Consider the following 115,343-nt stretch of genomic DNA (forward strand, 5'->3'; position numbering starts at 1 on the left):
TTCTATATACAAAAAAAGGAGAACTGCAACATAAAATCGAAAATCTTTTTGCAAAATTATTCACAACTTTGTCACATCAAAAATAGTGCAACCCTCTGTCATGTTAAACAACACACGGACATATAGCGATATGTGGCAACACTGCTTGGACCAGATCAAGGCCCGGACCTCCGCCGAGGAGTTCGAAAAGTGGTTTCAGCCCATCGTCCCGCTCGAATTCGACGGCACGACGCTTCGCTTGAGGGTTCCCAATGAAAGTTACGTCCGCCAGATCGAGAAGAACTATATCCCGTTCCTCAAGCCGATCATCTCGCAGCTCTACGGGCAGCAGACGCGTCTCCACTACGCCGTGCCCCGCACAACAGCCCCCGCGGTCCCCGTGGCGGCGGATTCCGACACGACGGCCATCTCGCGCTTCAACACGCAGACCAACACCGCAAATATAAAGAATCCCTTCGTAATTCCGGGACTCAAGAAGATAATTATCGACCCGCAGCTGAACCCGAACCTCACGTTCGCGACTTTCATCGAGGGCGAATGCAACCGGCTGGCCCGCTCGGCGGGCATGTCCGTGGCGGTGAACCCGGGCAACAACCCCTTCAATCCCCTCTATATATATGGAGATTCGGGGCTGGGAAAGACCCACATCGTGCAGTCGATCGGCCATGAGGTGCGCCAGCGCCATCCGGAGCTGCAGGTGCTGTACGTCTCGATGAACAAGTTCCAGGCACAGTTCCAGACGGCCTACAAGAACGGCGAGATTCCCGACTTCATCCATTTCTACCAGATGATCGACGTGCTGATCATCGACGACATCCAGGAACTGACGGGAAAGACGGGTACGCAGAACGCCTTCTTCAACATCTTCAACCACCTGCAACTGGCGGGCAAACAGCTGATTCTCACGTCGGACAAGCCGCCCGTGGAACTGAAGGACATCGAGCAGCGACTGCTGACCCGTTTCAAATGGGGACTGTCGGCCCAGCTCAACACGCCGGACTACGACACGAAGCTCAAGATCATCCGCGCCAAGGCGCAGAAACTCGGGGCGCAGATCACGGACGACGTGGTGGCGTACCTCGCGGACAACATCTCGGCCAACGTGCGGGAAATCGAAGGCGCATTGTCGTCGCTGGTGGCCAACGCCTCGTTCCTCGGACGCAAGATCACCACGTCGCTGGCCAAGGAGATTCTGAAGGTTTACGTAAAACTCTACCAGAAGGAAATCACCATCGACCACATCATCGAGGTCGTGTGCGAATACCTCAATCTGGACTTCGCACGCTTCAACTCCACGGAGCGCACGCGCGAAATCGCCCAGGCCCGGCAGATCGCCATGTACCTGGCCAAGCAGCACACCAAGGCGCCGCTCACCACGATCGGGTCGGCCATCGGAGGCCGCAACCACGCCACAGTGCTCCACTCGTGCAAGGCCGTGACGAACCTCATCGAGACCGACAAGGCGTTCCGCCGCCAGGTCGAGGAGATCGAAAAAAAGGTGCTCGCCCAATAATCCGGCAGGAGACCGGGGCGGGGCGACAAGGCGCTTGCACAGTAGCCCGGCAAGACGAAAAGAAAGGGCAGGGGCAGGGCCGAGGGCGGAATCGTCTCCGAAAAATGGCAATCAACGCCCGAACCGGGTGCACATACCGTAACCACAAACAGAGGACCGTGACAGACAATGTCACGGTTTTTTCGTATATTTGTAAAAAACAGTATGAAATCATTCGTCATTCTCTTGATTGCTTCATTTTCGGGAATCGCAAACTGCCATGCAATTATTCCGGATACCGTATATATCAGGAAGCCGGAAAGCATAGGGCTGATATATAGAAATTTAGAAGTTATCGCAAACGACGGCTACAAAATCGAAACCTGGTTTTTCCCTGCACAAAACCCGCCGTCCGAAAGCGAGCTGCGGAATCCGAACGAAAACCGCCGAACCTACGAAGCACCGGATGGGGCAAAGCGCCCGACCATAATCATATGCAATGGCGATGCTGGCAATATACCCGAAACGACTCCCAAAGAGTTGATGATTGTCGAGAATGCCGCTCACGGCGGAAAGGAAGACCCGATGCTGATTGCATTCGATGACTTCATAAACAGAACATCCGATTTTCTCATGGCTAATTTACGACCTCTGCACGGCGAACAGCCGTCTGCTACCGAATAATCATGGACCAGCCCAAACTCGAACGCCTGCTGCGGCTGATGAAGCTGCTGACGGCAAACACCACCTACAACGTCGACCAGCTGGCCGAACGGCTCGCGATGTCGCGCCGCACGGTCTACCGGTATATCGACACCTTCCGCGAAGCGGGGTTCGTGATCAAGAAATCGGGCGACTGCATCCGTCTCGACAAGGAGTCGCCGCACTTCCGCGACATCTCGCAGCTGGTGCACTTCACCGAGGAGGAGGCCGTGATCCTGAAAAACGCCATCGAGAACATCGACGACACCAACCTGCTGAAGCAGAACCTCAAGCGCAAGCTCTACTCCGTCTACGACAACAAGACGCTGGCCGACACCGTCGTGCGGGGCAAGAACGCCCCGAACATCCGGCGGCTGATCGAATCCATCGAGCAGGAGCGGCAGGCCGTGCTGCACGGCTACCAATCGGCCCACGGAGGCGGGGTCCGCGACCGCAGGGTAGAGCCTTTCGCCTTCACGACCAACTACGTGCAGGTGTGGTGCTACGACCTCGAAAGCCACACCAACAAACTCTTCAAGACATCGCGCATCGGCTCCGTGGAGCTGTCCGGCACGGCGTGGGAGCACAAAGAAGCCCACAGCGAGGGATTCATCGACGCCTTCCGCATGCACGGCGGAACGCGCCGCCGCGTGCGGCTGGAGCTGGGAATGCTGGCCTACAACCTGCTGTGCGAGGAGTATCCGCTGGCCGAACGCGACGTGAAGCCGCTGGGACGGGGACGCTGGTCGCTCGACACGGAGGTGGCCGGAATGGCCGGGGTGGGACGCTTCGTCGTGGGACTGCTGGACGACATCCGCATCGTCGATTCCCCCGAACTGACGAGCTATATCCGCGAATATATTGTGGCGAACGCCCCGAAAATGTAAATTTTTCACTATATTACCGCAAACATTAAAAGCAAACGATATGAAACGAAATCACCTTCTGACAGCCACCGTACTGTGCCTGGCACTCGCCGCCGCATCCTGCTGCCGGCAAGCCCCGGCCACGCAGGAAAAAACTCCCGCCGAACCCGTCTCGCTGAAAGATCACGGTGCCGAACCTACGGTGCTGAACATCGAAAGCCACACGCTCGCGAACGAGAATTTCCGGACCGCATTGTGGACCGGCGACAACTTGCAGGTGACGCTGATGGCGATTCCCGTCGGCGGCGACGTGGGGCTGGAGCAACACCACGGCATCGACCAGTTCCTGCGCGTGGAGGAGGGCACGGCGCGCGTGATGATGGGCGACAGCGGGGACAACCTCGACTTCGTGCGCGAGGTCTCGGACGACTACGCGATCCTGGTTCCGGCCGGAAAGTGGCACAACATCGTCAACACGGGCGACAAACCGCTGAAAATCTATTCGATTTACGCTCCGGCGGAACATCCCCACGGCACGGTCCACAAGACCCGGCAAGAGGCCATGGAGGCCGAACACCACCATTAGCCGAACAACCCGCCGTCGACCGACGGCGGGTATGTTTTTTCACTATTTTAATGTAGTGTCACAACCTGTCACTCGCAAGCCGTTCCTTTGTAGCGTGAACCAAAAACAAGAAGACAATGGGAACAGCTTACAAAATCAGGTGCAAGCACTGCGGAGCGCAGTTCGAGCACTCCATGCAGCCGGGCTACGGCCTGCTGCCGATGTGCGTCGGGTGCGGCGAATACGTCGAGACCGAAACGGCCATCCGGTGTCCTGCCTGCCTGCACCGGCTCAACACCACGCAGGAGGAGTTCAACGAGCAGATCGAAGTGACCTATCAATGGGATTAGGCCGCAAAAAAGTCGCCCGGGAAGCATGGAAATCGCCGGAAAATTCATACCTTTGAGAAAATAATCTCTTTTTCGGAAAACGCTATGACACAGCTGCAGGCGGGGGAGATGGCCCCCGATTTCAAGTCCACGACCCAAGACGGTGAGCCTCTGACGCTTGCCGATCTGCGAGGACAGCGCACGATACTTTATTTTTATCCCAAGGACAACACCTCGGGCTGTACGCTCGAAGCCAAAAGCCTGCGCGACGGCAAGGCCGAACTGACACGGATGGGATTCCGCATCGTCGGCGTAAGCCCCGACAGCGAGAAGTCGCACCGCAGCTTCTGCGACAAGCACGAGCTGAATTTCACGCTGCTCGCAGACACCGACCACTCGGTGTGCGAAGCCTACGGCGTGTGGGCCGAAAAGTCGATGTACGGCCGCAAGTACATGGGTGTGCTGCGCACGACGTTCGTGATCGACGCCCAAGGGCGCATCGAGAAGATTTTCACCAAGGTGGACACCAAGAACCACTACCAACAGATCATTGATTCCTACAAACAGTAAAAAAAAACAAAAACGCAATATGGCAGAAAAAGTACAGGTAAACGCGGACAAGCTCAAGGTGCTGGACGCGGTGATGCAGAAAATAGAGAAGGACTTCGGCAAAGGCTCGATCATGCGCATGAACAGCACCGAAGTGAACGACATTCCGGTTATCCCGACGGGTTCGATCACGCTCGACATGGCGCTCGGCGTAGGGGGCTATCCCAAGGGCCGCGTCGTGGAGATCTACGGTCCCGAGTCGTCGGGTAAGACCACGCTGGCGATCCACGCCATCGCCGAGGCGCAGAAGGCCGGCGGCATCGCGGCATTCATCGACGCCGAGCACGCCTTCGACAGTTTCTACGCACAGAAACTGGGCGTGGATGTCGACAACCTGCTCATTTCGCAGCCCGACAACGGCGAGCAGGCGCTCGAAATCGCCGACTCGCTGATCCGTTCGAGCGCCATCGACATCATCGTCATCGACTCCGTGGCGGCACTGACGCCCAAGGCCGAGATCGAGGGCGAGATGGGCGACTCGAAGATGGGCCTCCAGGCCCGGCTGATGTCGCAGGCCCTGCGCAAACTCACGTCGAGCATTTCGAAGACCAAGACCGTCTGCATCTTCATCAACCAGCTGCGCGACAAGATCGGCGTGGTCTACGGCAACCCCGAGACCACCACGGGAGGCAACGCGCTGAAATTCTACGCTTCGGTGCGCATCGACATCCGCCGCATGTCGGTCATCAAGGACGGCGAGGACCAGCTGGGAACCCGCACGAAGGTCAAGGTCGTGAAGAACAAGGTGGCGCCCCCGTTCAAACGCGCGGAGTTCGACATCATGTTCGGCGAGGGCATCTCGAAGATCGGCGAGATCGTCGACCTGGGCGTCGATTACGGCGTGGTCAAGAAGGCCGGATCGTGGTTCTCCTACGGCGACCGCAAGATCGGACAGGGACGCGACGCCGTCAAGGAGCTGCTGAAAAACGACGAGGAGCTGCGCAACGAGATCGAGGCCAAGGTCCGCGAGGCCATGAAGACCACCAAAAAGGAATAGTCTATGGGATATACTGCCGAGGATGAAGACCTTATAAAGGAGAAATGGGACGACCTGCTCCTCTCGTGCACCAAGATCTGTAAGAACGACGAGGACTGGAACTTCATCAAACGTGCATTTTTCCTGGCCAAGGAGGCACACGAGGGGGTAAGGCGCCGCTCCGGCGAGCCGTACCTCCTGCATCCTATTGCAGTAGCCAAGATCGTCATCGAGGAGATCGGGCTGGGCGTGAAATCGGTCGTCGCGGCGCTGCTGCACGACGTCGTGGAGGACACGGAATACTCCGTGGAGGACATGGAACGCATTTTCGGGCCGAAAATCGCCTCGATGGTCGACGGACTGACGAAGATGTCGGGCGTGTTCAACGCCGACACCTCCGAGCAGGCCGAATATTTTCGCAAAGTGCTCCTCACGCTCTCCGACGATGTGCGGGTAATTCTGATAAAGATCGCCGACCGCCTGCACAACATGCGCACGCTGGGCGCGATGCCGATGAACAAGCAGATCAAGATCACGGGCGAGACGATCTACCTCTTCGCGCCGCTGGCCTACCGGCTGGGACTCTACTCGATCAAGAGCGAACTGGAGGACCTCTGCATGAAGTACCGCTTCCCGCAGCAATATGCCGAAATCACGCAGAAACTGCAGGAGAGCGAAGCTTCGCGCCGGGAGTTCATCGACAAGTTCAACGCCCCGATCATCGCCTCGCTCAACCGCGACAACATCAACTACGAAATTTCGGGACGCGTGAAAAGCGTCTACTCGATCTGGAGCAAGATGCAGCGCAAGCAGATCCCCTTCGAGGAGATTTACGACCTGTTCGCCATCCGCATCGTCTTCAAGCCGCTGCCGTTCCCCTCGGAAAAAACCCAGTGCTGGCAGATTTACTCCACGATCACCGACATCTACACCCCCAAGCCCGACCGGCTGCGGGACTGGATTTCGATGCCCAAGGCCAACGGCTACGAGGCGCTGCATTCGACCGTGATGGGCCCCGACGGAGTATGGGTCGAGGTGCAGATCCGCACGCAGCGCATGGAGGACATCGCCGAACGCGGGTTCGCCGCCCACTGGAAATACAAGCATGCGACCATTTCGCAGGACGAGGACGAGTTCGACAAGTGGCTGAAACAGATACGCGCGGCGCTGAACAGCCCGACGGAAAACGCCGTGGACTTCCTGGACAACTTTAAGTTATCGCTGTATACATCGGAAATAGTGGTGTTTACACCCAAGGGCGAGGCCCGAAAAATGCCGTTCGGAGCCACGGCCCTCGACTTTGCGTACGACATCCACTCGAAGATCGGGAACAGCGCCATCAGCGCCAAGATCAACCACAAACTCGAACCGATCACCACGCAGATCAACAGCGGCGACCAGATCGAGATCATCACGGCCGACAATGCCCGTCCCAAGCCCGAATGGCTCGAAACGGTTACCACAGCCAAGGCCAAACAGTCGATCAAGAGTTTCCTCAAACGCGAGCGGCAGAACAACATCGAACGGGGCATGCAGATGCTCGACGATAAGATGAAGTCGCTGAACGTCAAGCTGAGCGGCCGCGTGCTGCGCAAGATCACGCCCATTTACGACAGCAAGAACAAGGAGGAGCTATACAGCAAGATCGGGGCGGGAATCGTCTCGCTCGACAACCTGGACAAAGCCCTCAAGGTCAACTCCAAGAGCAAAATACTCAAATTCTGGACCCTCTTCATCCCCCAGAAGAAGGAGGACGAGGCGGACGACACCGCGATTCCGGGCGAAATCGCCCCGGCGGAGGAGGCTCCGGCCACGGAACCGCAGTTCGAGATCGCAGAGTGCTGCAAGCCCATTCCGGGCGACAAGGTGGTAGGGTACCGCGACCCCGCCACGGGGAACATCGTCGTACACAAGGCCACGTGCGACGAGCTGAACCGTCTTGCGACGCAGTTCGGCCGCAACATCGTCAAGGAGGAGATCAAATGGTCGCAGCACAAGGCCATGTCATACCTGGTGACCACGGAACTGCGCGGCATCGACCGGCAGGGCATTCTTCTCGACCTGGCGAAGGTCGTGAGCGCCGATTTCAACATCAATATCCGCGAAGTGAACATCCACAGCCACGACGGCATCTTCGAAGGCAGCGTCAGCCTCTACGTGAAGGACGCGGAAAGCCTTCACGCCGTGATGGACAAACTGCGCAAGATAAAGGGTATAGAGAGTGTCAAACGAACATTGAGTTAAGGTCATGGAGGATTTTGCAACGGTAATATGGGTCGTAATCATCGCCGGAGCGATGGTATTCAACGTCGTATCGCAATCGCGCAAGGCCCGCGGAAAGGGCGCCCACGCCCCCGGCCACGAAGAGGCGTGGCCCTCGCAGGCACACCCGGCGGCCGAACCGGCCCCACGCCCTGCGCCGCAGCCCGTTGCACCCGTTTTTCCGGACGAATGCCAGAGTCTGGAGGAGATTCCGGCCGAGGAATACGCGCCGGAATATACGATGCCGAAAGCCGCCGAGACGGGGCATTTACGCCATCAGACCGTCAACCGGCTCGTGAACGACGCCGGGAATGACGAAATCGCCGCGCATTCACTCACGAACGATGTGCCGGATACGGCAGCCACGTCCCTGACCGGGGAATTCGACCTTCGGCAGGCAGTCATCTATTCGGAGATCCTGAAGCCCAAATTCGAAGAATAACATGCCAAAAAACGAAAGCGAACGCCCCCTGACGCCCGAAGAGATGCGTTGGCGGGCCGCCGCTTGGGACCCGGAAAAATGGCTGGCCGAATACCGTCGGCGGGAAGCCGCGAAAACAATCCGAATGCAGCGCAGAGCGCTTTGGTTCTGGGGAGCGTTATTCACGGCATGGGCGATTTTCGGGCTTTTTGCGGAACCGGACAAGTTCACATTCACAGACAGCCTGCTGCTGCTGATGATCGTCATCAACGCAGGTATGGCCATCCGGGAATTGATCCGCAACAAGCGGATCGCCGCAGGCAGGGATGCGGAGGAGCCAGTGTCCGGCGATTCTGCCACAGAATAGAGGAATACCTAAAAACAAAAGGATATGGCAACCATTTTTTCACGCATCATCGCAGGGGAGATACCCTCGTACAAAGTAGCCGAAAACGAGGACTACTACGCATTTCTCGACATCAATCCGCTGACGAAAGGCCATACGCTGGTCGTACCCAAAAAGGAGGTGGACTATATTTTCGACCTCGACGATCGAACGCTGGCGGGCATGATGCTCTTCACCAAGGAGGTCGCAGCCAAAATCAAGCGGGAAATAGCGTGCGCAAGGGTCGCAGTCGTCGTTTTAGGGCTTGAAGTACCCCATGCACACATCCATCTGATCCCCATCCAGAGCGAAAACGACGTGGATTTCCACCGTGAAAAGCTCAAATTGACGCCGGAAGAGTTCCGCGAAATCGCCGATAAACTCTCGAAATAGAAGACTGTTTACAATTATATAATAAGCTGTATTTAAGCCGGATAGTGGGTTATTAACACTATCCGGCTCTCTTTTATTTAACATAATATATACGAAATCCGGAGAAGTTACTAAAACATCGGATAAGGGTTTGGAAATAGCTTGAAAATGCATTCATTTTTGCAGAATAGGGTAGCTTATTTGCAAATGTAAATGAACAGCGGTCATGCTATTTCCATATGTAATTACATTTGTAACAAACCTTTGTTGCGTATAGCTGTTGATAGTTACAATTGTAACCAGCACTCAACATCCCTATAAACTCTTCCCTTGGGACAGCCAGGAGGTTATTAAAGCATTAAACATTTCAAAAATCACGCATTAATAATCAGATATTTACACATATTACATAAAGCAATGATTCGGTTATATGGCATTGAATTAGATAATCTCATGCTACATACGCGCAACGCCGAGAATTAATATCATAATCACATAAAAGCCATCAATTTAATACTATTTACCTAAAATGATGCTTTACCAAATAGCTTGTATATAAATTTAACCATATTAATCTATTTACACTTGTAAACTTTATCGACACTTATTAACATTTTACAAATGTAGATTTTACTTGCTTTACAAAAGAAAAAACTTTATATTTGTAAAAAATTACGCTGATGAGGGAAAAATTGCTCGATTTGATGAAAAGCGAAGGATTGAAGCCGAGCCAGCTTGCGGAACTGCTCGAAATCAATCCGGCGGGAATTTCCCATATTCTCGCCGGACGGAACAAACCGGGCTTCGATTTGTTGCAGAAGATTCTCCGGAGGTTCCCGCGGATCAATCCCGACTGGCTGCTGCTCGACTCGGACAAAATGTATCGCGACAGCAAGTCCGAACAATCCGCATCGGCTGCTGCGTCCGAATCGTCGATCTCCGACGGGTTGTTCGGTCCGGTCCGGAACACGCCATCCAACCCGCCGCATCAGGAGCCGACTCCAGCAGCACCCGAAAATTCCGCTCCCCAGATAGCCGCTCCGTTTTCCGGTACACGGACAGACGCCGCTGTCCGGCGGATCGTAATATTGTACGACGACCTTACCTTCGAGAGCTTCACGCCGACAAAGCGTTAAAATCCATCGCCCGGAATATTTTTACGAATATTGCACGCACGGGAAGATAAAATTCTCCCTCGGAAGCACAAATCCAAAAAGAATTCAATTCAGAATCAAACCGGCGGCGGCAGCAGAAAGTCCCCGGCCTCGTCATCCGCCATCGAAGGCTACCGATTCGGACGAAGAAACCGAATCGTCCGGCAAATCGTTCGACCAGCCGCAATCGAGAAAGCATCCCGATTTAAGGGATGCTTTCTCGATTGCGGATCTTCCGGCACACAATGTGCAAAGTCCAAGTTTGAATTAATATTGCTATTATGTTAAATTATGGCCGCTATATATTAATTATCGGACACGGTGACCGATGCACCGTGCATCATACCCAGCGGAATGAAAAACATATTGGCCACGCTGTGTTCATAACCGATTGCCACAAAACACATTATCGGAAAGAATAATCCCAGCAGCCGGCCCGCGACATCGTTGGCACTCAACCCCAGCCACACGGCCAGGCACACCAGCCAGTTGGCGCCGATGCCACGCAGGAACACGGTCAGCCACGGCATCGAGACCTTTGCCTCGGCAACACCGACGGCCGCCGAACGCCACGCTTCGGCAGAGAGCATCCCGGGAAGTTTCACGAGGAAACAGGCGAAAAACAGCGATCCGACAAAATTGCCAATATACACCAGCATCCAATTTTCCAGTACTTTACGCCATCCGTAACGTCGTCCCAACGCACCGGGAACCAGCACGGCATTATTGCCCGTAAAGAGTTCCGCTCCCGCGAAAACTACCAGCATAAGTCCCAGCGGGAAGACGAGACCGGAGAGCAGGCGCTGCAATCCCGGAGCCAGGGCCATCGACGGAAAGCCATACCCTATCACGATGGAAAACAAGCCTCCCATGGAAATATAAGCGCCTGCTAAAAACGATAAAATCAATATTTTGCGAACGGGAAGCGAAATCTTGTCGGAGGCGGCCCTCTCCACCAGGGCGAGAACCTCTTTCGGATTGTTTATCGGCATACGGGGGGGGGCTTTTAATCGGGGCCAAAGATAGACATTTCGGCCGAAACGACAAAACTGGAACATAAAAGCCGATTACTACGGGTATTTTTATTATTTTTGTATATTCATATAATGACAAGAAAAGCGGCTTGGAGGACTACCCTACCGCATAAAACCATAAACCATAGATTGCAATGCGTAAATTATCGGCATACTTACTGGCAGCACTGCTGCTCGCGGCCTGCACGCCGGAACAACCCGCCGGGGAAAATACGTTTTACGTCTCGATCCCCCCGCTGCGCAGCATCGTGGAGGGGATTGTCGGCGACGATTTCAAAATCGAGGTGCTCGTGCCGCCCGGAGCAAGTCCCGAGACGTTCGAGCCGACGCCCCGGCAGTTCGTGGAGCTGAACAAGGCACAGCTCATTTTCAACGTGGGATTGATCGACTTCGAAACCACCCTGCTGGGCAAAGTCGGGGATCAGGCGAAAGTCGTGAACTTGAGCCGCGGTATCGACCTGATCGCAGGCTCCTGCTCGCACGGCCACCACGGACACGACCACGGGCATGCCCACGGTGTAGACCCCCACGTCTGGACCTCGCCCAAAGCCCTGCAAACGATGGCCGCAAACGCCTACGAGGCAATTCGCAACGCCTATCCCGACTCGGTGAAATACGAGGCCGGCTACAACCGGCTGCGCAGCACGCTCAAGGAACTGGACATCCGCACGGCGGAGAAGATCGCCCGGAGCGGCGTGAAGTACTTCATCGTCTACCATCCCGCACTCACCTACTACGCACGCGATTACGGACTGCGGCAGGTGGCCATCGAAGCCGACGGCAAGGAACCGTCGGCCAAACAGCTGACGGCGGTTATCCGGCAGGCCCGCGAGGACGGCATGCGGCGGATTTTCTACCAGAACCAGTTCCCGGCATCGACCGTGGAGATCATCGCCCGCGACATCGACGCCGAATACGTGGAGATCGACCCGCTGGACGAAGACGCCATCGGCGCAATCGACGCAATGACCGATTCAATCACGGCAAAATGAATCTGGTAACGCTGCGCGACGTAAGTGTCGCATACGACGGCTACGAGGCCCTCCGGCACGTCGACCTGGAGATTGCGGACCACGATTTCCTGGGGGTCATAGGTCCCAACGGCGGCGGGAAAACGACGCTCGTGAAGGCCATCCTGGGAACCGTCCCCCACACCGGAAAGCTGACTCTCGCCCCGGAGCTGTTCCGCGGGAAGGAACGGCTGATCGGCTACATGCCGCAGATTTCGGATTTCGACCGCGCATTCCCGATCTCGGTGCTCGAAGTCGTGCTGTCGGGATTGCAGGGCCGCCGCGGATTCCGCACCCGCTACACAAAAGAGGACCGTGCCAGGGCAATGGAACTGCTTGCGGCATCGGGAATCGCCGACACGGCCCGCAGCCCCATCGGCGAGGTGTCGGGCGGGCAGATGCAGCGGGCGCTACTGGCCCGGGCCGTGATCTCGGACCCGAAACTGCTGATCCTGGACGAACCCGCGAATTTCGTGGACAACAAATTCGAGAAGGAGCTTTACCGCACGCTGCATGAACTGAACGCCCGCATGGCGATCGTCATGGTGTCGCACGACATCGGCACGATCACCAGCATCGTGAAGGAGATCGTCTGTGTCAACCGGCAGGTTCACCGCCACCGCTCGAACATACTGACCGAGGAGCAGCTGCGCAACTACGACTGCCCGATCCAGCTGGTATCGCACGGGCATATCCCCCACACCGTACTGGAGCACCATCCCGGCGACTGTTGCCGCGACCACGAATAAAACGAACGGAGAGCCCCGTATGAGGCGCTCCGTGGTTTTTCGACGAAGGGGACTACCCTATTTCTGTTCGTTGATCTTGCTCAACTTTTCGAAAAGTTTGCCGAAAACGTCGTCCATCTCGGCGCGCAGGGCGGCGTAATGCTTGCGGACAAGCGACGGATTGTGCGGCTCGGCAGGATTCATCGCTTTGGCGAACAGGTCGTTGCGAACGCCGACGGCCTCCTGCATCACCTCGAAAATTTCCTTCTCTTTCGAAGGCTGGAAACAGATAGCCATATCGCAGTCGAAAACAACCTCCTCAAGGCGGTAGTCAATCTCCTTCTTCAGGTTCCGTAAATTTGCCATATTCAGTCGGTTTTAAAATTTTTGCTCTGACAAAGGTAATAAAACGTTTCGGATTATCAAACATTTTCGGACTGCCGCCCCGGGAAATAATTCCGAGGGCGAGCGGCGGACAAAAAAAGATTCCGGATTTCCGGAATCTTTTCTCATTACATTTTTTCGAGCTCCTTGTAGGTTTTTTTGGCGGCCTTCTCGGCTTTCTTGGCGGCCTTGGCCTCCTTCTTTGCAATCTTTTTGGCGGCCTTCTCCTGCTGGCGGACTATCTTCTGTGCTTCGCGGGCCTCTTTTTTGGCGAGTTTCTCGGCGGCCCTCGCCTCCTTCTTCACCTCCCGGGACTCCTCGCGCATCTCCTTCTTGTATTCGTGCTCGTCGGGCATCTCGACGATGATTCCGTTCACCTGCTCGTCGACAACCACATACGGTTCAGCGGGTTGTGCGGGCTGCGGCTGCGGAGCCGGTTTGGGCTTGGGGATCATCGTGCGCTGCTCGACGATATTGCCCGCACCGTAACCGATCGTCAGTTCGACGCGGCGCAGTTTCGGCAGAACGTTCTTTTTCAAGTAGTTCCATGCGGCGGGCATCTTCTTGAGCGCCATCTCCTTTTGGTCGGGCGACTGCTTGCCGTCGATGACATTCAGCACGGACTGCCGGTCGGGCATCGACGACTGTGCGACCAGCGCGCGGCACGTCTCCCAGTCCTCGGCGACGGAATTCACCGTCACGTCGTACTTTTTCGAGAAATCGTACTTCTTATCCACATAAGCCTTGAAATCGTTAGCCCGCTTGGCAGCCAGCGCTTCATTGAATTTCAGCGGGCCGTCGGGAGACGAATAGCCCGTGATCGTCACGGCGCAGACCTGCCGGAGCGTGTCCTTCGCGAGGTTGCCCGCAAAGGCGTTGAGTCCGTCCAGCTCCTGCGAATTGCCGTTGAGCGTGGCGTTGAGCGTCGCCAGATTGATCTGGTAGCGGATCGAATAGTCGGCGTCGCCGCGGCTTTTGACGATGAACCTGCGTACGATGTAGTCTCCGTCGGTGGTCTCCGACAGCAATACGGTATCGGCCGCAGGCGCCGGAACCGCACTCTTGGTTTGGGCCGTCGCTCCGGCAGCGGCACACAACGCGAGAGAAAGAGCGAAAGTTGATACAAATGTTTTCACGCTAAAATAGTGTTAGTTAACGCCCTCGTCTCTCGCAAGATTCGTACCACGCTAACGGCACGAAAAAACGGAAGCTTCGCCGAAACCTCCGTTTTTCATTATCACAGAATGCGTTACATCCGTTCGGGAACGTCGATGCCCAGCAGTTTCATACCCTCCTTGATGACGCGGGCGACCTGCTGCGCCAGTTGGAGGCGCATCTTGCGCACCCCGGCGTTCTCCTCCTTGAGGATCGAATGGTCGTGATAGTAGCCGTTGAACTGCTTGGCCAGTTCGTAGACATAGGCCCCGACGACCGACGGCGCGAAACTCTCACCTGCGGCGCAAACCACCGACGGATACTCCGTCAGCGACTTCACCAGGTCGATCTCCTCGCGCAGGTAGTCCGCCGTGGCGGCCCCACTGAAGTCGATGCCCGCCTCGGCGGCCTTGCGCAGCACCGACCGGATACGCGCGTGGGTATATTGGATGAAAGGACCCGTATTGCCGTTGAAGTCAATCGACTCGCGGGGATCGAACAGCATCGTTTTCTTGGGATCGACCTTGAGGATGAAGTATTTGAGCGCCCCCAGTCCGACCATCGTCGAGACGGCGCCGGCCTCCTCCTCCGAGCATCCGTCGAGTTTGCCCAGCTCGGCCGACATCTCGCGGGCCGTCGAGACCATCCCTTCGATCAGGTCGTCGGCATCGACCACCGTACCCTCGCGCGACTTCATCTTGCCCTCGGGAAGCTCCACCATGCCGTAGGAGAGGTGGGTGATATGGTCGCTCCAGTCGGCGTAGCCCAGTTTCTTGAGCACCAGTTTCAACACCTGGAAGTGGTAGTTCTGTTCGTTGCCCACGACGTAGATCATGTCGTCGAGGCGGTTGTCCTCGAAACGGCGGAAGGCCGTGCCGAGGTCCTGCGTCATGTAGACCGACGTGCCGTCGCCGCGCAGCAGCAGCTTCTCGTCCAGCCCGTCGGCCGTGAGATCGATCCACACCGAGTTGTCGGGACGACGGTAGAAGACACCCTTCTTGAGGCCCTCCTCGACGAGCGACTTGCCCAGCAGGTAGGTCTGCGACTCGTAGTAGACCTTGTCGAAATCGACGCCCAACGCCTTGTAGGTCACGTCGAAGCCCTCGTAAACCCAGCCGTTCATCGTCTCCCAGAGCGAGTATACCTCGGGGTCACGGGCCTCCCACTTGCGCAGCATCTCCTGCGCCTGGAGCATGATCGGGGCGTTTTTCTTGGCCTCGTCCTCCGACTGTCCCTGCGCAACCAGCTCCCTGATCTGCGCCTTGTAGTGTTTGTCGAACTCCACGTAGTACTTGCCCACGAGGTGATCGCCCTTCATCCCCGACGAGGCGGGGGTTTCGCCGTTTCCGTACAGTTTCCACGCCAGCATCGACTTGCAGATGTGGATGCCGCGGTCGTTCACCAGGTTGGCCTTGATGACCGTATGGCCGTTGGCCTTGAGAATCTGCGCCACGGAGTAACCCAGCAGATTGTTGCGGATATGGCCCAGGTGGAGCGGCTTGTTGGTGTTGGGCGACGAGTACTCGACCATCACGGTACGGCCCGTCGCGGGAGCCTGCCCGAAACGTTCGTCGGCGACGACCTCGGCGAAACGGGCCGCCCAGAACGCGCTGTCGAGCGAAAGGTTGAGGAAACCTTTGATCACGTTGAACGACGCGATCTCGGGGACGTTGGCCGCCATGTATTCGCCGATTTCGGTCGCGGTGGCTTCGGGCGACTTGCGGCTTCGCCGGAGCAGCGGAAAGGTTACGAGGGTATAGTCGCCCTCGAACTCCCTGCGGGTCTTCTGAATCTGCAACTGCTCGTCGCCAAGCTCACCGTAAAGCGTCTCCACCGACCGGCGGACCGCATCCGAAATAAAGGTTTCGATATTCATATCCAATAGATTTTGCCTGCAAATTTAGCGTTTTTCGGCGAATAAGCAATTCCCGCGGGACCATATTCTTTGGATTTAACCCGACATCCATTATCTTTGCGACACAAACCGACAAGACATTCCATGGAAATTCTCGTCATTCTGCTGCTGATCCTGCTCAACGGGCTGTTCGCCATGTCGGAGATCGCACTCATTTCGGCCCGCCGCTCGAATCTGGAGATGCAGGCCCGGCAAGGCAGCGCAGGCGCCCGTCAGGCCCTGAAACTGGCCAAAGACCCCGACCGGTTCCTCTCGACCGTACAGATCGGCATCACCCTGATCGGCATTCTCACGGGTATCTACTCCGGCGACACGCTGGCGGCGAAATTCGGCGGAGAGCTGGCCCGGCTGGGCATTCCGCTGCGCACGGCGACCGTCACGGCGCAGATCACGATCGTCATCGCGGTCACCTACCTCACGATCATCTTCGGCGAACTGGTCCCCAAACGCATCGGCATGAACGCCGCCGAACGGGCCGCGAAGATCGTAGCACGCCCCATGCGGGCGCTTTCGCTCGTGGCGTCGCCCTTCGTGTGGCTGCTCTCCAAAAGCACGTCGGGCATCACACGCCTGTTGGGGCTGCACAAGGCCGAGAGCAAGGTCACCGAGGCGGAAATCCGCTCGATCATCCAGGAAGGAGCCGAGGACGGCGAGGTGCAGGCGGTCGAGCAGGAGATCATGGGCCGCGTCTTCTCGCTGGGCGACCGCACGGTGGAGTCGATCATGACCCACCGCAGCGAACTGGTATGGATCGACGCGGCGGCCGATGCGGCGCAGATCCGCGAGGCGGTGGCCCGCGCTCCCCACAACCGCTACCCCGTCGGCGAGGGAAGTCTCGACAAACTGCTGGGCGTGGTCTACCTCAAAGACCTCTTCCTGCATCTGGACGACAAGGGATTCGACCTGCGCACGCTGGTCGTCCCGGCGAAATTCTTCCACGAAGGATTCGAAGTCTACAACGCCCTCGAACAGCTGCGCACGGAACAGCTGGGCTACGGCATCATCTGCGACGAATTCGGCGTGACGCGCGGCATCATCACCCTGCGCGACATCTTCGAAGCCCTGGTCGGCGAACTGCCCGACCCGCGCGAGGAACCCGACATCGTACGCCGCGAGGACGGCAGCTGCCTGGTCGACGGGCAATGTCCCTTCTACGACTTTCTCGACTGGTTCGGCCTGGAAAACGACCTGCCCTGCAATACCTATAATACGGTCAGCGGCCTGATCCTCGACCAGCTGGCACACATTCCCGCCACGGGCGAGAAACTGGAATGGAACGGATTCACGTTCGAAATCGTGGACATGGACGGCGCGCGCATCGACAAAATCCTCGTCAGCCAGAGACAACAGTCATGAAGATCGCAAATATAGAACTGGGCGAACGCGCCCTGCTGCTCGCACCGATGGAGGATGTGACCGACCCGTCGTTCCGCTACATGTGCAAACGCTTCGGCGCCGACATGGTCTACACGGAGTTCATCTCGTCGGACGGACTGATCCGCGACGCGGCCAAATCGCTCAAGAAACTCGAAATCGACGACGCCGAACGCCCCGTAGGCATTCAGCTGTACGGCCACCTGATCGAACCGATGGTCGAGGCGGCACGCATGGCCGAGGCGGCCGGTCCCGACGTGATCGACATCAATTTCGGATGCCCGGTGAAAAAGATCGCCGGACGCGGGGCCGGGTCGGGGATGATGCGCGACGTGCCGCTGATGGTCGAGATGACGCGCCGGATCGTCGAGGCCGTGAAGAAGCCCGTGACGGTGAAAACCCGCCTGGGATGGGACGAGGAGTCGAAAAACATCGAAGAGATAGCCCTGCGGTTGCAGGATGTGGGCATTGCGGCCCTCACCATTCATGGCCGCACGCGGGCGCAGATGTACCGCGGAGAGGCCGACTGGACGCTGATCGGAAAGGTGAAGAACAATCCGCAGATCCGCATTCCGATCATCGGCAACGGCGACATAGATTCGGGTCCCAAAGCCCGGGAGATGTTCGACCGCTACGGCGTGGACGGCGTGATGATCGGCCGCGCGACCTACGGCCGGCCGTGGATATTCCGCGAGGTGAAGCACTACCTCGCCACGGGCGAAGAGCTGCCGCAGCCGTCGGTCGCGGAACGCGTGGCCATCGCGAAGGAACATTTGCAGAAATCGCTCGAAATCAAGGGAGACCATGTCGGAATCCTCGAAATGCGGCGCCACATGACCAACTATTTCAAGGGGCTGCCCGACTTCAAGTCCACACGGCTGAAACTCGTGACGTCGCTCGACACCGCCGAGCTGTTCGCGACGCTCGACGAGATCGCCTGCCGCTGGGGCTGCTACGATTTGAGCGGAGCGGTTCCCGCGCCGCTGTCGCATAACCTGTAAAACAAAACGGGGTTGCAACTACTGCAACCCCATTTATATTCGTATCGGCTCTTACTCGACCGTAATGCTGTTCAACAGGCCGGTCTTCCCTTCGTTGACCAATTTCAGGATCAGTTCCCCGAACAGCGTGTTCTGCCACGCGAACCACGAACGCGTGAACTTCGCAGGGTCGTTCTTGTGAAAGGACTCGTGCATGAAGCCAGTGCCCGCATCCGTCGTCAGAAGCATCTCGATACATCTTTTGATCTCCGCGTCGTCCGTCGACGTGAAGGCCTTCATCATGATGCTCATCGGCCAGATCATGTCGTAACCGATATGAGGTCCCCCGATGCCTTCGCCCGCCGAACCCCGGAAGAAGTAGGGATTCGACTCGCTCCAAACGAAACGACGCGTATTTCGGTAGATCGGGTCCTTCACGTCCACATCGCCCAGGTACGGCATCGCAAGCAGGCTCGGAACGTTCGCGTCGTCCATCAGAAAGCGGTTCCCGTAGCCGTCCACCTCGAAGGCGTAGATCCGGCCGAAGTCCGGGTGGTCGTACGTGGCGTATTTCTGAAGGGCCGTCTCCACCTCGTCGGCAAGAGCCGTACATTCAGCGGCCAGTTTCTTCTCCCTGTTCACCTTCGTCAGGATTTCGGAAGCCTTGCGCAGCGACGTGACGGCCATGAAGTTCGAAGGAACCAGGAACAGGAACGTCGTGGCGTCGTCCGAGGGACGGAAAACAGAGGCGATCAGGCCCACAGGATTCACCGGGTTGCCCTTGCCGTCGTTGCACACCGTATCCAGCTGACGGGTCGTGTTACGCTGGAACGTATACGGACCTACTCCCTCCTTGCGCTGCTGTTCCCGGAACGTGCGAAGGATGTTCTTCATCGCCGACAGCCAGTGCTCGTCGAAGACCGAAGTGTCGCCCGTGACCTTCCAGTACTCGTAAGCCAAGCGCAGCGGGTAGCACAGCGAGTCGATCTCCCACTTGCGCTCATGAAGCTCCGGGCGCATCTTCGTCTTGTCCTTCATCCACTGGTGGTCCGGGTTCGGGTCGTAAGGGTCCAGGAAGGCATTCGCATACGGGTCCAGCTCGATGCATTTCATCTGGCGCCGGATAACGCCCGCAAGCATCCCCCGAAGGTGTTCGTCCTTGTTGGCAAGCTGGATGTAGGGCCACACCTGCGCCCCCGAATCACGGAGCCACATCGCGTGGATGTCTCCCGTATAGACCACCGTGTCGTCACGGCCGCTATCGTCCTTGCGGTAGCGGACCGTGGTGTCAAGCGTATTGGGAAAGCAGTTCTCGAACATCCACGCAAGTTTGCGGTTCGTGAGGACGCCCTTAACGCGCGCGATCTCCGATTCGACGGCGGCAGAGGTGAACAACCGATCCGAAGACGCGGGACGGTTCGTCTTCGAGTAGTCGGCGGAAACGACGCCCGAAACCCGGGTGGCGTCGGCGGCAATCAGCAGTTCGGCAGAGGCGACGGCGGGTGCACCCAAGCCCAGCAGAGCTGCAAAGGCAAAAATTCGGACTTTTGTGTTTTTCTTCATCTTTTCAATATGATTTTAAAGTTCGGTAAGTCGGTTTATTCGGCGACGGACGCCATGCGTGCCAGCATCTCGGCCAGCGCGGCCTGCGAAAGCAGCCACTTGCGGCCCTCACGGCCGCGGCCGCTCCAGTCGGCCAGAAGCCCCCGGGTGTCGCGGGCATGGGACCACGCATGGTCGAGCGTTTCGCGGAAGGCATTCAGACCGACATCCCGGCCGTCCTCGCGGTACAGTTCGATGAATCCGCGCAGCATCACGGCGTCGAACCAGATTTTGTCGCGCCGCAGTATCCGCACGGACCCGCCGCCGGGTTTGCGGACCGGCCGGAAGAAATGGGTCAGGCAGGCCGCGGCGGTCGCCTGCGCCTCGGAGAGGTAGCGTTTCCGGCCGGTGATCCGGTAGAGCAGTGCACCCGCCTGGATCATCTGGCCGCTGTTGTACGAATACTTGGTCTTATTGAGCGGCCCTTTCAGCGAAATGTGGTCGAAATAGAGGTTGTCGGAGGAGTCGAGGAGCTTCCGGCGCGTCCACTCGTAAAGCGCGCGGCCCTGTTCGAGGTAGTGCTCGCGGCCCGTCGCCAGATAGAGTTTCAGCGCAAAGACAGCCCCCGGCGCATTGGAACAGGTGTTTTTCGACTCTTTTTTCTGCTCGCACCAGTAGATGCCTCCGCCGAGCCGGTCGTCGGTTCCGCTGGCGATGAAAAGCCAGATGCGCTCCGCCTCGTCGAGGAAACGCTGCTGCCGGGTAGCGGCGTAGAGGTCGGTGAAGTCGATGCCGAGCCAGATGTTGTCGTCGTAGAATCGGTCCGAAACCGGAGCCGAAGCGATATAGGAGGCATAGGCGAAAGGCCGGCGGCGGTCGTCGGCATATTCCCGCAGTCCGGGCAGCACCACCGTGTCGAGCAGAGGTCCGTACGCCTCCCAGCCCACGGTCTCGACCAGCGCGACGACAGCCGACAACGTCCCGGAAAAGGGCCACAGGTAGGAAAACGGATTTCCCGCGGATTCCCCGGCGAGATAGGTGGCTTTGTAGGAAGCGTCGTCGGGATAATTCTCCCGGAGAAGTTTGGTCCCGGGAACGGAATAGCAGGCATAGAGCGAGTCGAGCGTCGCCGCGGCACGCAGAGCGTATTCGCCGCGCCGTTGAGCCGTCGCGGAGCCGGAGGCAAGAACGGCGCAGAACAGCAGCGCGAAAGCCGGGCGTTTGAGGAATACCATAAAATAATACACGATTTTGATTTGCATACAAATATAAATATATTAGCCGTTCCGCGACATCAATATTTGACCAATCGGCGATACATTTCCGCCAACCGGACCCCCTCCGGGCGATTTTGACTAAATCTTGCTTTTTTCTGATCAAAATATGGCAGGTAAAAAATTTTAAATTCCGAAATTTGTATTCGTAAATCAAGACCTTAAAACCGACCCAACCATGAAAATTCCCGTAAACGCTATGTCGCTGCGCCGGATTGCGGACCTGCTGGCCGCCCTGCCGCTCATCCTGTGCGTCTCGTGCGCGGGAAAGGAGACGATCCGGGACGACGTCTTCGAAAACCCCGTCATCCTCAAATACGAAAACACGTCGGTCTACTTCCACGAAGGACTCTACTATTACATTACCAACGACGCCGGGCGGCTGAACCTGTTCGTCAACGCGGACCCCACGCAGTTGGAGCGGACCGAACCCTGCACGGCCTGCCAGGCCAAGGAGCAGTACGGGCTGCTGCACATCTGGCATCCACAGATCGTGAACATCCGGGGAAAATGGTATGTTTATTTGAGCGCCGACGACGGCAACACGGACAACCATCAGATATACGTGCTCGAAAATCCGGAAAAGGACCCCCGCAAAGGAACCTTCACGATGCGCGGACGGATCAAAACCGACCCGGACGACAACTGGGCCATCCACGCCCACGTCTTCGAATACGACGGGGAACTCTACATGATCTGGTCGGGATGGGAGTCCCGCAGGGTCTACGCCGAGACGCAGGGCATCTACATCGCCAAACTGGAGAACCCCTGGACGCAGTGCACCCCGCGCGTCCGCATCTCCGTCCCCGAGCACGAATGGGAACGGCAGTGGGTAAACCCCAACGGCTACAAGACCGCTTACCCGGTCTACGTCAACGAAGCCCCGTTCTTCTTCGGCAACGACCGCACGGACCGGCTCTACATCTACTACTCGGCCAGCGCCATGTGGACCCCCTACTACGCGATCGGCGAGCTGTCGGCGGCCAAAGGCAGCGATCTGCTCAACGCCGCGTCGTGGAAAAAGAAGAGCAAACCCGTCTTCTCGATGAGCGATCCCGAATGGAAGGACGGAAAATTCGCCGCACCCGCAGCTACTCCGGGGGTATATGCCCCGGGACATCCCTACATCATCCCCTCGCCCGACGGAACCGAATATTTTCTGATTTACATGGCCCGGGACATCGTGGGCGACCCCTACCGCCCCTATTCGCGCACCGTGCGGATGCAGAAAATCGGATTTTCGGCGGAGGGAACCCCCGAACTCGGCTCCCCGGAACCGGTCGGCAAGGCGCTGAAAAAACCGTCCGGAGTAAAGACCGCATCTCAAAAACTCAACATAACGAACGATGAATCCGAGTAAACTAATTCTTCCCGTATCTCTGCTGACTGCAGCGGCCGCAGAGAGCCAGCATTGTGCGGCCAAGCCCAAGAAAGACGCACGGCCCAACGTGATCGTGATCCTGGCCGACGACCTGGGCTTCTCCGACATCGGGTGCTACGGAGGTGAAATCCATACCCCGAACCTCGACCGGCTGGCATCCCAGGGTCTGCGCTTCAACAACTTCTACAACACCAGCCGCAGCTGCCCCACCCGGGCGTCGCTGCTCACGGGACTTTACCAGCATCAGGCCGGAATCGGCCGGATGACCTTCGACGACCACCTGCCCGGATACCGCGGCACGCTGTCGAAGAACGCCGTGACCATCGCCGAAGTGCTCCGCGGCGCGGGTTACCACACGGGCATGGTCGGCAAATGGCACATCGCCGAGACGCCCCTGCGCCCCGACCAGCGCGAATGGCTCGCCCACCACGTTTACCACGAGGAGTTCGCCGACAAGATCAACTACCCCACCCACCGCGGCTTCGAGAAGTTCTACGGCACGATTTACGGCGTGGTGAACTACTTCGACCCGTTCAGTCTCGTGGACGGCGAGGAACCGGTGCGCGAAGTCCCCGAAGGGTATTACGTGACGGACGACCTCTCGCAGAGAGCCGTCAGCTACGTGAACGAATACGCCAAGGACGACAAGCCCTTCTTCCTCTACCTCTCCTACACGGCGCCCCACTGGCCCCTGCACGCCCTGCCCGAGGACATCGAAAAGTACAAGGATACCTATAAGGTCGGCTGGGAGGCCATCCGCAACCAGCGTTACGAGCGAATCAAGCAGCTGGGCATCTTCCCCGGACAGGAGGATTTCCTCTCGCAGCGCCAGTTCAGCGACAAGTGGGAGAACAACCCCACCGCCGAGTGGGACGCACGTGCAATGGCCGTACACGCCGCAATGGTCGACCGCATGGACCAGGGCATCGGCCGGGTGCTGGAGGCCCTGGAAAAGAACGGACAGCTGGACAACACGCTGATTCTCTTCCTCTCGGACAACGGGTGCAGCAGCGAGCAGTGCCAGAACTACTCGCCCGGAGAGAACGACCGTCCCGACATGACGCGTGACGGACGCCCCATCGTCTATCCGAAGAAAAAAGAGGTGATGCCCGGTCCCGAGACCTCCTACGCGTCGCTCGGCGCCAAGTGGGCGAACGTGGCCAACACGCCGTTCCGCTTCTGGAAAGCCAAGTCGTTCAGCGGGGGCATCTGCACACCCGTGATCGCCCACTGGCCCAAAGGACTCAAGAAGAGCCTGCGGGGCAAGGTCACCGACCAGATGGGCCACGTCATGGACATCATGGCCACCTGCCTCGACCTTTCGGGCGCCGACTACCCCGCCACCTACGACGGCAACGAGATCATTCCGCTGGAAGGCAAAAGCCTCGTGCCGGTGCTGCGCAAGGGCCAGCGCGAGGGACACGACTACCTGGGCTTCGAACACTTCAACGAACGCGCGTTCATCTCGAAAGACGGCTGGAAGATCGTCCGCCAGGGCAACAAGCACCCCTGGGAACTTTACAACCTGAACGACGACCGTTCGGAGCAGCACAACCTGGCCGGCGCGAATCCCGCAAAGGTCGAAGAGATGGTCGCAGCGTACGAGGAATGGGCAAAACGCTGCATGGTAGAGCCTTACCCCGGACAGTTCAAGAAGAAGAAACAGTAAACACTATATCCAAATCCACTTTATCAATTAGTAATGAAAAAAACAATTCTGACAACCGTGGCAGCGCTGAGCGTGCTGTGCACCTTTGCCCAGTGGAAACCCGTGGGCGACAAAATCAAAACGCCATGGGCCGAAAAGGTCGACCCGGCCAACGTGCTTCCCGAATACCCGCGTCCGCAGATGGTACGCTCGCAGTGGGTGAACCTCAATGGACTGTGGGACTATGCCATCAAACCCATCGGAGCCATGGAACCGAAAACGATGGACGGAAAGATCCTCGTCCCCTTCGCTGTCGAATCCTCGCTGTCGGGCGTGCAGAAGAGCCTCACCGAGAAGGATGAACTCTGGTACCGCCGCACGTTCAGCGTGCCCGCCGCCTGGAAAGGCAGCAACGTGCTGCTGAACTTCGGAGCGGTGGACTGGAAAGCCGACGTATTCGTGAACGACATTCTCGTAGGCTCCCACAAGGGCGGCTTCACGCCCTTCTCGCTCGACATCACCCCCTACCTGAAGGCCAAAGGCGACCAGAAGCTGGTCGTACGCGTGTTCGACGGTACGGACAAGGGATACCAGCCCCGCGGAAAGCAGGTGCTGAACCCCAACGGCATCTGGTACACCCCGGTCAGCGGCATCTGGCAGACCGTGTGGATCGAGCCGGTGGCGAAGAGCCACATCTCGGGCATCAAGGCCATTCCCAACCTGGACCAGAAGAACATCGCCGTAACCGTGGCGGCCGAAAACTGCACGACGGGCGACCTGGTGGAGGTGAAAATCCTCGACAAGGGCAAGCTCGTGGCTTCGGCAACGGGATTCCCCGGAAGTCCGCTGCGTCTGGGCATCGCCGAGCCGAAACTCTGGAGCCCCGGCTCGCCGTTCCTCTACGACATGGAAGTGTCGCTCAAGCAGGGCGGGAAAACCGTCGACAAGGTCGGTTCGTACACCGCCATGCGCAAGATCGGAACCATGCGCGACAAGGGCGGCATCGCCCGCATGACGCTCAACGACGAGCCGCTGTTCCACTTCGGCCCGCTCGACCAGGGCTGGTGGCCCGACGGACTTTTCACCGCACCGACGGACGAAGCGCTGCTGTTCGACATCCTGAAAACCAAGGAGCTGGGTTACAACATGATCCGCAAGCACGTGAAGGTGGAGCCGGCGCGCTGGTACTACCACTGCGACCGCGAAGGCATCCTCGTATGGCAGGACATGCCCTCGGGAGACATGGGCAACAAGTGGGAAATGTACACCTACAACGGCGGCACGGACAAGAACCGCACGCAGGAGTCAAAGGACAACTTCAGCAAGGAGTGGAAGGAGATCATGGATTTCTGCATGTCCTCCCCGAGCGTCGTGGTATGGGTCCCCTTCAACGAGGCATGGGGCCAGTTCGACACCGAGCGGATCGTGAACTGGACCATGGAGTACGATCCTTCGCGTCTGGTGAACCCCGCCAGCGGCGGCAACCACCGTCCCTGCGGCCACATGCTCGACCTGCACAACTACCCGGGTCCTGCGATGAAGCTCTTCGACCCGCAGCGCGTGAACGTGCTGGGCGAATACGGCGGCATCGGACTGCCCATGGAGGGACACCTCTGGTGGAACAAGCGCAACTGGGGCTACGTACAGTTCAAGACCCCGGAGCAGGTGACCGAAGAGTATGAGAAATATGCCAAGAACCTGATCAAATACGTGCGTCTGGGCTTCTCGGGCGCGGTTTACACCCAGACGACCGACGTGGAAGGCGAAGTGAACGGTCTGTTCACCTACGACCGCAAGGTGATGAAGGTGCTTCCCGAACGGCTCAAGGCCGCCAACAAAGCGGTGATCGAATCCATGCCGCTCAAGATGGAGTAACGCTCCCGGACCCTACAAAAAAGACATCCTCCGAAAGAGGATGTCTTTTTTTGCGCCTTGCCGGAGCTATTCCCTGGTGCGTACCGGCTCGATCGGAGGCAGCGGCCCGAATTCGCCGTGCGCGGCAGCCTTGATGCTGAAATTCTTGTACATCCAGTGGTCGCGATACCACGTGCAGGGCTTGAATTCGTCGTTCAGCTCCTCCATCCTGGCGGCCATGCCGCCGCGGAGCGTTTCGAGCACCTTCGCATATTTCCTCTCGCCGGCGACGTTGCGGGTCATGTGCGGGTCCTTCTTACGGTCGAAAAGCAGTTCCGAGCCGTCGCGCAGGTAGCGGGCGTAGGTATAACGCTTGTCCCGCACGGCACGCCATTCGAAGCCGTTGCGCCAGAGGTGGGTATGGCCCATTCCCTGCATGAAGGCGAAGTCGGGTTCGATCCCCTTCTCTCCGCGGACCACGAAACTCAAATCCCGACCCTCCATCTCCTCGGGAATGCTGTCGGAAAGTCCGACCATGCCGAGCAGCGTGGGCGCAATGTCCGGGGTGTTGAGGCAGACATCCGTCTTGCCGTGCTTCGCCCCGGGGCAGCGCACGAGCATCGGGATGCGGCACGACTCGTCGTAGAAAATCATCTTGAACATGCGCCCCTGCGAAGTCATCATCTCGCCGTGGTCCGACGTGAAGACCACGATCGTGTTGTCGGCGATGCCCAGACTGTCGAGCAGCCCCACCACGCGGCCGAACTGTTCGTCGATGGAATTCGCCATCGCATAGTAGCAGCGCATGGCCTCGTTATAGCCTTCGCCCCTGACGAAATCGTCGCGCCAGCTGGCCTTGCCGTTGAAATACTCGGAGAAAAAGCGGTCCATGTAAGGGTCCGGATTCTCGTTGAAATTCTCCGGAAGCTCGAATTTCACGTCCCTGAACTTCTCATAGCAATGCTCGGGAACGTTCTTGCGCACCCAGGGGTCGTGCGTGGGGCTCCACGAAAGCATCAGCGTAAAGGGCTGCCCGTCGCCGGCATGCTCGCGGATGTAGTCGAGGGCAAGTCCCGTGAAGACCTCCGGGCCGTACTGCCCCTTGAGGCTGACGTGCACGGGTTCGCCGTCGGGACCGTCCGTATCGTAGAACGCATTGTAGTTGATGTGGTTGAACGAATAAGCCGCCCAATAGCCGTCGAAGCCCATGCGCTCGGGCCCCCGTTTGTAGGGCCGGCGGTGGGCGTCGTTCCAGTGGACCTTGCCGACATAGCCGGTCTGGTAGCCGGCATCGGTGAGCACGTGGGCCAGCGTCCGGTGATTGGGATTGAGGTTCAGCTCGTTGATCACCATGCCCGTCGACGAGGTGTATTTGCCCGTTATCAGGCTGGCCCGGTAGGCGGCGCTGACCGGGCTGACCGACACGGCGTTGGTGAAATCGAGCGACTGGCGCGCGAACCGGTCGAGGTTGGGCGTCACGGCCAACTCGTCCCCGGCATAGCCCAGCACGTCGGCCCGCAGCTGGTCCGCCATCATGTAGATGATGTTGGGACGCTGCTGCGCCCCGGCAGTCCCCGCAAGGCCTGTCAACGTACCCGCCCCGAGCAGGTACAGCAATCGTTTGTTCTTCATTATTTGGATTTTGAGTTTTGATCCTTATACTGTTTGGGCGTCATCCCGAACTCCTCGCGGAAGCAGGCCGAGAAGTAGCTCGATGTCTTGAATCCCACCTGCTCGTAGATCTCCTTGATCAGGAAGTCGCCGCTGCGGATCATCTCGGCGGCCTTGCGCAGGCGGTAGGTTTTCATATAGTCGTTGGGCGAGATGCCGAACAGGCTCTTGACCTTGCGGTAGAAGTTCGACCGGCTCATGAACATTTTCTCGGCCAGCTGTTCGATGTAGAAGGTCTCCTCGCAGAGGTGCTCCTCGATATGGGCGTTCAGTTTCTCGATGAACTCCGCGTCGCGCCTGCTGATGCCCAGCGACGCCGTGTCGGCATGCCCCGTATCGGTGAGCAGCGCCCGGCGGATGCGTTCGCGGTTCTTGATCAGGCTGTCGATCTGCGCCATCAGGTGCTCCGAGGAGAAGGGTTTCTCGATGTAGGCGTCGGCGCCGTACTCCAGGCCGCGCACCTTGTCCTCGACGGAGGTCTTCGCCGTGAGCTGGATGATGGGAATATGGCTGTAACGCAGTTCCGACTTGACGTATTCGCACAACTCGTAGCCGTCCATCTCGGGCATCATGATGTCGCTCACGATCAGGTCGCAGTTGTTGTCGGCGAGCACCTCCAGCGCTTTTTTGCCGTTGGCGGCGGTGAGCACCTCGTAACGGGCGGCGATGATCTCGGCGATCACGCTGCGCAGATCGTCGTTATCCTCCACGACCAGTATCTTACAGGTTCCGCTCTCCTCTGCCGTAGCGGGGGGGGGAGTTGCATCCTCCCCGGTACCCTCCTGCCCCGCTCCGTCCGACGCACCGGACTCCGCGGCCGCAAGGCTCAACGGAATTTCCACAGTGAAAACGGCCCCGCCCCGCTCGCCGTTGGCGCACACGACGCTTCCGCCGTGCTTGATGGCCAGCAGGCGCGCCAGGGGCAGCCCGATACCGGTTCCGCCCTTGCTGTTGCCCGACTGGTAGAAGGTGTTGAAGATGCGTTCCATATCCTCGGGAACAATGCCCTGCCCGTCGTCGGAAATCGTGATGCGGAAAAGGCCGCTGTCAGCTGCAAGGGTCACGCAGCAGTTACTCTTGGCGTACTTCAGCGCATTGGATAACAAGTTGTTGACAATCTTCGAAATGGCATCGCGGTCGACCTGCGCCACCACGCCGGGTTCGATGTGCCGTTCGAGCCGGATGCCGCCGACCTCCGCGGCCGGACCGAAACGCGTGCAGAGTTCGCCGACCAACTCCGAAACGTCGCACGGCTCCATCGACGGCGTATAATCCGTCTCTTCGGTCTTGCGCAGGTCGAGCAGCTGATTGACCATCTCCAGCAGGTTGCTCGTGTTCCTCTCCATGACGTGGAGGTAGTCCCGGACCTTGGGCGGAAACTGCCCGTCCTCCTTCAGGATGGATTCGAGGGGCACTTTTATGAGCGAAAGCGGCGTCCGGATTTCATGGGCGACGTTGGTGAAGAAGTCGATCTTCGACTGATAGTTGATCTTCTCCTGCTGCGAGGCGAACTCGGCGAGTTTGAGGCGGTGCTTGCGGCGCACGTACCAGGAGCCGTACCAGGCCAGCAGGCCCAGCAGCAACAGGTAGCAAACGACGGCCACCGCCGAACGGTAGAACGGCGGCAGGATGACGAAGTCGACGACGGCCGTGTTTTCGCTCCATACGCCGTCGTCGTTCGAACCGCGCACCTCGAACGTGTACCGTCCCGGCGAGAGGTTGGTGAAATGGACCTCGTTACGGTCGGTATGGTTCCACTCCCCGTTCTGTCCCGCGAGCCGCCAGGCATAGCGGTTTTTGGTCGGAGCCTGGTAGCTCAACGCCGCGAAGGTGAATCCCACGGAGTTCTGGTTGTATTTCAGCCGCAGTTCCCTGTTCAGATGCAGCGGGCGTTTGAGCGGCGAAGATTCCCTGCCGCCACGGTCGATCTCCACCCACCGGTCGTTGACCAGAAGCCCCGTCAGGCAGACCGAAGGAACGAAACCGTTGCGTTGCAGAGCCTCGGGCCGGAAGGCCGAATAACCGTTGATGCCGCTGAAAAAGAGCCGCCCGTCGCGCGTACGCAGCGAGGCGCGCTCGTTGAACTGGTTGCCGGTAAGCCCGTCGCGGACGGTCAGGTGGTAGCGCACCTCCTGCGTCTCGGTGTCGAGGCTGAAAAGCCCGTTGTTGCACGCGATCCAGAGCGTCCCGTCGCCGCCCTCCTCCAGCGAAGCGATCGACAACCCCTTCAGGATGCCGTCGGAGGCTTCGAACGGCACGAAACGCCGGGTCTCGCGGTTCAGCCGGAACAGTCCCGTTTCCGTCCCCAGCCACGTATTGTCACGGCTGTCCGTAAGGATGCAGACGCTGTTGGGCATGCCGGCCCGGGCGAACAGGTAATGTCTGAAATCCCCGGTCGACGTGTCGAACAGGAACGCCCCCTTGTTGCGCGCCAGCACCCAGATCACGCCGGGCCCGGCCTGGGCGAAATCGGAGACGGAAAGATCGTTGCCGCCCTTGTTCACCCGCACGAAATCGTCGGTCTTCCGGTCATACCGGGCGAACCCCCACGGCGTCCCGGCATAGATCGTTCCGGCATCGTCGCGGAAAAGCGTCACCACGTCGTCGTCGCAAAGCGAGGTTTTCACCCCGGGATCGTTGCGGTAGTTACGCACCGCGCCCGTTTTCAAATCGCAGGCATAGACGCCCCCGGCGAGGGTTCCCAGCCACAGGCGGCCTCCGGCGACAAGCATCGTGCGGACATTCTTCACCTCGCGGCGGAACGACTCGGAAGCGCCGCGGAAAGGCTCCGTGTCGACACGGCCCCGGGCGTCGACCTTCAGCACGCCCCGCTTGTCGATGGCCACCCACAGATTGCCGTCGTCGTCCTCGGCGAACGCCGTGGCGAGCGTCTTGCCCCGCTCGCCGATCTTGAGCGACATGTGTTCGATGGGTTTGAGGCGGCGGGGAAGGTAGGTGATGCCGTTGTATTGCGTGGCGACCCAGATTCCGCCCTCGCGGTCGCGGAAAAGCGCATTGACCGTATAGGTGTAAGGCTCGCTGCGGACCGTCATGTCCGTCACGGGGTCGATCTCGCCCGACCCGGTGTAGAAGACGAACAGCCCGTCGTCGGAACCCACCAGCAGTTCGCCGCGCGAAAGCGGCAGCAGCACCCGGGCCGGAATCTCGCCGCGCCGCGTCCATTTCGCCGCGCTGTCGCCCGACCAGGTCATTTTCGCGAGTCCGTCGGTCACGAAACAGCTCCACAGCTCGTCGTTGCTGTAACAGAGCGACCGGACGGAGGAGACATGGGCGTTCCGCTCCGTCGAAAGGACCGTCAGGCGCTGTCGGCCCTCGCTGTCGAACTCGGCGACCGTGCCGTTGCGGGCGCTCACGAAAACATTCCAGTCCGGACCGCCGGCCATGTCGGTCACGGCATCGGCCAGGCGGCTGTTCTGCTCAAGCGTGCCGTCCTCGGGATGGTAGATGAAAAAGCCCTGGGCCTCCGTGCCGATCCAGATTTTGCCGTCGCCGTTCTCGAAAATGCGGGTGATGCGCCCGGTGATGACCACGCCGTACTGGGTGCGGACGCCGAAATGGGAAAAGGCGTCCTTGCGCTCGTCGTAGAGGTAGACACCCTGCTCGGTCCCGACCCAAAGGCGGTTTTTGCGGTCGGCGCACAGCGCATGGACCGACGTGTTCAGCAGTCCGTGGCGGAGGTTCTCGGAGTTATAGACGCGGAAAACAACCCCGTCGAAACGGCTCAAACCGTCCGCCGTACCGAACCACATGAATCCGCGCTGGTCCTGGGCGATGCACCGGACCGTATTGTGCGAAAGGCCGTTGTCCGCGTTGTAACTGACCAGCGCATAGTTCCGGGCCGAGACGAATCCCGCGCATCCGATCAGCAAAAACAGCGATATGACGAATCTTTTCATAAGTGAGTCCAACAATAAAGGTAGAAATTTGTTTCCGAACGGACAAATCGAATGTTTTCGTATGTCTCCCGAAACGACCGCACCCGACGGCCGCCTGCGGATGCGAGCCGCGGGGACGCCGCGGCTCGCATTCTCCGGTCGGAAACCGGCACGGCGTCGGAACGGTTCCGGGCGGCATTCCCGCCCGTCGTTCCGGAGCTGCACAGGCTATTTCTTCAGCTTCTTCGGGTAGACCTCGTGCGTCGCAGCCCACTCCTTCCACCGGGCCACGAGTTCATCGAGAATCTCGGGATGCTGCGCGGCGAGGTTGTGACGCTCGGAGCGGTCGGCCGGGATGTTGAACAACTCCCACTCCTTCGACTTCTCGTCCTTGACGGCCTTCCAGTCGCCGTGGCGCACGTAGCAGTTGTCGAAATGCTCGCCGAAAAGGTAGTCGTGGAGTACGGTCTTCGGCTTGCGGACCGTCGGCACGAGGCTCTTGCCCTCCAGCGGATGGATGTCGTTGCCGTTGTAGGTCGCGGGATAGGTCGCCCCCGCCACGTCGACGAACGTCGCCATCAGGTCGGGCAGGAAGCTCACGTTGTCACGGATCTGACCGTCGTAGCGCGAAAAGCGCTTGGGCCACGAAACGATCAGCGGAACGGCCAGACCGCCCTCGTAGGCGCGCACCTTGTACTTGCGCAGCGGCGTGTTGCTCACCTGCGCCCACGGCAGTCCGTAAGAGGGAGCCACCCAGCTGTTGGGATCGTTGATGTCGGCCACCGTGCCGAAACCGGTCTCGGTATGCGGCTCGGCGCAGGCGCCGTTGTCCGAGAGGAAAACGATCAGCGTATTGTCCTTTTCGCCGCTCTTCTCGACCCAGTCGAGCACACGGCCCACGTTGTAGTCCATGCAATGCACCTGTGCGGCGTAGACCGACATGCGCAGGGCGGCGTCTTCACGCTCCTTGTCCGTCAGGTCCTCCCAGCGGCGCGACTCCCACTCGGCAAGTTCCCACGTGTCGTCGACGATGCCCAGTTCGGCCTGACGGCGGAAACGCGCCTCGCGGATCTTCTCCCAGCCCGCATCGTACTTGCCGAGGAACTTGTCGATGTCCTCCTGCTTGGCATGCAGCGGCCAGTGGGGCGCGTTATAGGCCAGGTAGAGGAAATAAGGCTTTCCGTCGCCCTTGTTGCTGTCGAGAAACTCGATGGCATAGTCGGTGAAGGCATCGGTGGTGTAATACGGCGCCTCCGGAGGCGTCAGTTTGGTGTTGTCGAGCGTCAGCCCGCGGCCTCCGTGCGGCTGAAGGTAGCTGGTAGCGCCGGCCAGGATACCGTAAAAACGGTCGAAGCCGCGCTGCAAAGGCCATTTTTCCTGCCCGTGCATACCCAGATGCCACTTGCCCGACATGTAGGTATGGTAGCCGGCACCCTTCAGCACCTCGGCCATCGTCACGCAGTTCCGGTTCAGGTACCCCTGGTAGGCGACGGGTTTCTGCGGAACCGGAGCACCCGGCTTGCGCCCGGGAACGGGGTCCTCGGACATGCCGCCGATACCCGCCTGATGGGCATACAGTCCCGTCATCAGGCTCGCCCGCGTGGGGCACGAACGGGCCGTGGAGTAGAACTGCGTATAACGCACTCCGCTCTTTGCGAGGCGGTCGATATTGGGCGTGGGAATCTCGCCGCCGTAGCATCCGACATCGGAATAGCCCATGTCGTCGACCATGATCAAGATGATGTTGGGCTGCTTCGCAGCCGTCGCGCTGCCTGCGGCGAGCGCCGCAGCCGAAGCTCCCAGTGCAAAAAGGGTTTTATTCATGATATTCTGTTTTAGTTCCGCATGTTATTCCGTCTTCTCCTCGACCAGCCCGAAGCCCATTTCGCACATCTGCGTAATGGAATAGCCCGAAGTACCCGGCGTGATGGGCTGCAACTTGAACTGCACTTTGGTCGTCGTGTACTCCTGTTCGAAGTAGTAGAACTCCCAGTTGGAATTGTACAGCAGTTTGAACTCGCTGGGGACGGTGGGTTTCCACGTCCGGGTCGCGTCGTCGTAGTACTCGATGTCGTAGATATAGCTGGTGAAATAGTAGTTGGCGATATTCCAGAGGGCAAAGGTATTGAAGGTCACCGGCTCCTGCGAGTATTCGAAATCGTCGTCCTCGGGGGTATCCTCGCCCGGGCCGGTGAAACTCAAAATGTAGAACGGGATATGTGCCCAGCTCGAACCCGTCGCCGGCTGCATGTGGCCGAGAAGTCCGTTCGAATTGCTGGTGTTGCCGTCGAAGGCGTTCTTCCAGGCAGGATTGGCGATCGAGTTGCCGGTGAACGCCGTTCCATTGGCACGGATGACCGTATCGCACCGGGGATTGACCGGATCGTTATAGGCATTGTAGTCCCAGGCGACACCCCTCAAGTACCAGTTGAGTTTGTCGTCGCCGTCGGCCATGTCGAATTTCAGCCGGGAAGAGGGCCGCACGATGCTCTTGTTCGGGGTCCGGGACTCGAACGAGGGAACCGTCGAACCGTCGTAGCTGGTCCAGAACTGCTCGTCCTCGCCCAGTTCGCGGAATTGCTTCATATAACGGATGGCAATGGTCGAGCAGGGGAAGTGCCAGCGGCGGAAGAACGGCAGCAGGTTGCGGTCGGCGTACTCGCAGGCGCTCATGGCGAAGAAGTCACAGGCGACCTGTCCCCCGAGCAGCTCGTCGGCCTCGTATTCGAACCCGAGTTCGCGGGCACGCTGGGAGACATAGGGGAAGATGCCCCAGCCCAGGAAGTCGGCCAGCTGAATCATCATCGTCGTGCGGACGTTGTCGTTGGCATGACCGTACATGATGCCGTTGTCCCGGTTATTGGTCGTCCGCGCGAACTCCTTGTTGAGTTTTTCGACATTGTCGGCGAAGTTGACCACCTGTCCGGGCCAGAGGCCGAGCGTCTGCGCATAGTGGTAGTAGCCGATATTCAGCGAGGGCTGCAACAGTTTGTCGCTCTCCTGCCAGGGGCTTTTCACCGCTTCTCCGAAGCCGAAAAAGACGTTGAACCAGTTCGTCGCGCCGTCGGTCTGCGCCTGCAGCAGCGTCGTGTTGATCAGCTTCTTCTCATCGACGGGCGACGTGGCCGACTGTCCGCGCAGGAATCCGATCGGATAGCCGCCGTACTGCTGAACGTTGGCCGTCGGGAAAAGCGCCGTCTGTCCGGCATCCGGAAGCTGGATGTCCGAATAAACACGCATCGGAGGCTGGTTGGCGGGATCGTAGCCGCCGAAACGGTAATAGGCGTCGACGATCTTGCCGTAGTAGTCCAGCACGCCGTCGGGGTCGGTCATCGCACTCATCTCGGCGACGCCCGCCGTGAGGATCACCTTGTCGGAAACCAACTCCGTCCAGTTGAGGAACGCCATCGAATCGGCGTCTTCGCTGGGCGCAGCCAGCAGCGCGGCGCGCTCGATCATGGTGTTGATCCACTCGCGCAGGTTGGTTTCGCCCTGCACGTAGTCATCGGAAGGAACCGCATTGTTCACCGTAACGGTTATATCCCCCGCGGGAACCTTATCGGCCGGATAGCAGAAATAGAGATAGCCGCCGAAATAGCTCGAAACGGAGTTGGTCCCGGGATGCAGCACGCCGCGCGTCACCACGTTCTCGTAACGCTGGCGAAGCTGACCGGAGAGCAGTTTGTGGCCTGCGCCGATCTGGTATTGCAGGTCGGACGTGCCCTGGGGCACTTCGATCTCGACGGCATCGCCCGAAGCGACGTAAAGGCCCGTGCTCTGGAGCACGGCCGAATCGGGTGCATAGGCGATCGGCTCGTAACCGCCCTTGACGGTCACCTGCACGCCGAACGCACGTTCGATGTTCGGGGAGACGATGCCCGGGAATTTATCGGCCCAGTCCCAGTAGGGGTTGCCCGACGAACCGCCCTCGTCCGAACCGCCCATGTCGATCAGGGGCGATTCAGCGGTCAGGTCTTTCGAACACGAGAGGGCGCATATTGCGATCACTGCCGGAAGCAGTACGATCAGAATCTTCTTCATAGCTTTATCTTCGTAATGGTTCGCAATTCACTTGTTTAGTTTTCCAGCTCCAGGTCATAGTCGATAAACCAGTTGGCGGGATCCTCCAGTTTCGCCGCATAGGCCTCCCGCTCGGCGACCGGGAACTTGCGGGTCACCATCCGGGCGAGCATCGCGGGATTGTCGGTGTTGCGTGCAATGCGCATCATCGTGAACCAGCGCTTGCCCTCGCCGGCCAGTTCGCGTGCAGTCTCCTCGATGATCAGGCTGTCGAGCACGGCACGTCTCCGTTCGGTGTACTCCGGGGTTTCGGGATTACGATCTCCCATAAAACGTGCATCCGTCGAACGGACTTCCGGAATGTTGAGCCGTCCGCGGACACCCAGACCGCCCTTCAGCTTCTCGAACGCGTAGATCGGCGCGTCGAACGGCGGATTGTAGCGGTTGCCCGAAACGTAATAGGGTTTGAACCCGTCGTTGAGGACGGCATCGGCGGCATCGTAGTTGCCCAGCGCGGTGAGCGCCTCGGCGATCATCAGATGGATTTCCGCCGCGCGGTAGATATAGATCGGCGCATCCTGCTGCTGAATGGTACGGTTCAGGTTGTACTTGTTGAGCACGGATTCTCCCATACTTGTCGTATAAGATACGCCGACGCCCCGCGGATCCTTGACGGTCTGCACTCCCGACTGGTAATCGCGGCCCGTATAGCGGGAGGTCATCACCGAAGTCGGCTTCACGTAATACTCGCACGTCGGGTCGGACGAAAAGAGCGAATAGAGCGGGTTGATCTGACGCTGAGAATAGTCGTAGAGCACCATCGTAAGGCCCTCGTTGGTCTGGGGGTTGGCCGGCGACTCGGAGAAAAGCGTGTGCCACTCCTTCGTCTTGCCGAACTGCTCCGAAAGCGTGAACTTGTTGACATCGCCGGCAGGAGCCAGAGCCTGTCCCGTGATCAGGTTGATACCCTTCTTCGCCGCGGACTCGTAGTCCCTGTTCCAGAGGTAAAGCTCGCACATCAGCGCGTCGGGCGAGATGGGCACGCTGCCCCAGATACCCGTCGTGCCGAACATCGTGTTGATGTCCACGCGGCGGAGTCCGTTGATGTTGTCGACGCCCGTGTTCATGAAGTGGATCAGCTCGGGAATCAGTTCGTCGAACGTCAGGAGGGGAAGCTTGCTCAAATCCACCTCGCCGGTCATCGCGTAGTCGTAATAGACGGCCTTGCCGTAGAGCTTGCCGATGTTGAGGTAGGCCCAGACGCGCAACGTGACCGCTCCGGCGATCATCTGCCGGTAGGTGCTGACCGGAATGACGCCCGGATAGCTGGCGTTGTAGTCGATGGTGTTGCGCAGGAAGTCGTTGCAGTTCATCACGATCCGGTACAGGGGCGCGGGATCGGCCACCGTATTGCCCGGCTGCACGCCGTAGCGGTACACCTCCCAATAGCTGTCGGGAGCCTGGTCCGTAGGCGTTATCAGGTCACCCTGCAATTCGCCCGTAACCACGATTTTGGGCGCCACGTCCTGCAAAGTGGCCATCAGGCCCATGAAGGAGGCGTATACGTTCGAGCGGTCGGTGTAGTTGTCGTCCGCATCGAGCATGTTGTCGGGAGTCTGGTCGAAGAAACTTTCGCAGGAGGTTGCCAGCGAAGCGGCGCAGATCACCGTTATCATCAGTTTGAACAGTTTCATATCTCGTATCGTTTTGACCGTTAAAAATTCAGGATAAGACCGATCTTCACGTATTTCGGCACGGGAATCTTCGCTACGTCCATGCCCTGCATGGCCATGTCGTAGGAGTAGGCGAACTCGGGGTCGGCGCCCGTGTAATCCGTAAAGCAGAAGAGGTTCTCACCCGTGATGAAGACCTTGAAACCGGTCATGAAGAGCAGTTTCTTGCGGGTCTCCCACGAAAGGGTCAGCTCCTTGAGTTTCAGGTAGGAGCCGTCCTCGATCCAACGCGAGGAGAAGCGGTTGTTGCCGGCGGGATCGCCGTAAACCACACGCGGAATGTCCGTGACCTGTCCTTCGGCCACCCAACGGCGCCCCATGCTGGCGGCCTGGTTGGAGAAGCCGTTGCCCAGTTCGTTGTAACGGCGCGTGGCGTTGTAAACCTGATTGCCGTGGCTGAACGAGAAGTTGGCGAACAGCGAGAAGCCCTTCCAGCTCATCTTGGTATAGAATCCGCCGAAGAAATCGGGATCGGCGCAGCCGAGCACCTCGCGGTCGGCATCGGTGATGAGCTTGTTCCCGTCGAGGCTGCGGAACCGCACGTCGCCGCCGGTGAACGCATAGCCGCTCAAGGTCGCCAGCCCGTCGGACGTTGCCTGCTCCGAAGTGGCGTAAATGCCGTCGGCACGGTGTCCGTAATAGGAGAAGGGAGCCTCCCCCACCCGGTTGACGAGCGTCACGCCGTCGCCGAGGTCGATGATCTGCCGGTCCTGGCCGCCGAGGCTCATGACGCGGGTTTTGTAGTAGGCGATGTTACCGCCGACGCGCCAGCGGAACTTGCCGCCCACGAGCAGCGCACTGGCGCTGATTTCCGCACCGCGCGAACGCATCGAACCGCTGTTCTTATAGATGACGCCGGAACCGTAGACGGGCGATGCCTTGGTGTCGACGATCATGTGGCGGGTATACTCCTCGAAGATGTCGGCGCTCAGCGTAAACTTGTCGCCCAGCAGCGAGAAGTCCACACCCAGGTCGATGTTGGTCACGCGCTCGGGACCGATCTTCTGGTTGGGAACGCCCGCACGGACCAGGCCGCTCACATCGCGCAGCAGTTGCAGCATGTAGTAATAGCTGCCGTAGGCGCTGCTGTAACGGCTGTTGGGGTTGACGCTGTACTCACCGCGCAGCATCAGGCCGGAAACCGCCTTGCTGTTGCGCAGGAAGGGGGCGTTGCTGATCTTCCAGCCGGCCTTGAAGCCGGGGAACACGTACCAGCGGTCGCTGTACGCGCCGTAGGTCGAAGAGGCGTCCACCACGCCCGTGGCCGAAAGGTAGAGCTGTTCCCGGTAGTTGTAGTCGGCCTTCAGATAGAAGTTCATCCAGTTCAGCAGCTCGGCGTAGCCGCCCGAGGTGCGGCCCACGGAGGAGACGTTGGAAAGCGAACGGTAGCGGTCGGTCGTCGTGTTGATGCCCGATCCGCTGCTGGCCTGCGTGCGCGAGGAGATCATCTGCCAGCCGCCTTTCAGGTCGAGCCGGTGGCTGCCGGAGGTGAGGTTGTAGGACAGGCCGACCTTGCCGAAATAGTCCCTCGACTCCGAGGAGCCGCTGCGCACCGTATTGAGGGCCAGGCCGCCCATCAGCGGGGCGATCGTGCCCGAACTCAAACCGCCGATGAAGATGTCGTCCTTGATGTAGCGGTAGAAGATGCCGAACGTGAAGTCCGCCTTCAGGTTTTTCAGGATATTGTAGTTCAGACCCGTGTTCACCAGGAAGTCGTAGATCTTGTTCTTGCCCTCGATGCCCGTCAGCATGGCGACGGGGTTGGAAATGTTCATCGTCGGGTCGATCTTCGCATACTCGGTCAGGATGGCGCCCTTGTCGTCGACCTCGTAGATGCCCGTCAGCGGGGAGTGCGAATAGGCCGCCAGCAGGGGGTTGGTCTGGGGCGAGAGGCCCTGCTCCTGAAGCTTCATCTCCAGAAAATCGAAGGAGATGGAGGCGAAGGCGCTGAGCTTTTCGCTGAAGTTGATGTTGGTGTTGCCGTTGGTATAGAACTTGTCGCGCTTGGTTCCGTCGACCACACCGTTGCCTTTCTGATAACCGGCCGTCACGAGGTACTGGACCACGGCGTCGCCGCCCCGCACCTTCAGCGTATTGTCCGATACGAAGGCGGGCGAGAAGATCTCCTTCTGCCAGTCGGTGTTGAAACCGTAGCGCACCTGCTCGGCAGGCGTCATGTTGCCGCTCAGGAAGGGGAACGCCTTTCCGATCTCTTCCGAATCGGCGTAGCGGCTTCCGGCGATGTCGGCGATGTAACGGCTGAAATCGAGTCCCGAAAGCAGGGGCAGCGTCTTGTTGATGAAGCCCACGCCCTCGACGGTCTGGAATTCGACCAGCGTACGGCTCACCTTACCGCGCTCGGTGTTGATCAGCAGCACGCCGTTGCTGCCCAGCGAGCCGTAGGGCATTGCATCGGCTCCTTTGAGGAAGGTGATCTGCTCGATATTGTTCAGGTTGACCGGTTCGAGCAGGTCGGCCGAAAATCCGTTGATGATATTGGAAGTGTTCTGGTCCGAAATGAAGGGGACCCCGTCGACGACCAGCAGCGGCGTATTCTGCCCCAGCAGGGTGCGGTTGCCGCGCAGGTTGAAGAAGGAGCCTTCACCCACCATGCCGCCCTTGGAACTTACGCGCAGGCCCGCGAAACGGCCCGTGAGCGCGTCGCTCACCGAGAAATAGCCCCGGTTGACATCCTTGATATCCATGGCCTGGGCCGTGCTGGTCCTGTCGGACATCGGCACGACGCCGTCGGGCGAGTAGTAACGGTCGGTTCTCAGCGTCTTGTCCGCCTGTTGCAGGTAAACCACCAGGCTGTCACGGCCGAGCAGATTCACCCGGGCCGAAAAATAGCCCTCCTTGATCACGTTGAGCACGGCATCCCGGGAGAAGGTTTTCGCCCGGAAAACGCCTTTCGGGCCGCTCACCACCGATTTGGCCAGTTCGCCGGAGCTGACCTGCGCGGCCGCCACCGGCTTGCGGGTATCGGCATCCAGCACGAGACCCACGACCGAATGGCCTTCGGCCGGATCCCGGTATTGATGAGGCTGCGCCGCCACTGCACGTCCCCCTGCAAAGAGCACGGACAGAAACAAAATGTATGTTATGAAATTACGCATTTTTCACTCTTTTTAGGGATTAATAATTGTCGGTCGGGGTCAGAACGATCCGTCCCACGCAGATCCGTCGCTTCTCGCCCATCGTATACTTGCCGGGAATGACGATCCGCAGTTCGAGCTGCCCGTATTTGCCGGTGATCTCGTATTCTTTGGTCAGCAAGCCGATCGTGCCGTTGCCGGTGGCTGCGCCGTCGTCGAACGCATTGGCCACGATACCCTCGGCGCGCCCGATCAGGGTCATGTCGTTCTCGCCGTGAACCTGGTAGATATCCAGAATATCGGTCTGGTTGGCGTTGTTGAATTTGTAGCTGACCAGGTGGCACTGAACGCTGTACTTGCCCGGCATGATGTTCAGCGGAACGTTGAGCAGCTGTTCTTCGTCATACGTACAACTCTTGAACTGGTAATAGTTGCCGTCGAAGTTGGTCGTGTACTGGAAGAACACCGCCAGTTTGTCGGGAACCAACCGGCTGTTCACGTTGTTGATCGTGTTCTTGTAGGAGTCGTAGGTTCCGGGATTCTTGGTGATGTTGCCTCCGCCGTCGATAATCTCCTTGCGCAGGTAATAGGGATTGAACCAGACGTTCTCGAAATAAACGCTGCGCGGAACGTAACATGCGCTCATGGGCCAGATGCGGCCGTTGCTCATCTCGACAGGATCGAGCACCGTCTGGTAGTCGGTGCGGATCTCCTTGCCGAGGACCGATTTCAGCGAACTGCCCGGCTGGAAGTCGACCAGTCCGGTGTGGAGGGCGGCCTTCATCATCCAGGTCGACCACAGCACGGTATCCGCCGGCGTCACTTCACGCTCGACGCTGTTCAGATACTCGGTCTTCTCCCGGAACATCGCCTCGAAGGCATCGTTGTCCGGAACGAAAAGCGTATAGCGGATGCTCTCGTCGTTCAGATCGAGGTCCTTCAGCAGGTCGTTCTTGACGATCCACACCGAGTCGTAGATGATCCGGCCGTTCTCGTCCACGCCGAGAATCGGGCTGTTCTCCTTGTCGAAGACCCGGACGTTATGGGCCAGCAGCGTATCGCGGAACCGCGAATAGTCGTCGCCGGCCTCCTCAAGCCACTGGTAGAGATTCTTGCGCGGCGCAAGCCATTCGGAGACCCGGTGGACGACGCCGTTCTCGAACACCCGGTCCATCTCGGAAATCGCGATGCCGTCGATGGTGTAGGTTCCCGAAGCGCTTCCCACGGTCAGGTATTTGCCGGCCATCGTCCCCACGGTCGAAAGACGCGCGAGGTTGCGGCTGAAGATCGTCGTGATCGAAATGTGATTGCGTACGAGACGCAGCTTCTCGGCGTCGCTCATCGCAGCCACCCCGGCGGGCATCTGCGCGTCGGTCGGCGCCCAGACCGTCACCAGGTCCTTCCCCGACAGGATTTCGGTCATGCCGGTCTCGCCGACGAGTTTCACGAATTCGGAATAGTCGGGTGTCTTTTCCAGATACTGGAGCACCGTTCCTTCCCCGGTGGCCGTCTCGCCGCCGGTATAGTAGTCGTCCACGGCGTTGGTGCAGGCCGAGACCGCCAGAACCGCAAGACAACCCAAAGTTTTCAGGATCATATTTTCAGGAATATGCATAGTCTTCATTTTTTTAGATTCAGGCACACAGAACTACTCTTCCACGGGGACGAACGTGATGCGGTCGAATCCGCAGATGCCGCCGGTGGAACCGACCGTGAAACGCACCGTGTGGGTCTCCTCGCTCAACAGCGTGCGGTTGCCCCACGATCCCACGTTGTCGCCGTTGACGAAGTTGCGGTCGTTGCCCATGGCCACGTCGTCCCACAGGATGTTGCACTTGCCGCCGTAGTCGGCGTCGTTCGACTTCTCGATGGTGAACGTATAGGTTCCGGCAGGAAGCACCGGAATGTCGACTTCGAGCCAGCCGATGTCGCCCATATTCCAGTAGAGGGCGTCGCTGTAAAGATAGCGTCCGTTACCCACGTACTCGCTGTGATACCACACTTCGGCCTTGGTCTCGGGAATCGCCTCCCAGCGGATGCCGGGGACGTCGAGGCCGTTCTCGATCAGGCTGTATTTCTGCGCCCCGTCGCCCTCGCCCTTCTCCGAGCGGTAGAACGGCACGGCCTGGAACTCGACCTTGTCGGTGGGTTCCCAGACCACGACGTAATGCGCCATCGTCTCCGGAAGCACGCCCAGGTTGTCGATTTCATGCACATAGCCGTTCTTGGCCGGGATATCGCGCCGTGCCTCGACGATGCGGAAACTCTCCGCGCCGGCCTGCGGGTTGAAGTCGATGGAGCTGCCCGTATCGAGAACCGAAATGCCCTTGATCTCGGAGCAGGAGTAGATCGTCATGGACTTATAACCCGAGGGGAAAGTCGTCAGCTCGGCATATCCGTTCAGTTTGTCCATCATGTGATAGAGCATGAACTGATAGAGGTCCGACTCCTTGTCGGCCGGATCGCCGCCGCCGAACCAGGCTTTCAGGTCGTCCAGGCTGTTGATGCCGCGGCTGCGGAACACCTCGTCGGAAACGACCAGCACGGTCTTGTTCTCGCGGATGGTAGTCTCCCCAATCGTCCGGTAGGTGTTGTCGAGCCACTCGTCAAGCCCGCAGGATTCGACCGCACCGGCGAAGATCGAATAGGACGGATTGCCGGAGATAATGTCCCAGACGCTCTGGGTCAACGGCTCCAGCGGCTTGTCCAGCGTATGGATGACGCCGTTCGAGAGGTCGATGTCCTTGCGGACGAGGAACGACGGCTCCTTGTCTTCGCCGTTGTCAATATACCGCCGCTGGGTATCGATGTTGATCCCGGCCGTGAGGTAATCGCCCGTGAGGGTCGGCAGCGAGAGTTTCAGCATCAGGTTCGCACTGGCCATTTTGGCGCCGCTGATGATGTGGTAACGAAGCAGGAAGTCGATCTCGTCGGCCGGCATCTCTTCGACCGAATCGTAGTCGGTCTTCTCCCGCAGGTAGGTCTCCACGGCGGTATTGTCCGCCACGAAGCAGGTGAACTGCCCGTTGCCGAGATTCATGGCATTGTACAGGTTGACCTTCCGGAGCATGGCGACCCACATCGAGAATTCGGGCTGGCCGGCAAGCCACTCGCCGACGGGCTGTTCGTCGTACGCGCGGAACACCTGATCCTTGTACGGGTCGTCGCAGCTGCCCAGCAGCAGCAGGCCCGCTATGATTGCTATTATTTTACGCATAAAGTCCATTTTTGTCGGTTCGGTTATAGGTAGTAGGGATTCTGTACGAGAACGCCGCCGCTGGCGATCATGTCGCTCTCATTGATCGGCAGGTAGTAGCCGTAGGTGTTCTGCAACTTGGCCTGGTAGAGCGGGCGGTCCTTGGCGGCCACGTTCTGGAGCAGCAGCGAGACCAGCTTGTTCTTATACTGCCCGTCGTTGCGCACCGCCACCCGCACCAGGTCGAACCAGCGCTTGCCTTCGAAGCAGAGTTCGCGCAGACGCTCGTCCAGCACCAGGTCGATCGCTTCCGACTGGCTGTCCGGCATGTCGGGATGCATCGTGTAACCGGCGCGTTCGCGGATCTGCCGGATGATGGCGTAAGCCGCGTCCGAATCGCCCTCGGCGCCCCGCATGACGTAGGCCTCGGCCTTCATCAGCAGCACGTCGGCCAGCCGGTAGAAGATCCAGTTCGCGTCGCGCTGCGAGGACTCGCGGAGGTTCTCGACGCCTGTCGCCGTTCCGGCGTACTTCCACACCTTGGCGCTCGCTTCGATGTAACTGCCGCCCGAACCGCGCACGTCCGTCTCGTCGGGGAACTCGGCGAACTTGGCCATCGCCGCATCGGAAATGGCGTAGTTGTTATTGTTGCTTTCGTTGTAGAACCACGCAAACAGGTTGTTGGTCTGGAGCTGTGCCGCACTCCACTGCAATTCGATGATGCTCTCCTCGGAATTGCCCGGATTGTAGATCTGATACCAGCTCTCCGTGGGAAGCAGCGTATAGAGACCCGACTTCTCGATGTTCTCGCACATGGCGATCGTCTCGTCGTACTGCTCCGTCCAGAGGTAGATGTCGGCCAGCAGGGCGTAGAGCGCCCAGACCGTAGCGCGTCCCTTGTTCTCCCACGATCCGGGATCGTAGGCCACGGGGATCTGCTGCGCGCACTCCCGCAGGTCGGCGGCGATCGTTTTCAGGATCTCCATTCCGTCGCTCTTCGGAATGCGGAACTCCTGGCTGTCGTTCAGGTAGGGTTCGGTCACGTAGGGCACGTCGCGAAACGTGCGGACGAGGTAGAAATAACACAGGGCGCGCACCCACTTCGCTTCGGCGACGTAGGCGTCGCAGGCCTTCTGCGTGAAGGTCTTGTCGCGGGGCAGCACGTCGGCCGCATACCGGATGACCGCATTGCAGCGTCCGATTGCGTTGTAGAACTGCTGCCATTTGCAGATGGGGTTGGTATCCTTTATTTCAAGCCCCTTGACCGCGAGCATGTTCTCGTTCGAGGTCAGACCGGGACCCAGGATCGTAACGTCCCCGCGCAGTTCGCCCCAGCGCACCAGCAGTTCGAGGCTGCTGCGGAGCTGCTGGTAGGCGCCCATCATGACGGCGTCGACCTCCTCCTTATTATTCCAGAACTCGTCGTTGGGCTGCTCGTTCTCGGGCTTCACGTCGAGCCAGCTGTTGCATGCCGTCCCTGCCGACACCAGCAGCAGCAGGAACAACGCTTTCAGCGTGTTGAAAAAATATCTCTTATTCATAATTCTCACGATTTAGAAGCTAAACGAAATATTGAAAGCTACGCGGCGCGAAGGCGGCGTGCGGCTCGAGTCGATGGCCAGTCCGTAGGCCCCTGCGCCGACACCCACCTCGGGGTCCTGTCCCGAATAGTTCGTAAAGGTGAACAGGTTGTAGGTCGTCAGGGAAAGCATCGCGTTGGTTATGCCCAGTTTCGAGCAGAACGACTGGGGAATGCGGTAGCTCAACGTGATGTCCTTGATCTTGAGGAACGACCCGTCCTCGACGAACTTGCTGCTGCCCATCGAGTTGTAGTTCACGCCCCACAAAGCGCGGGGTACATCGGTGTCGTCGCCCTCGTAACGCCAGCGGCGGAGCACGTTCTTCGACTGGTTGTTGCCCGTGTTCATGTTTTCGAGGTCGTGGCGCACCTTGTTGACGATGCTGTGGCCGAGGCGGAAGTGCAGCGACGTACGCAGCTGCCACCCCTTGTATTTCAGCACGAGGCTTCCGCCGCCGGTGATCGTCGGGAACGAGGAGCCGAGATAGACGATGTCCCTCTCGTCGATCACGCCGTCGTGGTTTATATCCTTGTATTTGGCATCGCCGGGGTGCATGCGGGTCGTTCCGCCCACGCGGATGGGAACCGTGTTGCCGTTGACGTCGCGGATAAGTTCGCCGCTGGCGTCGCGGGCCAGCGTCTCGTCGTAATTCTGGTAGACGCCCTCGAAAATATAGCCGTAGATCGAACCGATCGGATTACCCTCCATGATCTTACGGGCGTAGTTGCCGTTGCCGATCGTGTACTTCTCGGCGACCATGCTTTCGGGCAGCGAGGTGATCTCGTTGACGTTGCGCGAGAGGTTGATATTCGAGAGACTCAAGCTGAATTTGCCGGCCTTGACGATGTTGTTCAGGCTCAACGAAAACTCCCAACCCCGGTTGCGCACGTCGCCGCCGTTGTACCGGCGCACGGAACTGTAACCCGTCGTCGACTGGATGGCCATGTTCTCCATGATCAGGTCGGTGGTCTCCTTGTTGTAGTAGTCGAAGCTGAAGCGGATCAGGTTCTTCAGGAACGCACCCTCGACGCCCAGGTTGTACGAAGAGACGATCTCGGGCCGGAGGTTGTCGAGCTGCATCTGGTTGGGTTTGATCGAGGGACGGTCCATGTAGGCGTCCTCGTAAGCGAAGGTTCCCGTGACGAAACTTGCCGCGGGCACGCGTTCGCTCTTACCCCAGCTGGCTTTCAGCCGCAGTTCGTCGACCCACTTCGCCTGCTTCATGAACTTCTCGTTGTTGATACGCCAGACGGCCGAGACGGAGGGACGCAGAGCCGACCAGCGGTTGTTGCGGCCGGTATTGGAGTTGGCGTTCAGACGGGCCGCGACGTTCAGGGCGTAACGCTCGTCGTAAACGTAATTCAGACTGCCCACCAGACCCACCGTGCGCCGCTTGGCCCAGGCGGAGTTCATCTTGATGATCTTTCCTTCGGACGAAGGCGAGCTGACCGCCTCGGCGCCGCTGCCGGTCGTGGTGATGCTATAACTGTTATTGTTGGTCGCCTCGATCTGGTCGCGGAGCGTAGCCTGGATATTGTGCCGCCCGAGGTTCACCGCGTAGTTGACATTCACGTCGGCGAACGTGACGGCCTTGTTGGACTGGGCTTCGAGACCCTGGTTGTAGTTCTGGTTGGACCACTTCACGTTCATCACCGACGAAGGCAGGAAGCCGTTGGTGCGGATGGCCGAAAGCCGGTAGGAAACGGTTCCCTGGACGGTCAGTCCCGGAATCGGATTGTACACCACGGCGAAATTGGCGCCCACGGAGCGCGACTTGGTCTTCTGGGTCGATTCGAGCGCATGCGCGAGCGGGTTGGGGAAGGTTCCCTGCAACGAGCTTTCGGGAGCGCTGAAATACTCGTTCGTGGGGTTGCCGTACTGGTCCAGCACCCAGGGACTCATGTTGGGCATCTTGATCATGGCCGTGTTGCGGACCGGCTTTTTCAGCTGCTCGTTGATGGCGTAGACCGAATTGGCCTCGTTGTCCGCATTCTCGGTCGCACCGATGGCCAGGTCCTTGGAGGTCGAACCGTAGGGCTGGTTGCGCGTGGACTCGGTGTAGTCGAACTTCGACTCGACGCGGAACTTGCGCGAGAACTTGATCACCAGGTTCAGGCGCGAGGTGATGCGCGAGTAGTCGGTTCCCTTGGTCGTACCGTCGCGGTCCTCGTATCCCAGCGAGAAGCGGTAGTTGGCGACCTCGCCGCCGCCGTCCATCGAGAAGTCCGTCGTGGAGTTGAGCGAATTCCGGGAAATCAGGTCGAGCCAGTCGGTGTTGCAGTTGAACTCGTTGAAATACTCGTAGGAGCGGTCGTAGAGAATGTCCTTCTGGTTGGTCAGCTTCTTCACACGATCCTGGGCGTAGTCGCCGTCCTTGATCCAGTTCCAAAGGGCGTCCTGCATCAGCGTCACGTACTCCTGACCGTTGAGCAGCGGAATAGGCTTGGGTTCGAACGAATAGTCGAACTTCTGGGAGAACGAGAAACGGGGTTTGTGCACGCCGCCCTGCTTGGTCACGATCAGAATCACGCCGTTGGCGGCACGGGGTCCCCAGAGCGCCGTGGCGGCCGCGTCCTTGAGTATCTCGATCGACTGGATGTCGTTGGGCGAAATGCTCAACAGGGCGCCGAAATCCTCGACGTTGGCGTCGCCGAAGTTGAAGTCCTCGTCGATCTCGTTGTCCTGCGGGATGCCGTCGATCACGATCAGCGGTTCGTTGCTGGAGTTGAGCGACGCCGAACCGCGGATGCGGATCGTGGAGACCGTACCGGGGTCGCCCGACGCCGCAACGATGTCGAGGTTGGCCATACGGCCCTGGATCATCTGGTCGACGGAGGTCACGCTCATGTCCTCGAACTGCGTCACGTCGAGGTATTCGGTTGCCGTACCGAGGTTTTCGCGCTTGACGCCCACCTCGTTCTTGCGGGAGACCTTACCCTCGACAACGACCGACTGGATGGATTTGGAATCCTCCTTCAGGCGCACGTCGTAGACCCGCTGTCCGGTATAGGGGACCTTTTGCGTCACGTAGCCCACGAAACCCGTCACGATGGTCAGGTCCTTGGCATTGGCCGGCACGTCCAGGATGTATTCGCCCTGGATACCCGTCACGGCTCCCACGATGATTCGCATGTCCTTGTTCTGCAGATAGACCGTAGCGCCCGGCAGTACGCCCTGGCTGTCCGACACGACACCGCGCATCGTATAGGTCTCTTTCTTGGCGCTCCTGCCCTGCACCTGTTTCTGTGCGAACACAGCACACGGCGACAGGCATACGGCAGCCATTATGATTAGTAGAAATGAAAATTTTTTCATCATCCGCTGGTATGTAGTTTAGATTTGGATTCGGCCTTAATTTCCGTACATCGTACGATAATCGAAACACGTATTGATGGAGTAGGTCGCGCAGTTGGTACGCAGGTAGATCACCCCCGGCTCCGTCGTAATGGTGTTGCCGGCCATGTCGGTAATGGTCAGCGACTCGGGAACATCGGGATTCCACGCAATGCCCATCGTCTTGGCGTCGGTCTCGTTCTGATACTCCGACAGCGTGACGTAGCGGCCCGAATAGGCTTCGGTAGTCGCGCCCTCGGGACCGAGTCCCGGCAGCAGGTAGAAGTTGAGCTTGTTCTTCTTCAGCGGTACGAAATAGTACTGGAGGTATTTGCGCAGTTCGGTCACGTCGCCGTCGACCACCTCGGGAATCATCCCCGCGTCCTTGGCGGCGAGAATCGCCTCGTTGGTCGGGAAGAACACCAGTCCGTCGGCGATCGGAGTGACCAGTCCGCCGCTGTTGTTGCCCAGCCCGGCGGTGATCATCAGACTCTTGAACTGCTGGTATTCGGGCATCTTGCCCGTCTCGGAGTAGGCTCCGACGCGGGCGGGAATCACCCGGTCGGTCTGGTAGACCGTTCCGTTGTCGGTGTCGAAGCTGGCCTTGACGCTCAACTCCTTGCCCGAGTAGTCGAAAAGAGCCTTGTTCTTGATATAGAAATAGGTCTTTTCATCCTTGGCGACGAAATAGCGCAGTTCGTCGGTCTCCTCCAGTGCCGGAAGATCGCCGTAGACGAACTGGGACATCAGCAGATTCGACACGGCGTTGGCATTCATGTTGCCGGACTTGCTGCGGAAGGTGTAGTCGCCGTGCGTGGAGGAACCCTCGCTCGACGAATAGCCGGCCGTAGCCAGGTCCTGGTCGTTCTGGATGAAGAGCGTGAAGCGGTTGTTCATGTCGACCGTCTGCTGGTACATGTTCTTCGTATTGAACGCCCGGGCGTAGAAGGTGAACTGCGGGTAGCGGAACAGCGGCGCGGTCAGGCATGTGAAGACCGCCGGTTCGAAGACCTTGTCCATGCCGTAAATGACGCCGTTCGAGCAGTAACGCACGTCTTTCAGCTCGGAGGTCGAAAGGTTGAAGCGTTCGCCGTTCACGCCGACGACCGGACTCATGTTCAGTTCCGAAGGCAGGATCAGGTCACGCGTACCGTAGACGTGTGCCCGCAGGAAATGATAGATGGCATTTTTGGGAATCAGGCCGAGGAAATCCTCCTGGGTCTGCGTGCCGTACTCGCTGAAATAGTTTTTCAGGTACTCCTTCAGCACGTCGTCCTGGGGCAGGAAGCAGTTGTTCGCATAGCGCAGGCCGCGGTCGAAAACCACGCCGCTCTCGTCGTGGTAGGTCCACTCGCTGGCGATCTCGGGAATCTCGGCCGTGCGCAGGGGTTCTTTCCAGTGGTAGAAGTAGAACAGCGAGTCGCCCGACGCCCCGGCGTAGTTCTTCGAAACGGTGGCGTCGTACTTGTAGAGGCTGACGCGGTCGAAAAGCCCCTTGCAGAGCGAGTAATCGGCCGACGACGCATTGTCCGACAACTCTTTATATACGGTACGCGCAGGCTCCATCACCTTGTCCACTATATAGAGATAGCCGTTGTCGGTCGGAATGCCGCTCTCCGTGACGGCGGCGTTGCCCGCATAGAGACGGTCGTTCGCGCCCTGCCAGTTCACGTCGGGAAAAAGCAGGCGGTAGTCGCCCTCCGCATCGGAGATGCCCCGTTTAGCGAACATCCGCGTCGAGAAGACGGGCATGTACTTCTCACGCGAGAAGATCTTCACCTTCCGCCGGTTGAGCGGATCGGTATATTCCTCGATGGCGGGACGCCCGTAGGTCTTGTACTTGTAGCACGCACCGTCGCCGGTGTCCGTTCCGTCGTCGGAAGAGACCATCGAGAAAGAGAGAAAATCCTCGGGAGTGTAGGCGAACTGGATCATGTGGCAGCCCACGAGCAGCGCAAGCTCCTCGACGGGGACCTGATCGACGTCCGTCGTTCCGTATTTTTCCTGGAGATAGCTGCCGAATGCGGCATCGTCCGGAGCAAACACCGTCACGAGTCCTCCGCCGTCCACGAGCCTGCGGTAACCGCTGCGGTCGAGCGCCTTGATAAAGCTGGTGAAATTGCCTCTGCTTTCGAGAATCCGGCAAGTGGAACCGAGCGAAAATTTTCCCCCGTCCTTCTCGTCCATCGATTCGCAGGCGACGAGAAAAAGCATTGTCGCCGAAAGCATCAGCGACCATAGTCGAAATACCTTCATAGAAATTAGTTTTAGGTTTAGTAAGTTTTACTCGACAACAAAGAAAGGCTGTTTCCGAGAAAACAGCCCTGGACACTTATTCAAAAAATGTCAATATTTGGTCAATCCGGTTAAAATACGCCTCCGGAGGGCCTGTGAGTGTTATTCAGCCTCATTCATAAACAGAGCGGTCTGCTTCCATTCGCCGCGCGTTTCGTTCGTCTGAACGGGTCCGGGCGTCGAGCGTCCGCGTTCGATATGCTCCCGCATCCGGGCGGTCAGACGGCGCACGACGTCGGGGTGTTCGGCGATCACGTTTTTCGTCTCGCCGGGGTCGCTCTCCAGGTCGTAAAGCTGCATCGAAGGAAGTGTGGCGATATACTCCCTGTCCTTGGGAAAAGTCGGGAAACTCCAGCCTCCGGAGCCGGCCGTGAAGAGAATCTTCCAGCGTCCTTCGCGCAGCGAGAAGCTGCCGTTGTTCGAATGGTGCACGGCGTCGGGACGCAGGTTTCCACCCTTGCCCGTCACGACGCCCCAGAGGCTGTAACTGTCCTCGCCCTCGCCGGGCGTGAGGCGGTAACCGGCCATCTCGGCGAACGTGGCGTAGAAATCCGTGAGGGAGACCAGTCCCCGCTCGACGCGCCCGCCGTTCTTCCCGCCCCGCGAAACCACGAGCGGCACACGGTGGCCGCCGTCGAAGAGGTCGGATTTGTAACCCCGGTAAATGTAGCTGGGGAAGTGCCCGCCGGCCTCCATCTCCTTCACTCCGGCGCCGTGGAAACAGCCGTTGTCGGCGGCGAAAACGACGACCGTGTTTTCGTAAAGCCCTTGCTCCTTCAGCCGGGCCACGATCTGCGCGACCACGTCGTCGACCATCATCACGAAATCGCCGTAGGGCGAGAGTCCCGACTTGCCGCGGAACTCCTCCGAGGGCAGGATCGGCGTATGCGGGGCCGTCAGCGGCATGTAGAGGAAGAAGGGCTTCTTCGCGCTCTGCGCCGCAATGTATTCGAGCGACTTCCGCGTGATGCGCTGGAGACACTCCCCGTGTTCGAAATCGGCTCCCTGCGGGCCGCTGCGCTGCAACAGCAGGCCCTTGCCGTCGGCCGAGGTCCGGTCGGGCTGCGCCGTCACCCGGTCGTTTTCTATATATACATAAGGTGGCATGTCGAGCGAAGCCGGGATACCGAAGAAATAGTCGAAGCCGCGGGTCACGGGACCGTCCCCGACCGGGCCGGAGAAGTCCACCTTGCCGTCGCGCATGGTCCAGTTCCAGCCCAGATGCCATTTGCCGATGCAGGCCGTCGAATAGCCCAGCTCCGAAAGGAAGGTGGCGATCGTGCGGCGGCCGGGAGCGATCAGCGGCGGGGAGTAGCTGTTCGTGACGCCGCTTTTGAGAGTTGTGCGAAAGGCGTAGCGCCCCGTCAGGATGCCGTAGCGCGAAGGCGTGCTCACCGAAGAGCCCGAATGGGCGTCGGTGAAGGTCACTCCGTCGCGGCAGAGGGCGTCGATGGCCGGGGTCCGTATCCGGGATTTTTCATTCAGGGCCGAGACGTCGCCGTAACCCATGTCGTCGGCCAGAATAAAGACGACGTTGGGCTGTGCGGCGCAGGCCAGCGACGAGGTCAGTGCGGCCGCCGAAGCGAGCACCGCGCTTTTGTCGAGTTTCATCATCTGTGTCGGAATTAGGTTCGTAATTTTCAGGAAAGGTACACGAAATTTTCGGTCCCGGCAACGCCCCGCACCGCCCGGAAAGGCGTTTGGTCAGTTTTTGGCCAAATTTGAATAAAAAGGAGCAGCGAGTCTGTCCCGATCCGCCTAATTTTGTATCATCCGCTACGACAAATAACCTAAAACGAATATCCGATGAATCCTGTCAAAATCACGTTGGGCGCGACGGCGCTGCTGCCGCTGGCCGTATCGTCCGCAACGGCCCAGGAAGCGGGGACTCCCCGAAAGCCCAATTTCATCTTCATCATGACGGACCAGCAGCGCGCCGACCTCTGCGGCCGGGAGGGCTATCCGCTCGACGTCACCCCCTTCGTGGACCGCATGGCCGCCGAAGGCGTCTGGTTCGACCGGGCCTACACCCCCGCCCCGATCAGCGGCCCGGCCCGCGTGGCGTTCCTCACGGGGCGTTTCCCGAAAGCCACGCGCGTGAAATCGAACCACAACATCGAGGACGCGGTCTACAAGGACGACCTGTTCGCCTTCGCGCGCCGCAACGGCTACCGCACGGCGCTCGTGGGCAAGAACCACGCCCACCTCAAGCCGCAGGACGCCGACTGCTGGCGTCCCTACAACCATTTCGCCCAGCAGGGAAAAGTCGACGAAAAGGCCCGGGCTTTCAACCGATACCTCGGCACGACCGACATGTACGCCAGCTATGACCCGGCGCCGTTCGGAGCCGAAATGCAGCATCCCCACCGCATGGTGGACGACGCCCTGCAATGGATCGGCGGCGACGACGACAAGCCCTTCATGATGTGGCTCTCGTTCCCCGAACCGCACAACCCCTATCAGGTCAGCGAACCCTATTATTCGATGTTCCCGCCCGAGAAACTGCCGCCGGTGCGGACCGGGCTCAAGGACCTGGCCGTGAAAGGCCCGGAATACGAACTCCTGCACGAGATGATGTCGCTGGGACATGCGGGCTATTACGAGCACCTGGACCGCCTGCGCAGCAACTACCTCGGGATGATCCGCCTGATCGACGACCAGATCGCCCGTCTGGTGGAGCAGCTGCGCAAGGACGGCACGTATGAAAACACGGTCTTCGTCGTGACGGCCGACCACGGCGACTTCGCCGGGGAGTACGGGCTGATGAAGAAGGGCGTGGGGCTCTCGGACATCGTCGCGCGCGTGCCGTTCGTCTGGTTCGGCGGTCCGGTTCCGGCACAGGGTTTAAGTTCCGCGCACGTCTCGCTGGTGGACGTTTTCCCGACCTTCTGCGAGATGGCCGGGGGCGAGATTCCCGAAGGCGTGCAGGGACGCAGTCTGATCGAGGTCATCCGCGGCGGCGACTACCCCGCCGATGAGTTCCGCAGCGTGATGAGCGAGGACGGCTACGGCGGCCAGTACTACACCAAAGAGGACGGAACCGACTACGCCGCAGAGGGCGCCACGCGCAAAAAGCCCGGGTTTTTCGACGAACTGAACACCTGGACGCAGAGCGGCGCGAGCCGGTGCGTGCGCATGGGCGACTGGAAACTGGAGTTCGACATGCTGGGCAACGGCGAAATGTACAACGTCAAAAAGGATCCCTCGGAGATGAAGAACCTCTACGGCAACCGGAAATACGCCGCCAAGCAGCAGGAGCTGATGGCCGAGCTGCTCAAATGGGACATCGCCACGGACGACCCGCTGCCGCTGCCCCGCCAGCGCTACCGCTTCAAGCGCAATCCGCACAACTACCTGTTTTACAACAAATAGCATGAAAATACGAACAACCCGTATCGCCGCAGCGGCAGCCGTACTGACGGCATTTTCCGCGGGCGCTGCACCCAAGCGGCCCAACATCGTGCTCGTCATCTCGGACGACACGCGCATGCTCGACTTCGGCTGTTACGGCAGTCCCGACGCCGTGACGCCCAACATCGACCGGCTGGCATCCGAGGGACTGCGCTTCACGCGGTTCTTCCAGGCGACGGCCATGAGTTCGCCCACGCGCCACTGCCTGCTGACGGGACTCTATCCCGTGCGGTCGGGGGCCTACCCCAACCACACCTACATCGACGACGGCGTGCAGACGCTGCCCAAATACCTGAAGGACTGCGGCTACCGGGTGGCCATGCAGGGCAAGCGGCACATCGCGCCGATGAGCGCATTTCCCTTCGAGGAGCTGGCCAAACCGAATGCGGATGTGAATCCGGCCAAAATCGAACCGTTTTTCTGCGAGGCGGCAGCCGGCGGCCAACCGTTCTTCCTCTACGTGGCTTCGCACGACGCCCACACCCCGTGGACGCGCGGCGACCGCTCTCTCTTCGATGCGGCACGGCTGACTCTGCCCCCGACGCTGGTGGACACGCCCGAAATCAGGGATTTATATGTGAATTATCTGGCCGAGATCAACCAGCTCGACACCGACATCGGCCGCATCGACTCCCTGCTGAAAAAATACGGGCTGGACGACGACACTGTCTTCATCTTCACCAGCGAGCAGGGACACCAGTTCCCGTTCGCCAAGTGGACCTGCTACGACGCGGGGTTGCAAACGGCCTTCATCGTGCGCTGGAAAGGGGTGACCCGGCCCGGCACGACGACCGACGCCCTGTGCGAATACGCCGACGTGACCCCCACGCTCGTGGACATAGCCTCCGGATCGGTTCCCGAGGGGCTGGACGGCCGGAGTTTCCGGAAAGTGATCGAAGGCAAAAAGTCGAAGCACAAGGAGTGCGTCTACGGCATCCAGACCTCGCGGGGCATCCTCAACGGCCCGGACCACTACGGCATCCGCTCGGTCCGCGACGAGCGTTACTGCTACATCCGCAACCTGACGCCCGAAGCCACGTTCCAATGCGTCGTGACGAAGCAGGACTATTTCCGGGAGTGGCAGCGCCGGGGCGACGAAGGGGACACCTTCGCCCGCGAGCGCGCCGGACTGTACCAGACGCGCCCCGCCGAGGAGCTGTACGATGTCGTGAAGGACCCCTATCAGATGCACAACCTGGCCGCAGACCCCGCCTACAGGAAGGTCCTCGACCGGATGCGTCCGAAACTCGACGCCTGGATGGCGAGCCAGGGCGACCTGGGCGCACAGACCGAACTGGACGCGACGCAGCATTTGCTGAACAACCGCAAGAAAACCCAAAACGCAAAACAATAAACGACTTTTCGACAAACCTTTTCCGAATGAAGAAAACCCTTTCCATAGCGATTCTGGCGGCCGCAGCGCTTTTTGCGACCGCACGGGCGGCAGCGCCTGCGCCGCAGAACACCCTGCGCGCCCCGGCCTACCCTCTGATCACCATCGACCCCTACACCAGCTGCTGGTCGGCCGGAGACTGCCTCTACGACAGCCACACGACCCACTGGACCGGACAGCCGTTCCCGCTGGTAGGCGCTCTGCGCGTCGACGGAAAAACCTACCGTTTCATGGGCATCGACGCCCCGACGTGCGCTTTCGAAGCCGGTTTCGGCGGCGAGCGATCCCTGTCGACCCCCGCCGTGCAGCAATCGGCCGACGTACGGGCCATGCAGACCGTCTACGAATTCACCTGCGGTCCGGTGGGGCTGACGCTGACCTTCACGGCTCCTCTCTTCCTCGACGACCTCGAACTGATCTCCCGCCCGGTGAACTACATCGCCTATGAAACCCGGTCGCTCGACGGCGCGGCTCACGACGTGCAGATCTACTTCGAGGCGTCGCCCGCCTGCGCCGTCAACACCGCCGACCAGGAGGCCGTGAGCGACGGTTACCGCAAGGACGGCCTGGCGTTCGTCCGCACGGGAAGCAAGGAGCAGAATGTGCTCCGGCGCAAGGGCGACCAGATCAAGATCGACTGGGGCTATTTCTACCTCTGCGCCCCAGACGGCGGTTCGTCGCAGTCGGTGGGCGGTGCCATGACGATGCGCAGGGCCTTCGCCGCAAACGGCCGGCTCGACGGCAAAACGGCCGCCGCAGACAATGCCTGTATCGCCGTCGCCCGCAGTCTGGGACGCGCCGCAGCGGCCAAAGGCCTGATCATGGCCGGATTCGACGACATCCGGTCGATCCAGTACTTCAAGACCGACCTGCGCCCCTACTGGAACCGCCGGGGCGACAGCACGATCGAACGGCAGTTCGCGCTGGCGGCCGGCGACTATCCGGTTCTGAACGAGAAATGCCGGGAGTTCGACCTCGAACTGATGGAGACGGCGACCCGTGAGGGCGGACGGAAATACGCCGAACTCTGCGCCCTCGCCTACCGGCAGGCCATCGCCGCTCACAAACTCGTGGAGTCCCCCGACGGCGACCTGATGCTGCTCTCGAAGGAGAACGCCAGCAACGGTTCGATCGGAACCGTGGACATCAGCTACCCCTCGGCCCCGCTGTTCCTCTATTACAACCCCGAACTGTGCAAGGCGCTGCTCAACCACATCTTCCATTACAGCGAAAGCGGCAAGTGGCAGAAGCCCTTCCCGGCGCACGACGTGGGAACCTATCCCCAGGCCAACGGGCAGACCTACAAGCACGACATGCCGGTCGAGGAGTCGGGCAACATGCTCGTGCTGACGGCCGCCATCGCGGCGGCGGAAGGCAACGCCGAATACGCCCGCAGACACTGGAAAGAGTTGACCCGCTGGGCCGAATACCTCGTCGAGAACGGACTCGACCCCGACAACCAGCTCTGCACCGACGACTTCGCGGGACACTTCGCCCACAACGCCAACCTCTCCATAAAGGCCATCATGGGCATCGCCTCCTACGGCTACTGCGCGCGGATGCTCGGCATGCAGGAGGTTGCCGACAGCTACTTCGCCAAGGCCCGTGAGATGGCCGGGGAGTGGGTCCGGATGGCCGACGACGGCGACCACTACCGCCTGACCTTCGACAAGAGCGGAACGTGGAGCCAGAAATACAACCTCGTGTGGGACAAACTGCTGGGCTTCGGCATCTTCCCCGAAAGCGTGGCCCGGAAGGAGATCGCCTACTACCTCCATAAGCAGAACCGCTACGGGCTTCCGCTCGACAGCCGCCGCCAATGGACCAAGTCCGACTGGATCGTCTGGAGCGCCACGCTGGCCGACGACCGGAAGAGCTTCGAAGCGCTCGTCGAGCCGGTCTGGGACTTCATGAACGAGACGGTGCTGCGTGTGCCGATGTCCGACTGGTACAAGAGCGACGTGCCGGCCCACGTGATTTTCAAGGCCCGCGCGGTGGTCGGCGGCTACTGGATCAAGATGCTCGAAAGCAAATATACAGTTAAAAAACAAGAAAACCGAATCCGATGAACCACACAATCGCAACCCTCGCCCTGACGCTGCTGCTCGGCTCCGGCATCCCCTCGCAGGCCCGCAGCGACCGCCGCAACGACGCCATATCGTGGAGCGCGGCGGCAGACTACGCCACGACGACGCTGGCCGACAACTTCTGGCGCGTACCCGGCAACGGGTTCGTCGGCAAGCAGCCGCCCTACCACTTCACCAACGGCGTGAAAGGCGCCGAGGATTTCTCGAACAACTACTGGCCGCAGGCCCACGGCATGGACGTCTTCATCGACGCCTACCTCCGGGCGCAGCGCGAAGGCGACCGCGAAGCCGAAGCCTTCTACAAGGAGTGCTTCGACAAAGGCTACCGCGACCCGATCGGCACGGGCGAGGTCAAACGCCAGACAGGCGTCCTCTGGACCAGCTACGGCATGAAGAAATATGCCGACATCTCGGCCTCGTTCGGCAACCAGTTCGTCGACGACATGGAGTGGCACGCGCTGACGCTGATCCGGCTCTACGAAGCCACCGGCGAAGCCGTCTACCTGCGCGAGGCGCAGAAGCTCTACGCCCAGATCTGGAAGGCCTGGGACCTTCCCGCAGCCCGCGATGTGGGCGGCAGCGGCGGTTTCATCTGGTGCTACGGCAAGGAGGACACCGCCCAGGGTCTTTCGAAGAACGCCTGTTCGAACGCCCCGGGCTGCCTTGCGGCCATCCGTCTGCACGAAGTGAAGCGGCGGACCCCGGCCGCACGCTACCGGGCCGACTCGCACCCCGACTACGTCGATTTCGACTACCTGAAAAACGCCGAGACGGTCTATGAATGGATGGCCCGCGAGCTGTTCGACCGCACGACGGGACAGGTCTACGGATCGTTCTCGCAGAAGAAGGGCAAGATGACGGCCTACTCGCTCACCTACGACCAGGGGACGTTCCTCGGAGCCGCGCACCTGCTCTACCGCTACACCGGGAAGAAGCTCTACCGCGACGACGCCCTGAAAGCCGCCCTCTACACCATCACCCACCCGGGCATCACCAAGGGCGGCATGCTCCGCGACGAGGGCGCCGGAGGCGACAACTCCTTCTTCAAGGGAATCTTCATCCGCTATGCCGTGGAGCTGGTCAACGACCGCCGTATCAAGCGCAAACCCCGCATCCAGCTCTACGACTTCATCCGCCACCAGGCCGAAACCCTCTGGACGAAGGGACTCGGGCGCGACGCTGCCGGAAATCCCGCGGGATTCTTCACCCCCGACTGGAGCCTCGATCAGGAACAGGCGGCCCGCAAAGGCGCCGAATATCAGAAGCCGAGACTGGGCTGGCAGGTCAGCGGCGCCACGCTGCTGGAAGCCATGAACGTGATGAAAGACCCGCGTTAACGAGAAATTCACTAATTTTACCGCAATGAATAAGCTGAACCTGAATTCTACGCTGCTCAAAGCCTCCGCACTCTCCGCGGCGGTCGCGCCCGCAACGGGCCTTGCAGCCGAAAAAAGCGCTCCCCGGACCGACCGCCCCAATATCGTGGTGATCGTGGCCGACGACCTGCTGTCGTCCGAGCTGAGCTGCTACGGAGGGAAAAACATCGAGACCCCCAATATCGACCGGCTGGCGCGGGAAGGGGTGCGGTTCACGCACAACTATGCGTCGATCGCCATGAGCGTGCCCATCCGCGCCTCGATGTACACGGGTCTCTACCCGGTCCGCCACGGCTCGTACCAGAACCACAAGGCGACCTTCAAGGGAACCAAGACGGTCAACGAATACATGCCCGAGGAGGGCTACCGCGTAGGCCGCACCGGCAAAAACCACCCGATCACCCCGGCGGTCTACAAATTCGAGAAGGTTCCCGGATTCACCGTGGGCTGCACGGCGCTGAAGGCTCCCTACACCGTGGACGGCATCCGCGAGTTCATGACGCGCAACGACGATCCGTTCCTGCTCTACGTATGCAGCATCCATCCGCACGCGCCGTGGACGTGGGGCGATCCGACGGAGTTCGACAAGGACAAGCTCGTGATGCCCGAGAACTGTGTGGACAACCCCCGGATGCGCGAGATTTTCACCCACTACCTCGCCGAAGTGCGCGCCCTCGACAACGAGGTCGGCTCGGTGCTCGAAGTGCTGACCGAGACGGGTAAGCTCGACAACACGATCGTGATGTTCCTCGGCGAGCAGGGACCGCAGTTCCCCGGCGGCAAGTGGACCTGCTGGTATCCGGGCGTCAACAGCGCATTGGTGGCGCGTTATCCCGCGAAAATCGCTCCGGGACGCGTATCCCACGCCATCGTGCAGTATGAGGACCTGCTGCCCACGTTCCTCGACATCGCAGGCGGCAAGCCGCGGAAGGAGCTCGACGGCGTCAGCTTCAAGAAGGCGCTGTTCGGCGAGTCGGACAAAGCCCGCAAATACGCCTACGGCATCCACAACAACATTCCGGAAGGCCGTCCCTACCCGATACGCAGCATCCGCGACGAGAAATACGCGCTGATCTGGAACCTCACGCCCGAAAAGGACTACCACGAAAAGCACCTGATGAAGGAACCGAAGAGCAACACGGGGGTCTGGGAGGCGTGGAAATCGTCGGAGAACACCGATCCCGAAGCCAAACGACTGATCGACCGTTTCGTGCACCGTCCCGAGTTCGAGTTCTACGACGTGGAGAACGACCCGTGGGAGATGAACAACCTGGCCGACAAACCCGAATACCAAAGCCGTATCCGCAAGATGAAGAAGGAGCTGGAAAAATGGATGGAACAGCAGGGAGACAAAGGCGCCGCAATGGACGTAAGTTTCCCGGGGCAACCCAAATAGCGAAAAAAGAAACGGGCGTGAAATTCACGCCCGTTTCTTTTTCAATCTGTTGCCTATTTCAACACCCGCTCGACATAGGCCTTGTAATCCTTCACGACGGGTTCGTAGTCGTCGTCCTCGTACAGCGGCGAGGAGATCAGGAAATCGGCCGACGAACGGTTGATGGCCGTCGGAACGTTGTAAAGCGTCGCCAGGCGCAGCAGCGCCTTCACGTCGACGTCGTGCGGCTGGGCCGACATCGGGTCCCAGAAGAAAATCAGCGCGTTGATCTTTCCGTCGGCGATGAGCGACCCCAGCTGCTGGTCGCCGCCCAGCGGACCCGACTTGAGCAGTGTGATTTTCAGCTCGGGTTTCTCCTCCGCCTCGTCCTCGTGCTCCTCCCTGTGATCGCGCAGGGTCTTTTCGACCATCTTGCCGGTCGTACCCGTGCATACCAAATGGTGGCGGCTCAGCTTGCGGCTGTTCCAGTCGACCCACTCCGCCAGGTCGCGTTTCATGTTGTCGTGGGCAACCAGTGCCAGCACTTTCGTCTTCTTCTCCATAACGACAGGTCTTTATGAAAGCCGCAGCGGCTTTCGGTTCGTCACGCCCCGGCCCGCACCGGGAAATTTTTCGCTATTCGTTCTCGGTCGGGAGTTTGAACTCCGTGAATCCCGCCCCGACCAGCGTGTTGTACCACGCGAAGCACTTCTTGATGTCCGAAACATGCACCCGGTCGCGGTCGTACTCGGGAAGCACCTCGGCGAATGCGGCTTTCAGATTCTCGGGCGACTCCTTGGGGCTGATCGCCTCCTTGCCGCCCGTGTGGGCGTAGATCCGGGTGAAGACGTCGGCCAGCGCAATGTCCTCGCCTTCGGTGAACATCGAAATCTCCGAAAGGGCGCTCACCTTGGCGTTGGCCGAGGCGTTCATGCGCCGTCCGTCGAGCAGCGACTCGACGATCACGCCGCGCGCGGACTGCGCCACGAATTTATAAAGTCCGGGCTGGCCCGAAATGGCCAGAATCTCTTTCAGTTCCATACAGTTGCTATTTCTTTGTTAAAATGGGTTGTTCGGGTTCTTCCTCCTCCTCGTCGGGAACGGTATATTCCCGGGGCTGCGTATAGGAGGGCACATTGTATGCCGTGATGGCGCGTATCCAGAAAGTCACTTTCCGGCCCGCTTTCTGCCGGGGAATGATCCCCTCGTAATCGAACGAGGTGATGTCGGCGGGCGGCTCGGTCTTCGCGACGGTCCTCACGTCGGATTTGTCGCCGTCGAGCATGTAGAGAATGCAGACGTTGCGCAGCCCGTAGCTGCACGAAACGGACACCTTCACCAGGACCTCCGAATCGGAGGCCATGACCCGCGGCGATACGCTCACCTCGCCGAATTCCGCCGGGGTCGTATACTCGGGTCCCCGGCTCGAATTGCAGGCCGAGAGGCACATGGCCGCAAGAACGGTGAAGAGGCGCGTTTTCATACCCTACTCTTTGGTCAGGTGCACGTCCATCTGCGGGAACGGGAAATTGATGCCGGCTTTCGGCAGCTCCTTGTAGAATCGCTCGTTATGCTCGAAAAAGACGTTCCAGTAGTCGCCGTTCTTCACCCATGCGCGGATCGAGAGGTTCACCGAACTGTCGGCCAACGCAGCGACCCACACCACGGGGGCGGGATCGGGCAGGACGCGCGGATCGGCGGCCAGCATCGAAAGGACGGCCTCGCGGGCCACGTCCACATCGTCGCCGTAGGAGATGCCCACGGTCCAGTCCACGCGGCGCGTCTCGGAGGTGGAATAGTTGTCGATAATGGCCGTGGCGATCGAGTTGTTGGGAATATAGATCGTCTGGTTGTCGGCCGTGGTGATCACCGTCGAGAAGAGCTTGATGTCGCGCACGGTTCCCGACTGTCCCTGCGCCGAGATATAGTCGCCGATACGATAGGGTTTCATCAGCAGGATCATCACCCCGCCGGCAAAGTTCTGGGCCGTACCGCTCAAAGCCATACCGATGGCCAGCGTGGCGGCCGACGCGACGGCGATGAGCGACGTCACGTTGACGCCCAGCGTCGACACGACGATCAGGATGAGCAGCAGCGTGAAGACCGCGCTGACGGTATTGCGCGTGAACGAACGCAGCGAAGTGTCGACGTTGCGGTGCTGCATGGCCACGTCGATCAGTTTCAGCAGGCGCCGCACGATCCACCGTCCGACGAAGTAGATCGCCAGCGCAATGGCGATTTTAATGACGATCCAGACCGACTCGGAGAGCAGCGTCTGCAACAGGGCATGGTAATCGATATTGGCGATCTTCTCGACCGTCTCCGCGAAATGGGCTTTCTGCACACTGTCGGGAACCATCAGGGGAGCCGGATCCTCGGCCGCTAAAAATGTCCACATAATTCCGTTTTTTAAGTTTGTGAGGCAAAAATAGCCAAAAAAAGGAGAACTTTATTAACTTTGTCTACGCTTTTTGCAGAAAGCGACGGAAAACACCATACATGATACGATGCAGAACAACGTTGAAATTATCCAGATAAACATTTCGGGCGAAGACAAACCGGGCATGACCTCGTCGCTCACCGAAATCCTCGCACGCTACGACGCCTTCATCCTCGACATCGGACAGGCCAACATCCACCAGTCGCTGACGCTCGGCATCCTGATAAAGACCACGGCCGACAAGTCGGGGAGCATCATGAAGGAGCTGTTGTTCAAGGCGTCGGAACTGGGCGTTATGATCCGTTTCACGCCCATCCCCGAGGACCGCTACAACGACTGGGTGGGCCGTCAGGGCAAAAACCGCTACATCATCACCCTGCTGGGCCGCACCGTCACGGCGCGCCACATCGCCCAGGTGACGAAGGTCGTGGCCGAGCACGGGCTGAACATCGACGCCATCAAACGCCTCACGGGCCGCATGCCCCTCTGCGAGGACGACCGCGCCGCCAAGTCGTGCATCGAACTCTCGGTGCGCGGATCGCTCACCGACCAGGAGCGCAGCACGATGCAGGAGGGATTCATGAACCTCTCGGAGATCGGTCTCGACGTTTCGTTCCAGAAGGACGACATCTACCGCCGCAGCCGCCGCCTGATCTGCTTCGACATGGACTCGACGCTGATCGAGACCGAGGTGATCGACGAACTGGCCGAGCGCGCGGGCGTGGGCGGCAAGGTGCGCGAGATCACAGCCAGCGCCATGCGCGGCGAGATCGACTTCCGCGAGAGCTTTTCACAGAGGGTCGCGCTGCTCAAGGGACTGGACGTCTCGGTCATGGAGGAGATCGCCCGCAACCTGCCCATCACCGAGGGGCTGGAACGCATGATGACGATCCTCAAACGCGTGGGTTACAAAACGGCGATCCTCTCCGGCGGATTCACCTATTTCGGCAACTACCTGCGCCAGAAATACGGCTTCGACTACGTTTACGCCAACGAACTGGAGATCGAGGACGGACGCCTCACGGGACGCTACGTCGGCGAGGTGGTCGACGGACGCCGCAAGGCCGAACTGCTGCGGCTGCTGTGTCAGTTCGAGGAGATCAACATCGCCCAGTCGGTGGCCGTCGGCGACGGTGCCAACGACCTGCCGATGCTCAACCTCGCGGGCCTGGGCATCGCCTTCCACGCCAAACCCAAGGTGAAGGCCACGGCCCGGCAGTCGATCTCGACCATCGGGCTGGACGGCATCCTCTATTTCCTGGGACTGAAAGATTCCCGTATCGAACAGTGAGACTGCCGGATCCGATTCCGCACGATACACCGCATCCCGCTTCGGACCGCCATTGCCGCACCGCCTTGCCTTAAAAACATGTCCCGTTCCCGGCCCATACCCCTTCTCTGCCTTGCCGCCGTCCTGCTGGCGGGCGGATGCTACGACTCCCCGTTCGGGAAGCCGGACGACGACGGAGGGGAGAAACCCGCGACGGAGACCATCGCGGCGCTGCGCGCCCGTTATGCGGGCACGCCCTTCACCGTTACGGGCGACATCGTCGTCACGGGAAGGGTCGCGAGCAGCGACCGAGCGGAGAATTTCTACCGCACGCTCTGCATCTGCGACGCTGAAGCGGGGCTTGAGGTAATGGCCGGTATCGACCACCTGCACAACGACTTCCCCATAGGAAGCCGTGTTACGCTTTCACTCCGGGGACTCACCGTCGCCCAGAGCCGCGGGGTGTTGCAGGCGGGACGTCCGCCCGCCGCCGGAAGCGGCTACGCAACGGATTACATCGGCTCCCGGGCGGCGCTCGGCGCCGTGCTGGTCCGCAGCGGCGAAACCCTGGCCGCGCCCTCCCCTGCCCCGCTTACCATTCCTGCGCTTACGGAAAACCGCTGCGGCACGCTCGTTCGCATCGACGGCCTGCGCTACACCCCCGAAGATCTTTCAGCCCCGACGTGGGCGGGCTACAAGCGTTTTACCGACGCCGACGGCAACGCCGTCTACACCTATGTCCGCCCATACGCCCGTTTCGCCGACGCCGAAGTGCCTGCCGGCACGGTCTCGCTGACGGGCATTCTCCAGTACGATGCCGCGGGCGACGGACGTTACATTCTCAAACTGCGCGATGAAAACGACTGCACGCATTAGCCTGCCGATCCTGCCGGGCTTGCTGGTCCTGCCGATCCTGCTGACGCTGCCGGCCGGATGCGACCGGGCCACGCAGCCCGAATTCACGGTCTGTCCCCCGGAACCGCAGAATTCGGTCGCCTACCTCAAGTCGCTCTGCGACGGGAAAAGCAGCGTCGCGGTGACGCAGGACATCATCATCCGCGGATTCGTCACGGCCAACGACCTCTACGGCGAATTTTACAGGACGATCGTCGTCGAAGACGCCTCGGGCGGCATCGCGATCGCTGCGGAAGGCTCCCCGCTGGCGGACCTCTATCCGTTCGGCATCGTGGCGACCGTACGCTGCAACGGCCTGACGCTGTGCGACTACGGCGGGAAAATCCAGCTGGGAACGACACCCGGCGACGACGGCGCAGGGTGCATCCCGCGCGAAGAGCTGGCACGGTACATCCGCACCGAACCGCCCGGCGGCGAGACCCCCTCCGCACAGCTCCTGACGTTCGACGCCGTCTCGGCCCGGCACATCGACACCCGCGTCCGTTTCGACGACGTGCGTTTCGCCGACGCCGGGAAAACCTGGTGCGACACCGACCCGGAGACGGGCCGCACCGTCGCCACCGAGCGCATGATCGTCGACACCCGGGGCCGGACCTTCACCGTGCGGACCGCCGCGACCTGCGCCTACGCAAAGGAGCCTCTGCCCCAGGGCACAGGCTCCTTGTATGGAATCATCGACTATTTCGCCGGAAAGTACTCCCTGCGCGTCACCAACCGCGAAGCGGAATTTTCCGGCACGGCAACGTCTTCCGCAGCATCTCCCCGAACCGCCGGATGTCCGGCGCGGACGACGCAGGAATTTACCGCTGCAACGCCTCCCACAGCATATCCTTGAGCCGCGGAATGTTCAGCCCCGAGACCGACGAGATGAAGACCGACGGTACGCCTTCGGGCAGGTGGCCGCGCATCTCGGCGATCAGGTCCTCGTCGAGCATGTCGCACTTGGTGACGGCCAGCAGGCGCTCCTTGTCCAGCAGTTCGGGATTGTACTGCGTCAGTTCGCCCAGCAGGACGTCGTAGTCGCGGCGGATGTCGTCGCTGTCGGCGGGAATCAGGAACAACAGCACCGAATTGCGCTCGATATGACGCAGGAAACGGGTTCCCAGACCGCGGCCCTCGTGCGCACCCTCGATGATGCCCGGAATGTCGGCCATGACGAACGACTTGTGGTCGCGGACCTCGACAATACCGAGGTTCGGCTCCAGCGTCGTGAAGGCGTAGTCGGCGATCTTGGGCTTCGCGGCCGAAACGACCGAGAGCAGCGTCGACTTGCCCGCATTGGGGAAGCCCACCAGCCCCACGTCGGCCAGCACCTTCAGTTCGAGGATGAACGTGCCTTCCTCCCCCTCCTCACCCGGCTGGGCGTAGCGCGGCGTCTGATTCGTGGCACTCTTGAAATGCCAGTTGCCCAGACCGCCCCGGCCGCCCCGGAGCAGCACGAGCCGCTCGCCGTCGGCCGTCACCTCGCCCACCGTTTCGGTGGTCGTGGTCCCGTCCTCGCTCTCGAAGACGCGCTTGGCGACCGTGCCCAGCGGAACCGGAATCACGATGTCGCGGGCGTCCTTGCCCGAAGAACGCGCCCCGGAGCCGTGCTCGCCGTCCTCGGCGAACTGGTGGCGCTGGTATTTGAGGTGGATGAGTGTCCAGTACTGCTTGTCGCCCTGCAGGACGATGCTGCCGCCCTTGCCGCCGTCACCGCCGTCGGGACCGCCGAACGCCACGAATTTCTCGCGGCGGAAATGCGTCGAGCCGCCGCCGCCGTGACCCGAGCGGGCGAATATCTTTACGTAATCTACGAAATTGGAACCTGCCATGTTATTTCATTGTTCTTGAAACGACAAAGGTACATAAAAGTCGGACGAGAACAAAATCGATTCGCATGCAGTTCGGTAAAACGTCCCAACAAAAATAAAAGCGTCGTTACGGCACCAAAAAAAGCAGACCGCGAAAAAGCGGCCTGCCGGCAATCCGGAATAACGGGATCAAATCTGCGAAGCGACGTAATCGCCCACCTCGGAGGTCGAACGGGCCTTTTCGCCCGGCGCCGCGAGGTCCTCGGTGACGACACCGTCGGCCAGCGCCCGATCGACGGCACGCCGCACGGCACGCCCTTCGGCGTCGAGGCCCAGGTGCTCCAGGAGCATCGCGGCCGAGAGAATCGTGGCCATCGGGTTGGCGATGTTCTTTCCCGCGGCCTGCGGATAGGAGCCGTGGATCGGCTCGAAAAGGGCCACTTCGGCCCCCACGCTCGCAGAGGAGAGCATGCCCAGCGAGCCGCTGATGACGCTGGCCTCGTCGGTGAGGATGTCGCCGAACATGTTTTCGGTGACGATGACATCGAAATAAGCCGGTTGGCGGATGATCTGCATGGCGGCGTTGTCCACGAACATATAATCCACCGCCACCTCGGGGTACTCCCGGGCTATCCGCTGGGCCGTTTCACGCCACAGGCGCGAGGTTTCCAGCACGTTGGCCTTGTCGACGACCGTCAGTTTGCGGCGGCGCGACACGGCCAGCCGGAACGCCACGTGCAGGACCCGTTCGATCTCCGAGACCGTGTAGGTGCAGGTGTCGAAGGCGCGCGTGCCCTCCTCGTCGCGGCCCTGCGGACGGCCGAAGTAGATGCCGCCGGTCAGTTCGCGCACGCAAATGAAATCCGTGCCGCGGACCACCTCCTCCTTGAGCGGCGAACGGTCGGCCAGCGCGTCGAACAACGCAACGGGGCGCAGGTTGGCGAAAAGTCCCAGCGACTTGCGCATCCGCAGCAGGCCCTGCTCGGGACGCACCTTCGCCGTGGGGTCGTTGTCGTATTTGGGGTCCCCGATGGCCCCGAACAGCACGGCGTCGGCGTCGAGGCAGACGGCGTGCGTCTCGTCGGGATAGGGGTCGCCCGTGGCGTCGATGGCCGCGGCGCCCACCAATGCGGGACGGTACTCGATTTTGTGTCCGAACTTTTCCGCCACGCGGTCCAACACTTTCGTGGCTTCGGCGACGATCTCGGGACCGATGCCGTCGCCGGCTAAAAGAGCAATTTTAACATCCATTGTCGTTATAGGTTATTTCAATGATATTCAACATTTTGACCGTCGCCTTGATGGCGGCCTCCGTCTGGTCGGCGTCCAACCCTCGGGTCTTGAACTCGCGGCCGTCCATCTCCCAGGTGATGATCGTCTGCACGAAGGCGTCGGTGCGGCCTCCGGGCGGAATCGAAACGGTATAGTCGCGCAGCATCGGAAACTCGCGCCCGAGCTGTTCGCGGTAAATCTGCCGCAGGGCACGCATGAAGGCGTCGTACTGGCCGTCGCCCGCCGAGGTCCGCTCGTACGCGCGGCCGTGGATCTCGATCCGGAGCGTCGCGACGGGATGCATCCCCTGCGCCAACGAGAGGCTGTAATTGAGGATCCGGACCGGGGTGTCGACCGGGTCGTAGCGCAGCACGTCGGCGATGATATACGGCAGGTCCTCGGCCGTCACCTGCTCCTTCTTGTCGCTCAATTCGACCACCCGTTCGGTCACCTTGCGCATCGCGGCCTCGTCGAGGTCGATGCCCAGCGCTTCGAGGTTTTTCAGGACATTGGCCTTGCCCGAGGTTTTGCCCAGGGCATATTCGCGGACGCGCCCGAAACGTTCGGGAAGCAGTTCGTTGAAATAAAGGTTGTTCTTGTTGTCGCCGTCGGCGTGGATGCCCGCGCACTGCGTGAAGACGCTCGCGCCGACGATCGGGCGGTTGGCGGGAATGCGGATGCCCGTATAACTCTCGACCGTGCGGCTGACGCGGTTGATCTTCGTTTCGTCGACACCCGTCGTGCGGCCCAGACGGTCGTGCAGCACGGCCACGGTGCTCGACAGCGGCGCGTTGCCGGCCCGCTCGCCCAGCCCGTTCACGGTGACATGAACGCCGTGGAAACCCGCCCGCACGGCGGCGGCGGTGTTGGCCACGGCGAGGTCGTAGTCGTTGTGGGCGTGAAAATCGAAACGCAGCGACGGATAACGCTCCGTAAGGTCGCGGCAGAAACGTTCGGTATCGTAGGGATCGAGGACACCCAGCGTGTCGGGGCACATAAACCGGCTGACGGGAGCGTCGGCCAGTCCGTCGAGCATCGCGTAGACGTAGTCGGGCGAACGACGCATGCCGTTGGACCAGTCTTCGAGATAGAGATTCACCTTCATCCCGCGGTCGGCGGCCGCAAGGATCTCGGTGCGCACATCCTCCAGATGCCGTTCGGGCGTGCGGCGCAGCTGCCCCTCGCAATGTTTCCGCGAGCCTTTGGCCAGCAGGTTGACCACGCGGCATCCGGCCGCCCCGAGCCAGTCGAGCGACACCCCGCCGTCGATGAATCCCAGCGCCTCCACACGGTCGGCATAGCCCTTGGCGGCAGCCCACTCGGCGATGGCGCGCACGGCCTGCTGTTCGCCCTGCGAGACCCGCGCCGAGGCGATCTCGATGCGGCTTACATGCAGTTCCTCCAGCAACAGCCGGGCGATGGAGAGCTTTTCACGGGCATTGAAGGAAACGCCCGAGGTCTGCTCGCCGTCGCGCAGCGTGGTGTCCATTATTTCAACCGGGGGAAGCATCGGCGCAGGCTATTTGCGGGCGGCTTCGAAGGCCTCGATCCGGTCGGCGATACTGCGCAGGTAGTCCACGTCGTCGTAGCCGTTTTCGAGACAGCGTTTCTTGTAGGCGTCGATCTCGAAGCCCTCGCTGCGGCCGTCCGACACGATGGTCAGCGTCTGGTTGTCCAGGTCGACGGTGAACTGCGCTTTCGGGTCGCGCCGGATCTCGTCGAAAACGGCCTTCAGAAACTCCTCGCTCACGCGGATCGGCAGCAGGCCGTTGTTCAGGGCGTTGCCCAGGAAGATGTCGGCGAAGAAGCTCGACACCACGACGCGGAAACCGTAGTCGGCGATGGCCCAGGCGGCATGCTCGCGCGAACTTCCGCAGCCGAAATTGCGTCCGGCGACGAGGATGCGCCCCTCGTAGCGGGCGTCGTTCAGCGGGAACGACGCGATCTTCGCGCCCGAGGCATCGTAGCGCCAGTCGCGGAAAAGGTTGTCGCCGAAGCCCTTGCGTTCGGTGGCTTTCAGGAAGCGCGCCGGGATGATCTGGTCGGTATCTATGTTTTCCACCTCGACGGGAACGGCCCCCGAGGTGAAGGTTACGAATTTGGGAATAGACATACGCTCTTAAAATTAAACATTCAATAGCACTAATTTTGCTGCGGAGCAACACGAAGCCCCCTGCCAGAAACGGGTGGGGTCAGACTTGCAAACGACGCCGGAGGCGGCGAAAACAACCATCCGGAACGCACCGGCAAACAAGGGCTTATTCCGGGTTGTTATCCCGCATTCCGAACACTTCGCGCGGATCGGAAATCACGCCCGTCACCGCGGCGGCGGCGGCAACGGCCACGCCCGACAGCATCGTGCGGGCACCGGGACCCTGCCGGCCCTCGAAATTGCGGTTCGAGGTCGAAACGCTGTACTTGCCCGCCGGAATCTTGTCGGCGTTCATCGCCAGGCACGCCGAACAGCCCGGCTGGCGGAGCTCGAAACCCGCCGCTGCGAGGATTCGGTCCAGCCCTTCGGCCTTGGCGGCGGCTTCGACGCCCTTCGAACCGGGGACGATCCACGCAATCACGCTGTCGGCCCTGCGGCGCCCCTCGACCAGCTTGGCGAAGCGGCGCAGGTCCTCGATGCGGCCGTTGGTGCAGCTGCCGACGAACACGTAGTCGACCGCTTTGCCCAGCATCTTCTCCCCGGGCCTGAATCCCATGTAATCCAGCGCCTTGGGATCGGCGTCGGCGGGAATCGTCCCGTCGACGGCCATCCCCATCCCGGGGTTGGTTCCGTAGGTGATCATCGGGGCGATGTCCGCGGCATCGAAGCGGTATTCCCTGTCGAAAACCGCGTCGGGGTCGCTGTAAAGTTCCCGCCAGCGGGCCACGGCCTCATCGTAGGCGGCTCCCTGCGGCGCGCGTTCGCGGCCCCGAAGGTACGCGAAGGTCTTCTCGTCGGGGGCGATCATGCCGCCCCGAGCGCCGCACTCGATACTCATGTTGCAGACCGTCATGCGGCCCTCCATCGAAAGCGAACGGATCGTACTGCCGGCAAACTCGATGAAATAACCCGTGCCGCCCGAAGCGGTGAGCTTCGAGATGATGTAAAGGATGACATCCTTGGCCTCGACGCCCGGACGCAGCGCGCCGTCGACCGTAATGCGCATCGTACGGGGTTTGGTCTGCAGGATACACTGGCTGGCGAAGACCATTTCGACCTCCGAAGTTCCCACGCCGAACGCCACGGCGCCCAAAGCCCCGTGGGTCGAAGTGTGGCTGTCGCCGCAGACGATGGTCATGCCCGGCTGCGTGAATCCCAGCTCCGGGCCGATGATGTGCACGATACCCTGCCTGGGGTGTCCCACGCCGAAGTGCTCGATACCGTGGCGGGCGCAGTTCCCGGCCAGCGTCTCGACCTGCCGCCGCGACTCCGGCTCCCCGATCGGGAGGTGCTGGTCGACGGTCGGGATGTTATGGTCGGCCGTGGCCGTGATCTGCGAAGGGCGCGCGACGCTGAAACCGCGGCGTTCGATGCCCGCGAAGGCCACGGGTGAAGTCACCTCGTGAATGTACTGCCGGTCGATGTAGAGCACACAGCGGCCGCCATCCTCGACACGCACCGTGTGCGCGTCCCATATCTTGTCCAGAAGCGTTCGTCCCATATCAGTCCTCCTCCTCGATCTTTTCGGTTACGTTGAGTGCGCGCAGCGCGTCGAGGAACGCCTCGATCGAAGCCCGCGTGGTGTCGGTGTGCGCGCCGAATCCGTGAACCGTGCGGCTGCCGCACTCGACCTGCACGTGCACGCGGCCCACGTCGTTCGAACCGCGCGTGATGGCCTGCATCAGGAACTCGGCAAGCACCACCTTCTCGTTGATCAGTTTCTTGATGGCCGAGACCGCCGCGTCGACCGGGCCGTTGCCCGTGGCCGTGGACATGCGTTCGTGGTCGCCGAATTTCAGCACTACGGTAGCCGTCGGAACCAGCGTCCCGGTGGTCACCTGCATGAATTTCAACGAAATGGACTGCTGCTTCATGCGGTCGATGTCGCCCACGAGGTACAACAGGTCGTAGTCGTGAATCTCCTTTTTCTTGTCGGCCAGGGCGAGGAATTTCTCGTACGTGGCGTCCAATTCCTCCTGCGTGAGGTCGTAGCCCAGCAGTTCGAGCCGGTGCACGAGGGCCGCGCGGCCGCTGCGGGCCGTGAGGGCGATGACCGACTCGTTCAGCCCGATGTCCTGCGGGTCGATGATCTCGTAGGTCTGGCGCTGCTTGAGCACCCCGTCCTGGTGGATGCCCGACGAATGGGCGAAGGCGTTGCGGCCCACGATGGCCTTGTTGGGCTGCACGGGCATGTTCATCAGGCTCGACACCAGGTGCGAGGCCTTGGTGATCAGGCGCGAATTGATGTTCGTGTCGATGGCCACGTCCTTGTGGCAGCGCAGCGTCATCACCACCTCTTCGAGCGAAGTGTTGCCGGCACGTTCACCGATGCCGTTGATCGTGACCTCGGCCTGCCGCGCACCGTTCAGGATGCCGCTCAGCGTATTGGCCGTAGCCATGCCCAGGTCGTTGTGGCAATGGGTCGAAATGATCGCCCGGCCGATGTTGGGAACGTTGTCCACGAGGTATTTGATCTTCGCGCCGTATTCGTTCGGGAGGCAGTAGCCCGTCGTGTCGGGGATGTTGACCACCGTCGCACCGGCCTTGATGACCGCCTCGACCACGCGGGCGAGGTACTCGACGTCGGCGCGCCCGGCGTCCTCGGCGTAGAACTCCACGTCCTCGACATAGCGTTTGGCGTATTTCACCGCCTCGACGGCCGATTCGACGATCTTCTCGGGCGTGGAACGCAGTTTGTCGTAGATATGCTGCGGCGAAACGCCGATGCCCGTGTGGATCCGCTTGCGCTTCGCCAGCCGCAGCGCGTCGGCCGCAACGTCGATGTCCTTCTTCACGGCGCGGGTCAGCGCGCAGATCGTCGGCTCGGAAACGGCCTTGGAAATCTCCAGCACGGAGTTGAAATCACCGGGGCTGGAGATGGGAAATCCCGCCTCGATGACGTCTACACCAAGGCTTTCGAGCAGCTTGGCGACTTCAATTTTTTCGGTGGTGTTCAACTGACAACCGGGGACCTGCTCACCGTCGCGCAGCGTGGTGTCGAAAATGTACAATCTCTCGCTCATACTAACCTCTTTATCGAATAAAACTTAATGACGCCGCCCCACGCTTTCCGTGCGGCAAACGCCACCCTGACTTCCTATATTGCTTACGATTCGTAACAAAAACAGTCGCCGTACTTGAACATTCGACGCTTTTAGCGACGCTTTCCAATCGGAATGAAACCGGAACGGCAAACGTAACTGCCTTGCTCTCTTGCAAATATATGAATTATTTAATAATTTCAAAAACAAATCGTCCAAAAAGTCGGATAATGACACACCGGCGGCCTCCCCGTTCCGGATGGACAGGGAGGCCGCCGCAAAACAGGCCGGCAGGTTACAATGTCCGGGGATTAAAGCGTCAGCCGGTTACATCGCCTGCGGATTACGCCCCGGCAGGTTACAGCGCCAGCGGCTCGTAGGGCAGGCCCCAGGCGTCGGCCACGGGTTTGCAGACCACCCTGCCGCCGATGATGTTCAGACCCAGCGCCAGTTCGGGATTCTCCTGCGCGGCGCGCCGCCAGCCCTTGTCGGCAAGCTGGATGGCGTAGGGAAGCGTCGCATTCGTAAGCGCGAGGGTCGAGGTGCGGGGCACGGCGCCCGGAATGTTGGCCACGCAGTAGTGCAGGATGCCGTCGACGTAATAGACCGGATCCTCGTGCGTGGTGGGGCGCGAAGTCTCGAAACAGCCGCCCTGGTCGATGGCCACGTCGACCATCACCGTTCCCGGCTCCATCTCCCGGAGCATGTCGCGCGTGACGAGCTTCGGGGCCTTGGCGCCCGGAATCAGCACCGAGCCGACCACCAGATCGGCGTGCTTCAGCTCCTCGCGGATGTTGTATTCGGAAGACATCAGCGTCTTGACGTTGCGCGGCATCACGTCGGCCAGGTAGGTCAGCCGCTGGAGCGAAATGTCGCAGATCGTCACGTCGGCCCCCGTTCCGGCGGCGGTACGCGCCGCAGCCGTTCCGACAACGCCCGCGCCGATGACGAAGACCCTGGCGGGCTTCACGCCCGGCACGCCGCCCAGCAGCACGCCCTTGCCGCCGCGGGGTTTTTCGAGGAAATAACGTCCCTCCTGCGCGGCCATGCGTCCCGCGACCTCCGACATCGGAATCAGCAGCGGCAGCGAACGGTCGGCGCGCTCGACGGTCTCGTAGGCACAGCAGACCGCCCCGCTGTCGATCATCGCACGCGTGAGGGGTTCGCTGCTGGCGAAGTGGAAAAAGGTGAAAACCAGCTGGTCCCTGCGGATGAGTTTGTACTCGGGAGCCACCGGTTCCTTGACCTTGACGATCATTTCCGCCCGGGCGTAGACCTCCTCGATCGAGGGAAGCGTCTCCGCCCCGACGGCCGTGTAGGCATCATCGGCAAATCCGCTGTTCACACCGGCCGTAGCCTGCACATAAACTTTGTGGCCCCGCTTCACAAGCTCCTGGGCGCCTGCGGGGGTAAGAGCAACGCGGTTCTCGTTGTTCTTGATCTCTTTTGGAATACCGATAATCATGGATCTGGATGTTTTTTAAGGTTTTTTGCCTCTCCAAAATACGAAATTAACGCGGAAATCCAAAAAATCCGGACGATTTTTTACGTGCGGATCAGAACCGGTAAGAGATTGTAAGATAGAACGAACGGGGCCACGCATAGGTATAGCGCGAGGCATGGGGCGCGTAGAGCGTGTCGTCGCCCGGGCGGATGCGGCGCACACGCAGCGACTCGTAGCCGCCGTAGACCGTATCGGCTTCGCCCGTCAGGTTGCGCAGCATCAGCGACGCGGTGAGCCGCGAACGTTCGAACCGGAACGACTTGAACAGCGCGGCGTCGAGCGTGAAGGCGTCCGGAAGCCGCTCCTGCCGGGTGAAGGCGTCGAAAAACTCCCGCGTGATGCCGCCCTGACCCGCGATGCGGTCGGTGCGGCGCAGGGGCATCGGCTCGACGTAACGCCGCCCGGCATACCCTGCCGACGCGCGGCATCCCCACCCTTTCGGGCCGAACCAGGCGATCTCCGCCAGGGCGGTCAGCTGCGGCGCGCCGCCCGTCTGGCAGCCGCCCATACGGCTCACGGCCTGCACGTCGACCGCCGAGTTATCCACGTCGGAGAGTACCGTGACGCGCGGATCGCGGATATATTTATAACGTCCGGCCGAAGCCGCCAGCGACAGCTGCCAGCGGTAGGACAACCGGATGTCGGCGGCGGCCTCCGCACCGCAGGACATGCGCCCGACGCCCGTCACGGCCATGTCGCAGTAGACCGAGGCCATGTCGTCGTAATAAGGCCGCGTTTCGATGCCGTCGAGCGTCGTGACGGCGAAGAGCGTCGCCTGAAAATCGACGACGGGTCCCGTCAGGCGGTAATTGAGCTGGGCGGCGTAGATGCGTTCGGGCACGGGGTTGTCGACCGTACGGTTGTTGTAGAGCGGCTGGAAGAAAAGGTCCCCGGCCCGAGGGGTCCGGGCGGCGGCCGCGGCGGCGATTTCGAGGTAGCGGCGCGGGGAGAAGGCCCAGCCCGCAACGACCTTGAAGGCATAGGGCGTGAACCGCACGACGCGCGAGGGACCGCAGGACTGCCCGCCGGGAAAAAGCTCCTTCTCGTAATAGCCCCGGCGGCTGACGGCGTCGCTCCCCAGCACGGCCGAAAGATCGGCCCGAAAGCGGTCGGAACGGTAATCGGCTTGCAGGCGCAGCGCAGCCCCGCGCTGCGTCAGCGCATAGTCGTAGCCGAAACGGTCGCCCTCGCGGATCGTCCGTCCGGGATGCCGCAGGTCGTTCTGAAGTTTGTTGCTGTACGTATCGTCGTCGATCAGAAAGCGGTCGATGTCCGTGACGTACCCGGCGCCCAGCAGGTCGCGCATCTGCTTGTAGGAACGGGTATTTTCGCGGCGGAGCGAAACTCCGTAGCGTAGCGTCAGCCGGGCGTCGACATCGGTGGCGAACGACACGTCGAAGGCGAGGTTGCAGAGCCGTTCGGCACGGTCTTCCAGCGCATAGACCGCATGTCCGCCCGCCATGCGGTTCTGGCGGATCAGTTCGTCCCAGTCGATCTGCGTGTAGCGCGGATCGCCGGCAAGCCACGCCTGCTCGGTCTCCCGGTCGCCGGTATAACCCGGCAGGTAGCGGTAGTTGTCGGGCATCGGCGTACGGGCGTCGTACCAGTCGAGCATGCTGTACTTCGCGACGCCGGCCTCGGCGGCCAGCGCGGCGGTGAGCGAGGTCGAAGCCGACAGCGGCACGGCATAGGCCGCCAGAGCCAGCGGAACCGTCTCGCGCCGCACGCGGGAGTTGCGCACCCGACCGTCCTGCCAGCCCCATGCCGGGTTGTAGAGGCGGTCGCCCGTGAGCGTGAAAGCCTCCTCCGAGGAGGAGAGCCGCGTGCCCCGCACCGAGGGCGGCACGATGCACAGCACGGAGAGTTCGTGCCCTTCGCCGAAACGCCGGGCAACGCGCAGTCCGGCGGTCACGGCATTGGTGAAGACCCCTTCGACGTGCATGTCGCGGCCCGTGCGGGCGTCGAGGGCCGCCGAGATGCGCCAACCGTCGCCCGGCGACGCCGAGACGGCGGCTTTCGCCCCCACGAGGTAGTTGCGGTCGGTGAAGCGGACCGAAGCCAGAAAGGGCTGCAACGGCTCCCCGTCCGAAAACCGGAACGCCCGCATGCCACCCGCCGCACACGGCTCCCCGGGCGCGGCGGCAAGCCCCGCATAGCGCTGTTCTTCGGCCCCGAGCAGGCGCAGCGCCGTGAGGTAACGGTAGGAAACCGCAACGCCCATGAGCGACGTGCGTTCCAGCGTGTAATCCAGTCCGCGACGCCGGAGCGCGACCTGCGGCAGGTTGAAATCGGTGCGGAGTCCGTAGAGGTCCGAAGGGGACTGCACGGCGCGGTAGAAGATCGCCGAATCGGTCGTGAGCAGTTCCCGCCGCTCCTCGCGTTCGGCATAGGGATAGTATTCGTCGCCGGGGTACTGGGCCGCCGCCGCACACGGAAGCAGGAGAAACAACAGGACACAGCACCTTTTCAGCATATTTTCGCAACTTTACAGAATACAAAGATAGCGAAAAGCCCGACAATTCAAAACCGAATTGCGTGCGGCGCGGCAAAACGGACCGGCAAACAAGAGTGTCGTCACGACACCAAAGATAGCGAAAAGCCCGACAATTCAAAACCGAATCGCGTGCGGCGCGGCAAAACGGACCGGCAAACGGGAGTGTCGTCACGCCACGGCGGAAGCGATGTCAGACAGGAATGGGTCGAGCCGGGCCGCAAGGCTCACTCCGCGGGCGGGAAAACCGAGATGCGGAGCCGGGCGGCGCCCATCGGAACCAGTTCGATGTCGCGCTCCTCCCCGTCGCGCTCCTCCCACGGTCCGGGCAGCACGCCCGTAAGCCCGTATTCGTCGACGGTCCACGACGGGACCAGCCGCCCCTTGGCCGAGAACTCCAACGGCACGGACTCCAGCGTGAAGGGATTGTCGTCGGCAGGCCATGCCCGCCTGCGGACCGTTATCGGCGCATCGGCCACCAGGGCGTAATTCCACGGCGAAGCCGCGTGTATTTCATAGGAGGGCCATTTCTCCACGTCGGCACCGGTCTGCCACTTCGAATCGCGGATGGCCGTCGCGCGGCTGTCGACACGACGGTACTCCTCGTCGATCTTCAGCGAGAGCGTCAGCGGACCGTAATCGACCGTCACGCCGTTCTGGTTGACCTGCCACGTGCGCTGTGAGAGCGTCATCGGGAGGTTCAGCACGACCCGGTCGCCGTCGTGCCATTCGCGCGCGAGTTTCACGTACTTGCCCGGCGTGCACTCCCCCGCCGCCCTGCGCCCGTTGACGAGCACCGAAGCCCCGTCGCACCACGCCGGAATACGGAGGTACAGCGGGAACGACACCTCCGCGTCGGTGTTCACGGTGAACGTCACCTGCTCCTCGAACGGGTAGTTGCCCGACTCGGTGAGGGTGACCTGCCGCCCGTCGCCCACCGTCAGCGTCGCCGTGCAGGCGCTGTAAACGACTGCGGCGGCCCCGTTGTCGGGCGTGGCCATCACCAGATGCTGGATGTAATAGGGCCACCCCATCCCGTGATTGTGCTGGCAGCAGCGGCTGCTGAACGGGTTCATGGCCAGGAACGGCCCGGAGTTGTCGATACCCGGGTTGTGGTTGCGGGAGTCGCTGACGACATGGTTCGGGCAGGTCAGGTAGCGCAGCGCCCTGTAATCGGGCATCAGCGCCGCCGGATAGCTGTTGAAGGCCACGTCCTCGCAGTTTTCGGCCCATGCGGGGTCGCCGGTGACTTGCAGCAGGATGTTGTCGGAGAGCATCTGCTCGACGAACGCGCAGGTTTCCGTCCCCTGCCGCGGGTCGAAGAAGCCGATCCGGGCGTTTTCGTCGGCCCCGTACATGCCGCCCGGAACCTGCCCGAAGGCCCGGCGGATAAAGCTGAAGACGTTATACGTCGCGTGAAGCGCCTTCCGGTCACCCGAGAACATCCACCATTCGGCCGGTTCGCGGAACCCCTGGGCGATGTTCACGACGTGCCAGTTGGGCAGCTGCGCCGACCGGGTCCAGTCGGCCGTATTGCGGTGGATCTTGCGGGCCAGTCCGGGGAGCGATTCGTCGCCCGTGCGGTTGTAGAGCCACGCCAGCGTCCACATCATGTCGCCGCCGCGGCTGTTGTCCCAGTAGTGTTTCAGAAACAGTTCGTCCGGGCAGGCTGCGAGCCACTTGTAATAGTTCGTCAGAAACGCGATGACGCGCTCATCGCCCGTATAGTCGTAGTAGTCCTGCGATCCAGCAGACCACCATGTTCGCCAGCAGGTCGCGGCTGCCCCGCTCGTTCTCGAGGACGGGTCCGAACCAGCCGTCGGGCCGCTGCGTCGAAAGGATGCCCTCGATCCACCCGCGGGCCTTCTCCGTCATCGCCCGGTCGCCGAGAATCCAGGCCGTCGCGGCATATCCGCGCAGCCAGTAGGGAACCTCCTCCCAGCCGTTGCTGTCGCCCCGGCCGAGCCAGGCGTTGCGCTCCTTCTCGAGCCAGACGCTGATTTCGTCGAGATGCCCGCTCAGCCCCTCGGCCTGGAGTTGCAGCTGGCGCGCGACCCACCCTGCGGGACGCACGGCCCCGACGGGAAGTTTGATAAAATACTGGGGTTGCAGCGGCGCCCGGTTGCTCGGATAGCAGGCGTTGCGCACGGAAACATCGGGTCGGCCGACAGTTTCGAACCGCTCGGCCGAACAGGCTGCCAGCGCCGCCGAAAGCAGCAGAATGACAAATCGGATCGGTTTCATGGGTTTGGGGTATGACAAATTCCGGCATCCCCGCAGCGGGGATGCCGGAACCGGAATCAGATCGTTTTCAGAACCTCGGTCAACAGTTTCCAGAACTTGGGAACGGTGGAGATCTCAAGCCGCTCGTCGGGCGAATGCACGCCGCGCAGCGTCGGGCCGAAGGAGACCATCTCCAGGTCGGGGTACTTTTCGAGGAACAGGCCGCACTCCAGCCCGGCATGGATGGCCCGGACCTTGGGTTCGGAGCCGAACAGCCGTTTATAGGCGTCGACGGTGACCTCCAGCAGTTTCGACTGCGGGTCGGGCGTCCAGCCCGGATAGCCGTCGGAATGAGCCACGTCGGCACCCGCCAGCGCGAAGACCGACTCGACCATCTGCATCACATAGGTCTTGGCGCTCTCGACCGACGACCGCTGCGACGAAGTGACGACGATGCGGTTGCCCTCCGCGAACTTCACCGAGGCAAGGTTCGTCGAGGTCTCGACCAGCCCCGGAACGGCGAACGACATGGCCACGACCCCGTTGGGAACGCCCACCAGCGAGTAGACCAGCGCCGACTGCGTCCTGCTGTCGAGCACCTCGTCGACGTGGGGCATCTCGTTGAGCGTGATTTTGAAATTAGGTTCGCGGAAGCGGAATTCGGCTTCGAGATCCGCGGCGAAGAGGTTATAACGCTTGACGAACTCGGCCTTGAACCGCGCGGGGACGCCGAAAATGGCGTAAGCCTCGCGGGGAATGGCGTTGCGGAGGTTGCCGCCGCTGAAATAGCACAGTTTGAGTTCGAACGACTGCATGCCGTCCCACAGCAGGCGCGCCACGGTCTTGTTCGAGTTGACGCGGCCCTTGTCGATGTCGTCGCCCGAGTGTCCGCCCTGAAGGTCCGACACGTCGACGCGGAAGAACGTGTAGTTCTTCGGCGACGGCTCCATCGTGTAGTGGAACGTGGCGATGGTGTCGATGCCGCCCGCACAGCCGATGAAGATTTCGCCCTCGTCCTCCGAATCGAGGTTGACGAGGTATTTGCCCGTGAGCATCCCTTCGCCCAGCTCGAACGCACCCGTAAGGCCCGTCTCCTCGTCGACGGTGAACAGCGCCTCGACGGGACCGTGCTCCACCGTCTCGTCGAGCAGCACGGCCAGCGCGGCGGCCATGCCGATACCGCAGTCGGCCCCAAGCGTCGTGCCTTCGGCCCGGACCCATTCGCCGTCGATGCGCGTGCGGATGGGATCGTTGTCGAAGTCGAACTCCACGTCGGAGTTCTTCTCGCAGACCATGTCCATGTGCGACTGGAGAATCACGGCGGGACACTCCTCCATGCCCGGCGTGGCGGGCTTGCGCATCACGACGTTGCCGATGGCGTCCTTTTTATATTCGATCTGGTGCTTTTTGGCGAAATCGACCAGAAAATCGATGATTTTGCCCTCCTTCTTCGAAGGACGCGGCACACGTGTGATGGCGTCGAACTGTTCCCAGACAAGACGCGGTTCCAAAGAGGTTATTTCCGACATAGATTTTTGCATTTTTGCAAAGTTAGGAAAAATCCGTAACTTTGGCAATATAAAATACGGAAACGAATGGATTTCAGAATAGGACACGGATACGACGTGCACGCGCTGGCCGACGGCCTGCCGCTGGTGCTGGGAGGCGTCGAGATCGCCCACACGAAAGGGTGCGTCGCCCACTCGGACGGCGACGTGGCGATCCACGCCCTGTGCGACGCCCTGCTGGGCGCCGCGGCGCTGGGCGACATCGGGCTGCACTTCCCCGACACGTCGGCCGATTTCAAAGGGATCGACTCGAAGATCCTGCTGCGCCGCGTGGCGGAACTGCTGCGCAAAAAGGGCTACCAGATCGGGAACGTGGACTGCACGATCCGCGCCCAGCGGCCCAAACTGCGGCCGCACATCGACGCCATGCGCCGCGCGATGGCCGGTGCAATGGGCGTGGACGACGACCGGGTGTCGGTCAAGGCCACGACCACGGAGCATCTGGGATTCGAGGGACGGGAGGAAGGCATCTCCGTCTCCGCCGTGGCGCTGATATACAAGCAATAAATCATCCCGGTTTCACCCGAAAAAAGGCTGTCTATCCCAGACAGCCTTTACCGTTTTCAGTCCAGCCTCCGGAACTTCGGGTCGTTCACCCGCTTGTTCCACAGCCAGCCGACGTAGCGCATCGTGACGTCGGGTGTCAGGAGTGTCAGCACCGTTTCGCCCGTGGCGGTCGAGACGGCGAAATCGGCGTGGTAGAGGGCGTTGCCGTCGGAAATGTTGAAGGAGACCGACCACCCCCACTGCACGCGGGCCGCCCGGTAGTCGCGGACCGACATCGAATCGAAATTCAGCATCTCGACATACTGGGTGATACCCCGTTCGGTGGGCAGGTGCACCTCGACATGGTCGACGAACACCCCGAAAAAGAAGTAGTCGGCATAGATCGAACGGATCATGCCGCCGGGCAGCTGCTGCATCGAGTTGGGGAAGAACATGTAGTCGCGCGACTGCACCAGCGAGTCGATCTTCGCGGCGTAGACCCGGGCTTTGTAAGCCCTGCGCTGGGCGCGGTCCATCCCCGCCGCCGGCTCCTCGTAGACGGTCGTATGCTCCACGACCTCAACCGGGGCCTGCTGCACGGGAACGATCGTCGTCTGCGGCACGCTGTCCACGGCGGAAGTTTCGAGCGTATACTGCGGAGACTGGGCGACGGCGGCGCAGGCGATGAAAAAAAGTGCGCCGCAGGTAAAAAAAACGGAATGTTTCATAAGTCGGACATCGGGTTGAAAGGGAAAAAAGCCCCCGCCTGAAGCGGGGGTTCGAGGATCGCCGGAGCGGCAAACGGACAGCGCAACAGATACGGCGGTCCGGGATGGGTCCGGCAAAATGAATTTACGTCAATAGAGCTGCGAAATCGAACCCGTATACTGCACGGGATTGTACCACGGATTGGTGATCGTCAGCGTAGCCCCGCCCGTGCGGGAGAAGATTTCGAAGGTGAAGGTGTAGGTCGACGCCGAGAACAGCGAGGTCGAGAAGGTCACCATCCAGCCTTCGTGCGTCTGCTCGGTGATATATCCCTGCAAATCGGAAACGGTGTAGTTGATGATCGTCACATAGTAAGGCGGCACGTAGCCCTTGATGTAGGGAAGCGTGATGTCCGCCGTTCCGTCCCACATGCCGACGTTGAACGCGGGGTTCATGATCTGACGCATCGGACCTGCGGGCTGACGCTGGAAGGTCGTCGGGTTGAACTGGAAGTTGCGCGACAGCACGAGCGAGTCCATGAATTTCTCGTAGTTGGCGATACGTTCCGCACGACGTTTCTCACGCACCTCGCGACGTTCTTCTTTGGGCGACAGCACTTTTTTCTGTCCGATCACGGTAGCGGCCGCCGCACAGAGCAGCAGGCCCGCAACGATAATGACTGTTTTTTTCATAGCACATAAGGTTTGTTACGGCTATGAAAGCAAGTTTTGTGCCGAAAGCGGGATCATGAGCCGCTTCCCGCTCCGGACCGCCGCTGGCGGCAGCGGCGGCAACGGCGAATCCGCCCCCAAGCAAAGAGTTCGGGGCCTCACGGCAGCGTGTCCCGCCGGATTGGCTGACACGCTACAAGCCCAGCTTTTTGAGGAACTGCCCCGTGTAGCTGCCCTCGCACTGCGCCACTTCGTGCGGCGTGCCCGCGGCGATGATCTCTCCGCCGGCGGCTCCGCCCTCGGGACCTATATCTATAATATGGTCGGCGACCTTGATGACGTCGAGGTTGTGCTCGATGACGATGACCGTATTGCCGCGGTCGACGAGTTTGTTCAGCACCTCCAGCAGCAGGCGGATGTCCTCGAAATGGAGTCCCGTCGTGGGTTCGTCGAGGATGTAGAGCGTGCGGCCCGTGTCGCGTTTCGAAAGCTCCGAAGAGAGTTTGATGCGCTGGCTCTCGCCGCCCGACAGCGTCGTGCAGGGCTGCCCGAGCGTGAGGTAGCCGAGGCCCACCTCCTGGATGGCCCGGAGCTTCTGATATATATTAGGTATGTTCTCGAAGAACTCCACGGCCATGTTGACCGTCATGTTCAGCACGTCGTCGATATTCTTGCCCTTGTACTTCACTTCGAGCGTCTCGCGGTTGTAGCGGTGGCCGCCGCACGCCTTGCAGCGCACGTAGACGTCGGGCAGGAAATTCATCTCGATGGTCTGCACACCGGCGCCGCGGCACTCCTCGCAGCGGCCGCCCTTGACGTTGAACGAGAAACGCCCGGCCTTGAAGCCGCGGATCTGGGCGTCGGGCGTCATTTCGAACAGCTTGCGGATGTCGGAAAAGACGTTCGAATAGGTCGCGGGGTTCGACCGCGGCGTGCGCCCGATGGGCGACTGGTCGACGACGACCAGTTTGTCGATGTGCCCGACACCCTCCGCCCCGTCGTACTCCAGCGGCTGGTCGAAGGAGCGGTAAAGCTCCCTGGCGAGAATCGGCCGCAGGGTCTCGTTGACGAGCGTCGACTTGCCCGAGCCGCTGACGCCCGTCACGCAGATGAACTTGCCCAGCGGAAATTCCGCCGTGACGTTCTTGAGGTTGTTGCCCCGCGCGCCGCGGATCACGATCTTCTCGCCCGTGCCCTTGCGCAGCGTTTCGGGAATCCCGATCCGCCGGCGCCCCGTGAGGTAATCGGCCGTGATGGTGTCGGACCGGAGGATGTCGTCGAACGTCCCGGCAGCCACGATGTTGCCGCCCTTGCGCCCGGCGCGCGGTCCCACGTCGACGATGAAGTCGGCGGCGCGCATCATGTCCTCGTCGTGCTCGACGACGATCACCGAGTTGCCCGCGTCGCGCAGCTCTTCGAGGCTGCGGATCAGCCGCCGGTTGTCGCGCTGGTGCAGACCGATCGAAGGCTCGTCGAGGATATAGAGCACGTTCACGAGTTTCGAGCCGATCTGCGTGGCGAGGCGGATGCGCTGGCTCTCGCCGCCCGACAGCGAGCGCGACGAGCGCGCCAGCGAGAGGTAGCCCAGCCCCACGTCCATCAGGAACCGCAGGCGTTCGCGGATCTCCTTGACGATCTCCTGCGCGATCTTCCACTCCTTTTCCGACAGCTGCTTTTCGATGGTGGGAACCCACTCCGAGAACTCGGAGATCGACATGGCCGACACCTCGGCGATGTTCTTCCCGGCGACGCGGAACTGCAACGACTCCTTCCGCAGACGCGAACCGCCGCAGACGGAGCATTTGCGGTAGACGAGAAACTGGTCGCGCCACTTCTGGCCGTGCTTCGAATCGTCGTCCTCGGTGCGGCCGATGTACTCGGCCACGCCCTCCCACGAGAGGAACTGCCGTCCGCCCGAGGACGAGAACTCCTGCAGGTCGACCGTCAGCGGCTCGGAGTCGCCGTAGAGCACAGCATTCAGGCCCTCCTCGGAGAAACTCTCGATCGGGTCGTCGAGCGTGAAATCGTAACGGCGGCCCAGCATCTCCAGGATGGCGAAAAGCATGTTGTTGCGGTACTTGCCCAACGGCTCGACGGCCCCTTCGCGCAGCGAGAGGCGGGCGTCGGGGATGATCTTCCCCACGTCGAAGACCGCCTCTTCGCCCAGCCCGTTGCAATGCGGGCAGGCGCCCTTCGGCGAGTTGAACGAGAAGGTGTGCGGCGCGGGGTCCTCGAAGGCCACGCCCGTCGAGGGGCACATCAGGTGGCGCGAGTAGAAGCGCTGCTGCTCGGTCCCGTAGTCGTAGACGGCCATCGTACCCTTGCCCTGGCGCATCGACTCCTTCAGGGAGGTCATCAGCCGGTCGCGCGACTCTTCGCTGACCGCGAGGCGGTCGACCACCAGGTCGATGGTGTGTATCTTGTAACGGTCGAGACGCATGCCGGACGATATTTCACGGATTTCGCCGTCAATACGCGCATAGATATACCCTTTTTTGGCCAGCGACTCGAACAACTCGCGATAGTGGCCCTTGCGGCCCTTGACGATGGGGGCCATCAGCGCGATCCTGCGCCCGGCGAAACCCGCGAGGATCAGTTCGGCGATCTGGTCGTCGGTATAGTGAACCATCTCCTCGCCCGTCACGGGCGAATAGGCCCGCGACGCCCGCGCGTAGAGCAGGCGCAGGAAATCGTTGATCTCGGTCACGGTCCCCACCGTCGAGCGGGGATTCTTGTTGGTCGTCTTCTGTTCAATGGCCACCACGGGACTCAAACCCGTGATCTTGTCCACGTCGGGACGCTCCATCGTCCCCACGAACTGCCGCGCGTAGGTCGACAGCGTCTCCATGTAGCGGCGCTGTCCCTCGGCATAGATCGTGTCGAAAGCCAGCGACGATTTGCCCGACCCCGAGAGGCCGGTGACGACTACCAGTTTACGGCGCGGGATTTCGAGGTCCACGTTCTTGAGGTTGTGGACCCGGGCGCCCAGTATTTTGATCGTATCTTCCATTTTCATCGAGAGAAACGTACCGGAGGCCCCTTTTATTGGATGCGGGGAGCGTTCCCGGTGCGAAAAGTGCGTAAAGATACGACATTCGCGCCTGAAAAACAAGCAGGGCCGATTACATTTGAATCCGGAAATCGTCGGCGTCCCGCCACGCGGGGAACTTTTCGCGGAACGCCGCCAGCGCATCGACGTCGAACACCGCCGTGAAGATCTGCTCGCGGTCGTCCGCTTCAGCCATCGTGCGGCCCTTGAAGTCGACGAGGGCCGAATCCCCGGCGTAACGGGCCGAAGGGTCCTCCCCCACGCGGTTCACCCCTGCGACATAGCATTGGTTTTCGATGGCCCGGGCACGCAGCAGCATCCGCCACGCCTCCCGCCGCGGCGCGGGCCACGAGGCGCAGCACAGAATGGCGTCGTAATCGCCCCGGCAACGGCTCCAGACCGGGAAACGCAGGTCGTAGCAGACCAGCAGCAGAAACCTCACGCCCCCGTATCCGACCACCGTGCGGCAGCTGCCGGGAGCATAGTTCCAGGCCTCGCCGCCGGGCGTGAACAGGTGGCGTTTGTCGTAATGCACACACTCGCCCGAGGGTTTCACGAAATACATCCGGTTGAAGAAACGCCCGCCCTCGGCGACGGCGACGCTGCCCGCGAAGGCCTTGCCGTATCGGGCGGCCCAGCGGCGCAGGGCCATGACCACCGCCCCGTCATCCCCTTCGGCCACACCGGCCGGGGCGAGCGTGAATCCCGTGGCGAACAGCTCGGGCAGCAGCACGACGTCCGCATCGGCCGCGGCGACCATCGGTTCGAGCCGCGCGAGGTTCCGCGCGGGCTGTTCCCAGGCGATGTCGCACTGGCAGAGGGCGATGCGGACTCCCACAGCGGTCAGAGTTTATAGACGGTCAGCGACGAGGCCCGGTCGCGCTGGTGGAAAAGCGTCACCCGGCAGGGTACGAAATCCGACGCCGCGCAGCTCCACAGGTCGATGAACTGCTGGGGGCTGCGCTCCGTAAGCGGGAACCACGAACTCTGCACCTGCACCATGATCCGGTGTCCGGCGCGGAAGGTATGCGCGATGTCGGTCGTGCGGAAAGGTACGGTCTCGGGCCTGCCCGGCACGAAGGCTTTCGGGCGCGTGAAGCCGTCGCGGTAGCGGCCGCGCACCGCGTCGCCGCGGACGAGCATCTGCATCCCCGCATGCTCGCCCCCGTCGGGGAAGACGTCGATCAGCTTCACGACGAAATCGGCATCGGTGGTCGATAGGGCCACCTCCAGCGCCGCTTCGACCGGCCCGGCGAGCGTCATATCCTCCTCCAGCGGTTCGGTCACGAACGTCAGCACGTCCTTGCGTCCTTCGAGAAACCGCTGGTCGGCAATCATGTACTCCTTGGGCCGCCGCGTGCCGGAGGTTGCGATATACGGCACGGGATCGGAGGGATCGGAAGTATAGCTCGTCGACGAGGATTTGGCCGTGGGTCTCTGCACGGCGAGACGGCCTCCTTCGGCGAGATAGAGGGTCAGTTTGCGGGCCTCGGAAGGCGTCCAGCGGTCGAACGTATGCCAGCGGTCGTCGCCCGAGGTGAAGGCCGCCACCGACGGCAGCCGGTCGACGGTGTCGCGCGCCCGGAGGTAGCAGTCGAAGAACGGGACTTCGAAATGCTCCATGTAGTACTCCCCGGAGGCTTCGGCGCCGAAATCGAAATCGCCGAGCCGGCGGCCGTCGCCGCGCCACGCCCCGTGGGCCCACGGGCCGACGACCAGGTGGAGCGGAGTCCGGGCACTCTGCCGCAGGACGGCTTTGTAGAGATTCCAGGCCCCGTAGCAATCCTCGGCGTCGAACGTGCCGCCCACGACCAGCATCGCGGGACGGATGTTGTAGCAGGCCCGGCGCGTATCGCGCGCACGCCACCACTCGTCGTAGTCGGGATGCCCGGCGACCTCCTCCCAAAAGGCATTGGGCGCCAGCAGTTTCGTCAGGTCGGCCCGCGTGGGGTGCTCCGTGAGGAAGAACGTGCGTTCGTCGGGCGTCACTGTCAGCGGACGCCGCGGCATCTTCTCCGTCGGGGTGTGCCCCGCAGGGGCGTTCATCGAATTGAGGAACCGCACGGCATCGCTCAGCATCAGCACGCCGTTGTGATGGACGTCGTCGCCCATGTACCAGTCCGTGACGGGGGCCTGCGGCGAGACGGCCTTCACGGCCGGATGCCCGCTCAACCCGCCCATCAGGGCGTAGAATCCCGGGTAGGAGCATCCCGCGAAACCCACACGGCCGTTGTTGCCGGGAATGTTCTTCACCAGCCAGTCCACCGTATCGTAGCTGTCCGTCGTCTCGTCCACGCTGCCGAAGCCTGCGGGACGTACGTGCATGAACTCGCCCTCGCTCATGTAGCGGCCCCGGACGTCCTGCTGGACGATGATGTAGCCGCGGTCGACGTAGCTGCGCATGTAACCCTTTTCGAAGCTGCCGGGAAACTGCCCCTCGCCGTAAGGTCCCGTGCCGTAAGGCGTCCGGAAAATGATTATCGGGGCCTTGCCGGGGGCCTTGGGCGTGAAGACCGAGGTGTGCAGGCGCACGCTGTCGCGCATGGCGATACGGTATTCGGCCTTGTCGTAGAGCGTGCAGACCGGCTGGGCGCACGCGGCGGCCGCAGCCAGCAATCCCGCCCAGAGCAGGAACAGAAGTCGGCGTAGGTTCATCATTTCGGGAGATTTTTACGTTTCGTAAAGATACGATTTTTCGGCCAATCCGCAAAACTTTCGCTCCGCAAGCCGGCAAATCCGCCGCATCTTCCGGCAGTACGGCCCGCGAAGTTTGGATTCGGAGGAAAATAAACGTACTTTTGCAGCGTATATATCAGAAAAACCATGTTGAGAGCAGGACGCATACAAACCCTCACCGTAAGCCGCGTATCGGAATACGGCCTATACCTCGCCGACGAAGAGCAGAACGAAGTGCTGCTTCCCAACCGCTACACCTCGCTGACGGACAAGGTCGGCGACCAAAAGGAGGTCTTCCTCTACCACGACTCGGAGGACCGCCTCGTGGCGACGACCGAAACGCCGCTGCTGCGCGAAGGCGAAGCGGGCTATCTGCGCGTGGTGGACAAGACGGCCCACGGGGCTTTCCTCGACTGGGGACTGCACGGCAAGGACCTGTTCCTCCCCAACCGCAACCAGCAGGGCGGCATCCTGGCCGGACACAGCTACATCGTCTACCTCTACGAAGACAACATCACGGGCCGCTGCGTGGCCACGACCAAACTCAAGAGTTTCATCAACAACGACCTGATCTCGGTGAAACCCCGGCAGGAAGTGGCGCTGCTGGTGGCCTCGGAGAGCGAAATCGGCTTCCGCGTGATCGTCGAGAACCGCCACTGGGGCATGATCTACCGCAACCAGATCTTCCGCCCCGTAGCCGTCGGCGACCGGATGAAAGGCTACGTCAGGCGTATCACCGAGGACAACCGCATCGACGTGAGCCTCCAGCAGACGGGATTCGCACAGGTGAAGGACTCGGCGGAGGTGCTGCTCCAGCTTGTCCGCGACAACGGCGGATTCCTGCCCCTGAACGACGACAGCTCCCCCGAGGAGGTGACGCGCCTCACGGGAACGAGCAAGAAGGTTTTCAAACGCTCACTGGGCATGCTCCTCAAGCGCGGCGCGGTCGAAGCCGGCGAAAAAGGCATCAAAATCCGGAAACATGGCAAAGATTAACACCGCGGAGCGCGTTTCGGCGGAAGCCTCGGACAATTTCGTTTTCCAGCGCTCGCTGCTGGCCTACCACGCCGCCGCGGCACGCATCGCGGGCGACGTGCTCGAAATCGGAACCGGGGCCGGCTACGGCATCGAGGTAGTGGCGCCCCGGGCGCGGCGGTTCGTCACCGTCGACAAGCACGCCCCGGCGCCGGAACTGCTCGACCGCCCCAATGTCGAGTTCCGGCAGGCGGTGGTCCCGCCGCTGGACTTCCCCGACCGAAGCTTCGACTGCGTGATCTCGTTCCAGGTGATCGAGCATATCAAACGCGACGCGGAGTTCGTGCGCGAAATATACCGCATACTGCGCCCGGGGGGACGGTTCATCGTAACGACCCCCAACGCCCCGATGTCGCTCACCCGCAACCCGTGGCACGTGCGGGAATATACGCCCGAACAGTTGCACAGGCTGCTCGCCGCACGTTTCTCGGAGATCGAGGCCCTCGGGGTATTCGGCGACGAAAAGGTGATGGACTACTATGCGGAAAACCGCCGCGGCGTCGAGCGCTTCACGCGCTTCGACATCCTCGACCTCCAGCACCGCCTGCCGCGCTGGATGCTGCAAATCCCCTACGACATACTCAACCGCATGAACCGCCGCAAGCTCCTCCGGGAGAACACCGGGCTGACGACTTCGATCCGCATGGACGACTACCGCATCGAACCGGTGGGCGACGGTTGTTTCGATCTGTTCTACATCGCGGTGAAATAAAAAGGAGGGAGGTTTTCGAAACCTCCCCCTTTTTTCGTCTATTTCAGTTTTACCCCGAGGCTCTGCCCCGCGCGGAGTGGCTTGCGGACGACCTCCCGGCCGTCCTGCGTCACGGTGACTTCCATCCCCTTCGCCGCACGGCGCACCTCGATGTCGAACGCCGAGCCGAAGGCGCGCACGCGGCGCAGGCTCATGCGGTCCCACGCCGCAGGCAGGCGCGGCGTCAGGGTAAACGACCGGAAGCCCGTCGGGCGGATTCCGAACACCCCTTCGGTCAGGATGCGGCAGTAAAGCCCGCTCTCGGCCGAAAGATGGCGCTGGGAGCCTTCGGGCCACGCCTCGATGGCGTAAGGTACATGGTCGCCCAACAGGCGCACTCCGGAATAATAGGACAAATAACCGGTGGCCTTCTCCGTTTCGCCCGAGGCGTAGACCCCGCGCAGGGCGTAGAGCGTCGAACGGTCCCAGAAGGTCTGGTCGCCCGACTGGGTCAGCAGACCGTTTTCGGTCCACAGTTTGGGCGAAAAGAGCGCCCCGACGGTCGCCTCCCTGCGTTCGTCGATGCCGACGGTCAGCGGAATGCAGATCCACGCACGCAGGCGGTCGTTGCCCGTATAATAACGGTAGGTATCGAAGCCCTCGACCATGCCTCCGAAATGGCGGTCGATGTCTTTCCGCAGCGCGGCGGCCTGACGTTCGTACGCGGCCAGCTGCCGGGCGGGCTTATGCAGTTCGCGGCCCAGCATCGCGGCCGAGAGCAGCGCGTCGTAATAAAGCGACGAGGTGCACAGGTTGGCGTCCCCGGCCGGGAAGCGCCCTTCCAGTTCGTCCGAATCGGAAGCCACCACGCCGTCACCGGTCAGTTGGCGGCGGCAGTACTCCAGACACCACTCCACCAACGGCCACACCTCGGCCGCTTCGGCGGCATCGCCGCGCGCCAGCGCATAACGCGCCGCACCGTAGGCGATCATGGCCGCATCGCCGCGGTCGCCCGCGCCGTTCCAGAAACTCTCCCCTTCGGCCACGATCGAACTGGGAATCGGGCGGTAATCGGGATTCATATAGCGGGCGAAATGGCGGAACGAGCAGAGTGCCGAACGGTTGCCCGTTTCGTAGCCCAGGAAGGGGAAAAACGGATTGATGTATTCGGCCTGGTCGTTGGCCCAGATCGCCGCATAGAAACGCTCGCCGCCGGGACCGTGCATCAGGCCGCCTTCGGTGTCGTAGATGCTCTCCGCAGCGCGGATTTTCGCAAAGGCGAACATGGCGTCGATCACCGGGTCGGGTGTCTCCAGCACCAGGCTGCGCTGCCATTCGGCCACCAGCGCACGGCGTTTGGCATACTCCGCGTCGGTGTTCAGCGCCAAGGCTTCGTCCCCGGGCCGGCGACCGCTGAAAAAGGCCCCGAAAGCCACCTCGGCCTGCGGGGCGAGCATCAGCGCCGTGTCGCCGCAGATCTCGGCCACCAGTTCGTAACTGCCCTCCACACCCTTCGCCGGAGCGGTCCGGATCACCGAACGCGCCCGGGGAATCTCGACGTAAAGCGGCTTCTCGCCCGTATTCTTCAGGATGTATTTTTCGCAGAAGGCAGCCTCGTCGACCGACGGGAAAAGGATGCGCGTCAGCGAGAGCGTGCCTTTTGCCGCCGTCCAGTCGCTCTCGACGGTCATTGCGCCGTCGAGTACGATCCGGCGGACCTTCTCCTGCTGAAGGCAATTCTCATTGACCGAGAGCATCCGGGGAACGTCCCACGCGAAACGCCGCATCAGCGAGCCGTGCGTATTGTTCGGGATGGTGCGCAGCATCGGCCACACGACACTGCGTTCGAACCGGAAACCGCCGTCGGCGCCGACACCGTAGCGCAGGACGGCGGAAATCCGCAATCCGCTCATTTCGATATGGTCACGGTGCGAATCGCCCTCGCGGACATTCCACACGATGGCCGTGCTGTCGGGAACCACCTCCCAGCGGGTTTGCGTCCCGCCAAGGGCGGGCGCCGTCAGACAACAGAGAAACGGCAGGAAAAAGCGGCTGATTCGGATCATGGAATTCGGATTTTCGTTTATTTTATAAAAGATAAGTCGTTATATTTCGAAGCGTAACAAAAATACGATAAAAAACGAAATCCGCAAAAAAAGAACGGCTGCATATTCCGCGGAACGCCGCCCGCCGGAAGAGGCAAAACCCTTTCGTTACAATTTACAGCCGAGTTTTTTCACCGCTCAACGCAATGATTGCCAACCATATAATAACACACATACGATGTTTTACCGATTTTTCTTTGTTTTTCTCGTTTTTTTTATACTTTTGCAAATCAGTCATAACGGGTTAATCACTCTTGACAACAACTAATCCGTTGATAATTGGGAACTTAAAAATATTGTGACTATGTATTGGACGCTTGAACTGGCATCGAAGCTCGAGGATGCTCCCTGGCCCGCAACGAAAGATGAACTGATTGATTATGCGGTACGTTCGGGTGCGCCGCTCGAAGTGCTCGAAAACCTGCAGGAGATAGAAGACGAAGGTGAAATCTACGAATCTATCGAAGACATCTGGCCCGACTACCCCTCCAAGGACGATTTCTTCTTCAACGAAGAAGAGTACTAAAACCGGATTTTGAGGCCGCCGGCTTCAGAATAATAACGCTAACGGCGGAGGCCCAATCTGAAAATCGGGCCTCCGCCGTTTTACATTCGTCCCGGTCAGGGGATCCACAGGACCTCGTCGACGGCATAATGGGCCGTGAGGGTGCGCCCCAGCAGGTAGAAATAGTCCGAAAGCCGGTTCAGCCAGGCCAGCACCGTGGAGTCGACGCCGTATCTGGCGTCGGCACGGAGCGCGGCGCGTTCGGCACGCCGGCAGACGGTGCGGCATACGTGACACATCGACACCACGGCGTTTCCGCCCGGAATCGTGAATTTGTCGATCGGTTTCAGGGCCTCCTGCATAGCGTCGATGCGCTCTTCGAGCCACACAACGGTCCCCGGGTCCAGCGGAGCGACCTTGTCGCTTCCCGACTGCCCCGTGGCCAGCAGCGCCTCGACCGACATCAGCCGCGAAAGAATGCGGTTCAGGTCGCCGACCGACGAGGCCAGCGCCGCGTCGCCGCGCATGTTGTCGGCCAGCAAAGCCGTGAAAGCGGCCAGCTCGTCCACCGAGCCGTAAGCCTCGACCCGTTCGTCGGTCTTGAAGACCCGCTCGCCTCCGATCAGCGAAGTCGTCCCCTTGTCCCCCGTTTTCGTGTATACTTTCATATCCGGAAATGTTGTTTCGGCAAATGGTTGTTAAAGATCAGCAGGTAACCGCGGTTGTCCACCGTCGTCGAGGCATGTTCCGCAACAATCTGCCCGCACAGCGCCTGCCGTTCGCAGCCGTCGTAGGGCGACATCAGCGCTACGGTATGCCCCGCTTCGGCCGCCGCACGCACCAGCGCGAGCGTCGCAGGGCGCGGCAGGCCGCACGTGGCGACGCAGAACTCCGCATCCGCACGATTCAGGCCAAAGGTCGTATAGCCGCAATGAATCATCAGATTCTGCAACTGCACCGCCCGACGGCGGGAAACGCCCGCCGTGAGCAGGGCTTCGTACAGGTCCCGGCGCCCCGGCAGCAGGTCGTCGCGCATGAACACGCGGCGCACAATGTCGTAGACGAACGGCGAATGGACTCCGTGGCCGCGGAAATAACGGGCGCGGGAGAGGCGGTTGCGCAGTTCGGAAACCCGCCCGGGCAACCGGAAGGAAATGGGATGTCCGACGATCTTCATAGCGTCTATTTTTTCAGCAAACCCGCCAGACGGCCCGTCGAAAAGGCAATCTGGAGATTGTAACCGCCCGTATTGGCGTCAATGTCGAGCACCTCGCCGGCGAAATACAACCCTTTGACTTTCAGCGACTCCATCGTATAGGGATTCACTTCGTCGCAACGCACGCCGCCGGCCGTCACCACGGCATATTCGAACGGCGCATAGTCCGTGACCGGGAAAGTCAGCCCCTTTAGCGTACGAATCAGACGCGTGATCTGCTCCTCGGAGAGTTTGCCGACGTAACAGTTCGCACGAATGTCCATCTCCTGCGCCAGCGGCATCACCAGCGGCTTGGGAACCAGCTTGCGCAGCAGTTCGCCGAAGAACTCGTTGGGTTGCAGTCCGGCGATTTCACGGGCGATGCGTTCGCACAGCACCTCCTCCGTGAGCGCGGGTTTCAGGTCGAGGACCAGCTTCACGCGCTTGCCGTCGATCAGCGCATCCACCGCGTCGCGGCTCATGCGCAGCGCCACGGCGCCCTCGATGCCCCGGTCGGAGAACCCGATCTCGCCGAACTCCTCGCGCACGGGTTCGTTTTCGACGTAAAGCACCGCCTTCACATTGCGCAGCAGTACTTTGTCGAGGAACCGGCTCCGGGCATGCGCGGTCACAAGCGGCGTCAGCGAAGGACGCAGCGGCTCGATCGTATGTCCCAGGTCGGCGGCGAACGCGTAGCCGTCGCCCGTCGATCCGGTCGCGGGATAGGAGACGCCGCCCGTGGCGAGGATCACCTGCGCGCACTCCTCCTTGCGTTCGAAGCCCCGCCTGTTGATATATTTCACGCCGAAGACCCGGTCCCCGAGGGTCATGATCTCCGTAACGCGTGTATTGTAGATGATCCTGACGCCGTTTTCGACGCAGAACTCCAGCAGTGCGTTGGCGATGTCCCATGCCTTGCCGCTCTGCGGAAAGACCCGGTCGCCGCGTTCGATGTCGAGTTTCACGCCTGCGCGTTCGAAAAACCTGATCGCCGCCCGGTTGTTGAACTCCGAGAAAGCCACCTTGAAAAATTCGGCGTTGGTGCGCACCTGCTGGGCGAACTCCTCGGCCGGGCGCGCGTTGGTGACGTTGCAGCGTCCCTTGCCGGTGATGCGGACCTTACGGCCCGATTTCTCCATCTTTTCGATCAGCAGCACGCGCCTGCCGCTGCGCGCCGCCGTACCCGCGGCCATCATGCCCGCTGCGCCCGCCCCGATGACGATGACGTCGAAAGGCTGTTTTTCTTCCAGTTGTTCCATACGGGTGCAAAGATAGGCAAAAGCAAATTAAAAATTAAGAATTGAAAATTAAAAATCAGGGTGCAAAGAACCCCGCAAACAGCCGGCAAAGTATATTTCTTTCGCAAATCAGTATATTTTCCTCTATTTATCCGCCCGCCCCTTTTATTTCCAAATTCAATATCTTAAATTAGAATCGATAAAATTGCATCCGTCACCAATGAACTTTCCCACCCTCAATAGTTCCGTCAATAGTATGGGGAAGAGGCCGAAAAGGAAAATTAAAATGAATGTACCATGAATAAAACCGAGCTGAAAGTGTTTCTCAAAGGGTTTGCTAATTTCTACGTCGTTCTGATGATTGTAGCGTTTCTGCCCACACCCGGAAAAGATTACTCGCCGGAACGCCTCGTGCGGCGCATTATCATTTATACGATCACAAGCATCGTGATCTTTTCGGCCGTCTATTTTGTGAACCGAATCAGAAAGGGTCCGGATAAACGTCCCGATACGTGTCCGGTTCCCGATACAAAAGAGACGAAAGATGATGATTTGAGTATTTACCGGTTCCTAACCTTGCGAAACATGGGCGCCTGCTTCATCTATTTCCTTTGTGTCTTCGCGCTTCTCTATCCGGAAATGTCTTTCGAAAGCATGCTCAAAGCCAGCGCCCGAAGCACCGGCTATTGCATCCTTGTCCTGCTCGCGGCCGGAATCGTTTATTGTTTCTATCAAAGTCATATCCGCAAGAAAAAGTCGATCCGGGAAAAATAATTGCAGTTTCGGGAGGCCATCGCGCCTCCCGTTTTTTCGGATACGCCGGAATCCGCCGCGACGGCCGCACGGAAACCGCCCGGAGAAAGAATTCTCCCGGCTTAATTTTTTATTCTTGATTTTTAGTTGTATTTTTGCGGCCGTTAAAATCGTTCTAAAAAAATGTTGAGCAGAAGATTACTCCGTATAAAGGTCGTCAAGGCGCTGTTCGCCCATCTCAAATCGGGCGCAGACAACATGATGGCGTCGGAAAAAACGCTGATGGCGTCCGTCGACAAGGCCTATGACCTCTATTTCCAGATACTGATCCTCCCCGTGGAGATCGCGCGTTACGCCGAACAGCGTCAGGAACTGGCCAAACAGAAGAAACTGCCGACATTCGAAGACCTCAACCCCAACACCAAGTTCGTGGACAACGCCGTGATCCGCACGATCGCCAACAGCGACGCGGTGAACGACCACGTCGCGGCCCGCAAGCTGGGCTGGGAACGCTATCCCGAACTGATCCGCACGCTCTACGCGCAGTTGACCGAGAGCGACTACTACAAGGACTACATGCAGCGCGAGGAGCGCTCGTTCGACGACGACAAAAAGCTGCTCGAAGACTTCTTCAAGGAGTTGCAGAGCTGCGAGGCGCTGGACGACGTGCTGGAGGAGATGTCGATCCTCTGGACCGACGACCTCCCCTATATCGTGATCATGATCCTGCGCACGCTCTCCAACCTGCGCGCCTCGCACACCGAAATCCGCGTTCCCTCGAAATTCAAGAGCGCCGACGATCCCGAATTCGTCAAGACGCTGTTCGAAAAGTCGCTGGTCAACTACTCCGCCTTTCAGGACTACATCGAGAAATTCACCTCCAACTGGGACGTGGAGCGCATCGTCTTCATGGACAACCTGATCATCGGCACGGCGATGGCCGAGCTGACCTCGTTTCCGTCGGTTCCCGTCAAGGTGACGCTCGACGAGTGGATCGAGATTTCGAAATACTACTCCACCCCGGGCAGCAGCACTTTCATCAACGGCGTGCTGGACAAGATCGTCGAGTCGCTGACCGCGGAAGGACGCATCAAAAAGGCCGGGCGCGGCCTGATCTGATCCCTGCCGGCCATGACCCGCACGCTCACGATCCTCGTCCTGGCGGCACTCGCCGCAGGCTGCGGCACGCGCCCCCGTGCGGTCGAACGCAAGGGCCGGATTATCTCGCTAACGGATTCGATTCTCACCACGGGAGGCACGGACACCGTGCGTTTCGGGCGCCTCGGCTCGGGCGAAATCGCCGTGCTGCGTCTCTGGCTGGCCAACGACGCGAGCCGCCCCGTGGCCGTCGCCTCCTACCGGCGCAGCTGCGGATGCACGACGCTCGAGTTTGATTCACAACCGATTGCACCGGGCGACGCACAGCAGGTGACGCTCACCTTCGATTCGCGCGGCGAATGGGGCTGGCAGCTCAAAACCCTGGACATCGCGCTGGCGGGCGGCGCAAAGCCCCTGCGGCTTCTCGTCGAGGCCGATGTCGAATAAATTGCTTGCATATTCGACAATAATTCGTATCTTTGGCTCCGCCGAAGATACTTCCGCTCGGCAAAATGCAAGTAAATTTGCTTTTGCCCTCGCTTATTCGTATCTTTGGGGGCGTAACGCCCCTTTTAGGAGTCGGACCGTTTTGCCGAACCGAGTCCAGTCCGGTTTTGGCTTTGTTCTTTCTTTTTCGTACCTTTGCTTTGTTTACTGAAATAAACACTTAAAACGAATACAATTATGATTAATTTTCTTCAAACGGCCCCCATAGAGCCTCAACCGGGATTCATGCAGCAGTACAGTTTCATCATCATGATCGGACTCATGGTGCTGGTTCTCTGGTTGTTCATGTGGCGTCCCGAGGCCAAGCGCCGCAAGCAGATGCAGGAGTTCCGCAACGGTCTGAAAAAAGGCGACAAAGTCATCACCGCCGGGGGCATCTACGGCGTGGTGAAGGAGATCAAGGAGACTACCCTGCTGATCGAGGTCGACGGCAACGTGACGCTGCGCATCGACAAGAATATGGTCGTGGCCGACAATTCGGACCTCCAGCGTCAGTAGAGATAACCCGCGTATAAAAAAGAGCTGCAAGGATTTGCGGCTCTTTTTTTCATGCGTCTATCCGAACAGGTGCAAAGCCCCGACGTCGATGATCCGCTGGTTGGAACTTCCCCGGAAATCGAGCGACAGATCGCGCAGCGCCTCGACATAGCGGCCGTCGACCAGCGTGTCGATCCACCGCAGACACTCCCGCCGGGCCGGGTCGGCGAGACATTCCTCAAGCGTATAACCCGTATAGCACCAGACGTTCTGTCCCGTGCGCTCCTTCACCAGCCGCAGGAAGGCGGCCATGGCTTCGGGCCGCAGCAGCGGATCGCCGCCGCTGAGCGTCACGCCGTCGAGAATCGGATTCGCGGCGATCGCGGCACAGATGGCTTCGGCACGCTCCCCGGTCAGCGGCTCGCCCCGCCGGGGATCGTGGCTTTCGGGGTTGTGGCAGCCGGGACAACGGTGCGCGCACCCCGCGAAATAGATCGCATAGCGCAGCCCGTAACCGTCGGAGATGGTTTCGGGATAGATGGCCAGGATGCGGAGTGATTCCATCAGCAAAATAGGGTTAGACGTAAATTTCGAGCGGAGATGTTTTGGGATTTAGATAGATCCGTCAGGGTCCGCGGCACACGCCGTTCCCGGCGCGGATTGCACTTGCGAAAAGCCCCCGCCAAGGCGGGGGTTTGGGGGTGGGTCACACTTGTAAACACGGCCGGAGGCCGTGAAGAAGCGAGGGCAGGAAGCAAAATGACAGACATAATTGCCAGAAACGGATTATCTATGTTTTACCCGGTCGCGCTCTTCAGCCTGCTTGGCCGAGTTCCACGATTCGAGGCTGCCCGTCAGGTAACCCGTGATGCGGCGCATGCGCAGGATGTCGTCCGAACCGCAGACAGGGCATTTCGAATAGATCACCCCGCGGTGGCCGCACTTGCGGCAGGTGTCGATCGGATGGTTGATCGAGCCGTAGCCGATCCCCTCGTCCTGCATCACCTTCACGATCTTGAGGATCGCCACGGGATTTTTCTTCGCCTCGCCGTCGAGTTCGACATAGGTGATGTGCCCGCCGCGCGTGATGGCGTGGAACGGCGCTTCGAGGCGGATTTTCTCGACGATGGAGACCGGCTCGCGCACGTCGACGTGGAACGAGTTGACATAGTAGTCGCGGTCGGTGACGCCCGGAATCTCCCCGTAGCGCTTGCGGTCCATGCGCGTGAAGCGCCCGCTCAACCCCTCGGCCGGGGTCGCCAGCACCGAATAGTTCAGCCCGTATTTGGCCTTGTACTCCTCGACCACGCGGTTCATCACCGTCACGGCGTCGTAGAGCGTCTGCCACGCCTCTTTCGAGACGGCGTGCCCCTCGCCGTAGATCGCCACCATCGCGTTGTGGCCGCCGATGAATCCGATGCCCAGCGTGCCGTGGCGGAGCACGTCGCCCACCTCGTCGTTGGGCTGCAACCGGCCGCCGCCCTTCCAGACGTCGTTCGACATCATGAACGGGAACTGCCGCGCGAGGGCCGTGCGCTGGAAGCAGTAGCGTTCGTAGAGCTGTTCGGCCATCATCGTGGCGGTCTTGCGCACCGATTCGAGGAAGATTTCGCGCGCCTCCTTACGGATCGCGTGCTTGTTGCCGTCGGGAATCATGTCTCCGGCCTCGCGCATCGCCTCGATGGCCAGCCGCGGCAGGTTCATCGACGTGAAAGAGAGGTTGCCGCGCCCCCACGACGACTTTTCGCCGTGCAGGTTCTCGAAAACGCGCGTGCGGCAGCCCATCGTCGCCACCTCGTAGCGGAAGCGGTCGGGATCGTCGATGCGCCACTTCTCGTGGCGGTTGAACGGCGCGTCGAGGAACATGAAGTTGGGGAACAGCGCCACCGACGTGGTGCGGCACGCCTCGATCAGCAGGTCGAAGTTCGGAGCCTTGAACGCGATCTCCCCGGCCAGCGCCCTGTCGAAATCCTTCACGGCAGCGGCATAGTCCTCCGCAGACCACGAAACGCCCTCCTTGACCTTGAAAATCTGGATCGGGAAGACCGGCACTTCGCCGTGCCCCAGCCCCTCGACCGTGGCGGAAAGCAGTTCGCGGATGACCATGCGGCCCTCGGGCGAGAAGTCCGTGCCGTAGTTCACCGAACTGAACACCACCTGGTTGCCGCCGCGCGAGTGCATCGTATTGAGATTGTGGATGAATCCCTCCATCGCCTGATGGGTCTCCCGGCGCGTCGTGTCGTAGGCCTGCCGCCAGATGCGGCGGATGTCCTCGTCGGCGACCTCCACGCCCGACTGGCGCAGAGCGGCGAACAGCCGGCCCACCGCCGCTTCGCAGGGTTCGATGGTCGGCACATGCTCGGCGACCAGCGCCTTCAGCTCCGCGCGTTCGAGCACGCGCGCGCCGGTCACCTGGCACAGGAACAACGTCATGTCGGTCAGGTGCTTGCGGAAGGTCTTCAGCACGCCCGGGGCCATGAAATGGTCGAAGGCCGGGATCGACTGCCCGCCGTGCTGCTCGTTCTGGTTGGTCTGGAAGACGATCGTGGCCAGCGTGGCGTAGCTCTGGACCGACTGCGGCGTGCGCACCGAGCCGTTCTTCGTCGAGAATCCCCGCTCGTAGATGTCGCCCAGGTCGTACTGGATGCAGGTCGTGGTCTTGGTGGGATAGTAGTCCAGGTCGTGAATGTGGATGTCCCCGTCGCGGTGGGCGCGGCCGTGACGCACGCCGACGAGGTATTTCAGGGCGTAGTCCTTCGTGATCTCCGAAGCGAAGGTCATCATCTGCCCGGCGGGCGTGTGCGACGACATGTTGGCGTTCGAGAGGTTGATGTCGTTCTTCTCGACGGTCACGATGCCGTCCATGACGCCCTTGATCGACGAACGGCGGTCACGCTCGACGTTGCGCCACTCGCGGTAGATGATATAGCGTTTGGCGATCGAGGGGTTGCGTTTCATCAGCCGCTCCTCGACCATGTCCTGAATCTCCTCGACCGAAATCTCGGCCTTCGTAATCGCTGCCGCCACGTCGGAGGCGATCTGTGCGACGGCCTGCTCCTCGTCCGTTATGCCGCCCGCACGGAAGGCCTTCGTGATGGCGCGGACGATTTTCTCCAGGGAGAAAGGTTCGGTTTTACCATCACGTTTGATGATGGAAATCTGCGTGTAATCCATTGTAATATGAGTATATGCGTTTCACAACAGGCCCCGTTCCCCCGCAGGGCCGACATTGCATGCGCAAAGGCAGGTCTTCTGACTCGCACCGACCCGCAGGCGGCCTTCCCGTCCCCCGCGGGACAGTGGCTCGACGATTCGCCTGCGGCATAAAGCGCATACAGCAGCGGGAACTGTCCGGGATTCGCACCCGATTCCCTCTTATCCTCCGCCCCGGCGGGACGAAGGATACCTTTGCGGGTCACAAAAGTCTCCATTATTCCCCGACTTTCAAAATTCCGGAGCGGGAAGTTTTCAACATTTTGTGAAAGGTCCCGAATTTCGTATCTTCGCCCCCGCAAACCGGAAAACCGTAACTCCATGACACAGAAAATAGCACACGTCTGCCAAGGAACCTGCTCCCGGCAGATCGACGTCGAACTCGAAGACGGCGTCGTCCGCAGCGTCTCCTTCACGGGCGGCTGCCACGGCAACCAGCAGGGCATTGCGGCGCTCGTGCGCGGGATGACGGCCGCGGAAGCCGTCGCCCGGCTCGAGGGCATCGACTGCCGCGGACGGGGCACGTCGTGTCCCGATCAGCTGGCAAAAGCGCTGAAAAAGGCTTTATAAAAAGCTCCGGCCGGGTTGGGTACGGATTTTGCGCTCCGAAAAGCGTTCTAAAACGCAAGACTATGTATTTTCTATGGTATCTGCTGATCGGACTGGCCGCCGGATGGATCGCCAACCTGATCGTCAAAGGCGGGGGTTCGGGACTCCTCGTCAACCTGATCGTCGGACTCATCGGCGGCGTGCTGGGCGGCTGGCTCTTCTCGCTTTTCGGATGGGTTCCCGTCGGCACGCTGGGCAGCCTGGCGACGGCCGTCATCGGCTCGGTCATTCTGCTGTGGATCGCCGCGCTCATCTCACACCGCAAGATCCGCTAAACGAACGTTCGTATGAAAGAACAAAAACACGACAGGCAGACCGGCCCCGCGGCCGATGAAGCCGCAGAGACGCTGGCGCTCTTCGCCGGGAAACTGGACGAAGCGACGCAATGCGCGCCGGACGCCGCCGCCCAAGTGGAGGAAAAACACCCCCAAAGCGCCGTTTCCGGCGCGGACAGGGCCGAAGCGGCCGCAACGACCGCCGCCGGCCGCATGCGCGGGAAAACCGGAAAAGCCGCCGGGAAATAGCGAACCCGGAATGCCGCCGCGGCGCTCGCCCGAAAAAGCCTTTCTTTCCCGGGGGAGGGTCCGGAAGAATTGCCGGCAGAAGCTCCGGTTCAACGAAAAAGGCGGTCGCATGACCGCCTTTTCGTGTTGAGCTGCCGGGATTCGAACCCAGAACGACAGAACCAAAATCTGCTGTGTTACCATTACACCACAGCTCAAACATTCGCTCGAAAGCGAGTGCAAAGATAAACAAAAAATCGCAAAAACCAATCCCGGATGCAAAAATGGCAGGGACAAAACCGGGCGCTCCGCCGGATTTTCCATCTATTGGGAGTCGTGACGCCACTTATTATGAGCCGGGACGCCTTGCCCGACCGTATAGGCTGTTCAGTTTTGCGGCGTTCCGACTTTTTCGTATATTTGCTTCCGTTACCTTGTAAATAAATGCAAACGATATGATTCCGACAATGATTCTGCTCTTCGTGGTGGGCTACCTGTTCATCGCGCTGGAGCACAAAACCAAGATCGACAAATCGGCCGTCGCCCTGCTGATGGCCGGAGCGATCTGGACCGTGTTCAGCCTCATGGGCAACGACCCGCATATCCAGCACGAGCTGGTGGATCAGCTGGGCGACACGTGCGAAATCCTGGTCTTCCTGATCGGGGCCATGACCATCGTGGACCTGATCGACAGCTACGGCGGTTTCAACGTCATCACCGACCACATCACCACGCGCAACAAGCGCAAACTGATGTGGCTGCTGGCGATCATCACCTTCTTCATGTCGGCCGCGCTGGACAACATGACCACCACGATCATCATGGTCATGCTGCTGCGGCGGCTGATCGCCAACAAGAAGGAGCGCTGGATCTTCGCCAGCGTGATCGTCATCGCCGCCAACAGCGGCGGCGCCTGGTCGCCCATCGGCGACGTGACGACCATCATGCTGTGGATGCGCGGCAACGTCACGGCCGCCAACCTGATCGCCAACCTCTTCCTGCCGTGCCTCGTGTCGGTCGTGATCCCCACGGCCATCGCCAGCCGCTACGTCGCCGACCGTCCCGCCGCCGCGGTCAGCGCCAAAGCCCTGGCATCGGGATGCCCCGAGTGCATCGGCCCGCGCCTGCGGCTCTTCATCCTGATCGTGGGCGTCGTGAGCCTGCTGTTCGTGCCGGTGTTCAAGAGCCTCACCGGACTGCCGCCCTACATGGGCATGATGGTGTCGCTGGGATTCATGTGGATTCTGACCGAAATCATCTACGACCGCAAACGCAGCATCCGCAACATGGAGGAGTCGATCCAGCCGCGCGTGTCGAAGGTTCTGAAACACATCGACATGCCGACAATCCTCTTTTTCCTCGGCATCCTGATGGCCGTGGGCGCGCTACAGACCGGCGGCGTGCTGACCGACATGGCCGACTGGCTGGACAAGACCGTCCACGAGGCATTCACCATCGCGGGCGCCATCGGCATCCTCTCGTCGGTGGTGGACAACGTACCGCTGGTTGCGGCCTGCATGGGCATGTACCCGGTGGCGGACGCCGCGGCGGCGGCAGCGAGCGCCGACCCGGCTTTCGCACAGAGTTTCGTGGCGGACGGGCTGTTCTGGCATCTGCTGACCTACTGCGCCGGCGTGGGCGGCAGCCTGCTGATCATCGGCTCGGCGGCCGGCGTCGTGGCGATGGGACTCGAAAAGATCAACTTCGGCTGGTATCTCAAACGCATCTCGCTGCTGGCCCTGTCCGGCTACCTGGCGGGCATCGCGGTGATCTGGCTCGAACACATGCTGGTCGGCCTTTGATCGAAACGTTCCGGATGTGTTTCCGCACTCCAAATTGTACGGATCACCAATATCGATTTAGTAAGAGGCCCCTTACGGAATCAATGCCAGATATACCCCGGAAGATGTGGACCGCCATACCGGACTGCAATGATAAGAGAAAGCAGCTTTTTCATGATATAAGAATATCTAAATTATGATTTTGTTGACAGTAAGCGTTTTTTCGGGAAGTTTGTCGTATAGTCCCCAGAAATAAAAAATAGTCATAATCGCCGGAGTCCCACCCTTCAGTTGCTTATACACCAAATTCAATGTCATCTTATCGGATTCGGTATCGACGGCCTGCTTCTCGAAAGAGTATCCGGGATGCCCCATCCAATGCTGTCCGATAATAAGGGTGTATTTGTCAAAGTCGATTACCGGCAGCTCGACCGCAGGAGGTGCAACGGCCTCGAACTCTTCCATACTGTTGATCACAAAACATTCGATGTCACGATCATCGATTTCGCTGAAGTTGAATTCCGGTTCGGGATGCGAACTGGAACTCGGAGGCAGATACGTCTTGAAAAAAGCCGATACCTCCGCGGGGGCAGTGACGGGAGGAGTGCCGATATATTCGGGTTCTTCCGAGTCATTGCATGCAACAAACCCGCCCAGCATTAGCAGGGCTGTTGTTAAAATCAAAATGTGAGTTTTCATAGCTTGAAGTTTAAGGATGAAACATTGAAGATAGGTTAGCGGGAGTCTTACGAATAATTACAGTATGCAGTTGTAATGTATGTAAAGCAAAAATAACGAAAAAAATCGATCATGCCATTCAATCGCCGATAATTCAGCGAGATTAAGTCGTATAAACACAGAAATTTACAGGTATCGGCCGACTTGAACAGAATTGTTCACAAACAAAAAGGATCGAGCCCTGTTCAAACACAGAACCCAATCCTTTGATTCGGCATAAATAACTAAAAATCAAGCCGTCCGTTTTTTCGCGGACGCAACAGATCCGGAACTTTTTCGTTACTTCACCTTGGCCATGAATTTTTCGCGGTCGACGACATAGCGGATGTGGACGCCTTCGCCGATCATCCCCTCGGCGTCGCGGGCCCCGACATTGAAGGTCAGCTTACGCCCCTCGACTTCGGCAAGCACGGCCGTGGCCGTGATTTCAGCCCCCGGTCCCGACGGTTTGATGTGCGTGACGTTCATCTCGGCGCCGACGGTGGTCGAGCCTTCGGGCAGTTCCGGAGCCACGGCCGTCATGGCGGCATTCTCCATCAGCGCCACCATCGCGGGGGTGGCGAAAACCGCAAGGTCGCCCGAACCCATCGCGGCGGCCGTGTTGCCGGCGGCGACGGTTGCGGCGCTGCGGGCGGAAAGTCCTTTTTCAAGCATAATATTCGCTGTTCGTAATTCGTTTATTCGGTTGAATCGCTATCTTTGCCGGAGACACCCCGGCAAACCGGATGCAAAACCGCTCGGGATTTCGTCCGGATCTTGCCGCAAAGGTACAAAAAATTCGCCGCCGTTGAAAAAGTGGATACTCCTCGTCGCCCTGCTCGCCGCCGCGCTTTCCGAAGCGCAGGCGCAGGGAGGCCGTGGCTTCTGGCATCAGGAGTGGGCGGTCGAAAAGGGCGATTCGATTCCGCTGGTCCACGTCCTGCCGGTCTACGTCTTCAGCCGCCCGGTCGACCTGCGCCGCTACCGCCGGCTGGTGGAGGCCGTGAAGAAGGTCTACCCCATCGCGCAGATCGCCAAGGCCAAGATGGCGACGATGGAGGAGGAGTTGCGCCGCCTGCCGACCAAGAAGGCCCAGAAGGAGTACATCAAGCAGGTTTACCACGAGATCAAGGACGAATACACCCCCGTACTGAAACACATGACCCGCACGCAGGGCCGCGTGCTGCTGAAACTCATCGACCGTGAAACGGAATACACCGCCTACGAGGTGCTGAAAGAGTTCCGCGGCGGTTTCGTGGCGGGATTCTGGCAGGGCGTCTCGAAAATCTTCGGACAGAACCTCAAGTCGGAATACGACAAGGAGGGCGAGGACCGGATGATCGAGCAGATCGTCATTTATTACGAAGCCGGATTGCTCCGGTAGCTCAGTGCGAATAAATGACGATCTGTCCGGCCGGCAAGCGGCCTCATACAGACAATCCACCCAAACCCTCCTTTGAAAAGGAGGGCTTCATGCGGGATTCGAACGAGGCCGGACTGCTCCGGTAGCGGCGGCCCGGGTAACGGCCGGACCGGCGGCTCCCTCCCCTAAAAATTGAACGACAGGCCGACGCCCATCCCCAAGAAGGAACGCGAGGGGCGGAACTCCCCCGCCCGGAAATTGTCGGTCAGGTAGCAATGGTAGGTGAAATCCCCGAAGAGGTTGAACCGCCAGATCGGGATGATCAGCCGTGCACCCGCATCGAATGTGCAGGAAAACCGCTGCCGCACGGTATAGGGCGCCCAGGAAGGGTCGGTCGTCGAGTAACCCTCCGTCGTGAACGGCCCGCACATCAGCCCCGGAGTGAATCCCGCATGGACTTCGAACGCCGAGGGGAGGATCGAAAGCAGCAGGTTCAGGAAAAAGTTTCCGTCCGCAGACCGTTCGTCGGGATAGTATTGGTGGTTATAATAGTAACTGCGGTCTTCGAGCGCATACCCCGTCGCCCGAAGGCGCGGGGAACGCCACGTGAATTGCAGCGGCACGGAGAAATAGTCGCTGGCATCCTCGTCGACGAAGACGTTCAGCCCCGTGCGGAAGCCGATATTGTAGATGCTGTAGCGCGCGTAGTCGACCGAAAAGGCCTGCAATTCGGGACCCTGCCCGCGGCCCGCGTAGACCTGTGCCCCGTAGCGCAGGCCCAGTTCGTTGTCGAACGTCTTCGGGACGGGCGGCATTTCGTGCTCGCCGGGATAGACGAGGGTTTGCGCCGCGGCTGTCCCGGTCGCGGCAGCCAGCAGCAGGAAAAGAAGAAGTTTCTTCATCGCACATCGGTTAGGTCCGGCCCAAAGATACGAAAAAGCACGCAAGGTCGATCCGGCGGGCTAATTTTAATTCGCGGCGCTTCATTATTTCATTCTGTTTCCTTATCTTTGCAGACAAAATTTCACAGTCGTATGTTTGAAAATTTAACAGATAAACTCGAACGGTCGTTCAAAATCCTCAAAGGCGAGGGTCGTATCACCGAGATCAACGTCGCGGAGACGCTCAAGGAGATTCGCCGCGCGCTGATCGACGCCGACGTCAATTACAAGGTCGCCAAGACCTTTACCGACGAAGTGAAGCAGAAGGCCCTGGGGCAGGACGTGCTGAAAGCCGTCAAGCCGGGGCAGATGATGACCAAGATCGTCCGCGACGAGCTGGCCGAACTGATGGGCGGCACGGCCACGGACATCCGGCTGGAGGGCACACCGGCGGTGATCCTGATCGCGGGTTTGCAGGGTTCGGGTAAAACCACCTTCTCGGGCAAGCTGGCCGCGATGCTCAAGTCGAAGAAGGGCCGTCAGGTATTGCTGGTAGCCGGCGACGTATACCGTCCCGCGGCCATCGACCAGCTGAAGGTGCTCGGCGGGCAGATCGGCGTGGAGGTCTACACCGAGGAGGGCAACAGGAATCCCGTCGAGATCGCCGAAAACGGTATCAAATACGCCCGGCAGAGGAATTACAACGTGGTGATCGTCGATACGGCGGGACGTCTGGCCGTGGACGAGGCGATGATGCAGGAGATCACGGCCATCAAGGCCGCCGTGAAGCCTTCGGAAACACTGTTCGTCGTCGACGCCATGACGGGTCAGGACGCCGTGAACACCGCCCGGGAGTTCAACGAGCGGCTGGACTTCGACGGCGTGGTCCTCACGAAGCTGGACGGCGACACCCGCGGCGGTGCGGCCATTTCGATCCGTTCGGTAGTCAACAAGCCCCTCAAGTTCATTTCGAGCGGCGAGAAGATGGACGCCCTGCAGGTGTTCCACCCCGAGCGCATGGCCGACCGGATTCTGGGCATGGGCGACGTGGTGTCACTCGTGGAGCGTGCGCAGGAGCAGTTCGACGAGGAGGAGGCCCGGAAACTGAAAAAGAAGCTGGTGAAGAACCAGTTCAACTTCAACGACTTCATCTCGCAGATCCAGCAGATCAAGAAGATGGGCAACCTCAAGGACCTCGCGTCGATGCTCCCGGGCATGGGCAAGATGCTCAAGAACGTGGACATTCCGGACGACGTTTTCAAGCAGACCGAGGCGATCATCTCGTCGATGACCCCGGCGGAGCGCGAGCATCCCGAGATCATCAATGCCCGCCGCCGCGAACGCATCGCCAAGGGTTCGGGCACGACGATGGCCGACGTCAACCGCCTGATGAAACAGTTCGACGACACGCGCAAGATGATGAAGGCCGTGGCCGGCGGCGGCATGAAGATGCCCAAAATGCCGGGCGGCATGATGAGGAGGTAAATCCGAATTACATCGAATCCAAAATCGGGAGTACCAAAATGTACTCCTTTTTTTATGTCTTCTTTAAACCGTTCAGCTCTTTCTATTTTTTTCTTTATCCGGAATAACGGCCAATAGGATGGCAGATATCACTCCGACAACAGGAACGACAGATACAATGCCATCTATGCGCCCGAATAAAGTATAAGATATTGTATTGGTAGCATTTACAATCAATGCAATAGAAGCAATGACAGTAATAACGAGAATAGCAGCAATAAATATTTCTTTCATTTTCATTTTTTATTTGAACCTATTCTTCATATAAGACCATAAAAAACGCGGACAAACTTCGTTCATCCACATTCAAGGCCTTGGACTGCCTGCACAGAAAGATGAAAGAAATGCCCGCGCCGTAAAGCAGCACGAGCATCAACTTTAATTCCTCTCTGTGATTCAAAAGTGTCCAAGTTCTGAATGTAAGAAGAAAAGCCGATGCGCTTTTATATGTCGTTGCCGCCGTAGCGGCATTAAAAATCAAAAGTTTCTATTGTTCCATAGGCAGCTCGATTTTGGTATATTGTTGAGCAAATATAGGATAAATTCGATAAAAAACCTATCTTTGTTGCTCAAAACAGCATATTCCAATGCATAAATCGGGCTTCGTAAATATCATCGGCAACCCCAATGTGGGCAAATCGACGCTGATGAACGCCTTGGTCGGCGAAAAACTCTCGATCATCACCTCGAAAGCGCAGACCACGCGCCACCGCATCATGGGCATCGTCTCGGGCGAGGATTTCCAGATCGTCTACTCCGACACGCCGGGCATCCTGAAGCCCTCGTACAAATTGCAGGAGTCGATGATGAAATTCGTGACGGGCGCCGTCTCGGACGCCGACGTGATCCTCTACGTGACGGACACCGTCGAGCACGGCGAGCGTTCGGCCGAAATCGTCGACAGCATCCGCCGGAGCGGCATCCCGACCGTCGTGGTCATCAACAAGATCGACCTCTCGACGCCCGAGGCGCTCGAAGCGCTGGTCGACAAATGGCAGGCCGAAATCCCCGGGGCGCAGGTCGTCCCCACGTCGGCCAAGGAGACGTTCAACATCGAAGGGCTGTTCCGGACCATCCTCTCGCTGCTGCCCGAAGGCCCGGCGTTCTACCCCAAGGACACGCTCACGGACAAGACGCTGCGCTTCTTCGCCTCGGAGATCATCCGCGAGAAAATCCTCAAATTCTACGACAAGGAGATCCCCTACTGCTGCGAGATCGAGATCGAAAGTTACAAGGAGGAGCCGACGATCGACCGCATCGCGGCGACGATCTATGTGGCCCGCGACTCGCAGAAGGGCATCCTGATTGGCCACAAGGGCGAGAAACTGAAAAAGGTCGGGCAGACGGCGCGCGAAGATATGGAACAGTTTCTCGGAAAGAAGGTTTTCCTCCAGCTGTTCGTCAAGGTCAGCGACGACTGGCGCAACAATGAGCGGCAATTACGCCGGTTCGGATACGAACAGGAATAATAAATCGCACGGAAAGCCCGTTTAAAGAGCAAAATCAGTCAGCATGCGGAAACTTATCGCCGGAATCATATTGGGACTCGCCCTGCTGTGCGGCACGAAAGCCCACGCACAATACAACCGGGAATATTTTTTCTGGGTCGGCCGTTCGTGCATGATGAACAACGACTACCAGGAGGCCATCCGCACGCTGAACACCCTGCTGCGCTTCGACGAGGACGCCTTCGAAGGCTACTTCCTGCGCGGCATCGCCAAGTACAACCTCGACGACCTGCTGGGCGCCGAGGACGACTTTTCGACGGCCATCCGCCTCAATCCCGTCTACACGCAGGCCTACACCTACCGCGCCATCACGCGCTCGCGCCTGGGCAACTACGACGACGCTTTGCAGGATTTCCGCGAAGCCATCGAGTTGCGTCCCGACCTACCGGGACCCTATTACAGCCGCGGCGTGACGCGCCTGCTGAACCAGCAGTTCAAGGAGGCCATCGACGATTTCGACAAGTTCATCCGCCAGGAGAACAAGGTCGCCGACGCCTTCATCTGCCGGGGATTGAGCTACCTCCACCTGAAAGACACCACGCGCGCCTACGAGAATTTCAACACCGCGATACGCACCAACCGCGAGAATCCCAACGGCTACAACCGCCGCGGCGGACTGCACCTCCAGCAGGAACAGTACAAGGAGGCGGAAGCGGACTTCAACAAGGCCATCGAGTGCGATTCGGCCTACCTGCTCTCCTATTTCAACCGCGCGCTGGTCTACAACGCCACCAACCGCCCGATGCAGGCGCTGGCCGATTTCGACAAGGTGATCCAGCTCGATTCGACCAACTCGCTGACCTATTTCAACCGCGCGATGCTGCGCACGCAGATCGGCGACTACAACCGCGCGCTGGAGGATTACGACAAAGTGGCGCTCTACTCGCCCAACAACGTGCTGGTCTACTACAACCGCGCGGGCGTCTACGCCCAGCTGGGCGAGATCGAGCGCGCCGTGGAGGACTACTCGTCGGCCATCAAACTCTACCCCGACTTCGCCAACGCCTACATCTACCGCGGCCGGCTGCGCGAACTGCTCCGCGACCCGCAGGGCGCCAAAGAGGACCGCTCGATCGCCCAGCGGAAAATCGCGGAATACCGCTCGCGCCTGAACGACAGCACCTACTCGATCTACGCCGACACCACGCAGCGCTTCGACCGCCTGCTGTCGTTCGACAGCAAGTTCGCCGGAGGCAGCTTCGACCGCATCACGGGCCACAACGGCGGCCACGAGGAGATGCGCCTGCTGCCGCTGTTCAAGTTCACGCTGATGCGGGCCGACTCGGTTCCCGCCGCCAAACCCTACCACCTGCAGCGCATCGACGACTTCAAGAAACGCATCGACAACGAATACCTCACCCTCTCGTGCCGCGAGAGCAACATCGCGCCCGATACGCTGGTGATGCTCGACAAGCACTACGTGCAGGAACTCAAGACGAACGATCCCTCGTGGACCGTGCTCTTCGAACGCGCCGTCACGCAGTCGCTCATCAAGCAGTACACCAATTCGGTGAGCACCTATTCGTCGGCCATCGAGCTTAACCCGTCGAACCCGTTCCTCTACCTCAACCGCTCGACGACGCGCGCCGAGATGATCGACTTCATCTCGTCGATCGACAACTCCTACCAGCGGATCACGATCGACTCGGACCCCGCCAACCGGCTGAACAACAATTCGAAACGCACGTACAGCTACGACGAGGCGGTGGCCGACCTGAACAAGGCCGTGAAGCTCTTCCCCGACTTCGCCTACGCCTACTACAACCGCGCCAACCTGCTGGCCCTCTCGGGCAGTCTGCCCGAGGCGTTCGAGGACTACACCAAAGCCATCTCCCTCAACCCCGCATTCGCCGAGGCCTACTACAACCGCGGCATCATCCAGCTGTTCATGAAGGACACCCGCAAGGGCTGCCTCGACCTTTCGAAAGCCGGCGAACTGGGAATCACCGAAGCCTACGAGGTGCTGAAACGCTACGCATCACTGGATAACTAACTCAACACAAAACAAATATGGCAGAAACTATCCAACGTAAACTCAACGACTCGCCCGCAGTCCGATGGACGGCGTTGTTGCTCATCGCGTCCACGATGTTTTTCGGTTACATGTTCGTCGACCTGATGTCGCCGCTGCAGAGCATGATCGAGGCACAGCGCGGATGGACCCCCGACGTATTCGGCATGTACGGCAGTTCGGAGTTCATACTCAATGTCTTCGGATTTCTGATCCTCGCAGGCATCATCCTCGACAAGATGGGCGTGCGCTTCACGGGCCAACTGTCGGCATCGCTGATGTTCATCGGCGCCTGTCTGAAATATTACGCCGTGAGCGACTCGTTCGCAGGTTCGGGCATCGAAATGTGGCTCGACTCGTGGTGGACCTCGTTCCCCGCCTCGGCCAAACTGGCGTCGCTGGGCTTCATGATCTTCGGCTGCGGCATGGAGATGGCCGGCATCACTGTCTCGAAAGCCATCGCCAAGTGGTTCGAAGGCAAGGAGATGGCGCTGGCCATGGGGCTTGAAATGGCCATTGCCCGCGTCGGCGTTTTCGCCATCTTCTCCATTTCGCCGTGGCTCGCCGGCATGGCTCCCGCAACGGTCGTACGACCGGTAGCGTTCTGCACGGTGCTGTTGCTGATCGGCCTGCTGACGTTCGTGATTTTCTCCTTCATGGACCGCAAGCTGGACAAACAGCTGGGTCTCGACAGCCGCGGCGGAGGCGGCAGCGAGGAGGAATTCAAGGTCAGCGACCTGAAATTCATCTTGAGCAGCAAGGTGTTCTGGATCATCGCGTTCCTCTGCGTGCTCTACTATTCGGCCATCTTCCCCTTCCAGCGCTTCGCCACGAATATGCTCGAAAGCAACCTCGGCGTATCGGCCCAGACCGCAGCCGACATTTTCCGCTGGTTCCCGATGGGCGCGGCGGCCATCACCCCCTTCCTGGGCCGATACCTCGACCACAAGGGGAAAGGCGCCACGATGCTTATTTTAGGCGCCGTACTGATGATCGTATGCCACCTGACCTTCGCCTTCGTGCTCCCGGAATTCCCGAGCAAGCCCGTCGCCTACGGCTCGATCGTCCTGCTCGGCATTTCGTTCTCGCTGGTTCCGGCGGCGCTCTGGCCCTCGGTTCCCAAGATCGTGGAGACGCGCTATCTGGGTTCCGCCTATTCGCTGATTTTCTGGATCCAGAACATCGGACTGTGCCTTTTCCCGATGCTCTTCGGCTTCGCACTCAAATATTTCAACGCCGGACGGGCCGAGGGAATGCCCTACGATTACACCCGTCCGATGCTGATTTTCGTCGCGTGCGGCGTGCTGGCGATGCTATTGGGACTGTGGCTCAAGGCGGAAGACCGCAAAAAGAAATACGGGCTGGAACTGCCCAATATCAAGAAGTAGCCCAAGCTACACCCGAATAAATGAAGAAAGGCCCGACCGTGCGTTGCACGGCCGGGCCTTGTTTTTCAGGCTTCCGCCACCCTATTTCGGAGCCACCAAACCGTAGAGTTCCGTGACGCGGCTGCACATCTCCTCCCACGAGAAACGCCGACGCTCCTCGACGCAGTTCTCCCGGAAACGTTTCAGCGCGTCGCCTTCGTACATGCGGTCCATCGCCGCGGCAACCCCTTCGGCCGTCGGAGGACAGACGTAGCCCACGCGCCCGTCGGGCACGATCTCGGGCAGTCCGCCGACCGCCGTCACGACCATCGGCACGCAGAACTGATAGGCGATCTGCGTCACGCCGCTCTGCGTGGCGGTCTTGTAGGGCTGGACGACGAAATCCGCCGCCGAGAAGTAATATTTCACGTCGTTGTCGGGGATGAACCGGTCGTGCAACAGCACCTCGTCCTGCAATCCGTTGTCGGCGATCCGGTTCAGATACGGCTCCCTGGCCGTATAGAACTCTCCCGCCACGATCAGCCGGCGGCCTTCGGTGCGGCCCGCACGCCGGAGCTGCGCCCAGGCGTCGAGCAGCAGGTCAAGCCCCTTGTAGTCGCGGATCAGCCCGAAGAAAAGCACGTAGCGGTTCGCAGGGTCCAGCCCCAGACGCACGCACGCCTCGGAGCGTTCGACCCGCTCGCCGAAGTTCTCGAACAGCGGGTGCGGCGAAAACAGGGCCGGAGCGTCGCTGTACGCGCGAAGTTCGCTGTGCACCTGCTCGGACATGTAGACGAAGCCGTCCACCGAACGCAGGTAGTAGCGGTTGAAGGGTTTGTCGGTCAGGTGGTGTTCATGCGGCTCGACGTTGTCGATCTGACACAGCACCTTCGTATGGCCGTTGCCGCGGGCGATGCGGGCGATGGTCCCGAAGCAGGGAGCCATGAAAGGCGTCCAGTACTTCATCAGCACGAAATCGGGACGCTCGCGGCGGATGCGGCGGCCGACGCGCACCCAGTTCAGCGGGTTCATCGTATTGACGCAGCGGCAGATGCGGAGGTCCGCAGGCGGAGGCGTCGCAACCGTCTGGCTCTCGCCGGGGAACAGCAGCGAGGGATATTGCAGCGTGA

The 115,343-nt window shown here is 60.3% G+C and carries 91 protein-coding genes, 1 tRNA gene, 1 pseudogene and 1 riboswitch (1 of these 94 running past the window's edge); of the genes and pseudogenes, 44 read left to right on the forward strand and 49 right to left on the reverse strand.

Annotated features, from left to right (window positions below; genetic code table 11):
* The first annotated feature begins 100 nt into the window (after window positions 1-100).
* From dnaA to ACGHP5_RS00060, 12 genes are all read left to right on the forward strand, one after another.
* Window positions 101-1,513, forward strand: a complete 1,413-nt coding sequence (gene dnaA, locus ACGHP5_RS00005) for a chromosomal replication initiator protein DnaA (protein WP_290532005.1) — start codon at window positions 101-103, stop codon at window positions 1,511-1,513.
* A gap of 204 nt (window positions 1,514-1,717) precedes the next feature.
* Window positions 1,718-2,176: a hypothetical protein gene (locus ACGHP5_RS00010; protein ID WP_390567732.1), complete on the forward strand. Its 459-nt coding sequence runs from the start codon at window positions 1,718-1,720 to the stop codon at window positions 2,174-2,176.
* A gap of 2 nt (window positions 2,177-2,178) precedes the next feature.
* The gene (locus tag ACGHP5_RS00015) at window positions 2,179-3,081 is read left to right on the forward strand and encodes a helix-turn-helix transcriptional regulator (protein WP_390567734.1); all 903 of its coding nucleotides are present in this window, start codon (window positions 2,179-2,181) and stop codon (window positions 3,079-3,081) included.
* Between the two features lie 40 nt (window positions 3,082-3,121).
* Window positions 3,122-3,646 carry a cupin domain-containing protein gene (locus tag ACGHP5_RS00020; RefSeq protein WP_290532008.1) on the forward strand — a complete coding sequence of 175 codons (525 nt, stop codon included), beginning with the start codon at window positions 3,122-3,124 and terminating at the stop codon, window positions 3,644-3,646.
* Window positions 3,647-3,762: 116 nt separating this feature from the next.
* A complete protein-coding gene (locus ACGHP5_RS00025) occupies window positions 3,763-3,975 on the forward strand; it encodes a hypothetical protein (RefSeq protein WP_290532009.1) in 213 nt (70 codons plus the stop codon).
* Window positions 3,976-4,059: 84 nt separating this feature from the next.
* A complete protein-coding gene (bcp, locus tag ACGHP5_RS00030; protein WP_290532010.1) occupies window positions 4,060-4,524 on the forward strand; it encodes a thioredoxin-dependent thiol peroxidase in 465 nt (154 codons plus the stop codon).
* 19 nt (window positions 4,525-4,543) lie between these two features.
* Entirely contained in the window at window positions 4,544-5,560 is a 1,017-nt protein-coding gene (gene recA / locus ACGHP5_RS00035) for a recombinase RecA (protein WP_290532011.1), read from the forward strand.
* Window positions 5,561-5,563: 3 nt separating this feature from the next.
* Window positions 5,564-7,783, forward strand: coding sequence for a bifunctional (p)ppGpp synthetase/guanosine-3',5'-bis(diphosphate) 3'-pyrophosphohydrolase (locus tag ACGHP5_RS00040; protein ID WP_290532012.1), 2,220 nt, complete (start codon window positions 5,564-5,566; stop codon window positions 7,781-7,783).
* Window positions 7,784-7,787: 4 nt separating this feature from the next.
* Window positions 7,788-8,243 carry a hypothetical protein gene (locus ACGHP5_RS00045; RefSeq protein WP_337757355.1) on the forward strand — a complete coding sequence of 152 codons (456 nt, stop codon included), beginning with the start codon at window positions 7,788-7,790 and terminating at the stop codon, window positions 8,241-8,243.
* A gap of 1 nt (window position 8,244) precedes the next feature.
* Window positions 8,245-8,589, forward strand: a complete 345-nt coding sequence (locus ACGHP5_RS00050; RefSeq protein WP_390567738.1) for a hypothetical protein — start codon at window positions 8,245-8,247, stop codon at window positions 8,587-8,589.
* A 24-nt stretch (window positions 8,590-8,613) separates the two neighbouring features.
* On the forward strand, window positions 8,614-9,000 hold the full coding sequence (locus ACGHP5_RS00055; RefSeq protein WP_390567740.1) for an HIT family protein: 387 nt from the start codon (window positions 8,614-8,616) through the stop codon (window positions 8,998-9,000).
* 659 nt (window positions 9,001-9,659) lie between these two features.
* Window positions 9,660-10,115: a helix-turn-helix transcriptional regulator gene (locus tag ACGHP5_RS00060; protein WP_295900889.1), complete on the forward strand. Its 456-nt coding sequence runs from the start codon at window positions 9,660-9,662 to the stop codon at window positions 10,113-10,115.
* A 323-nt stretch (window positions 10,116-10,438) separates the two neighbouring features.
* On the opposite strand, the gene ACGHP5_RS00065 is transcribed toward ACGHP5_RS00060, so the two are convergent.
* Window positions 10,439-11,125 (reverse strand): formate/nitrite transporter family protein, encoded by a 687-nt coding sequence (locus ACGHP5_RS00065; RefSeq protein WP_390567742.1) that lies wholly within the window; start codon window positions 11,123-11,125, stop codon window positions 10,439-10,441.
* 176 nt (window positions 11,126-11,301) lie between these two features.
* Between ACGHP5_RS00065 and ACGHP5_RS00070 the strand changes: the two genes are divergently transcribed.
* Complete coding sequence (locus tag ACGHP5_RS00070; protein WP_390567744.1) at window positions 11,302-12,159, forward strand: metal ABC transporter solute-binding protein, Zn/Mn family; 858 nt, start codon at window positions 11,302-11,304, stop codon at window positions 12,157-12,159.
* Window positions 12,156-12,926: a metal ABC transporter ATP-binding protein gene (locus ACGHP5_RS00075; protein ID WP_390567746.1), complete on the forward strand. Its 771-nt coding sequence runs from the start codon at window positions 12,156-12,158 to the stop codon at window positions 12,924-12,926. Before ACGHP5_RS00070 ends, ACGHP5_RS00075 begins: the two co-directional genes overlap by 4 nt.
* Before the next feature lie 57 nt (window positions 12,927-12,983).
* On the opposite strand, the gene ACGHP5_RS00080 is transcribed toward ACGHP5_RS00075, so the two are convergent.
* The 3 genes from ACGHP5_RS00080 to argS form a co-directional block, all read right to left on the reverse strand.
* Window positions 12,984-13,271: a hypothetical protein gene (locus ACGHP5_RS00080; RefSeq protein ID WP_022062441.1), complete on the reverse strand. Its 288-nt coding sequence runs from the start codon at window positions 13,269-13,271 to the stop codon at window positions 12,984-12,986.
* Window positions 13,272-13,417: 146 nt separating this feature from the next.
* Complete coding sequence (locus tag ACGHP5_RS00085; RefSeq protein ID WP_295900903.1) at window positions 13,418-14,425, reverse strand: hypothetical protein; 1,008 nt, start codon at window positions 14,423-14,425, stop codon at window positions 13,418-13,420.
* Between the two features lie 113 nt (window positions 14,426-14,538).
* On the reverse strand, window positions 14,539-16,320 hold the full coding sequence (gene argS / locus ACGHP5_RS00090) for an arginine--tRNA ligase (RefSeq protein ID WP_390567750.1): 1,782 nt from the start codon (window positions 16,318-16,320) through the stop codon (window positions 14,539-14,541).
* Window positions 16,321-16,443: 123 nt separating this feature from the next.
* On the opposite strand from argS, the gene ACGHP5_RS00095 reads away from it, so the two are divergent.
* Entirely contained in the window at window positions 16,444-17,715 is a 1,272-nt protein-coding gene (locus ACGHP5_RS00095; RefSeq protein ID WP_390567752.1) for a hemolysin family protein, read from the forward strand.
* Window positions 17,712-18,734, forward strand: a complete 1,023-nt coding sequence (gene dusB / locus ACGHP5_RS00100) for a tRNA dihydrouridine synthase DusB (protein ID WP_390567754.1) — start codon at window positions 17,712-17,714, stop codon at window positions 18,732-18,734. The genes ACGHP5_RS00095 and dusB overlap by 4 nt, the downstream gene beginning before the upstream one ends.
* Window positions 18,735-18,785: 51 nt before the next feature.
* Here the strand turns inward: dusB and ACGHP5_RS00105 are convergent, their stop codons facing one another.
* Window positions 18,786-20,276, reverse strand: a complete 1,491-nt coding sequence (locus ACGHP5_RS00105; RefSeq protein WP_337756056.1) for a glycoside hydrolase family 125 protein — start codon at window positions 20,274-20,276, stop codon at window positions 18,786-18,788.
* A gap of 35 nt (window positions 20,277-20,311) precedes the next feature.
* Window positions 20,312-21,490 (reverse strand): glycoside hydrolase family 76 protein, encoded by a 1,179-nt coding sequence (locus tag ACGHP5_RS00110; RefSeq protein WP_390567756.1) that lies wholly within the window; start codon window positions 21,488-21,490, stop codon window positions 20,312-20,314.
* Between the two features lie 217 nt (window positions 21,491-21,707).
* On the opposite strand from ACGHP5_RS00110, the gene ACGHP5_RS00115 reads away from it, so the two are divergent.
* Genes ACGHP5_RS00115 through ACGHP5_RS00125 form a run of 3 tightly spaced genes read left to right on the forward strand, consistent with a single transcriptional unit; the run spans window position 21,708 to window position 26,433 of the window.
* Window positions 21,708-22,889: a glycoside hydrolase family 43 protein gene (locus tag ACGHP5_RS00115; protein WP_295900918.1), complete on the forward strand. Its 1,182-nt coding sequence runs from the start codon at window positions 21,708-21,710 to the stop codon at window positions 22,887-22,889.
* Window positions 22,876-24,579, forward strand: a complete 1,704-nt coding sequence (locus ACGHP5_RS00120) for an arylsulfatase (RefSeq protein WP_390567758.1) — start codon at window positions 22,876-22,878, stop codon at window positions 24,577-24,579. Before ACGHP5_RS00115 ends, ACGHP5_RS00120 begins: the two co-directional genes overlap by 14 nt.
* A gap of 33 nt (window positions 24,580-24,612) precedes the next feature.
* A complete protein-coding gene (locus ACGHP5_RS00125) occupies window positions 24,613-26,433 on the forward strand; it encodes a glycoside hydrolase family 2 protein (protein ID WP_390567760.1) in 1,821 nt (606 codons plus the stop codon).
* Window positions 26,434-26,499: 66 nt separating this feature from the next.
* On the opposite strand, the gene ACGHP5_RS00130 is transcribed toward ACGHP5_RS00125, so the two are convergent.
* From ACGHP5_RS00130 to ACGHP5_RS00185, 12 genes are all read right to left on the reverse strand, one after another.
* A complete protein-coding gene (locus tag ACGHP5_RS00130; RefSeq protein ID WP_295900924.1) occupies window positions 26,500-28,044 on the reverse strand; it encodes a sulfatase in 1,545 nt (514 codons plus the stop codon).
* Window positions 28,044-32,000, reverse strand: a complete 3,957-nt coding sequence (locus ACGHP5_RS00135) for a two-component regulator propeller domain-containing protein (RefSeq protein WP_390567762.1) — start codon at window positions 31,998-32,000, stop codon at window positions 28,044-28,046. Before ACGHP5_RS00135 ends, ACGHP5_RS00130 begins: the two co-directional genes overlap by 1 nt.
* Before the next feature lie 207 nt (window positions 32,001-32,207).
* Window positions 32,208-33,803 carry an arylsulfatase gene (locus tag ACGHP5_RS00140; protein WP_295900930.1) on the reverse strand — a complete coding sequence of 532 codons (1,596 nt, stop codon included), beginning with the start codon at window positions 33,801-33,803 and terminating at the stop codon, window positions 32,208-32,210.
* A gap of 24 nt (window positions 33,804-33,827) precedes the next feature.
* Complete coding sequence (locus tag ACGHP5_RS00145) at window positions 33,828-36,020, reverse strand: M60 family peptidase N-terminal accessory domain-containing protein (protein WP_290532032.1); 2,193 nt, start codon at window positions 36,018-36,020, stop codon at window positions 33,828-33,830.
* Window positions 36,021-36,055: 35 nt separating this feature from the next.
* Window positions 36,056-37,693, reverse strand: coding sequence for a RagB/SusD family nutrient uptake outer membrane protein (locus ACGHP5_RS00150; RefSeq protein ID WP_390567764.1), 1,638 nt, complete (start codon window positions 37,691-37,693; stop codon window positions 36,056-36,058).
* A gap of 20 nt (window positions 37,694-37,713) precedes the next feature.
* Window positions 37,714-40,848: a SusC/RagA family TonB-linked outer membrane protein gene (locus ACGHP5_RS00155; protein WP_337756050.1), complete on the reverse strand. Its 3,135-nt coding sequence runs from the start codon at window positions 40,846-40,848 to the stop codon at window positions 37,714-37,716.
* A 19-nt stretch (window positions 40,849-40,867) separates the two neighbouring features.
* Window positions 40,868-42,424: a fasciclin domain-containing protein gene (locus tag ACGHP5_RS00160; RefSeq protein WP_390567766.1), complete on the reverse strand. Its 1,557-nt coding sequence runs from the start codon at window positions 42,422-42,424 to the stop codon at window positions 40,868-40,870.
* Window positions 42,425-42,475: 51 nt separating this feature from the next.
* Window positions 42,476-44,044 (reverse strand): fasciclin domain-containing protein, encoded by a 1,569-nt coding sequence (locus tag ACGHP5_RS00165; RefSeq protein ID WP_390567768.1) that lies wholly within the window; start codon window positions 44,042-44,044, stop codon window positions 42,476-42,478.
* A gap of 23 nt (window positions 44,045-44,067) precedes the next feature.
* Window positions 44,068-45,564: a RagB/SusD family nutrient uptake outer membrane protein gene (locus ACGHP5_RS00170; RefSeq protein WP_295900941.1), complete on the reverse strand. Its 1,497-nt coding sequence runs from the start codon at window positions 45,562-45,564 to the stop codon at window positions 44,068-44,070.
* A 12-nt stretch (window positions 45,565-45,576) separates the two neighbouring features.
* Window positions 45,577-48,918 carry a SusC/RagA family TonB-linked outer membrane protein gene (locus ACGHP5_RS00175; protein WP_390567771.1) on the reverse strand — a complete coding sequence of 1,114 codons (3,342 nt, stop codon included), beginning with the start codon at window positions 48,916-48,918 and terminating at the stop codon, window positions 45,577-45,579.
* A gap of 36 nt (window positions 48,919-48,954) precedes the next feature.
* Window positions 48,955-51,192: a fasciclin domain-containing protein gene (locus ACGHP5_RS00180; RefSeq protein WP_390567772.1), complete on the reverse strand. Its 2,238-nt coding sequence runs from the start codon at window positions 51,190-51,192 to the stop codon at window positions 48,955-48,957.
* 141 nt (window positions 51,193-51,333) lie between these two features.
* The gene (locus ACGHP5_RS00185; RefSeq protein WP_390567774.1) at window positions 51,334-52,845 is read right to left on the reverse strand and encodes a sulfatase-like hydrolase/transferase; all 1,512 of its coding nucleotides are present in this window, start codon (window positions 52,843-52,845) and stop codon (window positions 51,334-51,336) included.
* Between the two features lie 192 nt (window positions 52,846-53,037).
* Here ACGHP5_RS00185 and ACGHP5_RS00190 point away from each other — a divergent pair, with 192 nt between their 5' ends.
* Genes ACGHP5_RS00190 through ACGHP5_RS00210 form a run of 5 tightly spaced genes read left to right on the forward strand, consistent with a single transcriptional unit; the run spans window position 53,038 to window position 60,894 of the window.
* Window positions 53,038-54,603, forward strand: a complete 1,566-nt coding sequence (locus tag ACGHP5_RS00190; RefSeq protein WP_295900947.1) for a sulfatase — start codon at window positions 53,038-53,040, stop codon at window positions 54,601-54,603.
* 1 nt (window position 54,604) lies between these two features.
* Window positions 54,605-55,996, forward strand: a complete 1,392-nt coding sequence (locus ACGHP5_RS00195) for a sulfatase (protein ID WP_390567776.1) — start codon at window positions 54,605-54,607, stop codon at window positions 55,994-55,996.
* A 26-nt stretch (window positions 55,997-56,022) separates the two neighbouring features.
* The gene (locus ACGHP5_RS00200) at window positions 56,023-58,104 is read left to right on the forward strand and encodes a glutaminase domain-containing protein (RefSeq protein WP_390567778.1); all 2,082 of its coding nucleotides are present in this window, start codon (window positions 56,023-56,025) and stop codon (window positions 58,102-58,104) included.
* Entirely contained in the window at window positions 58,101-59,459 is a 1,359-nt protein-coding gene (locus ACGHP5_RS00205) for a glycoside hydrolase family 76 protein (protein ID WP_390567780.1), read from the forward strand. Before ACGHP5_RS00200 ends, ACGHP5_RS00205 begins: the two co-directional genes overlap by 4 nt.
* A gap of 25 nt (window positions 59,460-59,484) precedes the next feature.
* Window positions 59,485-60,894: a sulfatase gene (locus ACGHP5_RS00210; protein ID WP_290532045.1), complete on the forward strand. Its 1,410-nt coding sequence runs from the start codon at window positions 59,485-59,487 to the stop codon at window positions 60,892-60,894.
* A 53-nt stretch (window positions 60,895-60,947) separates the two neighbouring features.
* Here ACGHP5_RS00210 and ACGHP5_RS00215 read toward each other — a convergent pair whose 3' ends face one another.
* From ACGHP5_RS00215 to ACGHP5_RS00230, 4 genes are all read right to left on the reverse strand, one after another.
* Complete coding sequence (locus ACGHP5_RS00215) at window positions 60,948-61,436, reverse strand: methylglyoxal synthase (RefSeq protein ID WP_290532046.1); 489 nt, start codon at window positions 61,434-61,436, stop codon at window positions 60,948-60,950.
* 73 nt (window positions 61,437-61,509) lie between these two features.
* Complete coding sequence (locus ACGHP5_RS00220) at window positions 61,510-61,914, reverse strand: DUF5606 domain-containing protein (protein ID WP_290532047.1); 405 nt, start codon at window positions 61,912-61,914, stop codon at window positions 61,510-61,512.
* Between the two features lie 7 nt (window positions 61,915-61,921).
* Window positions 61,922-62,356: a hypothetical protein gene (locus tag ACGHP5_RS00225; protein ID WP_295900958.1), complete on the reverse strand. Its 435-nt coding sequence runs from the start codon at window positions 62,354-62,356 to the stop codon at window positions 61,922-61,924.
* Window positions 62,357-62,359: 3 nt separating this feature from the next.
* Window positions 62,360-63,271, reverse strand: coding sequence for a mechanosensitive ion channel family protein (locus tag ACGHP5_RS00230; protein WP_295900960.1), 912 nt, complete (start codon window positions 63,269-63,271; stop codon window positions 62,360-62,362).
* 109 nt (window positions 63,272-63,380) lie between these two features.
* Between ACGHP5_RS00230 and serB the strand changes: the two genes are divergently transcribed.
* The 3 genes from serB (at window position 63,381) to ACGHP5_RS00245 (ending at window position 66,333) form a co-directional block, all read left to right on the forward strand.
* Window positions 63,381-64,604 carry a phosphoserine phosphatase SerB gene (serB, locus tag ACGHP5_RS00235; protein WP_295900961.1) on the forward strand — a complete coding sequence of 408 codons (1,224 nt, stop codon included), beginning with the start codon at window positions 63,381-63,383 and terminating at the stop codon, window positions 64,602-64,604.
* A gap of 78 nt (window positions 64,605-64,682) precedes the next feature.
* Complete coding sequence (locus tag ACGHP5_RS00240; protein ID WP_337756042.1) at window positions 64,683-65,459, forward strand: DUF5689 domain-containing protein; 777 nt, start codon at window positions 64,683-64,685, stop codon at window positions 65,457-65,459.
* Complete coding sequence (locus ACGHP5_RS00245) at window positions 65,437-66,333, forward strand: DUF5689 domain-containing protein (RefSeq protein ID WP_337772747.1); 897 nt, start codon at window positions 65,437-65,439, stop codon at window positions 66,331-66,333. Before ACGHP5_RS00240 ends, ACGHP5_RS00245 begins: the two co-directional genes overlap by 23 nt.
* Here the strand turns inward: ACGHP5_RS00245 and obgE are convergent.
* The 10 genes and pseudogenes from obgE to ACGHP5_RS00295 all read right to left on the reverse strand — a co-directional run bounded on the left by obgE (window position 66,299) and on the right by ACGHP5_RS00295 (window position 81,503).
* Complete coding sequence (obgE, locus tag ACGHP5_RS00250) at window positions 66,299-67,312, reverse strand: GTPase ObgE (RefSeq protein WP_295900966.1); 1,014 nt, start codon at window positions 67,310-67,312, stop codon at window positions 66,299-66,301. The two genes, ACGHP5_RS00245 and obgE, sit on opposite strands and share 35 nt — an antisense overlap.
* Before the next feature lie 168 nt (window positions 67,313-67,480).
* Window positions 67,481-68,542: a 3-isopropylmalate dehydrogenase gene (gene leuB / locus ACGHP5_RS00255; protein WP_390567784.1), complete on the reverse strand. Its 1,062-nt coding sequence runs from the start codon at window positions 68,540-68,542 to the stop codon at window positions 67,481-67,483.
* Window positions 68,532-70,073 (reverse strand): alpha-isopropylmalate synthase regulatory domain-containing protein, encoded by a 1,542-nt coding sequence (locus ACGHP5_RS00260; protein WP_390567786.1) that lies wholly within the window; start codon window positions 70,071-70,073, stop codon window positions 68,532-68,534. The genes leuB and ACGHP5_RS00260 overlap by 11 nt, the downstream gene beginning before the upstream one ends.
* 9 nt (window positions 70,074-70,082) lie before the next feature.
* Window positions 70,083-70,676 (reverse strand): 3-isopropylmalate dehydratase small subunit, encoded by a 594-nt coding sequence (leuD, locus tag ACGHP5_RS00265; protein ID WP_295900972.1) that lies wholly within the window; start codon window positions 70,674-70,676, stop codon window positions 70,083-70,085.
* A gap of 145 nt (window positions 70,677-70,821) precedes the next feature.
* A complete protein-coding gene (leuC, locus tag ACGHP5_RS00270) occupies window positions 70,822-72,216 on the reverse strand; it encodes a 3-isopropylmalate dehydratase large subunit (protein ID WP_290532054.1) in 1,395 nt (464 codons plus the stop codon).
* Window position 72,217: 1 nt separating this feature from the next.
* Window positions 72,218-73,738 carry a 2-isopropylmalate synthase gene (locus tag ACGHP5_RS00275; RefSeq protein ID WP_390567789.1) on the reverse strand — a complete coding sequence of 507 codons (1,521 nt, stop codon included), beginning with the start codon at window positions 73,736-73,738 and terminating at the stop codon, window positions 72,218-72,220.
* Between the two features lie 376 nt (window positions 73,739-74,114).
* The gene (ald, locus tag ACGHP5_RS00280; protein WP_290532056.1) at window positions 74,115-75,221 is read right to left on the reverse strand and encodes an alanine dehydrogenase; all 1,107 of its coding nucleotides are present in this window, start codon (window positions 75,219-75,221) and stop codon (window positions 74,115-74,117) included.
* Window positions 75,222-75,312: 91 nt separating this feature from the next.
* Complete coding sequence (locus ACGHP5_RS00285; RefSeq protein WP_390567791.1) at window positions 75,313-77,733, reverse strand: TonB-dependent receptor; 2,421 nt, start codon at window positions 77,731-77,733, stop codon at window positions 75,313-75,315.
* Window positions 77,734-77,978: 245 nt separating this feature from the next.
* Window positions 77,979-79,995 (reverse strand): annotated as a pseudogene (locus ACGHP5_RS00290) (beta-L-arabinofuranosidase domain-containing protein).
* 56 nt (window positions 79,996-80,051) lie between these two features.
* On the reverse strand, window positions 80,052-81,503 hold the full coding sequence (locus ACGHP5_RS00295; protein ID WP_390567793.1) for an aminoacyl-histidine dipeptidase: 1,452 nt from the start codon (window positions 81,501-81,503) through the stop codon (window positions 80,052-80,054).
* A gap of 66 nt (window positions 81,504-81,569) precedes the next feature.
* Between ACGHP5_RS00295 and ispF the strand changes: the two genes are divergently transcribed.
* Window positions 81,570-82,049, forward strand: a complete 480-nt coding sequence (ispF, locus tag ACGHP5_RS00300) for a 2-C-methyl-D-erythritol 2,4-cyclodiphosphate synthase (RefSeq protein ID WP_337756035.1) — start codon at window positions 81,570-81,572, stop codon at window positions 82,047-82,049.
* A 56-nt stretch (window positions 82,050-82,105) separates the two neighbouring features.
* Here ispF and ACGHP5_RS00305 read toward each other — a convergent pair whose 3' ends face one another.
* From ACGHP5_RS00305 to ACGHP5_RS00325, 5 genes are all read right to left on the reverse strand, one after another.
* Window positions 82,106-82,756, reverse strand: a complete 651-nt coding sequence (locus tag ACGHP5_RS00305) for a hypothetical protein (RefSeq protein ID WP_295900987.1) — start codon at window positions 82,754-82,756, stop codon at window positions 82,106-82,108.
* A 129-nt stretch (window positions 82,757-82,885) separates the two neighbouring features.
* Window positions 82,886-83,428 (reverse strand): DUF4251 domain-containing protein, encoded by a 543-nt coding sequence (locus ACGHP5_RS00310; RefSeq protein WP_276763807.1) that lies wholly within the window; start codon window positions 83,426-83,428, stop codon window positions 82,886-82,888.
* Window positions 83,429-83,600: 172 nt separating this feature from the next.
* Window positions 83,601-86,417, reverse strand: a complete 2,817-nt coding sequence (uvrA, locus tag ACGHP5_RS00315; RefSeq protein WP_390568459.1) for an excinuclease ABC subunit UvrA — start codon at window positions 86,415-86,417, stop codon at window positions 83,601-83,603.
* Window positions 86,418-86,529: 112 nt separating this feature from the next.
* Complete coding sequence (locus ACGHP5_RS00320) at window positions 86,530-87,294, reverse strand: nitrilase-related carbon-nitrogen hydrolase (RefSeq protein ID WP_390567796.1); 765 nt, start codon at window positions 87,292-87,294, stop codon at window positions 86,530-86,532.
* 5 nt (window positions 87,295-87,299) lie between these two features.
* Window positions 87,300-89,111, reverse strand: coding sequence for a CocE/NonD family hydrolase (locus tag ACGHP5_RS00325; protein ID WP_390567798.1), 1,812 nt, complete (start codon window positions 89,109-89,111; stop codon window positions 87,300-87,302).
* Window positions 89,112-89,279: 168 nt separating this feature from the next.
* Between ACGHP5_RS00325 and ACGHP5_RS00330 the strand changes: the two genes are divergently transcribed.
* Together ACGHP5_RS00330 and ACGHP5_RS00335 are read left to right on the forward strand one after the other, a co-directional pair.
* Window positions 89,280-90,128 carry a S1 RNA-binding domain-containing protein gene (locus tag ACGHP5_RS00330; protein WP_295901000.1) on the forward strand — a complete coding sequence of 283 codons (849 nt, stop codon included), beginning with the start codon at window positions 89,280-89,282 and terminating at the stop codon, window positions 90,126-90,128.
* Window positions 90,115-90,879, forward strand: a complete 765-nt coding sequence (locus ACGHP5_RS00335) for a class I SAM-dependent methyltransferase (protein ID WP_290532065.1) — start codon at window positions 90,115-90,117, stop codon at window positions 90,877-90,879. The genes ACGHP5_RS00330 and ACGHP5_RS00335 overlap by 14 nt, the downstream gene beginning before the upstream one ends.
* A gap of 38 nt (window positions 90,880-90,917) precedes the next feature.
* Here ACGHP5_RS00335 and ACGHP5_RS00340 read toward each other — a convergent pair whose 3' ends face one another.
* A complete protein-coding gene (locus ACGHP5_RS00340; RefSeq protein WP_390567800.1) occupies window positions 90,918-92,924 on the reverse strand; it encodes a hypothetical protein in 2,007 nt (668 codons plus the stop codon).
* Window positions 92,925-93,267: 343 nt separating this feature from the next.
* Here ACGHP5_RS00340 and ACGHP5_RS00345 point away from each other — a divergent pair, with 343 nt between their 5' ends.
* Window positions 93,268-93,489 (forward strand): DUF2795 domain-containing protein, encoded by a 222-nt coding sequence (locus tag ACGHP5_RS00345; RefSeq protein ID WP_009597992.1) that lies wholly within the window; start codon window positions 93,268-93,270, stop codon window positions 93,487-93,489.
* 95 nt (window positions 93,490-93,584) lie between these two features.
* Here the strand turns inward: ACGHP5_RS00345 and ACGHP5_RS00350 are convergent, their stop codons facing one another.
* Genes ACGHP5_RS00350 through ACGHP5_RS00360 form a run of 3 tightly spaced genes read right to left on the reverse strand, consistent with a single transcriptional unit; the run spans window position 93,585 to window position 95,922 of the window.
* Complete coding sequence (locus ACGHP5_RS00350) at window positions 93,585-94,136, reverse strand: cob(I)yrinic acid a,c-diamide adenosyltransferase (RefSeq protein ID WP_337658179.1); 552 nt, start codon at window positions 94,134-94,136, stop codon at window positions 93,585-93,587.
* Window positions 94,133-94,645, reverse strand: a complete 513-nt coding sequence (locus ACGHP5_RS00355) for a hypothetical protein (protein WP_390567803.1) — start codon at window positions 94,643-94,645, stop codon at window positions 94,133-94,135. The genes ACGHP5_RS00350 and ACGHP5_RS00355 overlap by 4 nt, the downstream gene beginning before the upstream one ends.
* A gap of 5 nt (window positions 94,646-94,650) precedes the next feature.
* Complete coding sequence (locus ACGHP5_RS00360; RefSeq protein WP_390567805.1) at window positions 94,651-95,922, reverse strand: NAD(P)/FAD-dependent oxidoreductase; 1,272 nt, start codon at window positions 95,920-95,922, stop codon at window positions 94,651-94,653.
* Between the two features lie 276 nt (window positions 95,923-96,198).
* Here ACGHP5_RS00360 and ACGHP5_RS00365 point away from each other — a divergent pair, with 276 nt between their 5' ends.
* From ACGHP5_RS00365 to yajC, 4 genes are all read left to right on the forward strand, one after another.
* Window positions 96,199-96,675, forward strand: a complete 477-nt coding sequence (locus tag ACGHP5_RS00365; protein WP_390567807.1) for a hypothetical protein — start codon at window positions 96,199-96,201, stop codon at window positions 96,673-96,675.
* A 162-nt stretch (window positions 96,676-96,837) separates the two neighbouring features.
* Entirely contained in the window at window positions 96,838-97,773 is a 936-nt protein-coding gene (locus ACGHP5_RS00370; RefSeq protein WP_290531550.1) for a transcription antitermination factor NusB, read from the forward strand.
* Window positions 97,774-97,785: 12 nt separating this feature from the next.
* Complete coding sequence (locus ACGHP5_RS00375; protein ID WP_337658182.1) at window positions 97,786-98,199, forward strand: DUF1573 domain-containing protein; 414 nt, start codon at window positions 97,786-97,788, stop codon at window positions 98,197-98,199.
* 237 nt (window positions 98,200-98,436) lie between these two features.
* Complete coding sequence (gene yajC / locus ACGHP5_RS00380) at window positions 98,437-98,757, forward strand: preprotein translocase subunit YajC (RefSeq protein ID WP_290531552.1); 321 nt, start codon at window positions 98,437-98,439, stop codon at window positions 98,755-98,757.
* A 57-nt stretch (window positions 98,758-98,814) separates the two neighbouring features.
* Here the strand turns inward: yajC and nrdG are convergent, their stop codons facing one another.
* Together nrdG and ACGHP5_RS00390 are read right to left on the reverse strand one after the other, a co-directional pair.
* Window positions 98,815-99,300, reverse strand: coding sequence for an anaerobic ribonucleoside-triphosphate reductase activating protein (nrdG, locus tag ACGHP5_RS00385; RefSeq protein ID WP_295905261.1), 486 nt, complete (start codon window positions 99,298-99,300; stop codon window positions 98,815-98,817).
* A gap of 222 nt (window positions 99,301-99,522) precedes the next feature.
* Window positions 99,523-101,910: an anaerobic ribonucleoside triphosphate reductase gene (locus tag ACGHP5_RS00390; protein ID WP_390567809.1), complete on the reverse strand. Its 2,388-nt coding sequence runs from the start codon at window positions 101,908-101,910 to the stop codon at window positions 99,523-99,525.
* A gap of 50 nt (window positions 101,911-101,960) precedes the next feature.
* Window positions 101,961-102,161, reverse strand: a riboswitch (cobalamin riboswitch).
* A gap of 109 nt (window positions 102,162-102,270) precedes the next feature.
* On the opposite strand from ACGHP5_RS00390, the gene ACGHP5_RS00395 reads away from it, so the two are divergent.
* The 3 genes from ACGHP5_RS00395 (at window position 102,271) to ACGHP5_RS00405 (ending at window position 103,082) form a co-directional block, all read left to right on the forward strand.
* Window positions 102,271-102,519 carry a TIGR03905 family TSCPD domain-containing protein gene (locus ACGHP5_RS00395; RefSeq protein WP_290531555.1) on the forward strand — a complete coding sequence of 83 codons (249 nt, stop codon included), beginning with the start codon at window positions 102,271-102,273 and terminating at the stop codon, window positions 102,517-102,519.
* A 62-nt stretch (window positions 102,520-102,581) separates the two neighbouring features.
* Window positions 102,582-102,833: a GlsB/YeaQ/YmgE family stress response membrane protein gene (locus ACGHP5_RS00400; protein WP_290531556.1), complete on the forward strand. Its 252-nt coding sequence runs from the start codon at window positions 102,582-102,584 to the stop codon at window positions 102,831-102,833.
* Between the two features lie 12 nt (window positions 102,834-102,845).
* The gene (locus ACGHP5_RS00405; protein ID WP_290531557.1) at window positions 102,846-103,082 is read left to right on the forward strand and encodes a hypothetical protein; all 237 of its coding nucleotides are present in this window, start codon (window positions 102,846-102,848) and stop codon (window positions 103,080-103,082) included.
* 126 nt (window positions 103,083-103,208) lie between these two features.
* Here ACGHP5_RS00405 and ACGHP5_RS00410 read toward each other — a convergent pair.
* Window positions 103,209-103,279 (reverse strand) — tRNA-Gln (locus tag ACGHP5_RS00410).
* Between the two features lie 237 nt (window positions 103,280-103,516).
* Here ACGHP5_RS00410 and nhaD point away from each other — a divergent pair.
* Complete coding sequence (gene nhaD / locus ACGHP5_RS00415; RefSeq protein ID WP_290531558.1) at window positions 103,517-104,863, forward strand: sodium:proton antiporter NhaD; 1,347 nt, start codon at window positions 103,517-103,519, stop codon at window positions 104,861-104,863.
* A 168-nt stretch (window positions 104,864-105,031) separates the two neighbouring features.
* Here the strand turns inward: nhaD and ACGHP5_RS00420 are convergent, their stop codons facing one another.
* Window positions 105,032-105,541 (reverse strand): hypothetical protein, encoded by a 510-nt coding sequence (locus ACGHP5_RS00420; protein WP_390567812.1) that lies wholly within the window; start codon window positions 105,539-105,541, stop codon window positions 105,032-105,034.
* Between the two features lie 318 nt (window positions 105,542-105,859).
* Window positions 105,860-106,234: a thioesterase family protein gene (locus tag ACGHP5_RS00425; RefSeq protein WP_290531560.1), complete on the reverse strand. Its 375-nt coding sequence runs from the start codon at window positions 106,232-106,234 to the stop codon at window positions 105,860-105,862.
* Window positions 106,235-106,367: 133 nt separating this feature from the next.
* Here ACGHP5_RS00425 and ACGHP5_RS00430 point away from each other — a divergent pair, with 133 nt between their 5' ends.
* Complete coding sequence (locus ACGHP5_RS00430; protein ID WP_290531561.1) at window positions 106,368-106,943, forward strand: DUF4294 domain-containing protein; 576 nt, start codon at window positions 106,368-106,370, stop codon at window positions 106,941-106,943.
* A gap of 164 nt (window positions 106,944-107,107) precedes the next feature.
* On the opposite strand, the gene ACGHP5_RS00435 is transcribed toward ACGHP5_RS00430, so the two are convergent.
* Window positions 107,108-107,824, reverse strand: a complete 717-nt coding sequence (locus ACGHP5_RS00435; RefSeq protein WP_290531562.1) for a hypothetical protein — start codon at window positions 107,822-107,824, stop codon at window positions 107,108-107,110.
* Window positions 107,825-107,956: 132 nt separating this feature from the next.
* Between ACGHP5_RS00435 and ffh the strand changes: the two genes are divergently transcribed.
* Window positions 107,957-109,288 carry a signal recognition particle protein gene (ffh, locus tag ACGHP5_RS00440; RefSeq protein ID WP_390567815.1) on the forward strand — a complete coding sequence of 444 codons (1,332 nt, stop codon included), beginning with the start codon at window positions 107,957-107,959 and terminating at the stop codon, window positions 109,286-109,288.
* Between the two features lie 72 nt (window positions 109,289-109,360).
* Here ffh and ACGHP5_RS00445 read toward each other — a convergent pair whose 3' ends face one another.
* Window positions 109,361-109,561 carry a hypothetical protein gene (locus ACGHP5_RS00445; protein ID WP_290531564.1) on the reverse strand — a complete coding sequence of 67 codons (201 nt, stop codon included), beginning with the start codon at window positions 109,559-109,561 and terminating at the stop codon, window positions 109,361-109,363.
* Window positions 109,562-109,914: 353 nt separating this feature from the next.
* On the opposite strand from ACGHP5_RS00445, the gene era reads away from it, so the two are divergent.
* The 3 genes from era to ACGHP5_RS00460 are packed head-to-tail and all read left to right on the forward strand — an operon-like array spanning window position 109,915 to window position 114,234.
* The gene (era, locus tag ACGHP5_RS00450; protein WP_295905273.1) at window positions 109,915-110,796 is read left to right on the forward strand and encodes a GTPase Era; all 882 of its coding nucleotides are present in this window, start codon (window positions 109,915-109,917) and stop codon (window positions 110,794-110,796) included.
* Window positions 110,797-110,839: 43 nt separating this feature from the next.
* Window positions 110,840-112,828, forward strand: a complete 1,989-nt coding sequence (locus ACGHP5_RS00455; protein ID WP_290531566.1) for a tetratricopeptide repeat protein — start codon at window positions 110,840-110,842, stop codon at window positions 112,826-112,828.
* 17 nt (window positions 112,829-112,845) lie between these two features.
* Entirely contained in the window at window positions 112,846-114,234 is a 1,389-nt protein-coding gene (locus ACGHP5_RS00460) for an MFS transporter (protein WP_337771563.1), read from the forward strand.
* Between the two features lie 81 nt (window positions 114,235-114,315).
* Here the strand turns inward: ACGHP5_RS00460 and ACGHP5_RS00465 are convergent, their stop codons facing one another.
* Window positions 114,316-115,343, reverse strand: partial view of a glycosyltransferase gene (locus ACGHP5_RS00465; RefSeq protein ID WP_337771561.1) — the 3' portion only. 115 nt of this gene lie beyond the right edge of the window; the window shows 1,028 of its 1,143 coding nt (coding positions 116-1,143); its start codon lies off the right edge, out of view; its stop codon occupies window positions 114,316-114,318.

Source organism: Alistipes sp. i18-0019-D1 (genome assembly GCF_042852885.1).
Lineage (GTDB): Bacteria > Bacteroidota > Bacteroidia > Bacteroidales > Rikenellaceae > Alistipes.

Bases quoted from the DNA above. Each gene is read 5' to 3' on its own strand.
- dusB (WP_390567754.1), top strand. From the start codon at position 17,712: ATGAAGATCGCAAATATAGAACTGGGCGAACGCGCCCTGCTGCTCGCA.
- ACGHP5_RS00135 (WP_390567762.1), bottom strand. From the start codon at position 32,000: ATGAAAAGATTCGTCATATCGCTGTTTTTGCTGATCGGATGCGCGGGA.
- ACGHP5_RS00150 (WP_390567764.1), bottom strand. From the start codon at position 37,693: ATGAAACTGTTCAAACTGATGATAACGGTGATCTGCGCCGCTTCGCTG.
- ACGHP5_RS00170 (WP_295900941.1), bottom strand. From the start codon at position 45,564: ATGAATAAGAGATATTTTTTCAACACGCTGAAAGCGTTGTTCCTGCTG.
- dnaA (WP_290532005.1), top strand. From the start codon at position 101: ATGTTAAACAACACACGGACATATAGCGATATGTGGCAACACTGCTTG.
- ACGHP5_RS00460 (WP_337771563.1), top strand. From the start codon at position 112,846: ATGGCAGAAACTATCCAACGTAAACTCAACGACTCGCCCGCAGTCCGA.
- ACGHP5_RS00050 (WP_390567738.1), top strand. From the start codon at position 8,245: ATGCCAAAAAACGAAAGCGAACGCCCCCTGACGCCCGAAGAGATGCGT.
- ACGHP5_RS00180 (WP_390567772.1), bottom strand. From the start codon at position 51,192: ATGAAGGTATTTCGACTATGGTCGCTGATGCTTTCGGCGACAATGCTT.
- era (WP_295905273.1), top strand. From the start codon at position 109,915: ATGCATAAATCGGGCTTCGTAAATATCATCGGCAACCCCAATGTGGGC.
- ACGHP5_RS00015 (WP_390567734.1), top strand. From the start codon at position 2,179: ATGGACCAGCCCAAACTCGAACGCCTGCTGCGGCTGATGAAGCTGCTG.
- ACGHP5_RS00355 (WP_390567803.1), bottom strand. From the start codon at position 94,645: ATGAAGATCGTCGGACATCCCATTTCCTTCCGGTTGCCCGGGCGGGTT.
- ACGHP5_RS00420 (WP_390567812.1), bottom strand. From the start codon at position 105,541: ATGAAAACTCACATTTTGATTTTAACAACAGCCCTGCTAATGCTGGGC.
- ACGHP5_RS00425 (WP_290531560.1), bottom strand. From the start codon at position 106,234: ATGCTTGAAAAAGGACTTTCCGCCCGCAGCGCCGCAACCGTCGCCGCC.
- ACGHP5_RS00040 (WP_290532012.1), top strand. From the start codon at position 5,564: ATGGGATATACTGCCGAGGATGAAGACCTTATAAAGGAGAAATGGGAC.
- ACGHP5_RS00110 (WP_390567756.1), bottom strand. From the start codon at position 21,490: ATGGTATTCCTCAAACGCCCGGCTTTCGCGCTGCTGTTCTGCGCCGTT.
- ffh (WP_390567815.1), top strand. From the start codon at position 107,957: ATGTTTGAAAATTTAACAGATAAACTCGAACGGTCGTTCAAAATCCTC.
- ACGHP5_RS00025 (WP_290532009.1), top strand. From the start codon at position 3,763: ATGGGAACAGCTTACAAAATCAGGTGCAAGCACTGCGGAGCGCAGTTC.
- ACGHP5_RS00210 (WP_290532045.1), top strand. From the start codon at position 59,485: ATGAATAAGCTGAACCTGAATTCTACGCTGCTCAAAGCCTCCGCACTC.
- ACGHP5_RS00275 (WP_390567789.1), bottom strand. From the start codon at position 73,738: ATGAGCGAGAGATTGTACATTTTCGACACCACGCTGCGCGACGGTGAG.
- ACGHP5_RS00185 (WP_390567774.1), bottom strand. From the start codon at position 52,845: ATGATGAAACTCGACAAAAGCGCGGTGCTCGCTTCGGCGGCCGCACTG.
- ACGHP5_RS00330 (WP_295901000.1), top strand. From the start codon at position 89,280: ATGTTGAGAGCAGGACGCATACAAACCCTCACCGTAAGCCGCGTATCG.
- ACGHP5_RS00335 (WP_290532065.1), top strand. From the start codon at position 90,115: ATGGCAAAGATTAACACCGCGGAGCGCGTTTCGGCGGAAGCCTCGGAC.
- ACGHP5_RS00070 (WP_390567744.1), top strand. From the start codon at position 11,302: ATGCGTAAATTATCGGCATACTTACTGGCAGCACTGCTGCTCGCGGCC.
- ACGHP5_RS00345 (WP_009597992.1), top strand. From the start codon at position 93,268: ATGTATTGGACGCTTGAACTGGCATCGAAGCTCGAGGATGCTCCCTGG.
- nhaD (WP_290531558.1), top strand. From the start codon at position 103,517: ATGATTCCGACAATGATTCTGCTCTTCGTGGTGGGCTACCTGTTCATC.
- ACGHP5_RS00045 (WP_337757355.1), top strand. From the start codon at position 7,788: ATGGAGGATTTTGCAACGGTAATATGGGTCGTAATCATCGCCGGAGCG.
- ispF (WP_337756035.1), top strand. From the start codon at position 81,570: ATGGATTTCAGAATAGGACACGGATACGACGTGCACGCGCTGGCCGAC.
- leuB (WP_390567784.1), bottom strand. From the start codon at position 68,542: ATGGATGTTAAAATTGCTCTTTTAGCCGGCGACGGCATCGGTCCCGAG.
- ACGHP5_RS00375 (WP_337658182.1), top strand. From the start codon at position 97,786: ATGACCCGCACGCTCACGATCCTCGTCCTGGCGGCACTCGCCGCAGGC.
- ACGHP5_RS00060 (WP_295900889.1), top strand. From the start codon at position 9,660: ATGAGGGAAAAATTGCTCGATTTGATGAAAAGCGAAGGATTGAAGCCG.
- ACGHP5_RS00285 (WP_390567791.1), bottom strand. From the start codon at position 77,733: ATGCTGAAAAGGTGCTGTGTCCTGTTGTTTCTCCTGCTTCCGTGTGCG.
- ACGHP5_RS00325 (WP_390567798.1), bottom strand. From the start codon at position 89,111: ATGAACCTACGCCGACTTCTGTTCCTGCTCTGGGCGGGATTGCTGGCT.
- ACGHP5_RS00020 (WP_290532008.1), top strand. From the start codon at position 3,122: ATGAAACGAAATCACCTTCTGACAGCCACCGTACTGTGCCTGGCACTC.
- ACGHP5_RS00115 (WP_295900918.1), top strand. From the start codon at position 21,708: ATGAAAATTCCCGTAAACGCTATGTCGCTGCGCCGGATTGCGGACCTG.
- ACGHP5_RS00075 (WP_390567746.1), top strand. From the start codon at position 12,156: ATGAATCTGGTAACGCTGCGCGACGTAAGTGTCGCATACGACGGCTAC.
- ACGHP5_RS00105 (WP_337756056.1), bottom strand. From the start codon at position 20,276: ATGAAGAAAAACACAAAAGTCCGAATTTTTGCCTTTGCAGCTCTGCTG.
- ACGHP5_RS00010 (WP_390567732.1), top strand. From the start codon at position 1,718: ATGAAATCATTCGTCATTCTCTTGATTGCTTCATTTTCGGGAATCGCA.
- argS (WP_390567750.1), bottom strand. From the start codon at position 16,320: ATGAATATCGAAACCTTTATTTCGGATGCGGTCCGCCGGTCGGTGGAG.
- ACGHP5_RS00125 (WP_390567760.1), top strand. From the start codon at position 24,613: ATGAAAAAAACAATTCTGACAACCGTGGCAGCGCTGAGCGTGCTGTGC.
- ACGHP5_RS00095 (WP_390567752.1), top strand. From the start codon at position 16,444: ATGGAAATTCTCGTCATTCTGCTGCTGATCCTGCTCAACGGGCTGTTC.
- ACGHP5_RS00260 (WP_390567786.1), bottom strand. From the start codon at position 70,073: ATGCTTCCCCCGGTTGAAATAATGGACACCACGCTGCGCGACGGCGAG.
- ACGHP5_RS00305 (WP_295900987.1), bottom strand. From the start codon at position 82,756: ATGAAACATTCCGTTTTTTTTACCTGCGGCGCACTTTTTTTCATCGCC.
- ACGHP5_RS00220 (WP_290532047.1), bottom strand. From the start codon at position 61,914: ATGGAACTGAAAGAGATTCTGGCCATTTCGGGCCAGCCCGGACTTTAT.
- ACGHP5_RS00195 (WP_390567776.1), top strand. From the start codon at position 54,605: ATGAAAATACGAACAACCCGTATCGCCGCAGCGGCAGCCGTACTGACG.
- obgE (WP_295900966.1), bottom strand. From the start codon at position 67,312: ATGGCAGGTTCCAATTTCGTAGATTACGTAAAGATATTCGCCCGCTCG.
- ACGHP5_RS00160 (WP_390567766.1), bottom strand. From the start codon at position 42,424: ATGATCCTGAAAACTTTGGGTTGTCTTGCGGTTCTGGCGGTCTCGGCC.
- bcp (WP_290532010.1), top strand. From the start codon at position 4,060: ATGACACAGCTGCAGGCGGGGGAGATGGCCCCCGATTTCAAGTCCACG.
- ACGHP5_RS00445 (WP_290531564.1), bottom strand. From the start codon at position 109,561: ATGAAAGAAATATTTATTGCTGCTATTCTCGTTATTACTGTCATTGCT.
- ACGHP5_RS00310 (WP_276763807.1), bottom strand. From the start codon at position 83,428: ATGAAAAAAACAGTCATTATCGTTGCGGGCCTGCTGCTCTGTGCGGCG.
- ACGHP5_RS00245 (WP_337772747.1), top strand. From the start codon at position 65,437: ATGAAAACGACTGCACGCATTAGCCTGCCGATCCTGCCGGGCTTGCTG.
- ACGHP5_RS00080 (WP_022062441.1), bottom strand. From the start codon at position 13,271: ATGGCAAATTTACGGAACCTGAAGAAGGAGATTGACTACCGCCTTGAG.
- ACGHP5_RS00205 (WP_390567780.1), top strand. From the start codon at position 58,101: ATGAACCACACAATCGCAACCCTCGCCCTGACGCTGCTGCTCGGCTCC.
- ACGHP5_RS00370 (WP_290531550.1), top strand. From the start codon at position 96,838: ATGTTGAGCAGAAGATTACTCCGTATAAAGGTCGTCAAGGCGCTGTTC.
- leuD (WP_295900972.1), bottom strand. From the start codon at position 70,676: ATGTCTATTCCCAAATTCGTAACCTTCACCTCGGGGGCCGTTCCCGTC.
- ACGHP5_RS00365 (WP_390567807.1), top strand. From the start codon at position 96,199: ATGAATAAAACCGAGCTGAAAGTGTTTCTCAAAGGGTTTGCTAATTTC.
- nrdG (WP_295905261.1), bottom strand. From the start codon at position 99,300: ATGGAATCACTCCGCATCCTGGCCATCTATCCCGAAACCATCTCCGAC.
- ACGHP5_RS00225 (WP_295900958.1), bottom strand. From the start codon at position 62,356: ATGAAAACGCGCCTCTTCACCGTTCTTGCGGCCATGTGCCTCTCGGCC.
- ACGHP5_RS00400 (WP_290531556.1), top strand. From the start codon at position 102,582: ATGTATTTTCTATGGTATCTGCTGATCGGACTGGCCGCCGGATGGATC.
- ACGHP5_RS00055 (WP_390567740.1), top strand. From the start codon at position 8,614: ATGGCAACCATTTTTTCACGCATCATCGCAGGGGAGATACCCTCGTAC.
- recA (WP_290532011.1), top strand. From the start codon at position 4,544: ATGGCAGAAAAAGTACAGGTAAACGCGGACAAGCTCAAGGTGCTGGAC.
- uvrA (WP_390568459.1), bottom strand. From the start codon at position 86,417: ATGGAAGATACGATCAAAATACTGGGCGCCCGGGTCCACAACCTCAAG.
- ACGHP5_RS00435 (WP_290531562.1), bottom strand. From the start codon at position 107,824: ATGAAGAAACTTCTTCTTTTCCTGCTGCTGGCTGCCGCGACCGGGACA.
- ACGHP5_RS00145 (WP_290532032.1), bottom strand. From the start codon at position 36,020: ATGAAGAAGATTCTGATCGTACTGCTTCCGGCAGTGATCGCAATATGC.
- ACGHP5_RS00395 (WP_290531555.1), top strand. From the start codon at position 102,271: ATGACACAGAAAATAGCACACGTCTGCCAAGGAACCTGCTCCCGGCAG.
- ald (WP_290532056.1), bottom strand. From the start codon at position 75,221: ATGATTATCGGTATTCCAAAAGAGATCAAGAACAACGAGAACCGCGTT.
- ACGHP5_RS00200 (WP_390567778.1), top strand. From the start codon at position 56,023: ATGAAGAAAACCCTTTCCATAGCGATTCTGGCGGCCGCAGCGCTTTTT.
- ACGHP5_RS00130 (WP_295900924.1), bottom strand. From the start codon at position 28,044: ATGAAGAACAAACGATTGCTGTACCTGCTCGGGGCGGGTACGTTGACA.
- ACGHP5_RS00065 (WP_390567742.1), bottom strand. From the start codon at position 11,125: ATGCCGATAAACAATCCGAAAGAGGTTCTCGCCCTGGTGGAGAGGGCC.
- ACGHP5_RS00295 (WP_390567793.1), bottom strand. From the start codon at position 81,503: ATGTCGGAAATAACCTCTTTGGAACCGCGTCTTGTCTGGGAACAGTTC.
- ACGHP5_RS00360 (WP_390567805.1), bottom strand. From the start codon at position 95,922: ATGGAACAACTGGAAGAAAAACAGCCTTTCGACGTCATCGTCATCGGG.
- ACGHP5_RS00165 (WP_390567768.1), bottom strand. From the start codon at position 44,044: ATGCGTAAAATAATAGCAATCATAGCGGGCCTGCTGCTGCTGGGCAGC.
- ACGHP5_RS00175 (WP_390567771.1), bottom strand. From the start codon at position 48,918: ATGAAAAAATTTTCATTTCTACTAATCATAATGGCTGCCGTATGCCTG.
- yajC (WP_290531552.1), top strand. From the start codon at position 98,437: ATGATTAATTTTCTTCAAACGGCCCCCATAGAGCCTCAACCGGGATTC.
- ACGHP5_RS00390 (WP_390567809.1), bottom strand. From the start codon at position 101,910: ATGGATTACACGCAGATTTCCATCATCAAACGTGATGGTAAAACCGAA.
- ACGHP5_RS00230 (WP_295900960.1), bottom strand. From the start codon at position 63,271: ATGTGGACATTTTTAGCGGCCGAGGATCCGGCTCCCCTGATGGTTCCC.
- ACGHP5_RS00120 (WP_390567758.1), top strand. From the start codon at position 22,876: ATGAATCCGAGTAAACTAATTCTTCCCGTATCTCTGCTGACTGCAGCG.
- ACGHP5_RS00155 (WP_337756050.1), bottom strand. From the start codon at position 40,848: ATGCGTAATTTCATAACATACATTTTGTTTCTGTCCGTGCTCTTTGCA.
- ACGHP5_RS00140 (WP_295900930.1), bottom strand. From the start codon at position 33,803: ATGAATAAAACCCTTTTTGCACTGGGAGCTTCGGCTGCGGCGCTCGCC.
- ACGHP5_RS00455 (WP_290531566.1), top strand. From the start codon at position 110,840: ATGCGGAAACTTATCGCCGGAATCATATTGGGACTCGCCCTGCTGTGC.
- ACGHP5_RS00240 (WP_337756042.1), top strand. From the start codon at position 64,683: ATGTCCCGTTCCCGGCCCATACCCCTTCTCTGCCTTGCCGCCGTCCTG.
- ACGHP5_RS00340 (WP_390567800.1), bottom strand. From the start codon at position 92,924: ATGATCCGAATCAGCCGCTTTTTCCTGCCGTTTCTCTGTTGTCTGACG.
- leuC (WP_290532054.1), bottom strand. From the start codon at position 72,216: ATGGGACGAACGCTTCTGGACAAGATATGGGACGCGCACACGGTGCGT.
- ACGHP5_RS00215 (WP_290532046.1), bottom strand. From the start codon at position 61,436: ATGGAGAAGAAGACGAAAGTGCTGGCACTGGTTGCCCACGACAACATG.
- ACGHP5_RS00405 (WP_290531557.1), top strand. From the start codon at position 102,846: ATGAAAGAACAAAAACACGACAGGCAGACCGGCCCCGCGGCCGATGAA.
- ACGHP5_RS00190 (WP_295900947.1), top strand. From the start codon at position 53,038: ATGAATCCTGTCAAAATCACGTTGGGCGCGACGGCGCTGCTGCCGCTG.
- serB (WP_295900961.1), top strand. From the start codon at position 63,381: ATGCAGAACAACGTTGAAATTATCCAGATAAACATTTCGGGCGAAGAC.
- ACGHP5_RS00350 (WP_337658179.1), bottom strand. From the start codon at position 94,136: ATGAAAGTATACACGAAAACGGGGGACAAGGGGACGACTTCGCTGATC.